The sequence below is a fragment of the Microbispora rosea genome (assembly GCF_900156315.1).
In the GTDB taxonomy this organism is placed as follows: domain Bacteria; phylum Actinomycetota; class Actinomycetes; order Streptosporangiales; family Streptosporangiaceae; genus Microbispora; species Microbispora rosea.
Genome location: NZ_FTNI01000028.1, coordinates 1 through 115,343, shown reverse-complemented (window position 1 = coordinate 115,343; position 115,343 = coordinate 1). Strand labels below are relative to the sequence as shown.

Below are 115,343 nucleotides of genomic sequence, written 5' to 3'. Positions count from 1 at the left end.
TACGCCCAGGATCTGGCACATTCGGCGCACGCCGAGATCGGCACGAGCCCGCCAGGGCCGGACGCATGGATTTACTTGCAGACATCGCCGCCATGGTGGCGTTCCTCTTCTCCGACGACGGCAGCTACTTCAACGGGCAGTCGCTGCTGGTGGACGGCGGCGCCAACTTCACCTGACGCTTGGCGCCGGAGGCTGACGTCGATCGTCTTAAGGGCTGCCGCCGGCAACGACGTACAAGGCGGGGCGGTGCCGGGCATGCGGAAGCCGCTGATGCGCCGGCGCACAGAGCCCGATCTGATGGTGCACTGCTACGGGGATCGACCGGCACGCTTCGGCACGCGCCGGCCGATGAGCGCTGTCACCTCCCGTGCCAGCGTCGGCTATCCGGCTTTCGGTAAGCCGTGCGAGTTGCTGAGAGCCGTTTTGCCGTCAGCAGGCGCGGCCGGTGCGAGCATCCCAGAGGCGGAAGCGAGCACCACGGCTGGGGGAAGAATGCTCCGGAAACTGATCGTGATATTGGGCGTGGCGGTGGCGGCATCACCAGCCGCCACGGCCATGGCCTGGGCGGGAGAGTCGCCGGCGGCTCCATCGGCACGGGCGGTCATCGCCGCTCCGCCCGGTAGTCAGGCGCGCGGTGCGTGCAGTCCCGGATCGCCGTGTGCGGCAGTCGACTGTGGTCCGGGCCGCGTCTGCGTGCCCTCTCCCAAGCAGTGCTTCACCACACCGTGCCCGCAGTACGACTGCGTGCTCGCGTCCTCGATTCCCGGCTCGAATCACCGGCCTTCCTCTCCTGGCCGGGGGCGGCCCCGTGATCCCGAGCAGCGACCGGCCTACCCACACCAGCGGCAAACGGCGGGCCGTTCGGAGAAGTCGCCTGCCGGCACTCCCGCTCACCCGGCGCGGAGCATCGGACTGGCGATCGACCTCCGGCCGTGAACCCGGCTCGTCGGGCGCCCTCTGCTACACACGTAGCCGGCGACCATGCGCCTGATGCGGGAATTCCGATGCCGGGGCCCTGAACAGCGATGCGGCGTCGATCGCCGCGGCGGCGGACACCTGAGCGAGGCTCTCGGACGGACCGCGGCGGGGCCACCGCCGCGGTCGCGCCGACGACGTCTCCGCCGGTCTCAGACCCAGAAGGTGTCGTGGTGGAGGTAGAAGTCCGCCTTCTCCTCTTCGCTCATGTCCGCGAGCGTGAGCAGGCCTTCGAAGTATCCCTCTCGCGGCGCGCCGGGCGCGAAGTGCAGCAGCATCGACGCCGGCTCTCCCGACTCGTTCCTGAACGCGTGCACGCCGCCCTCCGGGACGTGCACGAAGTCACCGGGGCCGGTGTCGATCCAGCGCCTTCCGTCGTAGATCCGCACCGTGCCGGTGAGGATGTAGAACGACTCGGAGATCGACCGGTGGAAGTGTGCGGCCGGGCCGCTGGGCTGTGGTCCCATGTCCCAGCGGTAGAGCCCGAACTGTCCATTGGTCGTCGCACCGGTCGCCAGGTAGTGGACCGTGGTCCCGCTCGGGTAGTCGAGCTCGGGCGTGGCGTCCGGGCGCCGGTATGACGCCGTCGGATCGCCCGCGTCACCGTGGTAGACCGGCGGTGGATACGTCAAGGGTCGTCCTCTCATCGGGTTCGCGCCGCTCGTCGTCGGCCGAGCCGTTCGGCCTATGGACGGCGACACGCGCTGCTGAAGGTCGATTGTCGGCGCTTGTGGTGCTGAACGCTTCGTACGCCTCCCGGTATCGCCCGTGGGCGCCGGGTGCGCACAGCGGCAGTCGCCGATCGAAGTCGACAGTACGCCGACGGCCTGCCGAGGTGTAGGCGATGCGTCCCACCGTCAGATCACGCGGCGGCGTCGCCGGTCTTCGCGTACGCCAGGGCGAGCGCGGTGCGGAGGGCGCCCGGAGGTCATGGGCGGTGACCGTGCGGCAGGCTCGCGTCCTCTGTGCTCTCCCGCAGGTCTTGTAGGGTCGCCGGGAAACTCGGGGGAGTCCTGAGCCTCCGCGACACGGCAGAGGTCGTCGCGCCGTTGATCGAGCACCTGGTCGAGCACTGCACGATGCCAGGACCGCGATGCCAGGACAGGGTGGAGCTCAGCGGTTGGCGAATACCGACAGGTCGGAGAGGGCGCCTTCCTCGCGGACGGAGTCGGCGTGGGGAGCGCTGTCGGCTCCGGACGCGTCTCCCCGGCCGCGGCCCGCGAGGCGGCACGCGAGGCAGTCGCCGTGGCCTGTCATCGGGTCCTTCGCCCGCCAGTCCCACTGCTCGGGGGGACGGGGGCCACTGGGCTTGCCCCAGCCCGCCAGGTGCAGGGCCCACGTGACCAGGCCGCCCAGGACGATGACGCCGATGCCCAGCCAGACGCCGAGGGACGAGGCGGCGCACATCGCCACGCCGATCGTCGCGCAGCCGCACAGCACGACGACGCAGCCGGTCCAGCCCGCGACCGTGTGCCCGAGATCCACGTCGTCGTGTATGCCGCTCATGATTCTCCTCGACGATGCGAGACAATTAGCTTAAGAACTAAACATCTTAGATTCTAAGGAGATTGTGGATGGACGGCAAGCCGCGCCCGGCGGCCACACCCGAGCAGGCTCTCGCCGGGATGGACCAGCTGATCGCACTCAGCCTGGTCGGGCAGCACGACATCGCCCAGCGGCTCGGACTGAACGTCACCGACCTCACCTGCCTGGGCTTCGTCCTGGCGGCGGGGGACGACCCGATCAGCGCGGGCACGCTCGCCGAGCAGGCCGGCCTGACCACGGGCGCGGTGACCGGTGTGCTGAACCGGTTGGAGAAGGCCGGGTACGCGCACCGGCAGCCGGACCCCGAGGACCGCCGCCGCGTACGCGTCCTCGCCGACCCGGCCGCGGTCGCGACCGCCGCGGCCGTCTACGAACCCTTCTACCGGCGGCTGAACGAGCTGTTCGCCGACTACACGCCCGCGGAGATCGCTGTGCTGTCCGACTGGTTCACCCGCGCGGGCGACCTGATGCGGAGCTACCTGGAGGAGATCCGGAGCGACCAGCTCGCCGCCATGCCTCGCGCCCGGCGCACGCGGAGCCGTTGAGGCCGTCGCGCCCTGCCGCCGTTACCCCTGCCCGCTGCTCACCCGACCCGGCCCCGCTGCTCACCCGACCCGGCCCCGCCGGGCGTCCCGCCCGGCCGGCCACTGTGCGTGGGCCGGGTCAGCGCTCGTCGACGACCCGGCCGTTCAGGGCGGTGGCGTCCTTGGTCAGGGCCATGGTCAGCGGCGCCTCCGGGAAGGTGGGCAGGGCGGCGAGCGCGGCGCCCATCTGCGCGCCGCTCTCCCAGTGCCAGGTGTCGGTGTAGGCGCCGTCTTCGAGCTGGACCAGCACGGTGCGGGTGAGGCCGGGGTGCCCCTCCCTGATGGTCGCGATCAGCGAGCTCCTGCGGGCCAGGAACTCCTCCAGGTCGGCCTCGGGGACGGAGTAGCGGTGCGAGCGGACGGCGGACATGTCGGTGTCTCCTTCTCTGCGTGGGGATCGGGGTGGGGGGCTTACCAGCTGCCGGCGATCTGCCGGACCGGGGCGTTCAGGCGGTTGAAGAGGTTGGTGACGGCGGTCATCAGCAGGATCGAGGCGAGCTGCTTCTCGTCGAAATGGTCGGCGGCGTTGTCCCAGACCTCGTCGGATACGGCGTCGGCGCGGTCGGCCAGCCGGGTCGAGGCCTCAGCCAGCTCCAGCGCGGCCCGCTCGGCGTCGGTGTAGTACGGGGTCTCGCGCCAGGCGCTGACCAGGCCGATCCGCTCGTCGCTCTCGCCGAGCTTGCGCAGGCTCTTCAGGCCGCTGTCGACGCAGGCGCTGCAGCCGTTGATCTGGCTGACCCGCAGGTGGACCAGCTCCAGGAGCTCCTGGGGGAGACCCTGCGACTGAGCGGCCTTCATCAGTTCCATGATCGGCTTCATCGCGGCGGGGATGATCGCGGCGGGGTTCTTCATCCGGGCTTCCATCGTGGGTCCTCCGTATCGGTTTCGGTGAGATCCGTCTCGGTTCGTGTGAGATCAGAGTGGCCGCCCGGATTGATACATTCGCTATGCGCGCACGATGTGATCGTGATGGGGGGACGATGCTGCGCTTCACCCTGCTCGGCCCCGTCCAGATGGTCGTCGACGGCGCGCCCCTGTCGGGCATCGCCCCACGTCATCGGGCTGTCCTTGCCTACCTTCTGCTCAACGCCGGCCGGGTGATCGGCATCGAGCGGCTGATCGACGCGATGTGGGGCTATGACCGGCCCGACACCGCCCGGTCGCAGATCCACGCCTCGATCACCACGATCCGCAAGGTCCTGCGCGGCGCGGGAGTCGTAGGGCTCCTGGAGACCCGTGCCGGCGGCTACGTCGCGCAGCCGGAGCCCGGACAGGTCGACGCGCAGGAGTTCACCGAGCTCGTGGCCGCGGGCGAGCTGCGCAAGGCGCTGGACCTGTGGAGCGGCGAGGCCTTGGAGGACGTGCACGCGCATTACGTCACCGGTGTCCGGGAGCTCTGGAACGACCGGCGGTTGTCAGCGTACGAGCGCCTGGTGGAGGGCGAGCTCGCCGCCGGGCGGCACGGCGATCTGCTCGACGAGCTCGCGACCCAGGTGGCCGCCAACCCGCTCCGCGAGAAGCTCAACGGCCATCTCGTCGTGGCCCTGCACCGGGCGGGGCGGCAGCCCGACGCCCTGGCCGCCGCGCGCGCCTACCGTACGGCTCTCGCGGACGACCAGGGCCTCGACCCCGGGCATGCCTTCACCGAACTGGAGCGCGCGGTCCTGGCGGACGATCCGGCCCTGAGGCTGGCCGTCCCGGCGCCGGTGGCTCCCCGGCCGCCGTCTCCCTCCACCTTCCTGCCTTACGACATTCCCGACTTCTCCGGACGGACCGCCGAACTGGAGCGGCTCGCGGACGAGCACCACAACGAACACGACGAGCCGGCGGTCGTCACGATCGACGGCATGGCCGGGATCGGCAAGACCGCTCTCGCCGTCCACGTGGCCCACCGGCTGGCCGCCCGTTATCCGGACGGCCGGCTCTTCATCGACCTGCAGGCCCACACCGTGGGCCGGGAGCCGATCGACGCCGCCGCAGCGCTGGAGACACTCCTCCGCCAGCTCGGGGTGCCCGCCGACCGCATCCCGGTCACCCCGGCCGAGCGGAGCGCCCTCTGGCGTGCCGAGCTGGCCGATCGCCGGGTGCTCGCCGTACTGGACAACGCTCTCGACGCCGAGCACGTGCGTCCCCTGCTGCCGGGACGCTCCGGCACCCTCGTCCTGATCACCAGCAGGCGGCGGCTCGTCGACCTGGACGGCGCCCAGGCGTTGTCGGTGGACGTGCTGGACGAGGCGGACGCCGCCGAGCTGTTCGAGCGGATCGTGGGCGTACGCGCGCACCGGGAGCCGGACGCCGTACGCGAGGTGCTGCGGCTGTGCGGGCACCTCCCGCTCGCCATCCGGATCTCCGCCGCCCGCCTGCTGCATCGCCCGCGCTGGACCGTGTCCTATCTGGCCGGGCGGCTGCGGGACCATCGCCGGCTCCTGGACGGGGTGTCGGCGGCCTTCGCCCTCTCCTACGAGCAGCTCCACGAGGACGAGCAGCGGATGTTCCGCCTGCTCGGGCTGGTGCCAGGGCGCGACATCGACGTCTGCGGCGCGGCCGCGCTGGCCGGGACCTCCGAGGACGAGGCCGAGGAGCTGCTCGAAGGCCTCCTCGACGCCCACATGCTCCTGCAGCTCGAACCGGGCCGCTACACCTTCCACGACCTGCTCCGCGAGCACGCCCGCTCGCTCGCCGAGGACGACGGCGCCGTCATGCGGCTGCTCACTTACTACCTGCACCGCTCCCGCGCGGCGATGGACCGGCTCTTCCCGTTCACGGTCGGCCAGCGTGAGGGCATCCCGCAGCCGGCCGCCCCGATCGCGCCCATCCGCGACGCCGCGGAGGCGATCGCCTGGCTCGACGCCGAGCGCTCCAACATCATCGCGACCGCAGTTCACGGACCTGAGATCTGCCTGGGCATGCTGGCCCTGGCGATGCGCCCCTACCTGGACCGGCACGCGCATCACGACGACGCGCTCACGCTGCACACCCTGGCGCTCCGGCGTAGCCGCGTGCTCGGCGATCCCGGGGTCCAGGCGCGAGCGCTCACCGACCTGGCGCGGACCTACTGGCGGCTCGGCGAGTACGAGCGGGCGGAGGAGCACGCCCACCAGGCCCTCGACGCGTGCGAGGAGGCCGGCGAACGGGCCCGGGCGCTGCTCACCCTGGGGAACGTGGCCCTGCGCCGCGGCCGGGACGAACACGCGGAGCGATACCTCAAGCAGGCGCTCGACCTCACCCGTCTTGGCGCCGACACCTGGGGCGAGGCCAACGTGCTCGGCATCCTCGCCCTTCTCCTCGACCGGGCCGGCCGCCCTGAGGAGGCCCGGCGCCATCTCGACCTGGCGCTGGCACTCCACCGCAAGGTGGGCGATCCGGCGGGAGAGGCGGCGATCCTCGACCACCTCGGCGTCGTCCTCCGGCGCCGGGGCGAGCTCGCCCAGGCGCGTATCCGCCACGCGCAGGCCGCGGCGGTCTACCGCACCCTCGGCAACACCGCCGACGAGGCGGCCGCGCTCAACGGGCTGGCCGAGGCGGCGGACGACCCGGCTCGGGCTGCCGAGGAGCACACGACCGCACTCGCGCTCGCCGACCTGGCGCGCAACCGGCCGGAGCAGGCGCGCGCCCACGACGGGCTGGCACGCGCCCACCTCGCGCTCGGGCACGCGGAACAGGCGGGTGAGCACGGGCGGCTGGCTCTCGGCCTCTACCGCGAGCTCGGTGTTCCGGATGCCGAGAAGGTCCGCAACCTCCTGGAGAGCACCGGAGAGTCCGCGAGGCAGGACCACCCTGCGCCCGTGGGGTCGTGACCGCTCCGGCGCAGGACGGCTCCGGCCGCCTCGGACCGGCTCCGGGCGAGACCGTCAGCCGCCGAGCACCGCGCTGAGAGCCGTCAGCGCCTCGGCTGCGTCGTCGCCGGTGGCGAGCAGCGTCACGGCCTGCCCACTCGTGGCGCCCAGGCCCATCAGCGACAGCACGCTGCGCACGTCGACCGAGCGGGAGCCGTACGAGAGGGTGACGGCCGAGGTGAAGGCGGCGGCGGTCTGGGCGAGCGCACTCGCGGGGCGGGCGTGCAGGTCCTCGGTCAGGACGATCATGCGCTCGCCGGTGTGGGCCTCGGAAACCGCCGGCGCAGAGGTCGCCGTCGGTTCCAGGGTCGCGGTCGGTTCCAGGGTCGCGGTCGGTTCCAGGGTCGCGGTCGGTTCAGGGGGCACTGTGGCAGGGGCCGCCGTGGGCGCAGAGGTTGCGGAGGTTGCGGTGGGCGCGGAGGTCGTCGTGGGCTCAGAGCTTGCGGACATGCCGCGCCTCCTCGGCCGCCGCCATCACACCGTCCAGCGACGCCCCGCCGCCCGCCGCGACGACCGCGGAGATGGCGCCCTCCACGAACGGCACGTCGGCGATCACGACATGGTCCGGGGACTGCAGCAGCCTGGCGGTGAGCACCGAGCTGCCGAGGTCGGGGATCAGCACGACGCCGTCCCCCCGGTCCACCTCCTCGATGGCGGCGGTCACCCGGTCGGGGCTCGTGCCGAGACCGCCGTCCTCGGTGCCTCCCGCCGCCGCGAGCGGCACGTGCGCCCCGCCGATCTGCCTGGCCAGCGCGGCCACTTCCGCGGCCAGGCCGCTGCTGTGTGAAATGAGTACGATGCCAACCATTCGTTATTCCTGAAGATCGTTCGGCATAATCGAAAAGTGATCCAGTCGGTGGAGCGCGCCGCGCTCATCCTGAAGGTCCTCGGGTCAGGCGCCCCCCGGCTCGGGGTCACCGAGATCGCCGAGCGGGTGGGCCTGGCCAAGCCGACCGTGCACGGACTGCTGCGCACGCTCGCCGCCTGCGAACTGGTCGTGCAGGACCCCGACACCGGCAAGTACGCGCTCGGGCCCGCCGTGCTGCAACTCGGCAACGCCTACCTGGAGGGGTCGGAGCTGCGGGCCAGGAGCCTGCTGTGGGCCGACTCCCTGGCCCAGCGCGTCAACGAGGCCGTGTGGGTCGGCACGCTGTCGGGGAACCGGGTGATCGTGCTCCACCACGTGTTCCGGCCCGACGACGTCGTGCAGATCCTGGAGGTGGGCGCGGCGATTCCGTGGCACGCCTGCGCGCTCGGCCACGCCATCGCCGCGCACGACCCGCGAGGGGACGAGCTGCTGTCGGACGACCTCGCCCCGCTGACCGGGCTCACCAGGACCGCCCGCGACGACCTGGAGCGGGCGCTCGCGGAGGTGCGCCGCCGGGGGTACGCGGTCGAGGACCAGGAGGCGGCGCTGGGAGACGCGGGCGTCGCCGCGCCCGTCTTCTCCCGGGACGGCTCGGTGGCCGGTGCCGTCGCCGTGGTCGGACCGGTCGAGCGGGTGCTGGACCCGGCGCGGCGAGAGGAGATCGCGCTGGCCGTGCGCGAGACCGCCCGGGCGGTCTCGCGCGACCTCGGCGCGCCCCGCTCCGCCGTGCCCGGCGGCTCGGCCGTCTGAGCAGACCTGGCTGCTTGAATCGGCCTGGTTCCTCGCGGCCCAGCCGCTTGAGCGGGCGCGGTTCCTCGCGGCCCGGCCGCGGCTCGCGGTCATCGGGAGGCGGCCGCCTTCAGCGCGCCGAACAGCAGAGCCGTCGAGGCGGCGCCGGGATCCTCGTGCCCGACGCTGCGCGGCCCCAGGTAGCTGGCCCGCCCCTTGCGCGCCTGCAACGGGACCGTCGCTCTGGCGCCCTGCTCGGCCGCGGCGGCCGCCGCCTCCAGCGCCTCCTCCGGCTTCAGCCCGTCCCGTACGGCCTGGGCCAGCGCCTCAGCGGCCGGGGCGAGGGCGTCGACCATGGTCTTGTCGCCCTCGGCCGCTGCGCCGAGACGCTGGACGCCGGCCAGGGCCGCGTTCAGGCCCGTGCTCAGCTCGGCCGGCGAGATCTCCGGGGCCTCGCCGAACGCCTTGCCCATCTCACGGAAGGCGGTGCCGTACAGGGGGCCCGAGGCGCCGCCGACCTTGCGGATGAGCGTGGAGCCGACGAGGACGAGGAGCGCGCCAGGGGTCTGCGGGGAGGCGCCGGCCAGCGCCTCCTGCGCGGCGGTGAACCCGCGGTCGAGGTTGGCGCCGTGGTCGGCGTCGCCGATCGCGGCGTCCAGTTGGGTGAGGTGGTCGCGCTGCGCCCGTACGGCGGTGGCGATCTCCTCGATCCAGGCGGCGAAGAACTGGGTGTTCACGAGGGGACTCCAGAGGTTCGGATGGCGGTCAGCGGCCCCAGCGCAGCGCGGGTGTCTCCACCGGCGCGTCCCAGAGCCGGGTGAGCTCGCCGGTCAGCGAGCACGTCGTCACCGAGAAGCCTTGCATGTCGAGGCTGGTCACGTAGTTGCCGACCAGGCTGCGCACCGCCGTCGCGCCCTTCTCCCGCAGGTACGCCTCCACCTCGGCGAAGACGATGTACAGCTCGATGAGCGGGGTCCCGCCCATGCCGTTGACCATGACGAGCGTCTCGCCGGACAGCGGCAGGTCGGCCTCGATCGCGTCCATCGCGGTACGGACGATCTCCCGGGCCTCGCGCATCGGGGCCCGGGTCCGGCCGGGCTCGCCGTGGATGCCGATGCCGAGCTCGATCTCCGTGTCGCTCAGCTCGAACGTGGGCTTGCCCGCGGCCGGGACCGTGCAGGGCGTAAGCGCCACCCCGAACGAGCGGCTGCGCTCGTTGACCTCCCGGGCGACCCGCGCCACCTCGGCCAGGTGCGCGCCGGTCTCGGCCAGCGCGCCGGCGATCTTCTCCACGAACAGCGTGGCCCCGGTGCCCCTGCGGCCCGCCGTGAACAGGGAGTCCTGCACCGCCACGTCGTCGTTGACGAGCACGGTCGCCACCTCGACGCCCTCGTCGCCGCTGAGCTCGGCGGCCATCTCGAAGTTCAGCACGTCGCCCGTGTAGTTCTTCACGATGTGCAGCACGCCCGCGCCGCCGTCCACGCCCTTGGTCGCCTCGATGAGCTGGTCGGGCACGGGGGAGGTGAAGACCTCGCCGGGACAGGCCGCGTCGAGCATGCCGTAGCCGACGAACCCGCCGTGCAGCGGCTCGTGACCGGAACCGCCGCCGGAGACCAGGCCGACCTTGCCCGGCCGGGGGGCGTCGGCGCGGAACACCACCTTGTTCTCGATGTCGACGCGGAGCGAGGGGTGTGCCGCGGCGATGCCGCGCAGCGCGTCGGTGACGACGGAATCGACACTGTTGATGAGCTTCTTCATGATGCGGTCCCTACTGCCGTGGTCGTGCTCTCCAGCTTCGTCCTTCCTCGCGAGGCCGCAAGCGCCGTGTAGGCGAGTGCCCCGATCAGTCCGCCCGCGAACTCCCCGATGAAGTAGGCCGGCAGCTGGTCCCAGCTCACCGCACCGCCCCAGGCCGCGTCCACGAGGAACGGGCCCGCGTAGCGGGCCGGGTTGATCGCGGCCCTGGTCACCGGGCCCACGATGACGATGATCGCGAAGACGATCGCGCCGATCGCCATCGGCGCCCATCCGGGCGCGGCTCGCCTGTCGAGCACGCCGAAGACGACGAAGACCAGGATGAACGTGCCGATCGCCTCGATCAGCGTGCCGCGGGCGAAGCCGACCTCGGCGGCGTACGCGGTCACGCCGCCTCCGGCGGCCCTGGCGGCGTCCGCGCCGAGCGTCGCGAAGATCGCGAGCGCGCCGGCGACCGCCCCGGCGACCTGCGCGGCGACGTAGCCCGGCACCTCACGCCAGGGGAAGCGCCCGGTCGCGGCGAGGGCGACCGTGACCGCGGGATTGATGTGGGCGCCGGAGATGTGTCCGATGGCGTACACCGTGCCCACGATGACCAGCATGAACGCGAAGCTGATCATGCCGAGCTGGGCCATGGAGAAGGGGGCGTGGGATTCGGCGGCGATGACCCCGGTCGCCGCGGCCGAGCCGGCGCCGACGTACACGAGGAAGGCGGTGCCGAGCAGTTCTGACAGGAGCTTCTGGAACGCGGAGGGGGGTGAGTCGTTCATGAGACCGTCCAGAGTGTGAACGTCGTTCGATAATGCCGAACGCGATTTCATAGAAGTTAAATCTGGAGGCCGTCCACGTCAAGGCCCGCCGCGAGAATGCGACTGCCTTCCAACAGGTGGCGGGAGGGCGGGAAGACGGTGGCCGGACGGACGGCCCGGGTGCGTGCCACCGGCCTACGTGTGAGGTGCGTCACTGCCGTTCATGGAAAGACGGGGTCCCTCGTCTTCAGTGCTGAGCGCGATTTCATCCGCGCAAGGAACGGAGACGACATGAGGATCTTCATCGCCGGGGCGTCCGGGGCGATCGGCGCCCGGCTCGTCACCCAGTTGGTGGCCCGGGGCCACCAGGTGGTCGGCACGACCCGCTCACAGGCCAAGACCGGGCCGCTGCGCGCGCTGGGCGCCGAACCGGTCGTCGTCGACGCGCTCGATCCGGACTCGGTGGCCGACGCGGTGGCCAAGGCCGCGCCCGAGGTGATCGTCCACCAGCTCACCGCGCTGAGCGGGCCGTCGGGCATGCGGCAGGTCAAGCGGATGGCGGCCGCCACCAACCGGCTGCGTACGGAGGGCACCGACCACCTGCTGGCGGCGGCGCGCGCGGTCGGCGTCGGCAGGTTCGTGGCGCAGGGCAACTCCTTGTGGATGGAACGCACCGGCGGACCGGTCGCCGACGAGACCGGCCGGATCGAGCCGAACCCGCCCGCCGACGCCGCGGCGGCGGTGGCCGCGCTGCGGCACGTGGAGGACGCCGTGACCGGCATCACCTGGGCCGACGGCATCGTGCTCCGCTACGGTTCCTTCTATGGCCCCGGGACCGGCCTCAGCGCCGCGCCGGACGCGGTCATGACCGAGCAGATCCGCAAGCGGAGGTTCCCCATCATTGGCAGCGGCGATGGCGTGTGGTCGCTGGTGCACATCGCCGACGCCGCGGCGGCCACCGCCGCGGCCGTCGAGGAGGGCGAGACCGGGATCTACCACGTCGCCGATGACGACCCGGCGCCGGTGCGCGTCTGGCTGCCCTACCTGGCCCGCACGCTCGGCGCCGAACCGCCGCGCCGCGTGCCGGCCTGGCTCGCCCGCCCGTTGGCCGGCGAGGGCGCGGTCGACATGATGACGCGGGCCCGCGGGATCTCATGTGAGAAGACCAAGCGCGAACTGGGGTGGACGCCGCAGCACCCGAGCTGGCGCACCGGGTTCGTCCACGGACTGAGCTGACTCGGCATGTCCACCTCGGATCTGTACGGCGAGCTGCGGCCGCGCGCCTTCGCCATCGCCTACCAGATGCTCGGCAGCGTCGGCGAGGCCGAAGACGTGGTGCAAGAGGCGTTCCTGCGGCTGCACCAGACCCAGCGTGGAGGCGAGACGATCGCCTCACCCCGGGCCTACATCGCCACCCTGGTCACTCGGCTGGCCATCGACCAGTTGCGCTCGGCACGCGTACGGCGGGAGCGATACGTCGGCGAGTGGCTACCGGAGCCGCTCGCCACCGATCCCTCGCCGGGCGAGCACGCCGAGACCGCCGACTCGCTGTCGCTGGCCGTCCTGGTGCTGCTGGAAAGCCTGACTCCACAGCAGCGGGCCGCGTTCCTGCTACGCGAGGTGTTCGACTATCCGTACACGGAGGTCGCCGAGATCGTCGGCACCGACGTGGACAGCACGCGGCACCTGGTCGCCCGCGCCCGCAGACACCTCCAGCAGCGCCGCCCGCGCTACCACGCCTCTCGGCAGCAGCGCCAACAGCTCGCTCGGCGCTTCTTCGCCGCCGTGGAACACGGCGACCTGAGCGCGCTGGAAGAGCTGCTGGCGCAGGATGTGGCGATGCACGGCGACGGCGGCGGCAAGGTGCCGGCGCTGGGGCGGCCGGTCAACGGACGCCGGCGCGTGGCGCGCGTCCTGGCGGCGATGGCGCCCCTGCTGGCCCGTGCCGGCGGCGTGCGCTTCCACCTCACGCAGGTCAACGGCCAGCCGGGGGCCCTGGTCTTCGACGCCCGCGACCTACTGGTCGGGGTGATGGGACTGGACATCGCCGACGACCGGATCCAGACCATCCACTCCATCGTCAACCCCGACAAGCTCCAGCACTTCGACCGGGTCGGCGACCTCGGCGCCCTGGTACGCCCGGACCACGAGGGAACCGGCAAGGGCTGAACCGCGCTCGGCGGCCTCCACTCCATCCGTGCCCCTGGGCGCGTCCCACGGCGTCCGTACGCCTGATCATGATTGGACGACTCGATGAACCTCGCACTGTGGCTCGTTGCCGGACTGCTGGCCGTGATAGCCCTGACCGGCGGTGCCATCAAGGCATTCGTGCCGAAGGAGAAGCTTGCCGCGACTCCAGGTGGAGCATGGACGCGAAGCGTCAGCGCCGGCGGAGTCAAGACCCTCGGCGTCCTCGAGATCCTCGCCGCAGCCGGCTTCACACTGCCCGCCGCGGCCGGCATCGCACCGGACCTGGTGCCGGTGACCGCCCTCTGCTGGATCGCGCTGATGGCCGGAGCGATGATCACTCACGGCCGTCGCCGCGAATTCCGGTTCGCGGCGCTGAACCTGGCCTACCTCGCGCTTGCCCTCTTCGTCGCCTGGGGCCGCTTCGGTCCCGGCGCATTCACCGGCTGACCGGCCACTCCCACGACGGTGCCGGGGCCAGGCCGGCGGACTTGGCCTGACCCCTCAGCGCAACGCAGCCGAACTGCCGCCCCTGCGATCTGGGTGCCCCTGCGATCCGGGGGCGCGGGCTCCGCGCCGGCCTCCGCTCCCGCTGCCGGGCCGAGGTCGCGCCACCGTCGCCGGAAAACCGTTTGAGCCTGCCTTCCACGCTCCCGTAGGGTGCCTGCGGCCCCGTCGCAGCGAGGACAGAGGACATAAGCGCGTGACCCCGCCTGCTCTTCAGACCTGACACCTTCTTCCGCTCACCTTCAAGCCGACCGTTCCGTCGGCTCTGCCGGGCTGCCCGTGCGCGCCCGGTCATGCAGCGTTTGAGGCCGCGCGCAATCGGCCTCGTGTCAGGTCTAGAGAGATCATGTCTTCACAACCTCATACCGTGCTGCCCTGGGTCGTCCGCCGGACCGGGCTGCCTCTGCTGTCGTTGCGGTGCGTGGACTGCCGGTCGGAGTCCGCCACCACCGGCGAGGGCAGGTTCCGCGTCAACGCCAACGGCAAACTGCTGGACGTGTGGCTGCTGGTCCGCTGCGTGTCCTGCGGCCGTACGAGCAAGCTCGGCGTGCACGAGCGAGCGCCGGTCAGCTCGTTCGATCTGGCCGAGCTCGACGGCTACCACGCCAACGATCCGGAGCTGGTGGCGTCCACGCTGCTGGATCCGCTGTTCGCCCGGCGCAACCGCTTCGCTCTCGACTGGAACGGGGCCTGGCGGCTGGACGCCCCGTCGGCACGGCTCGACGATGCGTGGCCCGTCCGGGTGGAGGTCGTCTTCGACGATCCGGTGCCGGTGCGCCCGGAGCGGCTCATCGCGCACGGGCTCGGCCTCAGCAGGAACGAGGTGCTGCGCCGGATCAAGTGCGACATACCGCTGCGCCGTCCGACGAGCGCCGGGTTCACCTTCACCGTGCTGGCGGGGGACTAGCGGCCTGTAGCCGCGGCGCGTGATCCCCTCACGCGTCCGTGCGTCACGCCTCGGCCAGGGGCGGCTCCGGAGGCCCGGAGCCGCCCCTGGCCACCCCGGAGCCGCCGCTCCGGGGTGGCCGGGATGCGCGCCGCGTCTGGCGTCGCCCGCATGATTTGGACGATCATCGTCGCGTACGGTTCACCCGCGTCTGATATGGCGTTCCGGTGGGCCGGTGTAGGAGTATCGCAGGGGCCTGAATCAAGGGAGGCGTTGATGTCGGTGTTGCGGGATCTGGTGGACGGCATCCGGAGCGGGGGGATCGAGGTGCTCGACCTCACCGCGCCGCTGAGCGACAAGACGCCGATCCTGTTGCTGCCCGAGCCGTTCGGGCAGACGGTGCCGTTCTCGATGCAGGAGATCAGCCGGTACGACGACCGGGGCCCGGCCTGGTACTGGAACAACTTCACCACGGGCGAGCACACCGGCACGCACTTCGACGCGCCGGTCCACTGGGTCACCGGGCGCGATGGCGAGGACGTGTCGCAGGTGGCTCCCGCCAAGCTGATCGCCCCCGCCGTGGTGCTCGACTTCAGCGCGCAGTCCGCCGCCGACCCCGACTTCCTGCTGGAGGTCGACCACGTCAAGGCGTGGGAGGCCGAGCACGGGCCGCTGCCCGACGGCGGCTGGCTGCTCTACCGCACTGGGTGGGACGCCCGCGCCCACGACCAGGCAGAGTTCCTGAACGCGGACGAGACGGGGCCGCACACGCCGGGCATGTCGATCGCCTGCGCCCGCTACCTCGCGGAGGAGACGACGATCGCGGGCATCGGCGTGGAGACCGTCGGCACCGACGCGGGCGCGGCCCACTCCTTCGACCCCGCCTTCCCGTGCCACTCCTTCCTGCTCGGCGCGGGGAAGTACGGGCTGACCCAGCTGCGCAACCTGGACCGGCTGCCGCCCACCGGCGCGGTGGTGGTCGCGGGCCCGCTGCCGATCGTCGGCGGCTCGGGCAGCCCGGTCCGCGTTCTCGCGCTGGTGGAGCGGTGAACGTCGCGGAGGCCGTCGGCGCGGCCCTCGCCGCCCTCGGCGTACGGGCGGCCTTCGGCGTCGTCGGCAGTGGCAACTTCCACGTCACCAACGCCCTCGTCGAGCACGGCGTGCGCTACGTCGCGGCGCGGCACGAGGGCGGGGCCGCCACGATGGCCGACGCCTACGCCCGGATGAGCGGCACGGTCGCCGTGCTCACCGTCCACCAGGGGCCGGGCCTGACCAACGCGCTGACCGGCGTCACCGAGGCGGCCAAGAGCCGCACCCCGCTGCTCGTGCTCGCCCCGGAGGTGACCTCGCCCACCTCCAACTTCCGGATCGACCAGACCGCGCTCGCCGAGGCCGTGGGCGCGCACTGCGCCAGGGTCGGCTCGGCCGCCACGGTCGTGGACGACACCGTGATGGCCTTCCTCGCCGCCCTGCTCGGACGCCGGACGGTGGTGCTCAACCTGCCTCTCGACGTGCAGGCCGAGACGCTGCCCGACGAGGCCGCCGACGCCGTACGCGAACTGCTGGCCGGCCGGGGCGGCGCGCACCGCGACGTGGCGAGCCGCGTGCCTGCGGCGTGGGGGCTGACGTTCCCCGTCGAGGCCGGGGACGACGAGGAGTCGCGGGGCATTCCCGCCGAGCCGTCCGACGAGCTGACGCGGTTCGCGCGGATGCTCGCGGAGGCCGAGCGGCCGGTCTTCGTGGCCGGCCGGGGAGCCCGCGGCGCGCGGCGGGAGCTGGAGGCGCTCGGCGAGCGGGTGGGGGCGCTGTTCGCGACCTCCGCGGTCGCCAAGGGCCAGTTCCACGGCAGCCCGTGGGACCTCGACGTGAGCGGCGGTTTCGCCACCCCGCTCGCGGCCGAGCTGATCCGCGGCGCCGACCTCGTCGTCGGCTGGGGCTGCTCGTTCACCATGTGGACCACCCGGCACGGCGCGCTGATCGGGCCGGAGACCAGGGTCGTCCAGGTGGACCTCGACTCCGACGCGCTCGGCGTGCACCGCGATATCGACCTCGGCGTGGTCGGCGACGTACGCGAGACCGCGCGGGCGGTCGCCGCTCTGCTCGGCGAAGGCGAGCCTGGGGCGGAGGGCGAGACGGGGACGCGCGGCTACCGCGCTCCGGAGATCGCCGAGCGCATCGCCCGCGAGGGGCGCTGGCGCGACGTGCCGTACGAGAACCTGAGCGCCGGAGGGCGCATCGACCCCCGCACGCTGACGATCGGGCTCGACGACCTGCTCCCGCAGGAGCGGCTGGTGGCCGTCGACTCGGGGAACTTCATGGGATATCCGTCGATGTTCCTCACGGTCCCGGACGGCAGCGCGTTCTGCTTCACCCAGGCCTACCAGTCGATCGGGCTCGGCCTGGCGACCGCGATCGGCGCGGCCGTCGCGCGGCCCGACCGGCTCGCGGTCGCCGCCCTCGGGGACGGCGGGGCCCTGATGGGCGTCGCCGAACTGGAGACGGTCGTACGGCTCGGCCTGCCGATGGTGGTCGTGGTCTACGACGACGAGGGATACGGCGCGGAGGTCCACCATTTCGGCCCGCACGGGTTCCCGCTCGGCGCGGTCACCTTCCCGCCCGCCGACATCGCGGGGATCGCGCGGGGCTTCGGCTTCGAGGCCGTGACCGTGCGGCGGGAGGAGGACCTGTCGGGGGTCGCGGAGTGGCTGAAGGGGCCGCGCGACAGACCCCTGCTCGTCCACGCGAAGGTCACCGCCGACCGCCCGTCGTGGTGGCTGGAGGAGGCCTTCCGCGGCCACTGACCGGGTGGGCACGAGGCCGGAGTGGCCACTGACCGGGTGGGTACGGGGCCGGAGCTGCCGCCGGCCGGGCGCAGGGGACGGGAGCGGCGCCGCCAAGAAGAGGACTTTCGACCCGTAAAAGCTACTGACGCGTAGGTTACGGTTCAGGCATGGCTGAGATCGTGTACCCGCCGGTCCTGTGGACCGCGCTGACCGCCTTCAAACTGCTCGACCTGAGGTTCCGCCTGGAGGGCACGGAGCGGATACCCCGCAGCGGTGGCGCGGTCCTGGTGAGCAACCACGTCAGCTACCTCGACTTCGTCTTCGCCGGCTTCGCCGCCCACCCGGCCGGGCGGCTGGTCCGGTTCATGGCGAAGAAGGAGGTCTTCGACCACCCGGTGTCGGGCCCGCTGATGCGCGGCATGCACCACATCCCGGTGGACCGGTCGGCCGGAGCGGGCGCCTACGACGCCGCCGTACGGGCGCTCAAGGACGGTGAGATCATCGGCAACTTCGCCGAGGCGACGATCAGCAGGTCGTTCACGATCAAGGAGATCAAGAGCGGCCCGATCCGGATGGCGGCCGAGGCCGGGGTGCCTGTGATCCCGGTCGCCCTGTGGGGCGGTCAGCGGCTGTGGACCAAGGGCCGGCCCCGCAAGCTGCTGCAGCGCCACGTCCCGATCACGATCCTGGTCGGCGAACCGATGCCTCCCGGTCCGGGCGACGATCTCGCCGCGCTCACCGGGGAACTGCGGCGGCGGATGGCGGACCTGCTCGACGAGGCCCAGCGGACCTACCCCGACCAGCGGCGGGGCGTGTGGTGGCAGCCGGCTCACCTCGGCGGCACGGCGCCCACTCCGGAGGAGGCCGCCGCGCTCGACGCCGCCGCCCGGCCCCGCCGCGCGTAGGGGTCCGGAGGTCTGTCCGGTTCCGCAACACGGCCGTTACGCCGGAGGGTTGACCGGCGGTCAAGGGGCGGGGATAACTGAGCCGTAGCCGAGCCCGGGGGACTCGCAACCCGTACCTTGGAGCCGTGGATGAGCATCGTGCCCCCGCCCCCGCTGGTCGGACGCGCCACTGAGCTGCGGACTCTCATCGACGCGGTGACCCGCCCCCCGGCGGTCGTGCTGGTGGAGGGCGAGGCGGGCATCGGCAAGACCCGGCTCGTCCGCGCCGCGCTCGACCGCCTGCCGTCGGGCGACCGGGCCGTCCTCCTCGGCTACTGCCACCAGATCCGCGAGCCCTTCCCGTACGGGCCGGTCTTCGAGGCGCTGCGGGACATCAGGGGACGGCTCCCGGCGGCGCACCGGCTCAACCCGGTCACCGGCGCGCTCCGCGACCACCTCCCCGAACTGGCCGGCGCGCTGCCGCCGTCGCCGCAGCCCCTGGACGACCCGCGGGCCGAACGCCACCGGGTGTTCCGCGCGATACGCGCCCTGCTGGCGGCCGTCGGACCGGCCGTACTCGTCGTCGAGGACCTGCACTGGGCCGACGACGGCACGCTCGACCTGCTGCGCTTCCTGGCCGGGCAGCCGCCGCAGGGGCTGGCGGTGGTCGCGACGTGCCGCAGGGACGGCGTCGCCGGCCCGCCGCTCGGCCGGGCCTACCGGCACCAGCCGGACACGGCCAGCGTGGTCGTACGGCTGACGCCGCTGGACGCGTCCGGCGTGGCCAGCCTGGCCGGTGCCCTGCTGGAGCGGTCCGACCTGTCACCCGGGTTCGTCATTCGGCTGCACGAGCGCACGGCGGGCATCCCGTTCGTGGTGGAGGAGCTGGTCCGATCCCTGCCCGCCGCGCTGCCCGGCGCGGACGACCCGGACGCGCTCGACCGTGCCGTCGACCGTGCCGGCGTCCCCCTGCTGCTGCGTGAGGCGATGGCCGAGCGGATGGCCGGTCTGTCTCCGGCGGCGGCCGGAGCGGTCCGGGCGGCGGCGGTGCTGCGGCTCCCCGCGGGTGAGCAGCTGATCACCGCGGTCGGCGGGGACCCGGCCGCGCAAATCAAGGCCGGGCGGGGCCCCGCAGGACCGGACCCCAACGGATCGGGCTCCGCCGGACTGGCCGAGGCGCTGCGCGCCGGGGTCCTGCACGAGCACCCCGGCGGCCGGTACGGCTTCCGCCACGCGCTGGCCCAGCAGGCCGTCTACGACGCCATCCCCGGCCCGGAACGCCGATCCGCGCACGTCCGGGCGATGGCCGCGCTCGCCGCGACGGACGCGCCGCCGCTGGTGCAGCTGGCCTTCCACGCCCGGCAGGCCGGGGACACCGACGCCTGGGTGCGCCACGGGACCGCCGCCGCCCAGCAGGCCGCCGCGCTGGGCGACACCGCCCTGGCCGTCGAGGTGGTCGAGGGCATGCTCGACGACCCCGACCTGCCGGTGCGCGACCGGGGGCCGCTGGTGCTGATGCTGAGCCGCTTCGCGGCGACGGGCCTGTCGCACCAGCGCGTGGTGCGGCTGCTGCGCCAGGTGCTGCGGGGCGACTTCCTGTCCCGGGACGTGCGCGGCGAGGTGCGGCTCAACCTCGGTGTGGTCCTGTCCAACCAGGCGGGCGACGCCGCCGCGGGGCGGCCGGAGATCATGGCCGCCCTCGCCGAGCTGACCGACCGGCCGACGCTCGCCGCCCGCGGCTGGGCCAGCATGGCGATGCCCGAATGGGGCGCCGAGTCGCTGGCGGAGCACGCGGAGTGGATGGCCCGCGCCGAGGCGCTCGTCGCGACCGCCGACAACCCGGAGCTGTCGGCCGCGGTCCTGGCCAACCGGGCCTCGTTCGAGATGACGACCGGCTCTCCCGGCGCGTTCGACGTCGCCGCCCGGCTTCCGGCCGGCGACCCGCGTACGGGCGTCCGGCGGGAGGTCGCCCGGGCCTACTGCAACCTGCACGACTCGGCGACGACCGTGGGCCTCTACGCGGCGGCCGAGCGTTTCGCCCGGGAGGGGCGGCGGCTCGCCGTGGAGACCGGCGCGCAGTATCCCGCCTTTCTCCTCGACGCCTCCGCGATCCGCAGGGAGTGGCTCACCGGACGATGGGACGGGCTCCGCGACCGGGCGGCGTCCCTGGGGGAGTCGGCCACGGAGACGCCGCTGGTCGCGGTGGACCTGTGGCTGGTGTTCGGGCTGCTCGCCCTGGCGACGGGCGAATGGGAGGAGGCGGTCAGGCAGTTCCACCGCGCGGGGCTGGACGCGCCGGAGGCCCGCAACGTCCCGGTAGTGACGGCCGCCGCCGGGGGGCTGGTCGATCTGCACCTCGCCCGGGGGGCGACGGACGAGGCGGCCGCGGAGGCCGAGGCGGCGGTCGCGCGGCTGCGCCGCAAGGGCGTGTGGGTGTGGGGCGCGAGCCTCGTCCCGCCGGCCGTCGCCGCGTTCGCCCGGGCCGGGCGCCTGGAGACGGCGGCGGAGCTGGTGGACGAGTACGCCGCCGGGATCGCCGGCCGGGTGGCGCCCGCCGCGCACGCCGCACTCGACGCCGCCCGTGGCGCGCTCGCCGCCGCACAGCCGCGGCACGCCGAGGCCGCCGCCTTCTTCGCCCGGGCCCGCGAGGCGTACGCCGCCCTGCCCCAGCCGTACGCGGCGGCGCGGGCGGCGGAAGGAGAGGCGAGGTCCCGGCTCGCGCTCGGGGACGGCGCCGCGGCGGCGGGCTTCCAGGAGGCCGCGGAGTCGTACGGCCGGCTCGGGGCCACCCACGACGCCGCGCGGTGCAGGCGGGTGCTGCGCGACATCGGAGTGGACGTCCCGCTCCCGCGGGGCGGGCGGCGGGGCGCCGGGGCGCTCTCGCAGCGGGAGCGGGAGGTGGCCCGGCTCGTCGCGCTCGGCCGGACCAACCGCGAGATCGCCGACGTGCTCTTCCTGTCCACGCGAACCGTCGAGACCCACGTCGCGACCGTGCTGCGCAAGCTCGGCGTGAGGTCGCGGACCCAGATCGCGCCGCCCGCCTGACCGGCCCAGGAGGCGGAAACCCCCGGGACCGTGCGATCCCGGGGGCTGCGCCGCCGTCACTCAGAGCGTGATGCTCCAGGAGTCGAGGTAGCCGGTGTCGTAGGTGTACTGGTCGCGGACCTCAAGGGTCCAGGTGCCCGCCGCCGTCTGGGTGACCGGGACGGAGTAGGTCCTGGTGCCGAAGGAGGTGCAGCTGGAGCCGCCGCTGGACTTGACCGTGTACCAGGTGCCGTTCGGGCCCTGGAGCCTGATCCGCAGGTCCTCGGCGCAGGTGTGCGAGATCGTGATGCTCAGCTGCACCGGGGAGGCCGCCGTTCCCGTGGCGGTCGAGGTGATCGGGCTGGTGATCGTGGTCAGGTCGTTGATCGTGTAGTTGGTGCCGTTGGTGAACGTGCGCCCGCCGGAGCCGCCCGACACCGTCAGCGTGTAGGAGGCGGTGTGGGTGCCGGACGAGCCGCTGCCGGTGACGGTGACCGTGTACGTCCCGGAGGGGGTGGACGCGCCGGTGGCGATCGTCAGCGTGGAGGAGCCGCCCGAGGTCACCGACGACGGGCTGAAGCTCGCGGTGGCGCCCGAGGGAAGCCCGGAGGCGCTCAGGCTCACCGTCTGCGCGCTACCCGAGGTGGTCGACGTCGCGACCGTGGCGGTGGCCGACTGGCCCGGCGTCACCGTACCGGAAGTGGGGCTGAGCGACAGCGAGAAGTCGCTGCCCGACGAGCTGCAGCTCGCCTCACCCGACTGCGCCGGCACGCCGACCGCGTTCCAGGCCGCCTTGGTGGCCGCGCACTCGGCGCTGCTCGCGCCGTACAGCTCGACCGCGGCCGCCAGCGACGCGGTCCTGACGTTGACGTACTTCCAGGTCGAGGTCTTGCGCTGCAGCGCGCCCAGGTAGATCTTGCCCGCCTTCTGGATGCCGACGCCGCTCACGGACGAGGGGCCGCCCGAGCAGATCGGGCTGCTCGGCTTGCCGCCGCCAGGGGACGAGCCCTCGGCGAGGAGGTAGAACCAGTGGTTGAGCGGGCCGGCCGCGGAGTGGACCTCCGTGCGCGGGATCGAGGAGGAATAGCAGTTGGGGTCGCCGACGAGGGACGGGTTGTACATGTAGCGGATCGGCCCGTCGCCGACGAGGTTGACCTCCTCGCCCACCTGGTAGTCCGGCGGGTCGTTCGGGTTGTTGGCGTACGCCTCGGTGAGCGAGCCGAAGATGTCGCCGGTGGCCTCGTTCAGGCCGCCGTTCTCGTTGCCCGAGCCCGCGCCTCCGGGGGTCGTCTGGAAGACGGCGTGGCCGAACTCGTGCGCCACGACGTCGATCGGCGTGGCCTGCCGGGCGTTGTCCTGCGAGTGGCCGAAGTTGGTGTAGCTGCCGTTCCAGTACGCGTTGACGTCGTTCAGGCCCACACGGGCGGGGAAGCCGCCGCCGCTGCCGTTGATGCCGTTGCGGCCGAGCCAGTCGCGCAGCATGTCCCACTCGCGCTGCACGCCGTAGAGCGCGTCCACGCAGGCGGTCTCCAGGTTGGTCCCGCCGCCGTTGCCCCAGGAGTCGTCGGCGCCGGTGTAGGCGGAGCCGTTCTGCCCGCCGCACCTGAGGCCGCTGCGCGTGGAGTCGGTCATCGAGTAGGAGCTGCCGGAGCCGCTCGTGTTGATGGTGACCGTGCCGTAGTAGTAGCCGTTGCCGGTGCCCGCCTTCACCTGGTCGTAGGAGTCGGCGATCTCCCCGGTGGCCGCGTCCACGAACACGTGCTGGATGCTCGGCTTGCCCTCCGCGATGCCGGAGACCAGGGCCTCCCAGGCCAGGCGCGGCTTGGTCCCCCAGGCGAGGACCACCAGGCGCGGGGCCGCGGTGTCGTCGACGCGGGACAGCACGGTCTTCGCCGTCTCGGTGGCGGTCTCGGCGCTGACCGCCGGCGAGGTCGGCACGCTCAGGGGGAGCGCGCCGGAGGCCGCCTCGGTGTCGCGCACCCGCCCGCCCGCGTCGGTGACCACGACCGCGTCGCCGCCCACGATGGGCAGGCCCTTGTACGCGCGCTCGTAGGTGACGTAGTACATGCCGCCGCCCGGCGTGACGGCGGTGCGCCGGTAGGTCTCGTTGGGGGACACGCGCAGGTCGTCCAGGCCGCTGGCGACGGCCTGGTCGGCGGCGGCCGCGGCCCGCTGCGCCGGGTCGTCGGCGAGGGACCTGATCGCGCTCTCGCTGCCGGGCGGGGGCTTGGCGGCGGCGACGGTGGCGGGGGCCACCACACCGGTCACGGCCAGCGCGGCGGCCGCCGCGAGCAGTGCTGTGCGCCTCATGGGCGTCTTCCTTTCTCTGCCTCCCACGGGGCGTCCGCCTTGTGGGCGGGCGCCGGCGGCCACGCCTCCGGGAGTCGAGCCCGGGCGGCGGACACAGTGGGATTCGGGGGGTGATGAGAGAAATGGATGGTGCTTTCCGCTGTGGCGGGCACGAGCGGAGACGTCTCTCCCATGGCGGAGACGGCTGGGAGAAAAAGGGGAGTTCTACGTCACGGGACTCCTCGTTTCGCCGACCCGGCCGGGAAAACCGGCCCGTGCGCGACGTTAGAACCCCGGTCCGGACGCGAACATCCGTATCGATATCCGTACATCTACGGAAAAGCGACGGCCTTTGTGCGTAGGGCGTAAGAAAACGGCCGTTACATGGGGGAGGACCGACGAGACGAAGAGGCGGGGGCAGGGCCTGGATAGTAGATCTCAGTAAAGGGACCCGCAGACCCCCTGTCCGGAACCTGACGAAGGCCGTCGCATCCTTCGCCTCTGAGTACGGGGAAACCATCGCAAAGCTGGCGGCCTCCGGCATGTCACGTGCCGAGGTCATCGCGCGCTTCCAGCTGATCCTGCCCGAGGTGGACATCACGGTCGTCGGCAAGGGCATTCGCGCCACCGATGCCGTCTTCGACCACTGGCACGCGCGGAACGCCGCGCTCTTCTCGGACAGGGTCACCGAGGCCGCGGTCTGGTACCTGCTGGGACGCAGCCTTGATCTGGCAGGCGACCCCAAGACCGCGCTGACGACAGACGAATTGGGGGAGGCGTTGGAGGTTTCCGCAGTACTCGAGGAACAGGGCATGGCCCGCCCGAAGATCGCCTCGGTGCTGCGCCTTGTCGCGACCGCACGTGCCTACTGCCGGGACACCCCCGACGCGACGATCACCAGGAAGTGCTACGACCAGTTACGTCTTCAGGTCCTCGGTGAGTGGGGCCTGCCCATGGGCGGCAGAACCATTGCCTGGCCTCCGACAGGCCTCACGGTCCTGAAACGGCTCGGCGACGGATACTGGGCGGACGCGTTGCAGGCCATCGGTCTCCATCCGGCCTTTGCGCCACCCCGCCGGCCAAGGCGCCGGCCGTCGTCGCGAACTTCGTGCGCTCCTGCGCACAGGAGTTCGAGGCTCGCCGGCGGACTGGCTACGCGCGGCGATAGCCACCGACGCCGATGCGGTCAGACGCGTTTTGGAACAGGAGTCTCTGTCCAGAAGGCAGCGCCTTGCACTGCAGGCGGGGTCGTCACCGGCGGAGGTCCTGACGGGCACGTACATCGACAAACTGGGAGCCGGGGACCCGCGCCGGACTGACGGCTGGCTCCGTCCGGACGCCCAAGCAGAGCTCGATGCCGTTCCTGACGAGGTAGCCCTTCGGTACAAGGTCCTCAGAGAGGCTCGCAACTACTTCACTCACACATCGGATGAGTCCCGGCAGCGCCTCCACGCAGCGATAGACACCCTCGCGGCCGTGGACCCGAGGTTCAGGATGAACCAGGCGATCACTACCAAGACTCTGCCTGATTGGCTGAGGGCCAAGGATCTTCAGCGACTGCGCCTGCTGTGCGCTTCGGTTCAGGAGCTCTGGCGGGCCATGGTCGTCGGCGAGACACTCCTGGACGTCCCATGATGGGCGGGACCGAGACGATTTCCGTCGTCGCGGGCCGTTCCTGATCCCGCGTCGTCAGCGGTGCCGGCGGTCCACGCCACGCCTCAGGCCGGGTCACTGCGCGCTACGGCACGGAGAAGCCTAGGTTCGAGGCCATGGAAAGGATGACCGAGGCGGAGTGGCGCGAGTTCGCGATGAGCGGCACCAGGACCGGAAAACTCGCCGTCACCAGGGCGGACGGGCGGCCTCACGTGACGCCGATCTGGTTCGCCCTCGACGGGGACGACGTGGTGTTCACCACCCACGAGCGCGGAGTGAAGGCCAAGGCGCTGCGCCGCGATCCCCGGGCGACCCTGTGCGTCGACGACCAGGCCCCGCCGTACTCGTACGTGATGATCGAGGGGGAGACGACCCTGTCGGACGACCTCGCCGAGGTGCGCCACTGGGCGACGGTGCTCGGCGGCCGTTACATGGGGGAGGAACGGGCGGAGGAGTACGGCCGGCGCAACGGCGTGCCGGGGGAGTTCCTCGTGCGGCTGCGCGTCGGCGAGGTCGTCGCGTTCAAGGACGTCGCCGGCTGAGGACGCCGCTCGGCGTGCGAGACCGCCGCCGGGGTCCATGCGCACCCGCGCCCGTCGCGACGGCGACGACTGGACCCTGCGTCAGGCCCTCAGTGGCCTTCTTGCGCGCCCCGGTCCGCCTCCTTCCTGCGCGCGCGTGAGGCGCGCAGGTTCGTGATGTTGCCGCAGACGCGCACGTTGTGCCAGGTCGCGCTGCCGTTGCGGGAGGCGTCGTAGAAGGCCACGCGGCACCGGGGCTCACGGCACAGCTTGACGCGTGACCAGCGGCCGTCGTGCTGGGCCAGAAGGATCTCCGACCAGACCGCCGACGCCAGCCAGTTCGCACCCGTGCCGGCCGGGATCATGGCCACGCGGCCCCGCTCGTCGGAGACGAGGTTCGTCTGTGCGCGCGGCAGTACGGCGCCGGTGGCGCGGAACGGGTCGGCGGACCGCCGGCCGGGCGGGATCGCGAGCATCTCCCGCACCACGGTCCGCAGTTCGCGCAGCGCGTCCAGGTCCGCGGCGGACAGGGACACCTCCGGCGGTTCCAGCCCGTGGACCTTCGCCCAATGGCCGGCGACCACCTGCAGCCAGTGCCGGGCGACATCGAGGCCGGCCAGCAGATCCGCACCGTGACCGGGGAGGCCGTGGGTGTTGACCAGCTCCTGCACGATCGCCAGCCCGTCCGGGGCGGTGCGGGTCCGGTATCTCTCCGTCGCCATCCATGACATAGGCAAAGCTTACTTGACTACTGTCACCGGCGTGAGCATGCTGACAGAAGCTAAATGCTCTATGCCTCAGTCATCTCCTGGCTGAGCGTCGCCGAACCGATTCCTGAAGGACACGCCCCATGGCACGCCTGGACTACTCCGTGTATGTCGCACCCTCGAAGTTCGTGGTCTCCGACGACCTGCCCCCCGGTGAGGCACGGCGGATGTGGTCGCCGACCGCGTCGACCCTCATCCACGGCGCGAACGACGCGGTCCTGGTGGACCCGCTCATGACCATTGACGAGTCGCGTGCCCTGGCCGACTGGGTGGTGGCAACCGGCAAGAACGTGACCACCGTCTTCGTCACGCACGCGCACGGCGACCACTTCTTCGGCGCCGCCGCGATACTCGAGCGCTTCCCGGACGCCGCGCTCGTCGCCACGCCGGTCGTGGCGGCACAGATGGGCGCCCAATGGGGGCCGCGCTGGCTCGACGGATTCTGGGCCCCGCGCTTCCCCGGTCAGATCGCGGATCGGCACGTGGCCGCGCGACCGCTGACCGGCGACGGCCTCATCGAGCTGGAAGGAGAGCGGCTTCGCGCGATCGAGCTGGGGCACACCGACACCGACGGCACCAGCGCACTGCACGTCCCGTCCATCGGGCTGGTCGTGGCGGGCGACGCCGTGTACGGCGACGTCCATCTCTACATGGCAGAGTCGAAGGGCGGCGGCCATCGGCGGTGGCTCGACGCCCTGGACACCATCGAGAGCCTCCGGCCCAGCGCCGTCGTCTCCGGCCACAAGCGCGACGGCGATCCCGACAGCCCCGACGACATCGCCAGGACCCGCCGGTACATCGAGGACTTCACGGCCGCGGTGGAGAAGACCGGCAGCCACGCCGACCTGTACGAGGCTGTCGTCGCCCTCTACCCGAACCGGCTCAACCGCGGGGTCCTGTGGAACTCCGCGAAAGCCGTCACCTCCTGAGCGGCCTCCCCACCGCGGCATCGTGGGCAGGAAGGGACGCGCCTATTCGTCGTTCCCGGACGTGCCGCCCTTGCCGGGTTCGGCCATGCGGCGGTGCATGGCGGCCTTGGCCGTGTCCGGGGTGACCCGGCCGGCCACGCCCTGGACCTTGTTCACGAAGGAACCGGCGACGACCTTGTCATCGCCCTTCATCAGCGCGTCGAAGCCCTGCCGGGCGACCTCGGCCGGGTCGTCCTTCTTGCCCGAGCCCACGCGCGTGTCCTCCATGCCGGCCCGCTCGAAGAACTCGGTGTCCGTCGGGCCCGGCAGGAGCGAGGTGACGGTGACGCCGGAGTCCTTCAGCTCGCTCCGCAGAGCCTCGGCGAACGAGTGGAGGAACGCCTTGCTCGCGGCGTACACGGCCTCGAACGGCCCGGGCGTGAGCGCGGCGACCGACGACGTGAAAAGGATCTTCCCCTTGCCGCGGGCGGTCATGGCGGCGACGGCGCGCTTCGCCAGGTGCACCGAGGACGTGACGTTGAGCTCGATGAGCGTGAGCTCGGCCTCCAGCGAGGTCTCGCGGGCGAAGGCGCCGCCGGCGCCGACGCCCGCGTTGACCGCCACGGCGTCGAGGGGCCGCCCGGCAGCGACGGTCGCGGTCCACAGCCGCTCGACCTCGTCGTAGCGGGTGAGGTCGGCGCGCACCGGCATGACCTGGCCGCCGTACTCCTTCAGCGACTCGGCGGCGGTGCCGAGCTCCGCGTCCTCCGCCGTGACCACCACGTCGAAGCCGTGCTGGGCGAACTGCCTGGCGAGCTCGTACCCGATGCCGCTGGAGGCGCCGGTCACGAGGGCCAGCGGCCGTTCCGTCGTCGTCATCTCTCCTCCTTCTCGTCGTGTCGTCCGTCCGCCCCGCGCATGGCGCGCACCGCGAGCGCCAGCGTCGCGCCGTACACCACATGCGCCGCGGCCATGACGACCGGGCGTCCGCGTGCGGGGTCGCGCGAGGCGGGCGGCAGGATGTTCAGTGCGGGCACCCAGCCCTCGTAGGCGCCGAGCCAGATCAGCAGGGCGTAGCCCACACCGAGGGGAACGCCGCTCCCGCGCCCGCGGGTGAGCAGCGCGAACGCCGCGCCGCTGGTGGCGCCGAATCCGAGGTGCGCGGCGGCGCCGAGGACGCGTTCGCCGGGCTTGGGCCGTTGCCGGTGGCCAGGCAGGGCCGCCCTCACGATGTGCTTGGGCGGCTGGCCCGGCATCAGGCCGCTTTTCTGCCCGGCGAGCATCACCGCGCTCATCGCGAGGGTGGACAGCGCTCCGGCGGTCGCGCCGCGTACGAGTTGCCGGATCAAGGATCCTCCTCCAGGAGCTTCTACAGACGCCGGGACAGCTTCCCGGCGAGTCCCGCGGGGTCGGCGACCGTCACGGTCAGGCCGGGGTGGCGCAGCAGCCCGAGCGGCTCGCCGCCCCGGATCGGCTCGTGGAACCGCACGCACAGCCCTTTGCGGGCGTTGGTGGCGAACGTCAGGCCGCGGTCGGCGAGCGACACGTGGACCCCGATCACCCGCCACGGCGAGTAGGGGCCGGTCGTCTCCACGCCGCAGACGTTGGCCAGCGGGGTCTCGATCACCCAGGGTCCGAAGCGGACCCGCAGCGTGCCGGGGCCGGCCAGGACCCCGGCGGTGTCCGGGCGGATGCCCAGGACGGACAGCAGGGGGGCGAACCGGGAGTCGAAGTCGAACGCGAAGCGTTCCGGCGTGGCCGCCGTGGTGTCGTCGGTCATCGCTACCCCTTCCGGCGCCTCGGTCGTGGACGGGTCCGGCCGGCGGGCCTCGGGGCGCAGGTCCCGCGCCCCGCTCCCGGCCGCGGCGGCTCCGGCTCCGGCGAGTCCCGCCGGGACGAAGCACGCAAGTGCCGCCATACCCCCTCGGTCCAGATCAAACAGGGCCCGCGAAGCCCCGGCCGGGGGGGAAGGGCCGGGGCTCCGGCGACCGCCTGCCGTTCGGCGACGGACGAATGTCAGTCCGTGCTGATCGCGTCGACGAGGTCGCCCACGGGACGGTCGGGCAGGGCGCGGGCCACGTCGGCCAGCGCGACGATGCCCACCAGCTCGTGGCCGTCGACGACGGGCAGGCGGCGGACCTTGTGCGTGGCCATCGTGCTCAGGATCTCGGCCGCGTCGTCGTCGGCGCCGATCGTGACGGCCTCGCCTTGGGCGAGCTCGCCGGCCTGGCACGACCTGGGGTCCTTGCCCTGGGCCAGCACCTTCACGACGATGTCGCGGTCGGTCAGCACGCCCTTGAGCCGGTCGTCGGTGCCGCAGATCGGCAGCGAGCCCACGCCGAGGCGCGCCATCTTCTGCAATCCGGAGCGGCCCGAGCTGGGGACCGAGCTGACCAACAGCTTCTGCCGCACCGACCCGGACATCGCCAAGCGGTTCGCGACGGTGACGTTCATGTCGGACAACCGGGCCGACCTGTCGCGGGTGCCGGCTCGCTGCCTGATCCTGCAGTGCTCCGATGACGTGATCGCCCCGGTCGAGGTCGGCACGTTTGTGCACAAGAACATGCCCGGCAGCGAACTTGTGCTGATGCGGGCGACCGGGCACTGCCCCAACCTGAGCGCGCCCGAGGAGACCATCTCCGCGATCAAGGCGTTCCTGTAGGTGGACGGAGTCGAGGACGACTTCGAGGAGCTCTACGAACACGCGCCCTGCGGATACCTGTCCACGCTGCCCGACGGGACGATCGTCCGGGTCAACGGCACGCTGCTGGAGCTCACCGGGTACGGCCCCGGTGAGCTGACCGGCGGCATGCGGATCCAGAACCTGCTGGCCGTCGGCGACCGCATCTTCTACGAGACCCACTTCGCCCCGCTGCTCGCGATGCAGTCGGTCGTCGCGAGATCGCGGTCGACGTGCGCCGCGCCGACGGCACGGGGCTTCCGGTGCTGCTCAACGCCGTGATGCGGGACGACACGGGCGTCATCCGCTTCTGCCTGTTCGCCGCGACGGACCGGCGGGAGTACGAGCGTGAGCTGCTGCGCGCCCGCCAGCGCGCCGAACGGTCGGAGGCGGAGGCGCGCGAGCTGGTCCGCACCCTGCAGCGCAGCTTCATCCCCCCGGCCCTGCCCGACATCCCGGGGCTTCAGGTCGCCGGGGCGTTCCGGCCCGCCGGGCGCGGCGACGTGGTGGGCGGCGACTTCTACGACATGTACGAGACCGCCGGCGGCTGGGCGCTCGCCCTCGGCGACGTGTGCGGCAAGGGCGTGGAGGCCGCCGTCGTCACCAGCCTGGCCCGCTACACGCTGCGGGCCGCGCCGATCCGGGAGCCCAGCCCTTCGGCGGTGCTGTCCGCGCTCAACCGGACCCTGCTGCGTGAGCGGGCGGGCCGGTTCGTGACGGCCGTGTACGGCCGGCTCGTGCCCGCCGGCGAGCACTTCAGGCTCACCGTCTCCCTGGCCGGTCACCCGCACCCGCTGCGGGCCGGCGGGGACACGGTCGGCGAGATCGGGCGTCCGGGCAACGTCCTCGGCCTGCTGCCCAGGGTCAGGCTGACCGACGTCGACGTCGACCTCGCCCCCGGCGACGCGGTCCTCTTCTACACCGACGGCGTCGTCGAGGCGCGCAGGGGCGAGGAACTGTACGGCGAGGATCGGCTGCGGCTCCTGCTCGGCGCCTCCCGTGCCATGGGGGCGGCAGGGATCGCCGAGGCGGTCGTGAACGAGGCCGTCGCCTTCCAGCCCGGGCTGCCCCGCGACGACATCGCCGTCGTCGTGCTCAAGATCCCCGCCGGCCGCGCCACGATAGAGGGATGACGACATCGGTGACACGGGTGCGGGACGCGCGGGCCGCGGCGGCCCGATGGGTCGCCCGCGAGGCCGCCTCCGCCGCGAACTTCGCCGGGGCGTTCCTGACCGGCTCGGCGGCCTGGGCGGATCCCGGGGCGGTGCTGCCGCCCACGTCGGACGTCGACGTGGCGGTCGTGGTCACCGACCCCGTGGCCCCGCCCAAGCTCGGCAAGATCCCCTGGGAGGGCGTGCTCGTCGAGGTCACGTACGTGTCCTGGGACGTGCTCGCCTCGCCGCGCGACGTGCTGGCCTCCTGTCACCTGGCCGGCGCCTTCCGCACCGACACCGTGATCTCCGACCCCACCGGGCGGCTGGCCAGGCTCCAGGCCGCCGTCGCGGCGGGCTTCGCCGAACGGCGCTGGGTCCGCCTGCGGTGCGAGGACGCCGAACGCCGCATCACCGGCGGGCTCGCGGCGCTCGACTCCCGCGCGCCGTTCCACGACCAGGTCACCGCCTGGCTGTTCCCAGCCGGCATCACGACCCACGTGCTCCTCACAGCGGGGCTGCGCAACCCCACCGTACGACTGCGCTACCCGGCCGTCCGCGAGCTCCTGCGGGCGTACGACCGGATGGACGTCTACGAGGAGCTGCTCGGCCTGCTCGGCTGCGCGCAGCTGACCCGTGAGCGGGTCACCGCTCACCTCGCCGCGATGACGAGGGCCTTCGACGCGGCGGCGGCCGCGGCACGCACGCCGTTCCCCTTCTCCGCCGACGTCGCGGAGGCGGCCCGGCCGGTGGCGGTGGACGGCAGCGCCGACCTCGTCGCGCGGGGACTGCACCGCGAGGCCGTCTTCTGGATCGCCGCGACGTACGCCCGCTGCCTGAAGATCCTCGCCGCGGACGCGCCGGGGGAGACGGGACACCTGGCCGGGTTCGCGGACCTGGCGGCCGACCTGGGCGCCGGGTCGCCGGACGTCCTGCGGCGCAGGGCGCGCGAGGTGACCGCGTACCTGCCCCGCCTGCGCGCGGTCGCCGAGGAGATCATCGCCGCGAACCCCGGGATCCGGGACGGGTCAGCTCCCGGCCGGTGACGGGCTCGGCGAGACGGGCGGCGAGGAGCCGGGTGAAAGGGCAGGCGACGGGCTGGGCGAGACGGCCGGCGACGGGCTCGGCGACGTGCCCGGCCAGGGAGAGTAGGTGCTCCGCCACGTTCCGGGCGGCAGGATCGGCACGTCGACCCTGGCCGTCCCCGCGTTCTGGAACCGGAACGTCACGGGGATCGTGCCACCGCTGCCCAGCGGGCGGGTGAGGCCGGCGAGCAGCACCTGGGGAAGGGCCGTCCCGCCGACATACCTCCCGCCGGGGATCTCCAGGCCGCCGGCGGGCAGCCGGGCCTCCCGGAACAGGCCCCCGGTGTCCACCGACAGCAGGCGGTCGGCGGCGCCGCTCTCGTTGAGCAGCATCATGTACATCGGCATGTCCGTTCCCGGCGCGGCGGGCTGCTGCGAGCCGATGATGAAGGCGTTGCGGAGCAGCAGGCCGGGCAGGTTCACGTTCGCCCCCTCGTTCTGGGGCATCGTCTGGGTGTAGTAGTCCTGCTTGATGTCGCCGCAGGCGGCGGTGACGGCCGCGGCCGCGACGCATAGAGCCGCCAGTATCGCGCGCATGTCGACCTCGGCTCGCTCGGAGGCGTCTTTCGGATGCGGTACCCCCTTTGCCCGTCGTCTATCGCCGGTGAATTATGCGAGGCTCCAATCCCCGAGCGAGTGGAGGAAACGGCATGCGGTTGATCCCCCCGGAGAAGGACCCCGAGAAGGCCCCGGATGAGGCGGGGTTCGCGCCGGACCTGCCCCACCGGCTGGACGCCCTCGTACGGCGGGGCGGGGCCCCGGCCCTGCACGGCGTCGTGGTGGCCCGGCACGGCAGCGTCGTCCTCGAGTGGTACGGCGGCGGCGAGGACCACGTGCTGAACACGCCGCTCGGCCACGTGGACTTCGGGCCGGACACGCTGCATGACGTGCGCTCGGTCACCAAGAGCCTGGTGGCGCTGCTGTACGGCATGGCGCTGGAGTCCGGCCTGGTGCCGGACCCCGGCGAGCCGCTCCTGTCGGCCTTTCCCGAGTACGCCGATCTGGCGGCCGATCCCCGCCGGGCCGGGCTGACGGTCGGGCACGCGCTGACGATGACGATGGGCCTGGAGTGGGACGAGAGCGCGCCCTACACCAGCCCGGCGAACAGCGAGATCGCCATGGACCTGGCGCCGGACCGCTGCCGCTACGTGCTGGAGCGCCCGTTCGTGGAGGAGCCGGGCGAGCGGTGGCGCTACAGCGGCGGCGCCGCGGCCCTCGTCGGCGCGATCGTGGAGAAGGGCACGGGCCTGCGCCTTCAGGAGTTCGCCCGCACCGCGCTGTTCGAGCCGCTCGGCGTCGGGGCCTTCGAGTGGTCGGCGGGCTCGGACGGCAGGGCCCTGGCCGCCTCGGGCCTGCGCCTGACGCCGCGCGGCCTCGCCCGGATCGGGCAGGCCGTGCTCGGCCGGGAGGTCGCCCCCGGCTGGATCGAGGAGATGTTGCGCCCCCGGGTGCCCGCCTGGGAGGGCGTCTCCTATGGCTACCTGTGGTACGCCGGCCCGGGGGCGCGGGCGACGGCGATCGGCAACGGCGGCCAGCGGCTGTTCCTGCTGCCCGATCTCGACCTCGTGGTGGCCGTCACCGCCGGCGACTACAACGGACCCGGGCAGGACGCCGCGCCGGCGGCGGTGCTGGAGAATGTGGTCCTGCCCGCGATCACACGAGGAGACGCCAGATGATTTTCATCACCGCGAAGTTCCGGGTGCTGCCGCAGCACGCCGACCGGTGGCCGGAGATCACCCGCGAGTTCACCGAGGCGACGCGCGCCGAGCCGGGCTGCCTGTGGTTCGACTGGTCGCGCAGCCTCGACGACCCGGCCGAGTACGTCCTGGTCGAGGCGTTCCGCGACGACGAGGCCGGAGCGGCGCACGTCGGGTCGGAGCACTTCCAGACGGCCCGGCGGACGCTGCCGCCTCACCTCGCCGAGACCCCGAGGATCGTGAACGTCACGGTCCCGCAGGACGACTGGTCCCTCCTCGGCGAGATGGCCGTCCCCACCGAGGACTGAAACGCGGGGAAGCATCCTTTCCCACGACGGTGCTCGTCCTCGACGCTCAGCCGTTCACGCTGCTCGGCGAGGACGACCCACGTGTCGCGGCGCGGATCGCGATCCGTCAGTAGCCGAGGTCGCCGAGCTCGGGCTGCTGCCAGCCGCCCTGCGGAACGTCGCCCTTGTACGGCCCGCTCACGACCGGGGGCACGAAGGTCTCCTTGATCGTGCGGGCGTTGACCCAGCGGATCAGGTTGAAGATCGAGCCGGCCTTGTCGTTGGTGCCCGAGGCGCGGGCCCCGCCGAACGGCTGCTGCCCGACGACCGCGCCGGTCGGCTTGTCGTTGACGTAGAAGTTGCCCGCCGCGAAGCGCAGCCGCTCGGTGGCGTCGTCGATCGCGTACCGGTCCTGCGCGATGATCGACCCGGTCAGCGCGTACGGCGAGACGCTCTCCATCTGGTCCAGCACGGTGTCGTACGCGGCGTCGTCGTAGACGTGGACGGCGAGGATCGGGCCGAAGTACTCCTTCACGAAGACCTCGTCGGCGGGGTCGGCGCACTCCAGCACGGTCGGCCGCACGAAGTAGCCGGTCGAGTCGTCGTAGGAGCCGGTGAGCACCTCGATCGAGTCCGCCGAACGCGCCCGGTCGATCGCCTCCCTGTGCTTGGCGAAGGCCCGCGCGTCGATCACCGCGCCCATGAACGTGGACAGGTCGCCCGACACGTCGCCCACGGTGAGCGACTCGGCCGCCGAGACGAAGTCGTCGCGCATCCGGGTCCACAGCGAGCGCGGCACGTACGCCCGGGAGGCCGCCGAGCACTTCTGGCCCTGGTATTCGAACGCGCCCCGCAGCAGCGCGGTCGACAGCATCCCGGCCTCGGCGGACGGGTGGGCCAGGATGAAGTCCTTGCCGCCGGTCTCGCCGACGAGCCGCGGGTAGCCCCGGTAGCCCGCGATGTTCTCCCCGACGGCGCGCCACAGGTGCTGGAACGTGGCCGTCGAGCCGGTGAAGTGGATCCCGGCCAGCTCGGGGTGCGGCAGCGCCACCTCGGAGACGGCGCCGCCGTTGCCGGTGACCATGTTGATCACGCCGGGCGGCAGCCCGGCCGCCTCCAGCAGCCGCATGGTGAAGTGCGCCGAGAACTGCTGCGTCGGCGACGGCTTCCACACCACGACGTTGCCCATCAGCGCCGCCGCCGCCGGCAGGTTGGCCGCGATGGAGGTGAAGTTGAACGGCGTGATCGCCAGGACGAAGCCCTCCAGCGGGCGGAACTCCATGCGGTTCCACACGCCCGGCGACGACTGCGGCTGCTCGGCGAGGAGCCGCCGGGCGTAGGCGACGTTGAACCGGAAGAAGTCGATCAGCTCGCACGCGGCGTCGATCTCGGCCTGCTGCGCCGACTTCGACTGGCCGAGGATGGTGGCCGCGTTGAGCGTGGCCCGCCACGGGCCGCTGAGCAGTTCGGCGGCCCTGAGGAACACGGCGGCGCGCTCCTCGAACGGCAGGGCCCGCCAGCGCGGCGCGGCCTCCAGCGCCGCGTCGACCGCCGCCCGCACGTCGGCGGAGGTGGCGTCGGCCGTACGGCCGAGCACGGCGGCGTGGTTGTGCGGCTGCACGACGTCGATCGGCGCGCCGCCGCCCATGCGCCGCTCGCCGCCGATCGTCATCGTCAGGTCGAGGGACGTCCCGGACAGCTCCTTGATCCGGGTCTCCAGGACCGCGCGCTCGGCGCTGCCCGGTCCGTACGCGTGCACCGGCTCGTTCGCCGGCACCGGGACGTCGGTGATCGCATCCATCATTTACCCCTCAGAGCGCGAAGGAAGAAGGCGACGTTGGCCGGGCGCTCGGCGAGGCGGCGCATGAAGTAGCCGTACCAGTCGTCGCCGTAGGGGACGTAGACCCGCACCCGGGACCCGGCCGCGGCCAGCGCCGCCTGCCTGTCGGCCCGGATGCCGTAGAGCATCTGGAACTCGTAGTCGCCGGTGCCGCGCCCGGCGCTCACCGCGAGCGACTCGGCGATCGCGATCAGCCGGTCGTCGTGCGTGGCGACCATGGGATAGCCCGTGCCCGACATGAGCTCCCGCAGGCACCGCACGTACGCGCGGTCGACCTCGGCCTTGCTCTGCCAGGCCACCGAGGCGGGCTCGGCGTAGGCGCCCTTGACCAGCCGCACCCGCGACCCCGCGAGGTCGCGGCAGTCGGCCTCGCTGCGGAACAGGTAGGCCTGGATCGCCACGCCCGTCTCCGGGAAGTCCTCCCGCAGCGCGCGCAGCACGCCGAGGGTCGCGTCGACGGTGGTGTGGTCCTCCATGTCCAGGGTGACGGTGGAGCCGCACTCCCGCGCCGCCGCGCAGATCTGCCGCGCGTTCTCCAGGGCCATGCCCGGGTCGAGGGCCTGGCCGACGGCCGACAGCTTGACCGACACCTCGGCCCGGTCGCCGAGGCCGAGCGGCCGCAGCTCCTCGAGCAGCGAGACGTACGCCTTGGCGGCGGCGACGGCGGTGCCGGGGTCCCGGACCTCCTCGCCCAGATGGTCGATGGTGACGGACAGCCCCGAGCCGGTCAGGCGGCGCGTCGCGGCGACGACGTCCGTGGTGGACTCTCCGGCCACGAAGCGGTCGACGACCTTGCGCGTGAGCGGGAGCCCCGACACGGCCCGGCGGGCGAGCGGGCTGCGTGAGCCCGCGAGAAGCAGGGAACCGAGCATGGCCTCAGGCTAAATCCGCACGTCACAGAAGTTCCACGGACATCCGCCACAGCATTTTTCGACAAATGTACAAGAATGTCAGCATGCAAGACATCGTCGATGAGATCTCCCGGCTGCTCGACGCCTCCGTGACGCTGGAGGACCGCTCGTTCAACCTGCTGGCGTACGGCGCGCAGAGCGGGGACATCGACCGCGTGCGGCAGGAGTCGATCCTGCGCAGGCACGCGTCCGACGAGGTGCGGGCCCACTTCGAGGCGTACGGCATCGCGACCGCGACGGGCCCGGTGCGGATCCCCGGGCTGCCCGGCCTGCTCGGCCGCGTGTGCGTGCCGCTGCGGCACGACGGGGTGACCTACGGCTACCTGTGGGCGCTCGAATCCGGGGCGCTCACCGACGAGCGGCTGGCCGCCGTCGCGCCGCTGGTCGGCCGGGCGGCCGCGCTGCTGGCCACGCAGGCCCGCGGCCGGCACGCCCCGCTGCGCCAGTTCTTCTCGGCCGACCCCGCGGTCCGCGCCACCGTCCGGGTGGATGTCGAGGGACCGGTGGCGGCGGTGGCCGTGCGGACGCCCGCGGTGGTCTCCGGGCCACCGCGCACGCTGCCGCGCGGCGTGCTGGCCGACCCGGACGTGACCGACACGGCCGTGGACGCGCCGCTGCTCGCGGTGCTGGCGCCGGCCGCGCAGGCCGCGCACGTCGCGCGCCTCCTGCACAACCTGTACGGCCTGGCCGCCGGGGTCGGGGGCCCGCGCGACGACCCGGGGGAGGCGTGGCAGAGCTGGCGGGAGGCGCTGCCGGCGCTGCGGGTGGCCGAGCACGTCGGGCGGCATGCCCCGGTGGCCGACTGGAGCACGCTCGGCGTCTACCGGCTGCTGGCCCGGCTGTCCCCGCGCGAGCTGGCCGACCTCGCCGCGGAGTCGGCCGCCCTCACGCCCGGGATCTCGGCGAGCGTGGAGACCTACCTCGACCACGCCGGGCAGGTCCAGGAGGCGGCGGCGGTGCTGGGCGTGCACCGGCAGACGCTGTACTACCGGCTGGGCAAGGCCGGGCGCCTCACGGGGCTCGACCTCGCCGACGGGGAGGACCGCCTGCTGCTCCACCTGTCGCTGAAGGCGGCGGCCCTGCTCCCCACCCACTCGTGACGGGCTACCCGATCCGGGTCATGTTCGACTCGTAGCCCCCGCCGCCCGGGTAGTTCCAGCGTCCGGTCATGGCGTCGCCGTCGGCGGTGAAGGTGCCCCGGAAGTACGCCGGAGACCCCTTCTCACCGAACCAGATGGTCAGCGTGTCGCCGTCGAGTTCGTAAACGTAGTCGAGGGTGTCGCCCCCGCTGCCGTAGTAGCGCGACTTGATGTCCTCACTCGGCTTGTCGGCCCCGTAGGACCTCTCACGGCCGATGACCTCGATGCCGGTGATCGGCTGGCCGTCCTGCTCCATTCGGATGTCCTGGATGAGGAAGAATCCCCCCTCCATCCAGCGGTAGGTGACCGTGCCCTCCGCGCCGCCGGTCACGCGCCATGAGCCGACCAGCCGGTCCAGCGCTCTGACCTGCTCGTCCGGCTGCGTCGTCTCGATGATGTCCGGCATGGTGTTCCCCTTCTCCGCCAGTGGCGTTCTGCGATAGCGCTCGTACGACGGCGCGGGCCGGGAAAGGGAATCGGCCCGTGCGGCCATCTCGCATCACGATCCGGTAACGGCCCGTCCGGGGATGGCGGGGTCGACCGAGAGCGGCAGGCCGAACAGGGGCAGCAGCTCGGGGCCGAAAGTGGTGATCTCCGTGATGAGGCCGTCCTCGGCGCACAACACGTCGATGTTGACCGCGGTGTAGGAGGTCTCGCCGGGCCGCCGCACGTAGTTCGCCACCGCGGGCTGCCGGTTCACCGCGAGCGGGACGCAGTGCCACTCGCCCCAGCGCTCCTCGCCCTCCAGGACCGGACGCCACATGTCGAGCACGGCCGCCCGCCCGTCGTACACCAGGGCGGCGGGCGGCATGGCCTGCAGGACGTCCTCGCGCAGCAGCGCCGCCAGCGCCGTCAGGTCGGCGTTTCTGGAGGCGGTGACGTAGCGCTCCAGCAGGTCGAGCTCGTCGCGGCTGGGCCGGGTGGCCGCGGCCCAGTCCGCCCGCCGCCAGATCAAGCAGGTCGTCCGGATAGGGCTGGAGCCAGGGGACGTCGGCCGACGCCGGACGCCCCGGGCCCTCCGATACGTCCGCCGCCACCACCTCGCGGGCGCGGGCCGGGCCGGACAGAGCGTCCAGGCAGGCGTTCGTGGCGATCCGGTACAGCCACGCCCGGAACGTCGAGCGTCCCTCGAAGCTGTCCCGTGCCCGCCAGGCCCGCAGCAGCGTCTCCTGCACCAGGTCCTCGGCGTCGGTGAACGACCCGAGCATCCGGTAGCAGTGCACCCGCAGCTCGTGCCGGTGACGGGCGGCGAGCGCGCCGAACCCGGCCTCGTCGCCCGCCCGGACCGCCTCCGCCGCGGGTTCGGCGCTGGAATCCGCCGCGGAGTCCGCCGTTGGATCGACTGGGGGTTCCCCTGCCGTGCCGTGCCGTTCGCTCACACCCGCCCCGCGTCTCCATCACGCATCCGAGATCATCCGGGAAGGCTACCGCTGCGGAGCCCGGTAGATCCGCACCGAGTCGACGTACACCGTGCCGCCGGAGGCGTCGTTGCGCAGCACCAGGCCCAGCGGGGACCGGGGGACGTACGGGCCGGTGTAGTTCCACACCTGCCTGCCGTCCAGCCAGAAGGTCACCCGGCCGGGCAGCCAGTCGACGGCGACCGTGTGCCACTGGGTGAGGTCGGCTCCCAACTCGGCCCTGGCCAGTTCCCGGCCCTGCCGGACGGAGAGCTCCGCGCGCCCGCCCGCGATCCCCGCCACGCCGATCGCCGCGTCCTCGGTTTCCGCGCCGCCCGTCTTCGCGCCGCTGGTCTCCGCGCCGCCGGTCTCCGCGAACCGCGTGGATGCCGGGATGCCGTCCTGCGGGCCGGCGTATTCCGAGCCGTCGCGCCACGAGTCGCCGTACCGCGGTTGGCCGTACCGGGAGTCGCCGTACTGCGGTTCGCCGTACTCCGAGTCGTCGTACTGGGAGTCGTCGTAAAGCGAGCCGTCGTAAGGGGATTGGCCGTGCCGTGATTGGCCGCGCCGTGATTGGTCGTATCGGGAGCCGCCGCGGCGCGAGCCGCCGTACTGGGCGGCGTCCGACCGGGGAGACTGAAGCAGCGCGACGGGAAGGGCGCCCCCCTCGGCCCGCAAACGGACCTCCCAGCGGCCGTACCGCTGGAGCGACGTGCCGGACAGGTCCATGCCGCCGCCGCCCGCGGTGAGGCGCAGCGTCTGCCCGCCGAAGTCCTCGGTCAGGGCCGGCTCGCCCCAGCCGGCCGCGGAGGCGCCGGACGTGCGGGGCGCCGGCGTGCGGGAGGGCGTATTCGCGGGCGTACTCGGCGACGCATTCGGGGACGTGTTCGGGGGCGGGGAGGACTGCCGTGCGGCCCCGGTCGCGCCCGCGGGGGTCGCAGTGGCGGGCGAGCGCTCCGCCCGGGGCACGTCCTCCGGTTCGATGGCGTTCACCACGACCGGCCGGTCCGCGGTGCGCGCGGGCTGTGCGAGCTGCATCGGCGGCTCGGTCCCGGTTCCCGTCGCGGGCGCGGGTGTCGCCCGCGGGCCGGGCGAAAGGCCGGGAGACGGGAGGGGGGACAGGCTGGGGGAGGGACGCGGCGACGGGGCCGCGGGGAGGTCGCCGATCTTCTCCGCGATCGTGGTGTCGCCGGTCGTGCCCGCGACCTTCTCGCCATTCCGGTCCTCGCCGGCGGGTGCGGCGGCCGCGGTTGCGGTCCGCGTCGCGCTCAGTCCCGCCGCGTTCGCGTTGCCCGGCCGCGCGCCGGACGAACCGGGGGAGGACGCCGATCCCTGTGCGGTGGACTCGCCTCCGGCGTTGAACACCTTCGCGGAGTCCCCGCTCGAACAGGCCGTGGCGGCGGCGATGAGCATCGCCGCCGCCACCGCTAAACCAGGCCCATGAGATGACATGAGCCGAGTTAATCACATCATTTCACTCGGATAACGGCCTAAATCCGGTAATATCTCTTGCCTTTTACGCGCACGTCTTCTCGTAAACGCGGAGCAGTTCCATGCTGATTCGCTCGACCGAATAGCGGGAACGGGCGCGGTCGGCGGCCGCGTAGCCGATGGCCGTGCGCAGCGTGGCGTCGCCGAGCAGGCGGCGGATCCGGTGGGCGATCTCCAGCGGGCGGTCGGGCCGGGTCAGGAATCCGGTCACGCCGTCCACCACCGAGTCGAGGTGCGCCCCGGTGGCCGAGGCGATGACCGGGATGCCGCAGGCCATGGCCTCCAGCGCGGCCGTGCCCGTGGGGACGGTCGGCGGCAGCGACAGCACCAGGTCGGCGCTGCGCATGAGCTTGGGCATCGCGGTGTGCGGGACCATGCCGAGCATCTCCACGCGGTCCGCCACGCCGTGCTCTCCGGCGAGGGCGCGCAGCCGCTCGACGCTCTGGTCGTCGCCGCCGGCGATCACGAGCTCGGCCTCCGGTACGGCCCGCAGGGCGTGCACGGCCCAGTCGGCGCCCACGTGCCCCACGTGGAGGAGGCGAGGCCGCTCGCCCCTCGGGAAGGCGGGGCCCTGGCGGCGGAAGCGCTCGATGTCCACGCCGTGCGGGACCACCGAGATGTTGCGGCGCGGCACGCCCATCCGGATCAGCTCGGACTCCTCGTCGGCGCAGGCGGCGATCACCGCCCTGGCCCGGCGGCCGATCGCGCACTCCAGCCGCCGCACCGGCGCGGCGCTCCGGGTGTCGTCGTAGTGACTGTGGAAGGTCTGGGTGACCGGCACGCCCAGGCCCTCGGACCCGGCGATGGCGGCCAGGCCGCTGGACCACGAGTAGGCGTGGATGATGTCCGGGCGGTGCTCCCGCCACCTGCGCCGCAGGCCGTCGCTGAAGTCCGAGATGTAGGGGAGAAGGTCGCTTTCCGACAGCTCCACGTCGGGTCCGGCGGGCACGTGCTCGACGCCGTCCCCCTTGACCATCGAGCGGGTGTAGACGGTGACGCGGTGGCCCCGCCCCAGCTCACGGGCGATAGCGGGAGTGTCGGGAGTCAGTTCGTGCGCGGTGACGATCGCGATATCCATGGCACACCTCGAGACATGAAGGCGTCTGAAAGGGTGTGCCTGCGTCCTAGGCACGATCGATGTAGATGATGTTTACCTTACTCTGATTCGCGCTAAACGCCTAATCGGGAAAAATCACGCGCACTCCCGCAATCGCGACGTGGCCGTCCGTGCCCTGACACGGCGGCCGCCCTCTCCTGCCGTATGCGCAGGTGGCCGCGGACCTGACGGGGCGGCCACAGGCCGCGCCGGGGCCGCGTCGCATCCACCCCGGTCCGCCGCCTCGGCGTGGCGCGGGCACATCCCGTCAGCGGGATCGGCGCAGCGTGAGGACGGTGATCTCGTCGACCGCGTGGCTGCCGCAGAAGGCCCGGTGGTCCTCCTCGATAGCCTTGACGACCGCGCCCGGAGGCTGCCCGGCGCAGCGGGCGAGAGCCTCGGTGAGCCGCTGCTCGCCGTAGTTGTCCCCGGCGGGGCTCTGCGAGCCCACCAGGCCGTCGCTGTAGAGGACGAGCGTCTCCCCGGCCGACAGCGTGAGCTCCTCCGTCGCGGGGACCGAGCCCTCCTCGAAGCCCAGCGGGACGCCGCCGCCCTCGGAGAACCGGACGCCGCCGCCCGGCTGGATCAGCGCCGCCGGATGGTGCCCCGCCGAGGCGAGCCGCACCTTGCGGCCCCGTACGAAGCCCGCGGCGGCCATCACGAACAGGCCCGTGTTCTGTGCGACGAGGGCGTCGCTGACCTTGCGCAGGGCCTGCCCCGGGTCGTCCTCCCACACGCTCAGCACGCGCAGGCCGTTGCGGACCATGGCGGTGACGGCGGCCGCCTCCTCGCCGCGTCCGGCCGCGCTGCCGATCACGAAGCCCCATCCGTTCTTGACGGGGAACACGTCGTAGAACTCGCCGCCGATGGCGCGCATGCCGGAGCCGGGGTGGTAGGCGGCGGCGATCTCGAAGCCGGGGATCTCGGGGAGCGTCCGGGGGAGCACACCGGTCTGCAGGGTGTCGGCGGCCTGGGCCCGGCGCTGGAACCCCTGCTGGGCCCGCATCGCCAATCCGATGTGCAGGCCGATCTCCTCCATCAGGCCCAGGTCGGCCAGGCCGAACGGCGGGCGGTCGCGCAGCCGCACCAGCGTGAGCACGCCCCGCGCCTCGCCGTCGGCGCGGATCGGCACGCTGAGCAGCGAGCCCGCGCGCATCGACTGGAGCACGTCGCCGCCGAGCAGCGAGTCGTCGGTCAGCATCTCGTGGACGACGCCGCTCTGCGTCGTCATCACCTGCTCCACGACGGGCGCGAGCGCCGGCGGGGCCTCCTCGACCGCCCGCTGCAGCCGCCCGACCGGCTGGTCGCTCGGGCCGATGACGACCGACCGGACCAGGCCGTCGCCCCTGGCGACGTCCGCGATCACCCAGTCGGCCGTCTCCGCGGCCAGCAGGCGGGCCGCCCGCAGCAGGGCGACGGGCTCGCGCAGGCTCTCCTCGTCGAGCAGCAGCCCGGTCAGCCGCGACAGCAGCTCGTGCCGCCTCGCCGCCGCCAGGACCGCCGCGTCGTCGGGCACGGCCCCCTGTACGGCCGGCTCGGGCAGCTGGACCTCGGTGGGCAGCACGACCCCCGCGATCATCTCCTGCGGCTCGCCCGGCATGCGCAGGCGGCTCAGCACCAGCCGTACGGTGTGGGCGCGGCCCTGGTGGGCCAGCCTGGTCTGGAACGAGGCGCTGTCGTCGCCGCGGAGGATGGCGGCGAAGCGCTGCCGGAACGCCGCGCGGGCGGCCACGTCGACGAGCAGGGGGAAGGCGCGGCCGATGAGGTAGCCGGCGGGGCTGCCGAGCAGACGCGTGGTCTCGTTGTTGATACGGCGCACCGTGCCGCCCGTGTCCATGATGACCACGGGGATCGGCAGCGCGCGGAACACCTGGCGCAGCAGCTTCTGCTCGCGCTGGCTGCCGCCGTCCCTGCGCCTGCGGCTGCGCGCCAGCTCGCTCAGGGACTTGCGGACCAGTTCCTCTGCGGCGTCCAGCTCCCGTAGCATCGCACCCGGATCGGGATCTTCCCGTAGGGTGGCGATGCGGTCGGCGAGCCCGCTCAACGCGCGCTCGAGCTCGGCGGTGTCGGGCAAGCTGCCCCCCTCTCTCGACGTAGACGCTACGCCAAACCCCGGGTCTAATCGATCCAGCCTGGATTAACCCGAAAACTATGGGAATGGTCTTTCTACCATGGAGACGACATCCATTCTCGCGCGTGACCTCGCGGCGCTGGGCCGTGTGACCGAGGGCACGTCGGCCGAGAGCGTTCTGCGCGGCATCACCGAGGCGGTCGCCCGTGGCGTCCCCGGCTGCGCCGGCGGAACGGCCGAGTTGTGGATGGAGGAGCGGGTGCTGCTCGCCGCCTCCCACAGCGAGCTCACCGTGCTCATCGACCGCGAACGCGACCTGCGCGAGGGCCCGTCGAGGGAGGCGCTGTCCACCGGCCGCCCGATGGCGATCCCCGACGTCATGCGCGAGTCCCGCTGGTCCCGCTACGCCGCCACCGCCGTACGGCACGGGGTGCGCTCGGTCCTCGTCGTGCCGATCGCGGTGGAAGGCGCCGTCGTGATCATCGGCCTGTACGGCGTGCGCCCCGGCGTGTTCAGCTCCGGGGGCCCTCTCATGGCCCTGCTGCGCGAGCAGATCACCGTGGCGCTGGCCAACATCTGGGAGTTCGACGACGTCCTGACCGGCGCGGCGCAGATGCAGGAGGCCCTGGCGGGCCGGTCGGTGATCGACCAGGCCAAGGGCATCATCATGTCGAAGAGCGGCTGCTCGGCCGAGGAGGCGTTCGAGGAGCTCAGGCGGGTGTCGCAGCACCACCAGGTGAAGGTGGCCGACCTGGCCAAGCTCCTGGTGACCGAGCACCAGCAGAAGCACGGGGGAGCCGCCCCGGCCTGAGCGGGGCCGTACGCCGCGGGTGGCGGCAGCGGGGATGCGGCGACCGGCGACCGGCGGCGGGCTCAGGCGGCGAACGCGGCCAGGGCCTCGTCGAGGGTGTCGAACAGGGGCAGTCGCTCCGACAGGCCGGTGACCCACATCACCTTGGAGTTCGGGTATTGCACGGAGATCAGTGCGAATTTGCCGCCGGCCGTGGTCGAGCGCTGCCAGTGGTGCACGATCAGGCCCAGCGCCCGGGAGTCCATGAAGGTCACGCCGCCCAGGTCGAGGACCATGCCGGGGCCGTGGTCGTCGGCCGCGGCGTCCAGGTAGTCCGAGAACTGCTCACGAGTCGTGGCGTCGAGGACGCCGTTCACATGGATCACCACGATGTCCCCTGCCATGCTGGACGTCAGGGACAGCAGCCCGTTGTTAGACACCTCGCGCCTCCTCTGCGGCAACATTACTGGTGCCGAAGGGGTGGTGATACTCCTGATTTTGCGGCAATATACTGAAGCAGAGGTCCAGCAGAGGGCCTCGTCTCGATACTGTAGCGAGGCGTGCCTTCTGCGTGGTCATCCCAGCGCGTAGGCGCCCTCGCGAGAAAATACGAGGGGACTGCGCAGATGGCTGCCGAGGTCCGTGTAGAGACCGCCAGCAATCCGACCGCCGAAGAGCTCCTGGCCGAGCTGGCCGAGGACGGACAGTCCGAGGAGCGGCGGGAACGCCTCCGTGAGAAGATCGTAGAAATGCACCGCCCGATGGCGAGGGACATCGCCCGGCGGTACCTCAACCGTGGCGAGCCGATGGAGGACCTCCTGCAGGCCGCGTACGTCGGCCTCATGAAGGCCATCAACGGCTTCGACCCCACCCTGGGCCACAGCTTCCGCGGGTACGCCATGGTCACCATGACGGGCGAGGTCAAGCGGCACTTCCGCGACCGCACCTGGGCCGTCCGGGTGCCCCGCCTCTACCAGGAGCGCCGGGCCGAGCTCAACCGGCACGTCGCCGACATGACGCAGGAGCTGGGCCGGTTCCCCACCGTCGCGGAGCTCGCCAAGAAGATGGGGCTGTCCGAGGAGGACATGCTCCTCACCATGGACGCCTCCGCGGCGTACAGCACGCTCTCCCTCGACGCGCCGATCGGCGCCGACGACGACGCCGCCGCGCTCGGCGACGTGATCCCCGAAGAGGACGACGCGCTCGACACCCTGGTGGACACCGAGGCGCTGAAGCCTCTCATCGACCTTCTCCCCGAGCGGGAGAAGAACATCCTCCTGCTGCGCTTCTACGGCAACATGACGCAGGCCGAGATCGCGGCGGAGTTCGGCATATCGCAGATGCATGTCTCACGGATCCTCCGCAAGACCCTCGACCAGCTCCGGGCGGAGCTCGTCGCGGGATGAGAGGATGCGGCGATGCCCGGGACACCGTCTGTGCCAAGGCGGTGTCCCGGGGTATCTTCGTCCTGCCCATAGCCCATAGATCCTGAGACGGCGAGATTCCGGCGGGAGGCGTGTACCGGGTGAAAGATGACGGCGTTCCCGCGCACGTCACCAGAGCGGCAAGGGAGCGTGCCTTCTCCTTAGCCGATCTGCCCGATCTGCGGGAGTTCGCCGCCGCCGAGGCGCAGCGTCGCGGCATGAGGGAGGGCGCGATCGGCGACTTCCTCGTCGCGCTCAACGAGGTCGCCACCAACGCGGTCACCCACGGGTCGACCAAGGCACGGCTGGGCATCTGGCGCGATGGGGCGGCCCTGGTGGTCGCCGTGCACGACGACGGCAGGCAATGGCGTCTCGAGGGCGAGCCGGGCCACGACCCACCTCCGGAGAACGCGACCAGCGGCATGGGGCTGTGGGTCACGCGCATGCTGAGCAACGACCTCCACGTCACCACCGGTCCCGCAGGGACCACGGTGACGATGCGTTTCCTCCTGGACTAGGGGTAGGGGACAGCCATGGCTGTCCCACGGATTCTGATCGTCGGCGGCGGATACGTCGGCATGTACACAGCACTCCGCCTGCAGCGCAGGCTCCGCCGCGGCGAGGCGCTCGTGACCGTCGCGGACCTCGATTCCTACATGACCTACCAGCCCTTCCTCCCGGAGGCGGCCGCGGGCAACATCGAGGCGCGGCACGTCGTCGTCCCGCTCAGGCGGGTGCTGAACAGATGCCAGATCCTCAGCGGCAGGATCACCCAGGTGCGGCTCGGCGACCGCAAGGCGGAGTTCACCCCGCACGAGGGGCCCGACCTCACCATCGACTACGACTACCTCGTCGTGGCGCCGGGCTCGATCTCAAGGCTTCTGCCGGTGCCCGGCCTGGCCGAGCACGGCATCGGCTTCAAGACCATCGAAGAGGCCATCGCCCTGCGCAACCACGTGCTCGGCCGCCTCGACATCGCCGCGTCCACGCCGGACCGGGAGGTCCGCCGCAGGGCCCTCACCTTCGTCTTCGTCGGCGGCGGCTACGCCGGCGTGGAGGCCCTGGCCGAGCTGGAGGACATGGCGGCGGGCGCGCTCAAGTACTTCGCCGGGCTGCGTCGTGAGGACATGCGCTGGATCCTGGTCGAGGCCACCGACCGCATCCTGCCCGAGGTGGGCCCCGACATGGGCAAATGGACGGCCCTCCAGCTGCGCGAGCGGGGCATCGAGGTCCGCATGGGCACGCGGCTGAAGTCCGCGGAGGACGGCCGCGTCGTGCTGAGCGACGGCGAGGAGTTCGGCGCCGACACCCTCGTCTGGACGGCGGGCGTCAAGCCCAACCCGCTGGTCGGCGCGGGTGACCTGCCCCTGGACAAGAAGGGCAGGATCAGGGTCGACCCCTGCCTGCGCGTGCACGGCACCGACTTCGCCTTCGCCGCGGGCGACTCCGCGGCCGTCCCCGACCTGACCCGGCCGGGGGAGTTCTGCCCGCCCAACGCCCAGCACGCCGTACGGCAGGCCAAGACGCTGGCCGACAACCTGCTGGGGGTACTGCGGGGGGAGGCCCAGCGGCCCTACCGGCACAAGTACGCGGGGTCGGTGGCGAGCCTGGGACTCTACAAGGGAGTCGCGCAGATCTACGGCCGGAAGCTTCGCGGCTTCCCCGCCTGGTTGATGCACCGCACCTATCACCTGACGCGGATGCCGACCTTCAACAAGAAGACCCGGATCCTCATGGACTGGACGCTCGGGCTGTTCTTCCCCCGGGAGATCGTCTCGCTGGGGGCCATCGAGGAGCCGCGCAAGGAGTTCACGCTGTCCGCCCGCTCGTGAGCGCCGCGGCACCCGTCACCTCCCGCCTTCAGCGCCGGAGCGCCCCGGAGGCGGCCGAGGCGGCCGCCTCCGGGGTCTCCGCACCGCCCGGCCGGGCCGTGAGACCGGTGGCCGGGCGGCGATGGGGAGCAGGCGCGCCGGCGCCGGTCACCCCACTTCGGCGGCGGATGCGTCGTCGCCGGTCAGGGCGCCGGCGAACTGCGAGGAATAGAGCCGGTGGTAGGCGCCCCGGGCGGCGAGCAGCTCGTCGTGGGTGCCGTGCTCGACGATGCTCCCGGCCTCCATCACCAGGATGAGGTCGGCGTCGCGGATGGTCGACAGCCGGTGGGCGATGACGAAGCTGGTCCTGTCGCTGCGCAGCGCGGCCATCGCGTGCTGCACCAACACCTCGGTGCGGGTGTCGACCGAGCTGGTCGCCTCGTCCAGGATGAGCAGGGACGGGTTGGCGAGGAACGCGCGGGCGATGGTCAGCAGCTGCTTCTCTCCGGCGCTGATGTTGCCGCCCTCCTCGTCGATCACGGTGTCGTACCCGTCGGGGAGGGTGCGGACGAACCGGTCCACGTACGTCGCCCGGGCCGCCGCCTGGACCTCCTCGTCGGTGGCCCGGGGGTTGCCGTAGGCGATGTTGTCGCGGATCGTCCCGCCGAACAGCCAGGTGTCCTGGAGCACCATGCCGATCTGGGCACGCAGGTCCTCGCGGCGCATCGCCGTGATGTCGACGCCGTCGAGGGTGATGCGGCCCGCGTCCAGCTCGTAGAAGCGCATGATCAGGTTGACCAGCGTGGTCTTCCCCGCGCCGGTCGGGCCGACGATCGCGATCGTGTGCCCGGGCTCGGCCACCAGCGACAGGTCCTCGATGAGGGGCTGCTCGGGGTCGTAGCTGAAGGACACGTGCTCGAACTCGACGCGCCCCCGCCGGGTCTCGGGCAGCACCGGGTCGGCCGGGTCGGGCTCCTGCTCCTCGGCGTCCAGCAGCTCGAAGACCCGCTCGGCGGAGGCCACCCCCGACTGCAGCAGGTTGGCCATCGAGGCCACCTGGGTCAGCGGCTGGGTGAACTGCCGGGAGTACTGGATGAACGCCTGGACGTCGCCCAGGCTCATCGACCCGCCTGCCACCCGTACCGCGCCGACGACCGCGATGGCGACGTAGTTGAGGTTCCCGATGAACATCATCGTCGGCATGATGATCCCGGAGATGAACTGGGCGCCGAAGCTCGCCTTGTACAGGGCCTCGTTCCGCTCCCGGAACACCTGCTCGACCTCCGGGCCCCGCCCGAAGACCTTCACCAGCTCGTGACCGGTGAACGCCTCCTCGATGTGGGCGTTCAGCGTGCCCGTGTGCGCCCACTGGGCGACGAACTGCTTCTGCGAGCGCTTGGCGATCTGCCCTGTGACGATCATCGTGACCGGGATCGTCACCAGTGCGATCGCCGCGAGCAGCGGCGAGATCACGAACATCATGACCAGCACGCCGACCACGGTGAGCAGCGAGCTCAGCAGCTGGCTCAGCGTCTGCTGCAGGGTCTGGGACACGTTGTCGATGTCGTTGGTGACCCGGCTGAGCAGCTCGCCGCGCGGCTGGCCGTCGAAGAACTTCAGCGGGAGCCGGTGCAGTTTGTCCTCGACGTCGGCCCTGAGGCGGAACACCGTGCGCTGTGTCACGTCGTTGAGCAGCCGGCCCTGCAGCCACATGAACAGCGACGCCGCGACGTACAGCGCCAGCACCCAGGCCAGGACCGTGCCCAGCGCGCCGATATCGATGCCGCGACCGGGGACGACGTCCATCCCCGCGAGCATGTCCGCGAAGTCGCCGTGACCCGAGGCGCGCAGGCCCTGCACGGCCTGCTCCTTGGTCGTTCCCGCGGGCAGCCGTCCGCCGATCACACCGCTGAAGATCACATCGGTCGCCCGACCGAGCAGCTTCGGCCCGATGACGGAGAACACCACGCTGATCACGGCGAGGCCGATCACGGCCAGGATCTTCGGCCGTTCCGGGCTCAACCGGCGCAGCAGCCGCCGTACGGAGGGGCCGAAGTTCATCGACTTCTCCGCCGGCATCTGGCCGCGGCCGAAGGGCCCGAAACCGCCGCCTCCGGCGGGCCGCGCCGGTGCCATGGGCCGTGCCGGTGCCGTGGGCCGGTCGCTCATACCGCACTCCCCGCGGTCAGTTGGGACTCGACGATCTCGACGTACGTCGGGCAGGTATCGAGCAGTTGGTCATGGGTGCCGATGCCGACGACGACGCCGTCGTCCAGGACGACGATCTGGTCGGCGTCGGCGATGGTGGAGACCCGCTGGGCGACGATCATCACGGCGGCGTCGGCCGTGTACGGGCGCAGCGCCGCGCGCAGCCTGGCGTCGGTGGTCAGGTCGAGCGCCGAGAACGAGTCGTCGAACAGGTAGATCTCGGGTTTGGCGACGAGCGCGCGGGCGATGGACAGGCGCTGGCGCTGCCCGCCGGACACGTTCGTGCCGCCCTGGGAGATCGGGGCCTGCAGGCCCTCGGGCATCGCCTCGACGAAGTCGCGGGCCTGGGCGATCTCCAGCGCCTCCCACAGCTCCTCGTCGGTGGCGTCCGGGTTGCCGTACCGCAGGTTGCTCGCGACGGTGCCGGTGAACAGGTACGGCTTCTGCGGCACCAGGCCGATGCGCGTCCAGAGCATCTGGGGATCGAGCTCGCGTACGTCGGCGCCGTCGATCAGCACGGCGCCGGACGTCGCGTCGAACAGGCGGGGCACCAGCGAGACCAGCGTCGTCTTCCCCGACCCGGTGCTCCCGATGACGGCGGTGGTCTGTCCCGCGGCCACGCGGAAGGAGATGCCGGTTAACACGGGCGCCTCCGCGCCCGGATAGCGGAACTCGACGTCACGCAGCTCCAGCTCGCCCCGGCGGTCCACCTGGCGTACGGGATCGTCGGACGGGCGCACCGACGACTCGGTGTCCAGCACCTCCGAGATGCGCTCCGCGCAGACCGCGGCACGCGGGATCATGATCGAGATGAAGGTCGCCATCATCATCGACATGAGGATCTGCATCAGGTACATGAGGAACGCGGTGAGGGCTCCCACCTGCATCTCGCCGCTGTCCACCCGGGCGGCGCCGAACCACAGCACGGCGACGCTGGAGGCGTTGAGGATCAGCATCACGGTGGGGAAGATGAGCGCGGTCAGCCGCCCGACGCGCAGCGCCGTGTCGGTCAGCTCGTCGTTCGCCTTCGCGAACCGGCGGGTCTCCTCACGCTCCCGGACGAACGCCCGCACCACGCGGATGCCGGAAAGCTGCTCCCGGAGCACCTGGTTCACCACGTCGATGCGGGTCTGCATGGCGCGGAACTGCGGGACCATGCGGAAGACGATCAGCCCGATCGAGACCAGCAGCACCGGGACGCAGACCAGCATGAGCCACGACAGCCCGACGTCCTGGCGCAGGGCCATGATGATGCCGCCGACGCCCATGATGGGAGCGGCGACCAGCATCGTGCAGGTCATCACCACGAGCATCTGGATCTGCTGCACGTCGTTGGTGTTGCGGGTGATCAGCGACGGAGCCCCGAACTCGGAGACCTCCCGCTGGGAGAAGCCGGTCACGCGGTGGAAGACCGCCGACCGGACATCCCGGCCGAACCCCGCCGCGACCCGGGCACCGTAATAGACCGCCGCGATCGAGCAGGCGATCTGCACGAGGGACACGGTCAGCATCCAGCCGCCGGTGGTCAGGATGTAGCCGGTGTCGCCCGTGGCCACCCCCTGGTCGATGATGTCGGCGTTCAGGCTCGGCAGGTACAGGGAGGCGATGGTGCCGACGAGCTGGAACAGCACCACCGCCGCGAGCGCGGGGGAGTAGGGCCGCAGGTACGTGCGGAGCAGGCGGCTCAGCACGGCCGTGATCCAGGGAGGTGTCGCGGGGAGGGGAAAATCATGCCGAACACGCTATATGAGCAGCTAGCTCACTCACGCGGGAATTTCGGCAGGAGCGAACAGGGACGGCGTTCGCCGATCTCGACGGGAACGAGGACGCCCAAGGGCCGTCAGGCGGGGGCGGGAGCGCGGCCGGAGACGCGATCGGGGGTGGGGGTGAGCCCGGGGGCATCGCCGGGGGTGAGGCCGCGGGCATCGTCGGGGGTATCGCCGGGAGTGAGCGCGAGGGTGAGGTCGGCCAGGGCGACGACGCCGATCGGGCGGCCGTCCACGACCACCGGGAGCTGACGCACGTCCTTCTCACGCATCAGCCGCGCCGCCTCGGCGACGTCGTGGTCAGGGCCGACGGTCACCACGTCGCAGGTGCACAGCGTCGCCAGGGGAGTGGTGGCGAGGTCCCTGCCCTCCGCGACCGCGCGTACGACGATGTCCCGGTCGGTCACCAGCCCGCGCAGCCGGCCGTCACCGACGACCAGCACGTCGCCGATCCCGCGGTCGCGCATCAGCTTGGCGGCCTTGACCACCGTGGCCTCCTCCGGCAGCGTGACCGGATCGCGTGTCATGACCTCTTCCACGGTGTGGGGCATCGCGGTCTCCTGAGGGGGCCGGTGGGGCGTAGTTCTCATGGTTATACGGCTCTGCGGTCTCGCGGAAGGAGTGCTCCCGCGAGACCGCTTCGGGTTCTGGCCGGCCGGGAATGACGTTGTGGTCGCGGGCGTCAGCGACGGACGCGTCCGCCGCGCCAGCCGCCGCGCCAGGAGTTCACCCCGGCGGTGCCGACGCCGGCCTGGTGCAGGGACAGCAGGCACAGGCCGAGGGCGAGCAGCGCGGTCAGGCCGATGCCGATGCTCGCGTTGAGTAGGTCGAGGAGGAAGGCGATCCCGAAGACGACCGCCGCGGCGATGGCGAGCATTGTTACCTCACTTCCGGTTCAGGTGGGCAAGTAACGCGTGGTACTCGTGCAGGGCCAGGCGCAGCGCCTCGGTGTCGCCCTGCTCGTTTTCCTTCCACTGGTCGAGCAGCGCCTGACGGCGGCTGGTGAGGGCCGACAGGGCCTCCTCCACCAGTGCGTCCGCCTGCTCGACCGACTGACGGGGATCGTCGACGAAGCCCGTCTTGATCTCGCGCCACCGGCTGTCGAACGCCTCGTCCAGGACGGACGCCGTGCCGGAGGCGGTGGTGGTGGCGGGGTAGGCCACCGGGCCGTCGACGGTGTCGCCGGTAGCCGCGCCTGTGACCGTGCCGGTGGTGGTGCCTTTGACGGCGTCGCCGGAGACCTCGGTGTCCCCGGAGGTCGCGGTGTCCCCGGCGCTCGCACCGTCCCGCCCGTAGCCGGCGCCGTCCGCCTCGGGGCCGCGATCCGCGTCGTCGTCGTAGGCGCCGTACGCGCCGGTCGCGGCGTCGCCGGATCGCTCGGCCGAAGTGAGGGAGTCGGTGTGGTCGTCCGTGCGGCCACCGGCGACGAGGCGGTCGCTTTCCGCCGTGTGCCTGCCGCCGGTCTGGGGCGACGTGAGGACGTCGTCGCCCGCCTCGCCGTACGGCTGGCGGAATCGGTTGCCGTCGCCGTCCGCGTCGGCGGTTCCGTCCGTTACCGCGTCGTCGCCGGTCTCCCGGGTCGTGCCGTCGGTGTACGCGTCGCTGGGGGAGTAGACCGGGCCAGGACCCTCGTGCTCGTCCCGCGCGGTGTCCGTGACGGCCCTCTCTCTGCGCGCCTCCTCTTCGAGGGGTTCGGGGGTCTCGGGAGTCGGCCGCTCGGCGATGTCGTCCCGCTGCCTGTTCGTCCGAATGCTCATCGCTCCGCCTTCCGTACGTCCGCGTGGTGGTCGTTCATCGAGGCGCCCTCGTAGCCGCCGGTGGCGTACGCGGCGCCGTCGGCGTGGTCGTTCAGAGGAACGTCGGCGCCGTCGCCGAGCAGCTCCTGGAACAGCGCGCGGTAGTGGACCATCGCCTGGCGGAGCTCCTCGGTGGTGGCTTCCTGCCGGGCGGCGCGGCTGCTGATGTCGTGGGCGTTGCGGTAGTGGTCGAGCGTGGCGGCGTGGGCCACCGACAGGTCGCTCAGACGCTGCTCGAACTCGTCCGTGGGATAGCCGCGCTCGGCCATCACCGCGGTGACCAGCGCGTCCGCCTCGGTCACGGCGAAGCCGGGAGCGTCCACGAAGCGCTCCTGCACCTCGGTCCACTTCCTCGCGTACTGTTCCCGGGTCTGCGGGTCGAGCGGGCGGATGTCCAGCTTGGCGTGGCGCTCCTCGCGGGCGAGCAGTTCCTGCTCCGCCTCTTTACGGCTGTCGCTGTCCCGCACCGCCCGTTCGTACTCGGGCCCGAAACGGTCCTGCAGGTGGCGCCGGCGGTTGCGTGCCGACACAAGGTAGCCGACTGCCAGGATCACCAGCACGGCGACGATCACGACGGCCACCCATGCTACGGCGGTCATTTCTGCCTCCAGGGGTGAGTGCGTTGTTCATCCGCACTGCCCGGGAATGCGGCCTTCACGCCTTGCGTAATCGCGGATTCTGGGGGTAAAGGGCCGTTGACCAGCAGAGGAGGTAGCCATGGGCTTCGGGGCCAGTCTCGCCTTCATCGCGGTCGGCGCGGTTCTCGCGTTCGCCGTCAAATGGGACGTTCCTGGAATCGACCTTCAAATGATCGGCTGGATTCTCATGGCCGTGGGGGTCGTCGGCATGGTGCTGACCGGCCGCTACACCCGCCGTCCACGGACCGAGGAGACGGTGGAGACCATCGAGCCGGACACGATGTACACCGTGGACCCGGCGGCCGAGCCGCACGTACACGTCCAGGAGACCGAGTCGCGCACCGCCGTCCACCCGGGCGAGCGCCGCGTGCACGTACGCGAGGAGACCACGCCCCTGCCGCGCGACGGTGTATGAGCCGTACGGTCAGGGAGTGGTGCCCGCCGCGTCCGTGGCTTCGCGGGCCTCGGCGAGGACCCGGGCGACGTGCGAGTCGTCCCCGGCGGGCACCTCGTGGAAGCCGCGCTCCGGGTCGTAGGCGATGTCGAGCCCGTTGTCGACCAGCCGGTTGGCCCACCGAAGGGCGGTGTTGAGCCGGTCCTTGGGGATCCGGCGACCCTGGGCCGCGGCGGAGAGGTTCCGCAGATTGGTGGCGGGGCCGCTCTGGCTGTGCTCGCGCCGGAGCTTCCACGGCAGGGCACGGCTGTGGTCCGTCATCGGCTTGGACAAGCCGGCGGCCCGCTTCGCCTGTAGGACGCCCGACTCCGTCACACCGAAGTGCTCGGCGAGACGGGCGTTGGTCCACCCTTCGGCGGCCAGCCGGACGAGTTCTTCGTGGTCGATGCGCGCCTTCCTCCCCATGATCGCCAGCCTAGGCCCACCGGCGCGGTTCGTGTACGCACGAAGGCGGAAACTGCGCTAAGGTTTGGGTGTGCCCGGGGAGACCAGGGCAACGGGACGTAGCGCAGTTTGGCAGCGCACTTGACTGGGGGTCAAGGGGTCGTGGGTTCAAATCCCGCCGTCCCGACACTGTTCTAGCAGGTCGGAGCCGTGATCGCGAGAAGGTGATCACGGCTTTTCTGTTTCTCGTTGCTCGTTTGTTGCTCGGACGAGCCGTCAGTTGCCGACACCCCGCTGCCCGTCATTGCCGCAGGAGCCGCCGTCCGGAACGCCGAAGCGTTCGGCGATCTCGACCGGCATCCACTCGTCGGTGGCCAGATGCAACGGGATACGGCGCTCGTCCTGCTGGTAGGCATACCAATCCTCCTCGCCGAAGTCCTCCTCCAGGTCATCGGGGGCTGGGGCCGGAGGTTCGGCGAGCAGGTTGTCCTCCCACTCCTTCAGCACCATGAACAGGTGCCCGCCGTAGTAACTGTTGTCGACGGTTACGGTGGCGGACGGCCAGATGGTGAGAATTTCAGCTGCGGTACGGCGGGGTGCGCCAGTCAGTTCAGGCATGTGTTCGCGTTCTTGCTGTGGCTGTGTGGCGACGATCAGTGTTGAGCAGGGCCCGGATGCGTGCCGTCGTTTCGGGCTCTTCGCGGTACGCCTCGAGCAGGGCGTTGAGGAAGCGGAGTCCTTCTTCGCTACCCGGCTGGAAACCGATGTCGGGGGCGTCGAAGTCGTAGTCCCACTCCTCGTCGGAGCCATCGTCCTCGTCGCGGCTGGTCTTGGAAGAGTCGCCCTGAGTGCCGAAGAGTGAGTCGAGGATGCGGCGGCCGAACTCGAGCTGTCCCAGGTGCTCAGCGGCGAAGGCAGCCAGGTCGCCGCGGGCCACGGTCAGGGCCCGGTCCCACATTTCCTCCTTGAAGTCGCCCCAGGAGACGTTGAGACCGGGGCGGATCTCCCCGATGGTCTCGTGGCCGGACCCGCTGGAGTAGCCGCCGCCGTCGTAGTTGTAACCGATCGACAGGAAGGTGCGGGTCAGCACCGGGGTGGGGAAGCTGTCGGCACGCACCGGGGCGAGCGCCCATTCGCCGCCGGCTTCCGCGGCGAAGTGGAGGAGGCCGTTGACGCGCAGCCGGAGGGGCACAAGGTTGTCGAAGTAGCTGACAAGCTCTTCTTCCTCACCGTCGAAGAAGTCGAGATCGTCCTCGTACGCCAGGTGAATCATCTCGTCACGGTCGGGGGCGGTGCCGAGCCGCACGGCGTCGGCCAGCGCGTGGGGGGAGTCCGTGGTGATGTCCACCGCCGTGTGCGGGTTCAACGTGAGCAGGCCGGGTGCGGCCTCTAGGGCGAGGGTCAGTGGATTGTCATCCGGGCCGAGCCGGCCCAGGGAGGTGATGGTCTTCTCGCCGTCTTCCCCGATCCTGATCAGTTCCACGGTCTTGTTCCGGGTGCGCAGGCCGTACTCGCCGATGCCGGAGACATGGACGGTGAGGAATGACTGCAGCGGCAGAGCGGACACCTGCTGCTTCCCGCTTTCGCCGAACAGCGCCGCGCCCCGATACGTCGCGACGAGCTTCCACTCCTTACCCCACGACGCTTCCAGGACGTCCGGGGGCTCGGCGGGCAGCAGACGTGGCGCCGGGCCGCCGTAGGGCCGGCACACAAGCTCTCGCCGGCCGTCTTCTGTCCGGGCATAGAACGCGAGCTTGTAGCCATGCTTCAGGAGCAGGTCGTAGAACGCGGGCTCGTTGTAAGAGCTGCCCGAGGTCTTGAACGTGGTCAGCAGGAACTGTCGTGCGCGCCGGGTGTTGAGGGTCTGTACGGCGGGCCATGGGGTGACGCGGGGACGAGTGCGTGTCATTGCCGTCCTTGCGTGCAAGGGGATCCGGGGTGGTGAGGAGCGGCGGTGGGAGGTGCCGTCGTTGTACGGCTCCCGCCGGGCGATCACGTCGGCTTCGTCATCCCAGGGCCATCGTCTTCCTGGATGGTCCACTCGGGCTCGATGTCGAGGATGCTTGCGATGCGCTGGGCAGGTCGGTGGCGATGCCGTTCGTGGGCATGACGGTGTTCCTTCGGAGTGATGGACCCCGGTAGCGCCGAACCCCGGTGATCCGCCGTTCTCCACGCACCCCGCGTGGAGCAGGTCGTCACCCGGGGCACCCGCGGCGAGCGGGATGCCGTTCAGCGAGCCGGGGCTTGTCACTGGAACTCATGACCCACTTCGAAGGCTAGCCGTGAATTGGCGTGTTGGTCAATAGTGTTGTGTTTTGAGTACACATGAGCGTGATCAGATGCTCGATGGTAGGGGAGACCGCGCCTGATCGACCGTGCCTGCGGATGAAGACCGCCACGCGCTGTTGGGCGATCGGTTCAGGTCATCGTGAGATGTGTCGACTCCGAAAGCACCGCGGCCGCTGCGGGGAGATCTGCCAGACGAGTCGCGAGTGTCTCGACGGCGAGTTCGCGGGGGAGCAATGCGCTGAACTTGAGGCCGTTCAGCGCCCTGTCGTCGATATCGGGGTGGCTGAGCTCACCGGCGAGGTCCTGCCGCCACCCGGTGCCGGCCAGGTCGTTCCTCAGCCGGACGTGCAGGTCGTCCACGCGCTGGGTCGGATCGGCGAGCGGGCCCAGCGTGGCTTTGATCGTGGCATTGGCACGGAATCCGGCCCAGGTCCACCACCGCACGTCGCCGTCGTCCCGCACGATCACTGTGCCGCCGGGATGGACGAGATCGCGGCTGTCTTCCCGTATCCGCGTGAGTCCGCTCACCGCCCGCCGGGTGAGCATCACCGGAGGGTCGGCGCCCAGGACGACGTCCCGCATGGCTCGCGACAGGGCGAAGGACGCGCCGCCGGACATCGAGGTCGCCCAGCGTGCCTTGCCGCCGCCGCCTTCGACGGGCTGGACGAAGCACCGCCGCCGTTTCCAGTCGATCCAGTCCACGACCCAGGTCCGGCCGGCCAGCAGCAGGAGGCGCGGCCCCGAGACGGCGGAGGTCAGGAGACCGGGATCCGTCCGGCCGATCTCGGCGTTGCCGCGCAGGACGGTGAACTCCGGCGGGGCCGTGAACACCGCGGTGAGATCCATGAAGTTCCGGCGGCCGAAGCGCTGCTCTGCCTGAGGGCCGACGAGCAGAGCGCCGCCGTCTCGCTCGAGAAAGCCCTGGGCGATGAGATGGTCGAGCACCGGGCGCGCGTGCTGTTCCTGGAAAGGGCCGAGGCCGTGCCACCAGTCCGGCCACAGGGCGTCGCCTAGCCGGCCCTCCTGCAGGGTGAGTGCGAGGAGTTGCTGCGCGACGATGTGCCGAGGCGCGGGCGGCGGCTGCAGGGGCTCGACGTAACCCGTGCTCCACAGCAGCAGGAGTCCCGCTGAGGCGAGGAGATCCTCCGGGGTCAGCGCCAGGACGAGGCAGTTGCGCCTGACTCCCGAGCGCCTGCCCGTGCGTCCCAGGCGCTGGAGGAACGACGCGACCGACCACGGAGCGTTGATCTGGATGACCCGATCCAGGTCTCCGACGTCGATGCCCAGCTCCAGGGTGGAGGTCGAGACGATGACGCAGTCACGAGACTGTGCGAAGGCCTCTTCCGCGCGCCGGCGCTCCTCTGCCGAGAGGGAGGAATGGGAGAGGAACGTCGTGACGCCGTGGTCCCGCAGCAACTGACCGAGCTCTTCCACCATCCTGCGGGAGTCGCAGAAGACGAGCCGCTTCTCGCCCCGATGCAGTGCCGCGATGACGCGCGCGGCGTTGGCGACGGACCCGACGTGGTCGAGCTCCACATCGGCGGCTCCGGAATCCGCTCCGATCTCCGGGGCGATCACTCCCGCAGGTCGGCTCCCCGCGCCCGAGCCCTGGAGCCAGGAAAGCAGCTCGTCAGGATTGCCCACCGTCGCCGACAGGCCGATGCGCTGGAGTGGCCGTCCGGCCAGCCGGGTGAGGCGCTCCAGGACGGCGAGCAGGTGCCAGCCCCGATCGTCGCGGGCGAAGGCATGCACCTCGTCGACCACGATCGCCCGCAGATCCGCCAGCAGTCGGCGGTGGTCCACCCCGGTGCTGATGAGCATGGCCTCCAGGGATTCCGGGGTGGTCAGCAGGATGTCAGGCGGATCGCGCAGGATCGCCTGGCGGCGCGAGCCGGACACGTCCCCGTGCCAGAGCTCGACCCGCCTGCCGAGCCAGCCCGCGTACGCCTGCAGGCGCGGCGCCAGGTTGTTGAGCAGGGCCTTCATCGGGCAGACGTACAGCACCGACAGGCCGGTCCAGGTCTGTTCCTCCATCATGGACAGCAACGGGAACGTCGCCGCCTCGGTCTTGCCTCCGGCCGTCGGCGCGATCAACAGCGCGTCCTGCCCCTCGCCGATGGGGCCCAGCGCCTCCTGCTGCAGCGGCCGCAGCCGGGCCCAGCCGAGCGTGTTGGTGAGGTGGTACGCGATCGTCGGGTGCAGTGCGAGGGTCGGGGAGGTCACGGCAGGTCGAGCTCCACATCGTCCGCGGAGACCGCCGGGCGGCCGCGGCGGAACGCGTTCAGCTCGTCGTCGTTCAGCTCTCCCTCCGTGACCGTGACCTGCCGGTAGTCCCGCCGAGGGTCGAAATCCTCGTGGTCCGAGACCCGGTACAGCACGTCGGCGACGAGTTTGCGGAGGAAGATCCGGGGCGCCACGCCGGCTCCCAGGTGTCCGGCGACCGCGGTGGCCAGGTCCTTGACGTACGCGTCGTCGATAAGGTCTCTGATCCGCCGCTCGGCGGGATCTCCCTGGGCGTACAGGTCGCGTACGGCGCAGCCCAGCTCGACCAGCTTGTCCCGGTCGAAACCGGTGAGCCTGATCTGCACCGCGCGGGCGGTGTCGAAACGCGCGTCGGTTTTGAAGTCGGAGTGCAGCCGCTGGGCCAGGGCCGGGGACCGTTGCACTCCCTGCTGACCGTCGTAGAAGGCGGGAGTGCCGGTGATGACGAGATAGAGGCCGGGGAAGCGGCCCTTGTCGATCTCGTCGATCAGCTGCCGAAGCGTGTTGAGGCTCCGTTCGCGGTTGTCGCTGCGCATCCGCTGCAGGGTCTCGACCTCGTCGAGCACGACCAGCAGCCCCGGATAACCGCAGTCGCGCAGCACCACGAGCAGGCCCTGCAGGAAATGCAGGGCGGCGGTCGAGTCGACGTCCCCCTTGAGCCCGGCATAGCGGCGGATGCTCGACGCGACGTTCGGCTCACCGCCTACCCAGGCGAGCAGGCCGTCGGCAGTCGCGTGGTCACCCGACAGCCGGGCGCGGCGGTAGAAGCGGAGGGCGGTCGCGAACGCCGGTGCGTTCTTGGCGGTCTCGGCCAGCCGCGACTCGATGAGGTCCTCGACCGCCGTGCTCATCGCCCTGCGGTCGTCCTTCGCGACCCCGGCGTCGTCCTCCAGAGCGAGAAGCCACGTGTCGACGATGTCCCGCAACGCGCTCGGCGGCGAACTCGCGGTGCTCAACCCACCGATCAACGACCGGTAGACGGTCTCCAGCCGGTGCAGGGGCGTGGTGCGGTCCGAGATCTGGATCTCGCTGGTCGCCATCTTCTTCCGCTTGGCCCGTTCGGCCAGCCAGCGGGCGAAGAACGTCTTGCCCGAGCCGTACTCGCCGCGTACCGCTTTGAATCCCGCGCTTCCGGCAGTGACCGCCGTCAGATCGTCGTCGAGCGTCTTCTCGAACCGCTCCATGCCGACCGCGAACAGGTCCAGGCCGTTGCGCGGCACCGTCCCGCGGCCCAGGGCGTCGATGATCTGCCGCCGCCTTGCCCGGCTGACCTTCGCCGTCACGGCTCATCCTCCTCGAGGAACTGCTCTTCCAGTAGTCGCACGTTCAGCTCGACCGTACGGTCGCCGTCCTTGAGCGTGATCACATCGGTCTGTTCCACGTTGAGCAGGTTCTTCAGCGCCTGCATCAGCAAGACCGTCCTGTCCGCGGTGTCTTCGAGCAGCACCGCGATGTTCGCCACCGAGTCGCGTCCGGTGCCCGCGACGAGGTGGTCGATGAGACGGGCCACCTCGTCGTCATCGACGACGCCGCCCCGGGGAGCCAGCCTCCGCTGCTCGGCATACGTATCCGAGGCGACCACCCGCTGCCCCAGAGTCGGTACGGCCGGCGGTGCCGAAGGCCGGGACACTGGAGGCTGTGGCTTCGGCGGCTGTGGCTTCGGCGGCTGTGGCTTCGGCCGCGGTGCGAAGATGACGGGTTCCCGGCGAGCGGGCGGAGGCGGGGGCGGGGGGGACGGTGGCGCCGGGCGTGGCGCGAAGACGACGGGAGGCTTGGGAACGGAGACAGGAATCCGCGGCCGCTCGGGAGACGTTGAAGCCGGCGTCTGCGACAGGGACGGCCGCCTACCCGGCTCTGGTCTGCTGACAGGCACACCGACACGGCCCGAGCCCGGCACGTGCATCGGGGCGGCAGGCCCGGTGTGCACGGACCTCTGTGGCCGAGGAGGGCGGGTCACCGCGATGCGCTTGCGGCCGACGAGAGCCTGGACCCACTCGGCCGCGATCGGACGGGTGCCGCGCGGGCCCTGCGCGCGGGTGAAGAGCTCTCTGACCGCGGTCACGACATGGTCCGGCAGGCCGGGAAGCAGAGCCGGCTCGTCACCGGGCCGCACGGAGGCGGTCCGCGAGAGCACCCGCCCGATCAGCAGCGCGAGCTTGTACCGGTCGGTGTCCAGCTCCGGCCCGCTGGAGGGCTGGTGGGGATCATTCCAGTCCGGCGTGTGCGCCTGCCGTAGCACCGGTTCCGCTCCGTGCCGGCGCAGGCCGTCGCAGTCGAGCATGAAGACCTTGTACGGTCGGCCCGGGCGCCACAGGAGATTCCGGAAGGAAAGGTCCCCGACGATCCATCCATGAGTGTGCAGCAGGTCGATCAGCTTGGCGGCCAGCGTCGCGATCTCGAGGCGGCCGTCGATGTCGGGCTGGTGCAGGTCCTGCCACGCCCAGTTCGGTTCGTACAGCAGATACTGCAGCTCGACCAGCTTGGGCTTGCCGCCGATCGTGCCGTAGAAGTCCATGGGCACGTGCGGCATGAGGAAGCCGTTCACCTGGCCTCCGTGCACGACCCGCGCGACGGGCCAGGCGCAGTGGCCCAGCAGGGCGCGCACTTCCGCGTCGGTCTGGCGATGACCGAACTCGACGAGTTCCGCGAGAGCCGCGCCGTTCACCTGGCCGGCCTGCGGCATGTACTCCTTGTAGACGAGGTTCTCCGGTCCGAGCACACGGGTGACCACCCCTTGGCCGCCCTTGTCGAGGGGAGCGGACTCAAGGGGCAGCGTGGCACGGTGCCGGTCGAGCGGATGAGGCGTGAAGGCCATTTCAGACCCTCCAGATGCAAACGGCGGTCCGGTCGTCGTCGTGCGTCTTCGCCCGGAAGCTCATCTGCCAGAAGAACTCGGGCAGGGACGGCGGCCGGCTCCACCAGCTCGCCAACTGGGAGCTCACCTGCGGCCCCCGCATCGGCTTGGCCAGGCCGTCGGTGCACAGCAGCAGCATGTCGCCCGGATACAAGTCGGCATAGCCGACTTCTGCATGCTCGATGTCCTGAGGCAGCGCGTGGGTCGCCGAGGTCGAGACCCCCGTGTCGGCATCGTCCTCGCCGAAGCACGGTGTCCAGACGCCCCTGTGCAGGTGCCACGCCATGCAGTCGCCGACCCGGACCAGCACGGCGCGGTGCACGGACGCCTCGGGCATTTCCTGGACCCTGGCGGCGAGGAACGTCGTGGACAACTCTTCCGGCGGCATTCCGCGCTCGTCCGCCCGGTTGCGGATCTCGCCGGCGATGCCGTCGACGAAGTCCCGGGCATCCGTCACGTGGTCAGGGGCGATCGGCAGCGTGGAGAGATACGCCTGCGCGACCTCGCAGGCCGTGGCCGCTCCGACATGTGAGCCCTCCTTGCTGCCCAGGCCATCCGCCACGCAGGCCAGCAGCGTGCGGTCGCCGTCGTGCCAGAGCCCCATCGCGTCCTGACGTACGGTGCCGTAGTAGCGGTGCGCGTCCCCTCGAATCGATGCGGCACGCACCTCCAGCCCGGGCAGCGCTGCGCCGTCGATTTCGGTGTCCGGCCGTCGCACGGCCGGCAGCGGACCCGGCTGTGAGATCACCCGCGGCTCACGGCCGATGACGAGCGGCTGGGGAAACCCGTGCGCCGTCTCCGTCATCGAGGGCGCCTCGTGCTCCTGGACCTGTTCCATGTGGGGTTCCTCTTCCGGCTGCGGGTCGCGATCAGAGCGGGTCCGGGGCGAGGACCGTATAGCCCGGCACCTGGTCGGGGATGATGAGCTGGGCCGTGCCCGAGGGGTTGGAGGACGACGCGACGGCCGACTGGACGACGGAGTTGAGCAACTGCCGCGCGAACTCGCGAAGAGCCTGTGTCGGCGACATGTCGCCGTTGGCGATGAACGCCCGGAACGTGGCCACCTGCTGCAAAGTCGTCGGATCCACGTCGCCAAAGCCGAACGCCAGGATGGTCGGGTGAGCCCGGAAGTCGCGGCTGACCAGGTCCTTGTGCTCCCCGTGCCAGTCGTCCGTCGGGAGCCCGTCAGTAAGGAAGAACACCGTGGGCCGGTACGGCGCGTGCCCGGCCTGCTTCAGTCCCGCGATGTCCTGCTCGATCGTGCGCTTGAGCAGGGAGAACGCGGCGCCATAACTCGTCGTGCCGCGCGGGGACAGCTGCGGAATGGAGTGCACGTCGTTGAGGTCGGCCAGCGGGAGCAGCACCTCGGCGGTGCTGCTGAACCCGATGATGCCGAGCCTGGCCCGGTCCGCCACGACCGGGTTGCTGGCGATCTCCTGGTAGATCAGGGGAAGCTCCTGGTTGATGGCATCGAGGGGCGGTCCCTGCATGGAGTACGACTCGTCGCAGACCAGGTAGAAGGGGAGTACCTGTTCGCTCATCAGGTGGTCCTCAGCTCTCAGTGGTGGGGGAGCAGCCGCCGGAGACGAAGTAGATCTCCATGGAGATCGACCCGCTCGGGGCGGCGAGGTCATGGAAGTTGCGGGTGGCCGCGGTCTGGAAGATGTTGGGGAACGCCTTGCTCGCGGCCGCGTTGACTCGCGTAGCCAGATGGACGCCTTCCCCCGCGCCTCCGCTGGCGCCGAAGGTCAGCACCATGCCGGCGTGCCGTCCGGCCAGGCGTTTCCTGTGCTTGAGCAGCTCTCGCCTCACCGTGCCGAGCAGCTCGGTGTCCGAGGCGCCGGAATTCACCCGGAAGGAGATCTTGGTGGGCTTGGCGGCCACCCCGGCTGCGCGGGTGGCGCAGGGCGATGGGGACGGGCTCGGCGAGGGCGACGCGGTTCCCTTACCCGCGAGGGGCTTTGCCGGAATGGGTGGTGGCGCCTGCGCGCCCAGCATGATGATCGTGAGCCCCAGCAGGAGGTCGGCGAACAGCCAGCCTGCGAGGAGCAGCGACGGGGCCGAACTGCGACGACTGATCACGGGTGCCATCCCTCGGCCCGCTCGCCGCTGTTCTCTGCGATGCCCGGGGTGTCGCCCACGTCGAGGGGGGCCGGGTTATGTGGTTCATTCGTGGCTCGGGCCGGGACGGCTGCGGCGTCGGTGCTGGAGCGTTCCCCGGCACCGGCGGCAAGGCCCGAGGTGACGGCCGCGGCGGCCTGCCGTACTGCCTCGTCCAGCCGGGCGATGGCGGCCTGCAGCGCGGAGATCTCGGGGCCGGTGACCTCACGGACGGCGGCCGGAACCTCCTGGAGAGACCGAGCCAGGTCAGCGGGCAGCCGGTCCAGGGAGTCCCGCGTCTCCTCGAGCAGCCGTACGGTGCGACCGGCGGTGTCCGAGACCATCTCGATCCTCGCGGCATGCGCGCTCGCGGTCCCGGCCCAGTCGTCGAGCGCCTCCCTGATGTCGGCTCCAGCGCCGCCGAGCACGGCGGAGAGCGTGCCGCTGCCGCTGGTGAGGGCATGACTGATCCGGTCACCGCTCTCGGTGGCGGCGGTCTCCACCCGGCCCACGGCGGAACCGATACCGGCAGTCGCACTCACCAGCTCGCCGACCCGCGCGTCCAGGCTCGCCGCCGTGTCGCGCACGGCCTGTCCAGTCGAATCCGCCAGATCCCGCACCGCCAGCCCGGTCGAGCTCGCGAGGTTGCGGACGACTTCCCCCGTGGATGCAGTCATGTCGCGTACGGCCTGTCCGGTCAGGGTCGCCAGTTCGTCGAGCGACTTCCGCACTCCGGTCGTGGAGTCGAGAATCACCGTGCCGAGCCGGTCGCCGACGCGGTCCACCGCCACGTCCGTCTTCTCGCCGACGGAGTCGATGGCGTAGGCGGTGCGCTCGACCGACCGCAGCAGGGTCTCCGCGGCGGAGGAGACGGCGGCCATGTGCTTGTCGAGGCTCGCGATCGAGTCCCGCACCTCGGCGACGCCCGCCGTCAGCGCGTCCGTGGCCTGGCCGGTGGCCTCCAGCGCCTTCTCGAGTTCCTCCACGACCTGCGTGTGGACCTTGCTCACGGTCCTGCCGACCTTGTTCAACTCGCTCGCGCTCTTGGTCAGCTCGGCCTGGAACCGGGCCGGCGATGCCAGCTTCACCTGATTGAGGAGCAAGGTCGCTCTGGTGAGTGCGGACAGAAGGCGCGGTCGCAGCTCTTCTTCCTGCTCGCTCGCCCGCTCGTCTTCCCACCGGTGCATGTAGCGCTCGGCCAGAGTGACGACGATGAGGAAACCGATCGCGCTGAGGGTCATCACGGCTACGTTGTCGAACTTCCACAGGCCGGCCAGCTTGCCGTCGAAGCCCCGCTGCCACATCTCAAGAAAGGGACGGCGTGCGGCCTCGACCCCTCCGGACGCGAGAGCCTCACCGTAGGCCGTGGTCGCCTTCTTGAGGCCCACCCACGTGATCGTGATCGGGAGGAAGATCAGTACGGCCTGCATGTAGTAGATGAACTTGACGATCTTCTGCCAGGCCGGGGTGGACTGCACGATCACCTGGACGGTGTCCTCTGGTGGGAACGCGGCGAACAGGTCCACCTCGCACCACAGGTCGGCCTTACCGGGGTCGTCCAACGCGTCTGCCAGCTCTGTCAGCTGGTCCGCGCGGGAGGACAACGCGGGATGTCCCGCGAGCTCACGGAGTTCGGCGGCAAGCTCCTGGTCCGTCACGGAAGACCGACGTCCTCTCGTCAGATTTGGTTGAGCGTCAAAGGGGATTCCGGGTGGACCGGTCCAGACGCGAGAAATCGGCGTGATCTTCCCGATTCCGTGGTGCAAGTGTCAACTATTGGACGTGCAAATGGTTAGAAATGCCTACGTGATCAGTGAGGCGAGGGTGGATCCCGGCCCTCAGTTCCGGGTGAGCGTCCAGGCGCCGTCGGCGTGGACGGTGACGAGACGGGTGCCGACGGGCAGGAGGGCCTTGCCCCTGTACCTGCCGATCTCGTTGAAGAGCAGGTCGCTGTAGGAGCCGATGCGGGTGTGGGCGTGCACGATGAAGTTGGACTCGCCGTTGTACGCGCCACGGACGGTGTGCAGACCGCGGGTGGGGGAGAGCTTGAGGACTTGGTCGCCCGTGCCGCGGATCGTCGCCGAGCACCAGCAGCGTGCCTTGGACAGGGGCAGGAACGTCGCCGTCCAGAATCCGTCGGCCTTGATCTCCAGCCCGCTCGTGCCCCTGGTGCCGTAGTCGTTGTAGAGCACTGTCCCCGTGTAGGGCCCGATCTCGTTGACCAGGTACTCCCCGGCCCTTCCGCGCGGGTCGACCGTGTGGACGATGAAGTTGGACTCTCCGTCGTGGGTGAAGCGGATCAGGCCTGGCTTCTTCGTGGCGTGGATGCGGACGACGTCGTCACCCTCGCCCCGATAGGTCGTGTCGGCGTGGGCGGCGGCAGTCGTGGTGAGGGCGGCGGCGGTCAACGCCAGTACGGCGAGCATGCGGCGGAACACGGACGTTCTCCTCAGAGGGGGTAGCGGTCGGTCCAGTAACTGTGTGAGGTCGGTTCTGTCAGGAGGTCGTAGGTGATCTTCACGAGGGTCCGGCGGCCTTCCACCGTGTCGAGCCACTCGGGAGGCAGGAATCTGAATCCGTGCTGGGCGCCGAGGATGCTGCCGCAGATGGCGCCGGTGGAGTCGGAGTCGCCGGAGTGGTTGACCGCCAGGAGGAGGGCCGTTCTCGGGTCGGATTCGACCAGCGCGCAATAGACGGCGATCGCGAGAGCCTCCTCCGCGACCCATCCCGCCCCGAGCGATTCGACCGCTTCAGCCGTTGGTTCGGGCCCCGCGGCCAGGTGGACGGCGGCGCGCAGAGCGCTGACGGTCTCCTCGTGCGCGGGATAGCCGGTGAGGCGGTCGAGTGCCTGCCGTACGGCCTGCTCCAGGGACTCGCCGCGAACCAGGTCGTGGATGATCGCGGCGAAAGCGCCGGCGGACAGCGAGGCCGTGGGATGCCCGTGCGTGAGGTAGGAGCAGCGGGCCGCCGTCTCGAACGCGTCGAACACCGACAGTCCGAAAGGCGCGGAACGCATCACGGACCCGCAGTCTTTGGAGAGGGGGTTGATCTCACCGACGGCGCCGGGGGCGGGGACGTCCACGTGCCGCCCGCCGGCGTACAGCCCTGAACGGCAGGCCGTGCCCGGCGCCCGTTTCGCGTACAGCCAGCCCTCTTGTCTGAGCCACCCGTTGCGGATGCCGTCGTCCGCCGGCGGCGGCTCCGGGAACTGCTGGGTGTCGAGCCAGCGGAGATAGGCGTTCCGGACGGCTCCGACGGGGTCGATGTGATGAAGGCGTGCGCGGATCAGCCCTTCTGCCGTGAACAGGGTCATCTGCGTGTCGTCGGTGACCTCGGTCGAGACCATGTCGCGTAGTCCGTCCGGTCCGTGAGCGGCGCGGATCTGCGCCAGGGACATGAACTCAATGGGGTTGCCCAGCGCATCTCCGATGGCGCCGCCGAGCATGGAGCCCATGACGCTGGAGTAGTAGCCCATGCTCACCGGGCCAGGGAGACGGTCACACCATCGGAGAAGACCGAGTCGTGCAGCTCGACCGCCTTGAGCTTGATGTCTTTGGGCACGTCGAACAGCAGGATGCCGTTCACCGCGTTCCCGGGGTTGATGTTGTTGAGGAACGCGTTGGAGTCCTTGAGCCCGAGCACGGCGGCTCCGGAGTCGGCGTCGAACGTGCGGCCCTTGGCGTCGATGAGCTTCTGCGCCGAGTCGCTGAACATCTGCGCCTTGTCGCCGATGTTCTTCACGGTCAGGTGGATCAGGACGTACTGCCCCTGGGCCTTGGAGACGGTGAAGCTCTCACCGACCTGGGACAGTCCCTTCTCGACCTTGCTGACCTTGAACGCGAACTTGCCGTCCTTGACCACGTCTCCCAGAGCGGGGGCCTGAGGCTTCCTCGGCTTGCCGGTCTGGGTGGTGTGCTCGGGTGTCTCGGCCCGGCTCACCTGGGTGTCGTTCTGTCCGCCGCTCTTGAGGGCCGTTCCAAGGACGATCAGGCCCATGAGCACGGCGCCGCCGATCAGGAGCGCTTTCAGGCAGCCGCCACCCTTCTTCTGCACGACGACGGTCTGGGGGTAGGGCGGGTAGCCGTGCGGCGGCTGCTGGGGGTTTGAGTGCATGGAGAGGCCTTCTTCGTCGTTGCCGGCCGGGAGTCCGCGGCGGGGGTGTGAACGAGGACTGCCGCAAGTAAAGCATGTTGTGAACTAGGCACACAAGTTGATTCAACGTTGCGCGCGGAATGCTCCTGTGGCATGTTTCTTGCGGCGCATGAAGCGGTGAATCCGCTCGAACTGGTCGCGCCTTCTGACATCAGCACGGAGGGTGCGTGCAGCCGTTGTTGACGGGCGATCCCCACCGGATCGGCCCATACCTGGTGGTCGGCCGTCTCGGTGCGGGCGGCATGGGGGTTGTCTACGCGGCCGTGGACGGCTCCGGTCGGCGTGTCGCGGTCAAGCTCGTCCATGAGGCCCTGTCGGTCGACCTCGAGTTCCGGCGCCGCTTCAGCAGGGAGACCTCCGTACTCGCCGGAGTCGAGGGAGCCTGTCTCGCCCGTGTGCTCGACTCCGACCCCGGCACTGAGCGCCCGTGGCTGGCCACGGAGTTCATCCCCGGGCCCACGTTGGAACAGCACGTGCAGGCCGAGGGGCCGCTGACCGGCGACGCGCTGTACGGCCTTGCCGCCGGGGTGGCGGAGGCGCTCGTGGCCATGCACGCCGCCGGGGTCGTGCACCGCGATCTCAAGCCGCCGAATGTGATCCTCTCGCCGCGGGGTCCCCGGCTCATCGACTTCGGCATCGCCAAGGTCCTCGACTCCACCTCGATGACGCACACCGGCACGCTGATCGGCTCGCCCGGGTGGATCAGCCCCGAGGAGTACGGCGACGGGCATGCCGGCACGCCGGCCGACATCTACGGCTGGGGGCTGCTGGTGCTGTACGCGACCACGGGCGAGCCGCCGTACGGCACCGGCCGTCCCGAGGTGCTGGCCTACCGGGTGCGCGAGGAGACCCCCGACCTCCAGGTCGTGCCGGAGGACCTGCGTGACCTCGTGGGCCGGGCACTGGCCAAGGATCCCGCAGAGCGGCCCGCCGCGGCCGACGTCCTCGCGGCGGTGACGGAGATCTGGCAGGGCGAGGAGCCCGAGACGGGGCCGGGCGACGTCACCTCGTTCATCCAGCGGACCTGGGTGCTGCCGCCGCACGAGACGCCCGACTGGCCCGAGGTACGCGTCGCTCCCGCTTCGCCGACCAGGCTCCTGCAGTCGGATGAGTCGGTGACCGCTCCGGCGACGGTCGAGTCCGCTGCCGCGCCGGCCGGTCCTGCGCCTGTTTCCGGAGCCGACTCCGCACCGGTGACGGTCGCCGCCCGGCGATCCGGAGCGTCCTGGATCCACGCCTACGTGGCGACCGCGGCCGCGGTCACCCTGATCACTGTGACCGCCATCATCGCCACGTCCGCCTCGGAGCGCTCCATCCCCGTCGTCCCGCAGTCAGCGCCTGCTTCCCAGGTGCGGGTCCCCGCCACGCCGGTCCCCGTCACGTCGGCCACGGTCACCGCGACACTGACGGAGAGCCCGAAGAAGAGTAAGAAGCCGGAAGCGACGGGCAGGAGGGTGTCCTTCAAGGGCGTCTCGCTGACGCTCCCCGAGGGCTGGCGGATGACGACCGACGGCGACGATCGGGCCTGCGTGGAGTCTCCCCGGTCAGGGGGAGTGGACGGTCCCTGGGACTTCTTCTGCCGTCCCGATTCCATGGCCATCGCTCTCACGTCGACGAAGGACGGCTGGCCGGGCTTCGGCATCGAGGACTCCGAATTCGGCTTCATGTGGGGGGAGCACGTGCCCTGCCTGACGGGAGGGGGCGTGCTCCGCGATCCCTACGGATCGAACTCGGAGGACGAGGGAGAGGCGGGGCTGTACTACGGCATCGATCCCTATGCCTCACGGCTCGTCCACTCCGGGCTGGCGAAGATGCGTGACGGCAGGAAGGCGTACTACCGGGAGTGGCAGGTCGCCTGCGAGGTCAACCTCGTGTACACGATGATGATCTGGTATCTGCCGCAGTCGAAGGTGGCCTTCTACGTGCTGAGCGCCCATCCGGAGGACGAGAAGGGCTACCAGAAGATCATCGCTTCGGCGGACCTCAGGGGCTACAAGCATGCCGCTAAACTGTGAACGCCATACACGTAACTCTCGGCGAGGCTCGCGAGCCGGGAACGATGAGGAGGCCGATGATGGCGGGGGACGAGGCGACCGTCACCGCGGCCGATATCGCCAGAATGGTCGGCGTCGGCCGCGCGGCCGTGAGTAATTGGCGTAAGCGGTACGAGGACTTCCCGGCACCAGTCGGCGGCACTGCGACCAGCCCCACGTTCTCGCTCAAGGCCGTGGAGGAGTGGCTTCTCCACCAGGGCAAGGTCGAGGAGGTGCCGCTCAGGGAACGCGCCTGGCAGCAGATCAGGAACGCCGCCGACGACCTGCACCTGGGAGCGGTGGTCGCCGAGGCCACCGAGCTCCTGCTGGGCCAGGGGAAACGCCGTCTCGTCGCCGCTCCCGCCTGGCGGCTGCTGCAGGAGCTCGCCGAGGAGCAGGGAAGTGCCGAGGTGGCCCGGTTCCTTCTCGATCGCTACGCCGACGTCCACTCCCGCCGCCTGTTCGAGACGCCGCCGGAGATCGCGGAGTTCATGGCGAGGCTGGCCGGCCCGGACGTCCGATCCGTCCTCGACCCCGCATGCGGTCTCGGGACACTCCTCACCACGATCCGCCACCTGGACCACGCATACGGTCAGGAGGCGGACGACACCGTCGCACGTCTCGCCCGGACACGTCTGGCTCTGGCGCAGATCGAGGGATCGGTGGGGACCGGTGACTCCCTGCGCTGCGACTCCTGGCCCGATCTCACCGTCGATGCCGTGCTGTGCCACCCGCCGTTCAACGAGCGCAACTGGGGATACGACGACCTGGCCAGTGACCCCCGCTGGGCGTACGGGCTGCCGCCCAAGGCCGAATCAGAGCTCGCGTGGGTGCAACACGCCCTGGCACACCTGAAACCTGGCGGCATCGCCGTCTTGCTGATGCCCGCCGTGGCCGCCAACCGCCGGTCCGGCCGGCGGATCAGGAGCAATCTCCTCCGGCAGGGGACAGTGCAGGCGGTCATCGGCCTGCCGTCGAGGATGGGTGTGGGCACGGGCCTTCCCCTGCACCTGTGGGTCCTCCGCAGGCCGGCCGACGGCGACCCGGTGCCATCCCACGTTCTCATGGCCGAGGCCGAGCCGGAGACCTTCGACGAGATCGCAGACCGCTGGCAGGAGTTCCGTTCCGCCCCCGGGCAACGGACGGACCAAGCAGGGCCGGCGTGTGCCGTCCCCATCATCGAGTTGATGGACGAGAACGTCGACCTCACCCCCGGCCGGCACGTGAGTGTGGAAGACCAGGCGTCGGCACAGCAGTTCCCGGCGGTCCGCGAACAGCTGCTCCAACGCCTGGAGCGGTTGACCACGATGGTCCCCGAAGCCGTTCCCGCTCCGGCCAAGACGATGCCCTCGGTCGATCTCGCCGAGGTGGAGCGGGCCGGGGCGATCAAGGTGTTCAGCTCTGGACGTTTCGACATATCCGGATCGGGCGACCTCGTCATCACCGACCAGGACCTGTTCTCCGGAAGCACACCGCAGTCTCGCACCCAGCCGGACGACCGCGTCATCACAGAACCGGGTGATGTCGTCGTAGCCGCCAGAGCAGGCGAGTTCGCGGTGAGAGTCGTCACGGAGAAGGGGATCGTGCTCGGCCCGCGGCTGACCCTCCTACGGCCCGACCTACAACGGATCGACGCGTACTTCCTCGCGGGCTTCCTGAGGACGACCTCCACCGGGCCAGGCAGCGGCTCCCAATCGAGCATCAGCCGATTCGACCCGCGTCGGGTGCTGGTCCCGCGTATGCCCATCGAGGAGCAGCGGCGCTACGGCGAGGCCTTCCGGAAAGTCTTCGAGTTCGAAGACGAGCTCCGAAATCTCGACATCGCCGGCCGCGTCACCGCCGCCGCCATCGTCAAAGGTTTCGGCACAGGCGAGCTCAGCCCGCCGCCGGGATAGACCGAACTTCAGCTCTGACAGCGGTCATTCTCCGCTGCCCGAAGAACGGTAGCCGGTGTAGCTTTGCCCCCGAAGACGATCTCCGGGAGGGCGAGTGGCGGCGGGACGAAGGGTCATCGGCAACCGCTACGAGCTTGACGACCTACCTTTGGGCCCAGGCGGGATGGGTGAGGTCTACGCGGGATACGACCAGAAGCTGGACCGTAGAGTCGCTGTCAAACTCATCCGCTTCCCTCACAGCCGTCCGGACGAGAGTCTCGTGAAACGCTTCCTGCACGAGGCCCGAGTCATGGCCAGGCTCGAGCATCCCGGCACTCCGACCATCTACGATGTCGATGTCCTCGACGAATCGCAGGCGGAGCCCCGCCCTTTCATCGTGATGCAGTTCGTGGACGGGGTCACGATGGATGACGTCTTGAGCGAGCACCATCCTCTGCCCGTCAACTGGGTCGCGGCGATGGGCGCCCAGATCACCGCGGTGCTCTGCGCGGCCCACGAGCGAGGCATCCTCCACCGGGACCTCAAGCCGTCGAACCTCATGCTTACCCGCGAGAGCAGCGTGAAGGTGCTCGACTTCGGTCTCGCTATGTTCCACGATCCCGAAATGTCCAGGCTCACCCGGACCGGGACGATCCTCGGCACACCCGCCTACATGAGCCCTGAACAGGTCCGCGGCGCAACCGTCGGTCCGCAAAGCGATCTCTATGCGCTCGGCCTCGTCCTTCACGAGATGCTCACCGGACGGCGGCTCTATGACGGTCCCAGTGAATATCGGATCTTCGAGAGACAGGTGAACGAAACCGCTCCACCTGTCCGGGAACGTCGGTCCGACGTTCCTCCTGAACTGGACCGGCTGGTGCTGCAACTGCTGGAGAAGCGAGCGGAAGATCGGCCGGCGCAGGCCCTCACCGTCTACAGTCGGCTGCTCCCCTTCATGTCCGGCGTCAGATCGCTTCCCGGCACCGTAGATCGGGCATACGAGCCGGCTCGTATCTACACCCAGGTCGCGGCAAGCATCGACGGCCACGCCGGTGCTGCCCCCCATCAGGCGCCGCCGACAGCCGAACCTGCGGTACCAGAGACATCGCAGGCCCAGGGGATGGAAAACTTCAGCCGGTCAGACATCCAAGAAGCCCGTAGGGAAGCCGACTCCCTGGTACGAGAAGCACGGTACGGCCAAGCCTTCGAGGTGCTCGATGCCGTCGCGGCACCGGCGACGCAGGTGCTCGGCGTCGAGGATCCGGATGTGCTCAGTCTTCGCTTCGAGATGGCGAGGCTCCTCTTCGAGGGCGGGGACTATCGCCGAGCCGCTCCCGCCTTCGCCGAACTCCATGTCGACCTGACCCAGGTCTACGGTCCGGACGATGACCGCGTCTTCCACTGCCGGCAGCGAGAGGCGACGTGCCGTGCGCTGATGGGACAGACAGGCGAGGCACTGCGCCTGCTCCAGGCCCTGCTCACCGACGAACAGACGGCCTATGGTGCGGACGACTCGCGCCCGTTGGAACTGAGGCAGCAGATCGGGCTCATGCAACTCGGCGCGGGTGACACGGAGCGAGCACGAACGACGCTGGCTGGGCTGCTCGACGACCTAACTCGGCTCTACGGCCCGAACCATCCGATAGCCATAAAGGTGCGGGAAAGCCTGAGTCGCCTGGCGATATGAGGGCCAGTTGCAGTAGGGCCCCAAGCTCCACCGGCCATCGCATTCCTGTGAACGCAGTCCACAGATAGCTCTTGTGTTCCGGTCGTCTCCGAGGTAGATTTACTCGCGTTTGACCTTTCGTTCGAGTGGCCCACAAGGCTCCGCTTGAGCCATCGGCTGCGTTGTGGCTGCACCAACCCAAAGGGTTGGTGTCACATTTTGACATCCAGGGGCGTTTTGTCCGGATTCGTTCCTTAGCGTCACTAACTAAGCTATTGCGCAAAAGTGCGACACGATGTAGAAAATTTATCTTCTTACGATTTTCGTGGAAAGGCTGGCAATTTCGTGAAGTGTCGGCCGCGACCGTTGCCGGCGAGGGCAAAGTGACGGGCGTCAGGCTTGAGCAGCTGACTCCCGGCGCAGTGGTCAGCGGAGTGGTCCCTGGGGACGACGTGAGCGTCGTCGCCGTGAAGTGGTACGGGTCGAACGCGGTCAACCTGACCTACCGGATGAGCACCGGCCGGGTCGAAGACCAGCTCCTCTACCGCGACCACGAGTCGCGGCTGATGCTGCGCAAGGCATCAGCCGAATACGGGTTCGACGCCGACGGTGCGCTGTTCAAGCTCGCCGCCGAGGCGCTGCGGATCCGCATGGCCGCCAGGTTCGACCCGATGCTCGCCGTCACGACCAGCGACCTGGAGCCGCTGCCGCACCAGATCCAGGCGGTGTACGGCGAGCTGATCAACCGCACCCCGCTGCGCTTCGTGCTGGCGGACGACCCCGGTGCTGGCAAGACCATCATGGCCGGTCTGTACATGAAGGAGCTAATGCTCCGGGGTGACTTGGAACGATGCATGGTTGTCGCGCCGGGCGGGCTGGTCGAGCAGTGGCAAGAGGAACTGCAGGAGAAGTTCGGCCTCCGATTCGAGCTGCTCACCCGCCAGCTCGCCGAGGCGCAGCTCGACCAGAGCGTCTTCGAGCGCTACCCGCTGCTCATCGCCCGCATGGACCAGCTCTCCCGCAACGAGGAGCTGCAGGAGCAACTTAAGCAGAGCGACTGGGATCTCGTCGTGGTCGACGAGGCCCACCGGATGTCGGCCCACTACTTCGGCGACGAGCTGAAGAAGACCAGGCGCTACCAGCTCGGCGAGCTGCTCGGCCGCCACGCGCGCCATCTGCTGCTGATGACCGCCACCCCGCACGCCGGCAACGAGGCCGACTTCCAGCTCTTCATGGGCCTGCTCGACTCCGACCGGTTCGAGGGCAAGTATCGCGAGGGCATCAGCTCGGCCGACACCAACGGCCTGATGCGCCGCATGGTCAAGGAGGACCTGCTCACCTTCGAGGGCAAGCCGCTCTTCCCCGAGCGCCGCGCCTACACTGTCCCGTACTTCCTGTCGCCCGCCGAGCGTGAGCTGTACGAGGTCGTCACTGAATACGTCCGTGAGCAGATGGGCAGGGCTCAGCAGCTCGCCGCGCAGGGTGAGGGCCGGCGCGGCAACACGGTCGGCTTCGCGCTCACCGTGCTGCAGCGCCGCCTCGCATCCAGCCCCGAGGCGATCCTCAAGTCGCTCGAACGACGCCACAAGCGCCTCCAGCAGCTCCGTCACGAGCTGGCCACCCAGGGCAGCCCGATGGAGGGGCAGCTCAAGGGGCGCCTGGCCGCCATGCTGGGCAAGGACGTCGGCGACCTCGACTCCGACCTCGACGACCTGCCGAGCGGCGAGCTGGAGCAGATCGAGGACGACGTCGTGGACGCGGCGACGACCGCCCAGACGATCGCCGAGCTCGACAAGGAGCTGGCCATCCTCGTCGACCTGGTCGAGGTGGCCCGCCGCGTGCGGAACTCCGGCACCGACCGCAAGTGGACCGAGCTGTCGGAGCTGCTGCAGAGCAACGCCCTGATCCGGGACGACGACGGCAGCCCACGCAAGCTGATCATCTTCACCGAACACAAAGACACGCTCGAATACCTCGTGGAGCGCATTCGCGGCCTGCTCGGCTGGGAGGAGGCCGTGGTCGCCATCCACGGCGGCGTCTCCCGCGACCAGCGTCGGCGCATCAAAGAGCTGTTCACCCAGGACAAGGACTGCCGTGTCCTCGTCGCCACCGATGCCGCGGGCGAAGGTCTCAACCTCCAGCGCGCCCACCTCATGGTCAACTACGACCTGCCGTGGAACCCGAACCGGATCGAGCAGCGCTTCGGCCGCATCCACCGCATCGGCCAGACCGAGGTCTGCCACCTGTGGAACCTCGTGGCCGAGGACACCCGCGAGGGCGCGGTCTTCCGCCGGCTGCTTGACAAGATCGACGAGCAGCGCCGCGCGTACAAGGGCAAGGTCTTCGACGTCCTCGGCGAGGCGTTCCAGGGCGAGCCGCTGCGCAAGCTGCTCATGGAGGCCATCCAGTACGGCGACCAGCCCGAGGTGCGCGACCGGCTCAACCAGGTCATCGACGCTTCGGTGGGGGAGGGCCTCGACAAGCTGATGGCCGAGCGGGCCCTGGAGCACCACAGGCTCGACGAGACCGACGTGGCCGAGTGGCGGCTGCGCATGGACGAGGCCCGCGCCCGGCGGCTGCAGCCGCACTACATCAAGGCGTTCTTCATCGCGGCGTTCACACTGCTCGGGGGGCGCATCAAGGAGCGTGAGTCAGGTCGGTACGAGATCACGCACGTGCCCGGTGACCTGGTCGAGCACGACCGGCAGATCCGGGTGGGCGTGCCGGTGCTGCGCCGCTACGAGCGGGTCACGTTCGACCGCGAACTGGTGCGGCCGGCGGGTATGCCCCGCGCCGACCTGCTCGCTCCCGGTCACCCGCTGCTCGACGCGGTCATCTCGTTGGTCATCGACCGGTACGGCACGCAGCTCAAGCAGGGCGCGGTGCTGGTCGACCGGCGGGACATTGCCGAGGAGCCGCACGTGCTGGTGGCGGTCTCCCAGGAGATCGCCGACGGGCACGACCAGGTCGTCAGCAAGCGGTTCGACTTCGTCGAGATCGGCAGGTTGTCCGCGCGTACGGCGGGCGCCGCACTGTACCTCGACTACGCGCCGGCCTTGGAGGCGGAGCGGCGGCTGGTCGCCGGAGTCCTCGCGGAGAGCTGGCTGGCGGGCGGCATAGAGGACCTCGCCATCGGCTGGGCGATCGAGAACGGTCTGGCGTCGTTCGTGGACGACCTGCGGGCACGCGTCTCCGCCGAGACCGAACGGACCCGACGGTTCGTCCGGCAGCGTCTGCTCCAGGAGATCAACTACTGGGACGCCCGGCACGCAGACCTGCTCGACGCCGAGCAGGTGGGCAAGACGTTGAAGATCCGCCCCGAGACCGCCTACCGGCGGGCCCGCGAACTGGAGTCACGGCTCAAGCGCCGGATGGACGACCTCAACCGGACGGAGCTGCTGCAGGTCAGGCCACCACGGGTGGCCGGGGGCGCGCTGGTCGTCCCGCAAGGCCTGCTCGACCGGTTGGGAGGCCTGCGCGAGGGCCCACCCGAGGCGTACGCGCGGGACACGGCCGAGACCGAGCGGCGGGCCGTCAATCGGGTGCTCGCGGAGGAGCGGAAGCTGGGCCGCATTCCCGAGGAAATGCCGCATAACAACCCCGGCTACGACGTCCGCTCGAAAACGGTCGACGGGCACTGGATTTTCATCGAAGTGAAAGGCCGTGTAAACGGTTCGAAGGACTTCCACGTCACACGTACGGAAGTCCTGACAGGTAAGAACTCCGGCCAGAACTTTCGGCTCGCACTGGTAAACGTGCATCCGGACGTACCTGAGCATGACGAAGTCCGGTATGTCGTGGACCCCTTCCGCGACATGGACTTTGGCGACTTCGCCGCCACCGACCTGCGTGGCGACTGGGACAAGGAATGGGCACGAGGAGGAGCACCGGTATGACCCCCGCAACCGGTTCTGGCGGCACCCCGAAGAAGAAGCTGATCGAGGTCGCGCTGCCGCTTGAGGCCATCAATGAGCAATCAGCCCGGGAGAAGTCGATCCGCCACGGTCACCCGTCCACCCTGCACCTGTGGTGGGCCCGCCGGCCGTTGGCCGCCTGCCGCGCCGTGCTTTTCGCTCAGCTCGTGGACGACCCGTCGTCGCGCCCGGACGAGTTCCCGACCGAGGAAGACCAAATCCTGGAGCGCAAGCGACTCTTCCACATCATCGAGCGGCTTGTCGACTGGGACAACATCAACGATAAGGCCCTCTACAGGGAGGCGTACGAGGAGATCCTCAAGTCCTGTGACGGCAACCCGCCGCCGATCCTCGACCCCTTTGCCGGCGGCGGTTCGATTCCACTGGAGGCCCAGCGCCTCGGGCTTGCGGCCCACGCTTCTGATCTGAACCCGGTCGCGGTCCTTATCAACAAGGCCCTCCTCGAGATTCCGCCGCAGTGGGCGGGGCAGCCTCCGGTCTTCCCTGGGTCTGCTGATTCTCGGATGGGTAATTGGCCTGGCGTGACTGGATTGGCCGAGGATGTTCGTTGTTACGGTCAGTGGATGCGCGATGAGGCCGAGAAACGTATCGGACATCTCTATCCCAAGGCTCGTCTAGAGGACGGCACTAAGGCCAGTGTTATCGCCTGGATCTGGGCACGCACCATCACGTGCCCCAACCCCGCTTGCGGCGGCACTATGCCATTGGCGCGATCATTTTGGCTCAGTAAGAAGAAGGGCAAGGAGCGCTACGTAGAACCGATCGTCGAAGACAGGCGCGTCCGCTTCGAGATTCGTGGTCCTAAAGGACAGCCAAGAGAAGGCAGCGTTGGTCGAACGGGTGCGGTCTGCGTGATCTGCGATACTCCGGTTCCGCTAACCTATATACGCGCGGAAGGTAAAGAAGGACGGATGGGCGCGCAACTCATGGCAATGGCAGCCGAAGGCCCTCGTACACGCTACTACCTTGCTCCAACTGAGGAACATGAGCTTGCTGCAAATATCTCCCGCCCAGATGATGCACCGGATGGAGAGCTTCCCGAGCAGGCCCTGGGTTTCCGCGTCCAGAGTTATGGGATGACTAGGTGGGCAGATCTCTTCACTAATCGTCAGCTCGTCGCGCTTTCTACTTTCAGTGATCTTGTCGCTAATGTAGCTGAGAAGGTGCTCGCAGACGCCGAGCTGGCTAAACAAAGGATAGACGCCACTGCATATGCGAATGCAGTTGTGATTTATCTGGGCTTCCTGTGTAGTGCGATTGCCGATGATATGTCTAGCTTGGTTTCTTGGAGATCCTCCCATGGAACCGGAGCGACGCGCTCAACTTTCGCTCGGCAAGCTCTTCCGATGGTGTGGGACTTCGCCGAAAGTTGCCCATTCGGGGGTGCTGCTGGCGACCTGAAATCCGCCGCTCAATCGCTGGCGAGAGCTATCGAGGTACTTCCGTCGGGAGGCCCTGGAGCTGAGGTGATGCAGTTCGATGCGGCATCTCGCGACTATTCGGGCGTACTTGTGTCAACCGATCCACCATATTACGACAATATCGGGTATGCGGATCTGTCGGATTTCTTCTATGTCTGGCTAAGGCGTTCTCTGGGTAAGATATTTCCCAATTTGCTTAGTACGCTGCTCACGCCTAAATTAAGTGAACTCGTAGCTGATCCGTTCCGTCATGGGGGCAAGGGTCAGGCGACTAAGTTCTTCGAGGATGGATTTCGGCAAGTCTTCGCTCTCATTCGGCGCGGGACGCCTCAGGATATCCCGATTACAGTGTTTTACGCGTTCAAACAGTCGGAGGCTGACGACGGCGGCGAGGCTTCAACTGGATGGGAGACGCTCCTCGAAGGAATGATCAAGAGCGGTTGGAGTATCACAGGGACCTGGCCTGTCCGTACTGAACGCGCAGGGCGCTCGAGAGGAATTGGCAGTAACGCCTTGGCATCCTCCGTCGTGCTGGCCTGTCGACCAAGGTCGGAGGATGCAGGGGTGATCGATCGACGAGGACTGATCAACGCGCTCAAGGCGGAATTGCCTGCCGCCCTTCATAGCCTTCAGCAGGGCGGCATCGCTCCAGTTGATCTGGCGCAGGCGGCGATTGGGCCGGGAATGGCGGTGTTCTCTCGCTATGGGCGGGTATCCGAGCCAGATGGCTCTCCGATGCGTGTACGAGAGGCACTGAAACTAATTAACCAGATTCTGGCGGAGGTGCTGTCGGAGCAGGAAGGGGACTTCGACTCCGATACCCGCTTCTGTATCAAGTGGTTTGAGGCCCATGGTTTCGACCAGGGAGAGTTTGGCGTCGCGACTGTGCTCGCTAGGGCCGTAGGCACTGCCGTCAATGGCCTGGAGAGGGCGGGCGTGCTGAAGGCTCGTGCCGGAATCGTGGAACTCTTTGGGCCGAAGGACTTGCCGGACGTATACGACCCGCTGGCGGACGATCGCATCCCGGTCTGGGAGGTCGTCATGCATCTCGCGAAGCGGCTGGATGAGCAGGGCATCGAGGCTGCCGGACAGTTGATGGCGGCCGCCAAAAGCCGGGTCGACCTCGATACCGCCAAGGAGCTGACCTACCTGCTTTTCTCCATCTGTGAGAAGCGGAACTGGGCCAAGACGGCGCTGTTGTTCAATGCACTGGGCTCTTCGTGGACGGAGATCGAGAGGGCGTCCCGTACAGCCCCACCGATGGCAAGTGCCCAGGGGATGTTCGACTTCAGCGAGGACGAGGACTGACGACGACATGGCACTGAGCAACAGGGACAGGATCGGCCGCGGGCTCGAACTGCTCGGGGCTGGGCTGGAGCCCTTCGTCGACATGATGATGAGCCTCGCCACCCCCGGGGCCATCGACTGGGTGAAGGTCCTGGAGACGAGAGACGCCAACAAGTACGGCACGCACAGGACCTACGACAAGTCCGACGTGCGCTTCCTGCTCCGCGTCATTGTGGAGGAGTGGCGGGTCTTCAAGGAGCGGCTGTCGCGGTTGGAGCAGAACTTCGCCGGCGAGCTGAAGGAAGTCGGCAATAAGTGGGCGCACACGCAGCCGCTCTCCGGTGACGACACTTATCGGGCGCTCGATACGATGGAGCGGCTGCTGACTGCCGTTGGCGCAATGGACCGGGCCGATGAGGTGCGCAAGCTGCGGCTTGATCATCAGCGCACCCTCTACGACACCGAGGCGCGCAAGATCGTCCGGTCCAATACGTCGATGCCCGTCATCGAGGCCAGCGGAGTGAGACCGTGGCGCGATGTCATCACTCCCCACGCCGATGTGCAGGCTGGCAAGCTCGAAGCCGCGGAGTTCGCGGCCGACCTGCACATGGTGTCGATCGGTGAGAGCACCAGCGAGGAGTATTCCGACCCCATCCAGTTCTTCCGCAGGACCTACCTGACGGAGGGACTCAAGGACCTGCTGCAGCGCGCAGTGGCCCGGGTCGGCAAGGACATGAACGCCACTCCGGTCTGGAACTTGCAGACGAACTTCGGCGGCGGCAAAACGCACTCGATGCTCGCCTTGTGGCACATCTTCTCCGGTACGCCGCTGCTGGAGTTCCCGCAGGAGGTCGTCGACCTGCTCTCCGGGGCAGACACCAGCGTGATCGGCACGAAGGTCAACCGCGCGGCACTCGTCGGGAACCACATCGACCCGGCCGCCGGCAAGGTCCACGAGGACGGCATCCACACGCACACGCTCTGGGGCGAGCTCGCCTGGCAGCTCGGAGGGCGGAAGGCGTACGAGATCGTCCGCGAGGCCGACGAAGCGCACACGAACCCCGGTGACGCGCTCCGGCAGCTCATCGCCGCCTACTCGCCGTGTCTTATCCTCATCGATGAGTGGGTGGCCTACGCGCGGCAGCTCTACGGGCGTGATGACCTGGCGGCGGGCACCTTCGACACCCAGTTCACGTTCGCGCAGACGATCACTGAGGCGGTCAAGGCGGTGCCCGGTGCCTTGCTCGTCGTCTCCATTCCGGCGTCCACGCCGGATGAGGAGGATGACGCGATCATGGGCAGCGCCCTGGAGGTCGGTGGCGTCAACGGTCGGGCAGCGCTGGACCGGCTGCAGTATGTGATCCGCCGAGTCGCCCACCAGTGGCAGCCGGCGCGGGCGCACGAGTCGTTCGAAATCGTCCGGCGGCGCCTGTTCGAGGAGCCCGACGCGAAGGCCAAGAGCGAGATCGCGGCCACCGCCAAGCAGTTCTGGAAGTTCTACAACGACCACAAGGGCGAGTTCCCCCGGGAGTGCTCGGAGACCTCGTACGAGAAGCGGATTGCTAACGCCTACCCGATTCACCCGGAACTGTTCGACCGGCTCTACGAGGACTGGTCGACGCTCGACCGGTTCCAGCGCACGCGTGGTGTGCTGCGGCTGATGAGCATGGTCATCCACAAGCTCTGGGTGGCTCAGGACGCCGGACCGCTGATCATGCCGGGCTCGATCCCGCTCGCCGACCCGGTGGTGACCAGCGAGCTGACGCAGTATCTCCAGGACAACTGGAAGGCCATCATCGACGTCGACATCGACGGCGACGAAGCCACGCCTGTCGAGATCGACAAGGAGCGGACCGTCTTTGGGAAGCGTGCCCTCACGCGACGGCTGGCCCGCACTATCTTCCTCGGTGCCGCGCCGACCCTGACGAAGCCGCACAAGGGCATCGAGCAGCAACGCATTTGGCTCGGCGTGGCCATCCCCGGCGACGTCGTCGGCAACTTCGGCTCCGCGCTGCACATGCTCACGGACCGGGCCACCTATATGTATGTGGACGGTGCCCGCTACTGGTACGACACCCAGGCGTCGGTCACCCGTACGGCCAAGGACTACGCCGAACGGCTGCACCAGGAAGACGTCTGGCTGGAGATCGTCCAGCGGCTTCGCAACAAGGAGCTGAAGGTGCGCGGCGACTTCGCCGCCGTACACGTGACCGACGACAGCCATGACTTGCCCGACACCGGGGACGCGCGCCTGGTCATCCTGCATCCGAAGGTCGTCCATGCCAAGGGGGACAACGGGTCCTCCGCGAGGGGGCTGGCACAGAAGATCCTCGACACGCGGGGCAGTTCCCAGCGGATAAACCGCAACATGCTCGTCTTCCTCGCCGCCGATGCCAAGCGCATGGAAGAACTGTCGGACGCAGTCCGGGAATACCTGGCGTGGGACGACATCTCTGGCCGTAAGGAGGAGTTGGACCTCACCGTCCAGTTGTCCAAACAGGTGGACACCCGGCTCGCCAACGCGAACCAGGCCGTCGACCTCCGGATCCGGGAGACGTACTACTGGGCCTTCGTACCCAACCAGCAGCCCGGTGGACCCATATCCTGGCAGATGGAGAAGGCCGACGGCGGTAAGGACCGGCTGGCGGAGCGGGTCAGCGCCAAGCTGGGTCCGCTGGACGCGATCCGGGTGATCCAGGCCGCGTCCCACATTCGGGAGCGCCTCGACGACGAGCTGGCGCGGGTTTGGGAGAAGGGGTACGTCTCGGTTGGGGAGCTGTGGGACTACTACTGCCGCTATCCGTACCTCCCCCGACTGCGCGACCGGAAGGTGCTGGACGACGGCGTCCTGGCCGGGCTCGACGAAATCGATTGGGAGCGCACCGGCTTCGCGCTGGCGACCGGCTTTGACGGCACGCGCTTCGAGGGGCTGGTCGTGCCTCCTGGAGGCCGTTTCGGGCAGATCACGGACAACACGCTGCTGGTTCGGCCTGACGTCGCACTCGCCCAGTGGGAGGCCGACGAGGCCGCTCGCAAGGGCGGCAACAATGGCGGCGGCACAGGTGGCGACAACGGCGGAGGCACCCCGGGCGGGGGCGGCACCGGCGGAGGCGGCACGGTTGTCGGCCCTGGTCCTGGCCCTGGTCCCGTAGACCCGAAGCCCGGTCCGAAGAACGTGCGGTTCTTTGGCGCGGCCAAGCTCGACCCGGAGTTTTACCAGAAGAGCTTCACCAAGCTGGCCCAGGAGGTCATCCAGCACCTTGCCTCCGCCGAAGGCGCCGAGCTGGAGATCAGCATCGAAATCAGCGCCCGCAAGCCCGAGGGCTTCCCCGAGGACAAGGTCCGCATCGTCAACGAGAACGCCCGCGTCCTCAAGTTCGACCAGGCCGGCTTCGAGGACCGCTGACACGCCGGAACGGGGCCGAACATCAGCCGGCCCCGTTCCTTTACCCGAGCTGGATGCATTTCCCTGACAGACCTTGGCGAGGATGGATGGCGCAAGACAACCGCCGGGTACAAACCGCCGTCCTGGGCAGCCCCGAATCTGATCACCCGCTCTCTCTGCCGATGGACCGGGGGGAGGCCCGGCGATATCTGGCGAAGTACGGAACACAACGTTTCTTCTGCGGTGAACTGCTGGGGGGATGCGGCTGGCGCCTGATGCCGAAGCTGTACGGCGACCGAATCTGTCACTTCGCTCATTACCCGGATATCCACGGGAATGCCCCTGTCTGTCAGCGTCGGCATCTAGGAGCGGACAGCGCCGATCATCTTTACATCCACCGTGGCCTTCGCGCTGGCCTGTACGCAGGCCCGAAGGATAAGCGGTTTCCGGGGCACATGGTGGACGGCCAGTGCACAGATCTCCTGGTACGGCGGAGCCAACCCAGAACGGCGGTCCAGGTGCAGTTCGCCAATCTCTCGTACCAGGAATGGGAACAGGAAGACGAAGATCTCCGCAGTCGCCTCGGCCACGTCGATTGGATGCTGGGGCCGAGGGCCACCAGGACTGCTCAGTACCTACTCGACCGTGACGGATACGCGCTACGTGTCCGTTGCGAGACGGTGGACGGCATGCGTGTCGTCAAAGTGGGCACCGAGACGGCTGACGGCGACATCGCCTGGTGCAGCCTTGACGAGTGCGAGATCAGCGAGCAGGGGCTTGTCACACCCCGATTGAAGAAGGCAAGCGGCACAGCCCTTCGCGCTACGACCGCTGCCGTGCGGACGCCGGGATTCCCCCTCGCAGTGGAGGGTGTCATTGTCCGCCCCCGGGAGGCGGCCGCCAAAGCAATCGGCGGTCCCGGGATGCCGGCGAATTGGTATGGCGTCTCTGCTGACGTCACGGTTGTCGGTCAGGCCGAGGTCGCCGCTCGTGTGATGATCCCGGATTCCGTGGAGTTGGTGGTGGGGGCACCGCACCGGCTCGTCGAACCTGCCACGGTCGACGCGAAGGTGGTGGAAGGAATGCCCCGGCCCGCATGGACAATTTTTGCCGCCGGTCTTGTCCAGGCCGGGCAACCCGAGCAGGCTCCGCCTACGAAGCAGCATGACGAGACCGCTGTCGCAGTGGGCCGGAAAAGCGCTGATGCGTCCGTGAAAACCACCATAGGCACGAAGACGGCCGACGGCGATGACATTTACCGCCACAAGCTGAACATCCTGATCGACGCTCTGCGTCAAGCCGCAAAGAACGACAAGCACCATCTCGTTCTCAGACTGCTTGAAGCCGACAAAGAGTTGCTGTCCACCGATGTCTATTTCTCTCCCAAGTTCAGACATGAGCGTGGCAGGATTGAAGAGTATCGACGCCGCGCAAGGGCATATACTGTCGACAACAGAAGCGTTCAAATGACTGTTCGTGATCGGGCCCTCCATCTCAACCTGGAGATCAAAAAAGCCAAGGATAACGGTAACGTCGCGGCAGTGCGTGGATACGTGACAGCTCTTGGCACGGTGCTATCATCGGCGCCCGGCAATCTCAATCTACGGTACCAATACGGCTTGCTCGATGAGCACGAAAAATGGCTGCGGCAGCACGCAACTGCGCTGCCAAAGAGCCGGGTAGGCGCCAGTCCGGAAAGTAAGCGCGATCGCAGCCGATTGCGCAGCCTTGTGGACCGGCTCCGTAACGCGCAGCAGGCTGGCAGAACTGACGGTGCCCAAGCGCTTTTCGATGAGGCGAAGCGACTTCTGGAACGGTTGCCTCCCGAGGAAAACCTGTCCTATGAGCGGGGGCGGCTCGACCAGAGCGCCCAGTGGCTGACGGCATCCCAGGCCGAGGAAAATCCGGCGGCAGCCGGCTCCTCCAAGCCAATCGCTCCCGCTGCCACCAGCGTTGTGCAGACCGCACAATCCGTTCCGCCACCACTGGAACGGGCCGCACGGCTCCTGGCTGATCGGATGCGGCCCGTCATGCTCGGTGTCGCGCGTGCTCAGACGACGATCGATTGGCCACAGTTGTCCAGGCACAGAGGGCACGCGATCCCTACCCCCTGGGAGGACCCAGATCTTTGGATCAGTGCGATCATCCAGCTTGATGAGCCGGCGGATCTGCTGAAGCCGATGCTCTCCGCACTGGTCACCATGCCGGACGGGCTGATGGACCCGCGGTTTCGTACGGTCATCGAAGCTCTTGGATTCCAAGCACCACAGACCGAACAAGCGCTGCACACGGTTTGGCAGCGCGAGGTGCAGCGGGCACACGCTTTCTACGCCACGGTGCCGCGTCCCATGCCTCCGCGTCTCGTCCCCCGAGCAGATCCCTCCCCTGAGCAGGCCTAATGAGCGTGAAGCCAGCAAGGAAAGTCAGCGCCACCGAACTGCTCGACATGCGCGAGCGTGCCTGGTCCAAGAAGCTGCGAGGTGTATCTCTCGTGGCCGAGATCGACGCCAAGGACGCGCACAGCAAGCAGGTGGCCTCGGTGCTCGGCAGGGCGTACCGGAAGTGGGTCGCCAGCGGACGGGAACCCAGGATGTTCTTCCGCCGCTGGCCGGCCTGCATTGCCGTCGCCGTCACGGGCATCGCTGCTCGTGATTATCGGCGTGGAGAACTCTGGTCTGCGCTCTGGGCCGCTATTGGATACCAGGGGGAGCAAGACGATCGGGCCATCTGGGGTCGGGGATTTGCAGCGGCACTGGACGCAATGGGCATGCCGACGTTCCAGGGCATGCCCATGCCCTATCTCGGCCCGATCCTGATGCATACAGGAATCCCGACCTACTGCCTGGATGACTACTTCCGGCTGCTCGGCCAGCGCATGTCCGTCGATAGAGGTTTGGACGCAGAATCGTTCCTTGCCTGGGCGACCGCCCCAGGCAGCGAGAACCGGTTACTGAATGTCGACGTGCCGGTCCGCAGGTTTCTGCAGCACGGCACTGAGTATGCGCTTGACTTTGTGGAGCGTTCCTTCGAGCTGTTGGACCGGCTGCGTGACCAGACCGCAGAACTGGACGGCGTCGGGCTTCCGCCGCGCGTGCTGGAACGTGCTCGGTATCTCGCATCAGAGGGCAGGCTCGATCTCACGACCTCTCGCTCGCCATCCACCGGCAGGACCAGGATAGAGCGGCCGCGCATCGCGCTCGACCCCTTCGGCGGTGGAATCGAGGTCGTCCTGCCGCCCGTCGGCGACACTCCGGACGGCACCGCGCGCTGGAACGTGACGGCCGACGGCGTGACGACCACGGTGCGGAGCCAGGCGATGTGGGTGGGCGTGGCGGAAGCCCCGTCGACCACGCACAGCCTGTTGCGGCCGGTCCGGACCGTGGTCGTAGCGATGGACGGCTGGCCCTACCAGACCGAGCTTCAAGTGGTGGACCCGGCCGCGCCCATGCTCGTCTTCGGCGAGGACGGCCGGCGGCTCCCGGCGACCGCTCCGCTGCCGCCCGACACGGTGTGGGTGGCGCACCCGGCGGATTACGAACTGCTCGCCGACGGACCACTGCAGGTGGTGATCGAGGGGCAGCTTCCGTTGGGCTGGGAGGGGTGGCGCCTGCGGAAGGTTTCGCTGAAGGGTGTCCGCTCGCTCGGTCTGGACAAGGCTCCGGCCGCCCGGCGTTCCGTCCGCGGACACACGCACGCACGGATATCGACGGGAGACCCGGTCGCCGGCGTCACGACGCCGTACGGCTCGCCGGTCTTCTCCCAGGTGCCCGAGATCTGGCTGCCCGGCAACATCGGCGCCGAAGCGACCTGGCACGTGGAAGTCCGGCGCAGCGGGACGGATATCGCGCTCGTCACCGAAAGCTACCGATGCAGCGAGCCGCTGACGGTCTCCGACCTTTGGGATTCGTTGCCCCGGCCATTGGTCGGAGCCTTCGACACCGTCGTGCGTGGTCCCCTGGGCCGCGGTGTCAACCGTTCTCTGTTCATCGCGGAGGGACTCTGCGCCGCCTTCACGCCGCGGGTTCGGCTGTTCGGTACCGCAGGACTGGCCGACGGCCGAGCGGAGCTGTCCGCCCCCGTCGGCGCTCGGGTCGAACCTCGGGTGACCAGGTTCTCCTCAGCGGAGCTGGCGAGCATCGTCGAGTACCGCACCGAGATCGAGTCCGAGCCCCTGGTCGTCACTCCGCCGCACGTCCAGGTGATGCATGACCGGCTGGGGGAGGCACCGGTGTGGCGGGCGGGTCCGCTGCGGATCCCGACGGACGCGTTCGCTGAGGAGCCGGGCACCCTGCTCGTCCGGATCCCGGGGGTCAAGCAGATGCCGCCACTCCAGGTCATGGCAGGCGGGCAGGTCGTGCAGGACGCTCCCGCGAGCGGGGGCGTCCAGGCCGGCACGGCGCGGTACGACATGGTCAAGATCAAGGGGACGGTCGAAGACAAGCAGCAGGCCGAACTCCTCGTCGAGGTGGACGGCAGGCTCGTCAGGGTCGCGAGCGTACGGCCTCGCCGGCTCGCCGCCGCGGCGAAGGTGGAGGGCGACCACATTCTGCTGCTGGAGTGCGTCCTCGTGGACGGGCTGACCGCCGCGGTGTACGCCACACATGCGCCGTGGCGCGAGCCCGTCATCGTCCCGGTCGAGGAGGGCGGCACGGTTCCGCTGCCCTGGGACCTGTGCTCCTGCGGGCCCCTGCTGGTGAGCCTTCAGGTCGACGACCCGTGGGTGCCCGTCGAATGGTCACGCTGGCCCGACGCCCATGTGGTCGCGTCGGCGGACGGGTTCCTCGTATCCGAGGACCCGGAGGAGGTGGCGCTGTCGCGCTACCTCGCGGGGGAGGGGGGCTTCCCGGACGACGTCAGAGACCTGAGCCGAATTTGGACGTTGGTCGATCTCGCCGACCGGCTGCGGGTCTCCTCGGAGGTGCGGCGGTTCGTCCAAGAGTGTTCCCGGCCGATCCTCCGGCGCCCCGCGGACGCTCTCACGGCCCTGGTGAAGCTCGGTCTCGAACCGGACAGGTCGCTGCACGCCTTGATCACCTCGGGACTCGCGGCGGTGGCCGTACCGCAGCTCGATCCGCCCGCGGTGGCGAAGATGTGGGCCACCACTCCAGCCGCAGCCGTGCTCGCCGGCGACCTGGGAGACGAGGACTGCTTGGCCACGGCCGAGCGGCAGTGCGGTGAAGTGCTGCTTGAGATCCGATCCACCGGAACGGACCCCTCGCCCCAGGCGGGGCGGTTCGGGCTCGAAGCCGATCGGCTGACCCACCTGGCACCCCAGGCGTTCGATGCCGTCCTGCGCGCCGCTCACATCGTGCCGAAGGCGCTGCTCGACGCCGACACCCGTGCCGCCGGTGCGCTCCAGCTCTTCAAGGCCCGGCACGAACCGGCGGCCAAGGAATCGAGCCACGTCGTCGCGCACGTCGTGAAGACTGCCGAGCGGCTGTTGGAGCGGCCGCAGCTGCTTCGGCAGGTCGTCCAGCGCAAACATCCCCAGGATCGGGGCGGCTGGTACAGCCTTCCGGCGGCGTCGGCGGCGTTCGCCCTCATCGCCCGGCTCGCGGCGAGGGGTGACGAGGCATGCCGCGCCGCGGAGCAGACGTTCCGCAACGATTGGGCTCACCTCGCGAGCGTGGCGCCGGACCTGGTGACAATCGATCTCGTGCTGGCCGAGCTGCTGGCCAGCACTGTGAAGACGGAGGCGCAGTGACCCACACGCTGGACGCGTTGTCCACCAGCGGACTCATCGTCGAGAGCTACCGCCGCTATCTGCGCTCCCTGCTTCCGGTGCGCGAGCCCCGAATCGCCGCCGCCCTGGCGGCCGAGATCACACGCAGCCCCATGCTGACGAAGGGCCCGCTGCTGGAGGCGACACCGCCGTACGCGACGGGGGCGACTCTCCGCGAGCTGATGACGGAGGGCGTCCTCGACCCTGCCTTCCAGGCGCTGGGCGGACGGGAACTGCCGTTGGACCGGCCTCTGTACCAGCACCAGGAGCAGGCACTGCGAAAGGCGACCAGCGGCAGGAACATCGTGGTCGCCACGGGCACCGGATCCGGTAAGACGGAAAGCTTCCTGCTACCGATCTTGAACTCCCTCATTGCCGAGCACGCGCGCGGACGGCTCGGCCCCGGCGTTCGGGCGCTGCTGCTCTACCCGATGAACGCCCTCGCCAACGACCAGCTCAAGCGTCTCAGGCAGCTCCTCAGGAACGTCCCGCAGATCACCTTCGGCCGCTACACCGGCGACACGCCGCCCAGCGCTCGTCAGGCGCAGGACACCTTTGAGGCGCTCAACCCGGACCAGCCGCGGTTGCCCAACGAGCTGCTGAGCCGTGACGAGATGCGGGCCACGCCGCCCCACATCCTTCTCACCAACTACGCGATGCTGGAGTATCTGCTGCTGCGGCCGGCGGACCTGGACCTGTTCGAGGGCCGCAGTTGGCGATTTATCGCTCTGGACGAGGCTCACGTCTACGACGGGGCGAAGGCAGCCGAGCTGGCCATGCTGCTGCGCCGGCTGCACGACCGGGTAGCGCCGGACCAGCCGCTGCAGTGCATCGCGACCAGTGCCACCGTCGGCGACGATCCCACCGCGGTGACCGACTTCGCCACCAAGCTCTTCGACGTGCCCTTCGAATGGGTGCCCAAAGACGCATCCCGTCAGGATCTCGTCGGAGCCAGCCGGGTGAAGCTTCCGGACCCGCCGTTCTGGGGGCCGCTGCCGGCAGAGCTGTACCGGCAGCTGGCGCAGGCGGACGACCCCGGCGCGGAAATCCTCGTGCTGGCCAAGGAACGCGGGTTCGTTGGCGACGACCCCGGTGACGTCCTCGCCCACGAGCAGAGCATGGCCGATATGCGCAAGCGCCTGGCCGCCGGACCCCAGACGTTCGGAGAGCTGGCGCGGCTGCTGTTCGATCCCGACGAGCAGCCGGAGGAGTCGCTGGGCGCGATGGTCGCCGTCGGTAGCCGGGTCCGCGACCTCACCGGCTCACCCGTGCTGTCGGCGCGGTATCACCTGTTCGCCCGGGCGACCGAGGGCGCCTTCACCTGCCTCACCGGCCGTGGCCCGCACGTGTCACTCGGCCGGCATGAGATCTGCGGCACCTGCCGCGGGGCGATGTTCGAGTTCGGCGCGTGCAAGAGATGCGGCGCCGTCCACCTGGTTGGCGCCGTACGGCACAGCGACGGCGGTTATGTCTTCGTCCCCAGGGTCAGGCAGGACGAGCAGCGTGTCTGGCTGCTCCTCGGGGACGCTCCCGTCATCGCCGATGAGGACGACGAAGACATCGAGGGGACCCGGGAGGTCAAGGGGGAACTCGCCTACCTCTGTTCGGGGTGCGGCGGTCTGCACTCCGGCGTTGGACTCGGTTGTCTGCGGGAAGGGTGCACGGAGACCACGCTCTGGCCGGTCCACCGGCTCAACATCCGGCAGGACTCGCCGGTCGGGTGCGGCGCCTGCGGCGCTCGGGGCGCCGGCATGGTCCGGCAGTTCGAGAGCGGCAACGATGCGGCGGTGTCCGTGCTCGCCACGGCTCTCTACCAGGCATTGCCGCCAGCGAATGAGGCCGCCGTCGCCGACCAGCCGGGGGAGGGCCGCAAGCTGCTGTCCTTCAGCGACAGCAGGCAGGCGGCGGCGTTCTTCGCCCCTTACTTGGAGTCGAGCTACGGCGGCATCCAGCACCGGCGCCTGATCCTCGAAGGTCTGCAGGCGGCCACTCGCGACGACGAGGCCGTCGCGGTCGCCGACCTCATGTTCCACGTGGCAAAGCGGGCCGACCGGGCCATGGTCTTCCCCCGGCGCATGACCCGTCAGCAGCGCGAACGCGAAGCGGCTCTGTGGATCATGCAGGAGCTCGTCGCCATGGACGACCGCCAGTCCCTGGAAGGGCTCGGTCTCATGCGGGTCGACCTGGACCGGGAGCGAAGGTGGTCCATTCCGCCGGGCCTGAAGGCCCTCGGACTCACTGAGCAGGAATGCTGGGCGCTGCTGTCGGAACTGGTACGAACCCTCCGCCAGTCGGGTGTGGTGAGCATGCCCGACGAGGTCGACCCCCGGGACGAGGCGTTCGCCCCGCGCATCGGGCCTATCTACGTGCGAGAGGAGGGGTCGGAGCCGGGCAGGAAGGTGCTGAGCTGGTTGCCGACCCGCGGGTCCAACCGCCGTCTGGATTACCTGCGGCGACTGCTTTCGGCGATTGCGGCGACGGACGACCCCTCGGACGTGCTCCGCGGGTGCTGGAAGGTGCTTGCCGGGCAGCGCGACGGCTGGCTGGTCAGCGAGACCGTGCGCGTGCTGGGGACGGTCCGGCAGTTGGACCACACGTGGCTCCGGTTCGCGCCCGTCAGGGACCATGTGTACCGGTGTGACCTGTGCCGCCGGATCGCGCCCGTCGCAATCCGTGGCGTGTGCCCGACGATGGCCTGCACCGGCACGCTGCACCCGTATGCGGTCCCCACACCCGAGCAGGACGACAACCACTACCGGTCCCTCTACCGGTCGATGACGCCGGTGCCGTTGGTGGCCCGCGAGCACACCGCGCAGTGGACCAGCCTTGAAGCGGCCGACATCCAGCAGAAGTTCCTACGGGGCGAGGTCAACATGCTCTCCTGCTCCACCACCTTTGAACTCGGCGTGGACGTCGGCGAACTGCAGTCGGTGGTGCTGCGCAACATGCCACCGACCACCGCGAACTACGTACAGCGTGCCGGCCGCGCGGGCCGCCGTACGGATTCGGCCGCACTCGTGGTTACCTACGCGCAGCGGCGTTCCCACGACCTGTCCCGGTTCCAGGACCCGATCAGCATGATCGCCGGGAAGGTGCGGGCGCCGTACGTGCCGTTGGGCAATGAGCGCATCGACAGGCGGCACGCGCACTCGATCGCCTTGTCCGCGTTCTTCCGTCATGCGCGTGAGACCGCGGGACAGACGTGGAGCAAGGCCGGGGACTTCTTCCTGCCTTATGGCGAAGGCGCGCCCGCCGCGAGAGTGCGGTCCTTCCTCACCCCGGTGCCGAGGGATGTGCTGGAGTCGCTGATGCGGGTCCTCCCGCGGGAGGTGCAACGTGAGATCGGCGTCAACAGCGGCGAATGGGTGGACGAGCTGACCCGGCTGCTGGACGAGGTCGGTCGCCAGCTCGCCCAGGACGTGGAGATTTTCGAGGAACGCCGCCGGAAGGCGTACGAGGCCCGCAAGGACCACCTGGTTAACCGGTTCTCGAAGACCATCAACACGCTGACGCAGCGGGACCTGCTCGGTTACCTGGCCAACCGGAACGTGCTGCCGAAGTACGGCTTCCCCGTCGACACGGTCGAGCTGCGCACGAGCTACTCGGGAGAGCCGGTCGGCACCAAGCTGGAGCTCACCCGAGACCTGTCGGCGGCCATCTACGAGTACGCCCCGCAGGCCGAGGTCGTTGCCGGTGGCCTCCTGTGGCGATCGGGCGGTGTGTACCGGCTGCCGGACCGTGAGCTCGTCAGCAAGTACTACGCGGTGTGCGAGCACTGCCAGCACTATCGGGAGGGGGACGAGGAGCTCGACAAGATCTGCCCGATGTGCTCGACCGTCTCACATGGAGTGGCCCGGCAGTACTACGTTCCCGAGTTCGGTTTCGTCGCCGAAGGGAAGCCCTCGAAGACCACCACGACACCGCCGAAGCGGACGTGGAACGGGGCCACTCACGTCCTCTCACTCGCCGCGAGCGAGGTGCAGGAGGTGACCTGGACGGCTGCGAATGGGGGAGTCGTCACCGGACGGGCCGGATCCCGGGGACAGCTCATCGCGATCTCTGAAGGACCCACGAGGGCCGGTTACCTGATCTGTGACTGGTGCGGTGCGGGTGTGCCCGTGGGGACGAAGATCGGTCCGTCCCACACCCACCTTCTTCGCGGCACCGACTGCAGCGGTTCGTTCCGTCCACGCGCCCTCGCTCATCCATACGAGACCGACCTGCTGGACCTGCATTTCGACCATTTGGCTATGCTGCCGTCCGCATCACCCGTGCACTGGCGCTCCGTGCTGTACGCGCTGCTCGAAGGCGCGGCCGAGTGCCTGGAGCTGTCCCGGGACGACATCGATGGCGCCCTCTTCGCTCGGCCCGGCCGACGAGTGGGCATCGTCATGTTCGACGCCGTGCCTGGAGGAGCGGGAAGCGTGCTGCGCATAGCCCACAGGCTGCAGGATGTCGCCGAGGCCGCTCTGCAGCGCGTGTCCAACTGCGACTGCGGCGAGGAGACGTCGTGCTACGGATGTCTGCGCAGCTTCCGGAATCAGAGGTTTCATGAGGAACTGAGCCGTGGAGCGGCGATGAAAGTCCTCCATCCCTTGCTCGCATGAGATCATCAATCTCGCCTTGTTCTGCTGAGTCCGTTTCGGCTCCGGCAAGCCATACCCCCCGTCACCATCCTCCTTGTGAATGGCCATGATGCAGAACCCCGACAATCGGCTGAACGCAGTAGTGAGAAGCTGGCGCGACTCACTGATCGATCTCAGCAGCAAGAACCGTCTGCTGAACTTCAAGCACACGCGGTCGGCCACCCTGGAGATCGCATCTCCCGATACGGCGTCGTTGCTCGGTGGTCTCACCAAGGGAATCTGGTTCGCTGACATCGAGGCGCTCGATGAGGTTGATGACCAGGACAGCCCCAGGGCGATAGCCGCAGCGCGTCCGGGGGAAATCTTCACCCAGAAAACCACACAGAAGTCGCTGGATGCTGCCCTTCTCAGGTTGTTCCGCGACTCAAACCGAGTCTTCTCCGATACGGGTCTTTGGGTACTCCAGCTGGGTGTCGGTTTCCTCGACTGGAGTGAGGACGGTGGCACGACCCTCTCTTCGGCTCCGCTTCTGCTGGTTCCCGTTGTACTTGAACGGAAAAATGACCGTTTCCGGTTGCTGGCAGCAGAGGGCGAGGAGGCCATTCCGAATCCTGCTCTTGCCGTGAAAGCAGAGCAGTTCGGCATCGAGTTGTCGTACGGCGAGCAGACAGAAAACCTACCCGCGACCCTGGCAGCCGTACAGCGCGCAGTCGCGGGAATGCGTTCCTGGAGCGTGAAGGAACGGGTCGTGCTCGCCATCTTCCAGTCGCACAAGGAGGCGATGTACCGCGACCTGCTGGACAACGAGCCTCAGATCATGGCCAACCCGCTCGTCCATGCCATCGGCCTGGGGCCGCAGGCGAGTCGTGACCTCTCGGACCTGGACTTCACTCCGGTCGGCCTCGACGAACTCGATCGGGTCCAGCCCCCTGAAGACATTCCGCTTGTGCTCGACGCTGACTCCTCACAGAGACAATGCCTGGCCGCTGCGCTGCAAGGGCGTTCGTTCGTCATGGACGGACCACCGGGGACGGGCAAGAGTCAGACCATTGCCAACATGATTGCCGCTCTGCTGCACATGGGCCGTACGGTTCTGTTCGTCAGTGAGAAGGCGGCCGCGCTGGACGTCGTCCGGAACCGACTCGAGCATGTGGGGTTGATGTCTTTCCTCATGCCGCTCCACTCTCACAACACGAGTCGCAAGCACGTCGCCCAAGAACTCGGCCGTGCGCTGACCGAACAGCCTCGTGCACGGGTGCCGGCACCAGCCCGGGACGAGGCGCGGGCTCTACGTCTGGAGCTCTCCGCATACGCGGAAGGCATGAACGAGGTCAGGCAACCGCTGGAGCGCTCTCTATTCCAGGTCATCGGCAGGCTGAGCGACCTCGACAACGTGATATCCCTGGCTCCTGGTCCCCGCTACAAGATCAAGGACATCACTGCCGCGCATCTTCGAGAGATCTTGAATGCCGCCGGCACCGTATCTCGTGCATGGCGGGTCGCATCCGAGCGGGAGTCCTTCCTCTGGTGGGGCCTGGACACGGCGGAGTCGCCGCGACCCTACCTTGATCGAGTGGCCGAAGAGACCGATCTACTTCAGCGCGCCATTAGGCGCCACGAAGACCTTGCGCTGCCACTGGGGCTCGACGATCTCAAGTCCGTCGAGAGGCTGACCGCACTGCTCGACCTCACGGCCTGCCGGCCGACCGTCCCCGCACGCTGGCTGAGCGAGGGCGACCTCACACCTCTCATCGACGAGCTGCGTAAATTCCAGGTACGAAGAGATCGATTGGTTTCAGCAGAGAGGGCGGCCGAGCATGAGATCGGTCCCTTATGGCATCGACTCTCGCCTTCTCTGGTGGCCGACATCCCAACCGAGGAATCGCAACTGCTCGCTCGCCGCGTGCGCGGTGTCGACGTTTCCGGGCTAACTGCGGAACAAGCGCAAACCGTAGCGCAGCGCTTCACCGAAACCGCGGCCATGCTGCGTCGACACCACACATCCCTCGCCGACATCGCCGCGCTATACGGTGTGCCCGCTCCGGACGGCGTAGATGAGGCAGCGAACCTGTGCGAGCTCGCCGCATTTTCTGCGGCGGACCCGAAGCCGCAGGCGGAGTGGCTGGACTCTCGATCACGCCACGCTGCTCGGAACGCGGCTCGCGAGCTGAAAACCGCGCTGAACGAACTGGACCAGGCCCGCGCCCGGGCGAGAGATCTCTTCAGTGAGAAGATCCTTTCCTCTCCGGACTTACTCGGTATCGCGCAGCGCTTCGCCGAGAATCACCATGGCCTATCCAAACTCTCAAGCGCATACCGGCGGGACAAGAAGCTGCTCCTCGCGCTGGCGGTCACCGACAAGTGGAATAAGACCATCGCCGAGCGTCTGCCCGAGGCGGTCGCGTGGCGGCAGAAGGACGAACGCTTTCAGGCCCTCGAACGACAGTACAGCGGCCACCTCGGAGCCTTCTGGGCGGGGGAGAAGACGAACTTCGACGACATCCAGAAGGCGCTGACCGCAGCAGAGCGGATCGACGCCTTGGCAGGGGACGTTCGGAACATCGATCTCCTGGCAGAGCAGGTCACTCGTGGCGGAACGCCGAACTCCAGGGCGTACGAAACCGCCATGACTATTCGGCAGGATCTCACGCAATGGCGGGCATCTCTTGTTCCAGCCCCTCATGTGGGTGGGCGCCCCGCGCTGGGGCAGGCTGCCTTGCATGAGGCGGCGGAATGGTACGAGGCCCACCTCCCTGTACTGCAGACCGCGATCGACCTGGTGCAAGCCGTGGACGCGGTCTCTCATCGCTCTCCGCTGACGCTGGGCCAAGCACGTCATGGGATCAGTTTGGTTCAGGAAGCTCGGCGGGAACGCGTGGCGTTTGAGACGTACCAGGATGCGGACCGGGCTCTTCTCGGGCCGCTCTACCAGGCGGAGAGCACCCTCCAGTCCGATATAGATGACGCGCTGCACTGGATCAGCAAGGTCAGAGAGATCGTCTCAACCGGCATGCCCGTTGAGACTGCAGAGCGCCTCATTGAATCGAGCCCGGACCCGGACCTTGCGGTACGCAGAGAAGTCCGAAGGGAGGCCGTCATGCGCCTGGCCGCTCTCTGGGACAAGGGGCGCCGAGAGGAGATCCGTTCGGGTCTCCATGCATCCTTCGCTGAGGCGCACGAGCTGATTTCGCGACTGAAGGCGGATGGCTCCGGCCCCGAAGAGTGGCGCGCTTACAAGCAAGCGCACGACGTGCTTGCAAAGCACCGTCTCGACGACCTTATTGACCGCGCTGTGTCTCAGGGCGTCCAGGGCGATCAGTTCGTCCAGTTGGTGGAGCGGTCGGTCCTGCAAGCGTGGGTCGAGCACCACCTCGCGAGTGATCCACGCTTGAGCACCAGCATCGCCACGCAACGGGACGCGCTCGTAGCGGAATTTCGCAGGGTGGACAAGCAGCTGATCGAAGGCGCTTATGCGCAGGTGATCGAAGCATGCAACGCACGCCGGCCGAGCACCACTCTTGGGCCCGCTGCAATAATTCGACGTGAGGCGGAGAAGAAGACTCGGCACATGCCTGTTCGGAAGCTACTTGCCGATGCTGCCGAGACCGTCCACCGAATCAAGCCGTGTTTCATGATGAGTCCGCTCACGGTGAGTCAGTTCCTACCGGCGGACTTCACGTTCGATGTGGTCATCTTCGATGAGGCGTCCCAAGTTCGCCCACATGACGCGATCAACTGCGTCTACAGAGGCCGCTCACTAATCGTCGCCGGCGATCAGAAGCAGATGCCGCCTACCAACTTTTTCGGCACTTCGGACGCCGAGGACGACGAGTACGACGAGGAGGTGCCGGACTCCTTCGAATCGCTGCTCGATCTATGTAAGGCCAGCGGCGTCATCCGCAGCCTGCCGCTGCGGTGGCACTATCGGAGTCGCCACGAAGCTCTGATCGCCTTCAGCAACCACGAGTTCTACGAGGGCGGCCTGGTCACCTTCCCAGGTGCATATGAGAGCGGACCGGATGTCGGCATCCGCTTCCACAAGGTCAACGGCGTCTACCGTCGCGGTTCAGGCCGTGACAACCCCATCGAGGCCGAGACCGTCGCCAAACTCGTCATCTCTCATTACAGCGCATACCCCAGTCGGAGCTTGGGCGTGGTCGCCATGTCGGGCCCCCAGGCACGTGCCATCGAGGAGGCGGTGGAGCGCGCCCGCGAATCACGCCCTGACTTGGACTCGTTCTTCAGCGAGGACCGGCTCGATGGCTTCTTCGTCAAGAATCTGGAGACTGTCCAGGGTGACGAGCGCGACGTCATCATCTTGTCCGTCGGTTATGGCCCCGATCAGCATGGCAAGCTCAACATGAACTTCGGGCCGCTCAACAGGACTGACGGGTGGCGACGACTGAATGTCGCGGTGACCCGCGCCCGATATCGAGTGGACGTCGTTGCTTCCTTCACCGCCGGAACTATCCCTGACAGCGATAATGTCAGCAGACAGCACTTCAAACGCTATTTGGAGTATGCCGAGCGGGGTCCTGCCGTTCTTGCTCGCCAGGTGGTTGTCGAGGAAGCCGGCTACGAGAGCGAGTTCGAAGAGTCGGTCGCGACCGTCCTACGTGACTGGGGCTACGACGTTGTCCCCCAGGTTGGCGTGGCGGGGTATCGCATCGATCTGGGGATCCGTCATCCCGACGAGCCCGGACGCTACGCCGTCGGCATCGAATGCGATGGTCCCATGTACCACTCTTCCCGGGTGGCTCGGGACCGGGACCGGCTAAGAGACCAGGTGCTCCAGGGGCTGGGCTGGGAACTGCACCGGATTTGGGGTGCTCACTGGTACCGGAACAGGCCGGAGTCGGAACAGAGGCTCCGTTCTGCCATAGAGGCGGCCGTGGAGAAGGGGCGAAATCTGATCGCCGCCCGCGATGCGGAGAGAACAGATGGGGTCACAGAGGAGACGCCGAAGCCGCTGGACGTGCCCAGGGTCGAGATGGAAGCTGTCGAAGAGATCGCGAAACGATCATGGTCGACACCTTACCGCAAGGCCCAGATCTGGCTGGTTCCGGACGCGCTTCCCGAAATGCACCTGCCTGAGGCTCGAACGCAGATTCGGCATGTGTTCCTGCAGATCTTAGATGTCGAATCGCCAATCCATCGCGATCAGCTCTTCCTCCGTACAAGGGACGCATGGGGGGTGGGACGACTCGGAGGGCGCATCCAGGCCAATCTGGAGTATGTGCTAAGCAAGATGGAAGGGCGGCGCGAGGTCGCCCTTGTCGAGGATTTCGTCTTCCGGTCGGGTTGCAAGGTTCTCGCCCGATCTCCGGGAGACGGTATCGAGCGGAAAGTCGGTCACATCGCTCCTGTAGAACGAGAGGCAGCTATTCTCGGAATCGTCAGCGAATCCCCTGGGATCAGGGAGGCGGAACTTCTGACAGAAGTGTCTCGCTTCTTCGGTTGGCGACGCAGTGGTAACGACATAAGCATGGTGCTGAGAGAGGACCTTGTGCGGCTGAGGGCGCAGGGACGTCTCTCTGGCCTCAACGGAATCGTCCTCACGGGCGAATTGTCGTCTTAGGTAACCGGTATCTGAGAGGAAAAGGATACCGGGTCCTAAAATCCCATCCGAGAGATGCTGGGAAATATTTCTTATATTCCGGAAGAATTTGGGAGATTTATTGTTTGAGACTTGGGCATCCGTCGCAGAACGCTACGGGAGCCGCTGGTGGCGGTTGGAGATCTTGATGACTATCTTCTAACCATCAGTCGGATGGGCGGGGCTGTGGCCCTTGAGGAGGGTCATGGTTGGTCTCGACGAGGGCCGAGCTCGCGTGCTGGAGTTTTGGCGGGCGTGCGAGCTGTTCACTCCTCATGAGATTCCCAAGCTGGACCCCGGGCACGCGAGGCAGCCGGTCTTTCCACTCGATGTCGGCCAAGCGCTGCCCTGGCAGAACGGCCACCCGCTACGGGGTCGCCGGGTCAATCCGAACCTGACCTGGCGGCACATCGTCTACGGTGGATTGTTCTCCTTGCAGAACGGCCGCGATCAGCTGAGGAAGGTGTTCGGCCCGGATCCGGACATTCCCGATCCGCCACCGCCGGGGACGGGGGCACTGTTCGCTCTCGCCGTCACGGACGAAGGCCGGCCGTTGCTCAATAGCCTTCAGATCTCGAGCAGTGCCTGGGCTCTGGGACGCACCGAAGACCTCGGCCCGGACAAGGATGACTGGCTTTTCGACTACGACGAGGACGATCGTGACATCCGCGAGCGACTGGAGGCGCTGATCGCGCCACGCGCGGACGACGAACGCGCAGTGGAACTCGCCCGGAAGGGGGTCCGGGTGGGCCGGGCGCTCCAAGGCGAGAACCTGGAGAACCTCGTCGCGCTCGCTACGAAGCTGCTGCGTGTCGGGGACATTTTGCACCCAGCGGGCATGCGGGTGCGCTGCGTCCAGATCGCGAGGAAGCGCGAGCATGCGGCAGGGGATGCGGCCGATCCGCTCGGGAGGTTCATCGTCGGTGACCTGGCTCGAGTCTCTCATGCGGTTCGTCACGGGTGGTACGGAAGCGCGCTGGGTGAGTACCTGTCGACGGACGCAATCGAGCGCATTGACGTGCGGCGCACCCCGCATGTGGTCGCTCGCCTCGTGGCACCCGACCGGATCCCTTACGGCCGCTGGCCGGCGGAACCGGATCGATCGCAAACGCTCAGCCAGCAGTTCGCGGTCGACGCCATCATGGACCAGCTCGCCGGCGTGGGCGGACTGTTCGCGGTCAACGGCCCGCCTGGCACTGGGAAGACCACGCTGCTCCGCGAGCTGATCGCGGCGAACGTGGTCGAGCGTGCCGTACGGCTGTCGCGTCTGCCCAAGACCTCGGCCGCTTTCACCCAGGAGTATCGCTGGAAGATCTGGTCGGCGGCAGAGGGCAGGGAGAACGTCCGGCGCGTCACCGGCTGGGCGGAGCAGCTGACCGGCTTCGAGATGGTCGTCGCTTCCGCCAACAACGGCGCCGTGGAAAACGTCACTCACGAGATCCCCGACCGCGGCGCCATCGGTGCGCCGTGGCGGCAGGAGGCGGACTACTTCGCCGACATCGCCACCGCCATGCTGGAGCGGCCCGCCTGGGGTTTGATCGCCGCACGCCTTGGCCGTCGCGACCACCGGACGGAATTCGTCCGCCGCGCCTGGTTCGGCATCGACGAAAAGCCTGGCTTACTGCAGCGATTACGCGACTGCGAGCACGAGGACGTCGACTGGCAGGCGGCCGTCGCCCGATTCAGCCGCTGTCACGAGCGAGTCCTCCGTCTTCAACAGGAACGATCCCTCGCCTACCGGGTGATAGAGCTCAAGTACGCGGTCGAAGAGTCGGACCGGCTGACCGACAAGGCACGGCGCGACCTGTCCCGGGCGAGGGAACTGGTCGAATCCGCAGCACGGGCGGTGGAGTCCTGCGAGGTTCGGCAGCGGGAACATCAGCGCCTTCGGCCCACCATGGAAGCAGGAGAGTGGCGGGCCACAGCCGACCGTCTGGCCGACGAGCTCAGCGAGGCCGCGAGGAGACTGCACAGGGCGCACCAGCAGGTGATCGCCGTGCAACGCCACCTGGCGGCGACATTCCGCGAGGATGTGGAGATTCGCCGCGAACTGGATATGGCGCGCAGCCGTCTCGGCCGGCGCCCTGACCTGCTCGCCCTCTACCAAGCCGCGCTCGACCAGGACGAGCTGACGGCACCGTGGACGGAGCGGGAGTGGAACGCCGCCCGTACCGAGCTGTTCTTCGAAGCCCTGCGCCTCCACCAGGCGTTTTTGAAGGCGGAATCGGCCCGCATCCGCGCCAGCCTGCACGGGGCGATAGACATCCTGCTCGGCGAGTCACTCGTCAATGCTTCGGAGGAGGCGATTCGGGCGGCCTGGCAGACCCTGTTCTTCGTGGTCCCCGTGGTCTCGACCACGTTCGCCTCGTTTGGAAGCATGTTCTCCCACCTCACCGAGGAGTCCCTGGGCTGGGTGATCCTTGACGAGGCGGGCCAGGCGGCGCCGCAGCAGGCGGCGGGCGCGATCTGGCGCGGCCGACGAGCGGTCGCGCTGGGCGATCCGTTCCAGCTTGAACCGGTGGTTCCGCTCTCCATCGCGGCGCAGCAGGCGCTGCGCCGTACCTTTGGCGTTGAGGAGGAGCGGTGGCTGCCCGGCAGAACCTCCGTTCAGCACCTCGCCGACCAACGGACTGCCTACGGCACCTATTTGCCCGACGAGGAAGCCCAGGTGTGGGTCGGCGCGCCCCTGCGCGTACATCGCCGCTGCGACGAGCCGATGTTCAGCATCTCCAACGCCATCGCCTACGGCGGGTTGATGGTGTACGGCAAGCCGCCCGCACCCGCGTACGGCATGCCGCCGAGCAAGTGGATTGACGTGCCGACGTTGACCTCGAAGGGCCACTGGGTACCCGAAGAAGGCGCCGCAGTTGAAAAGGTCCTTCGCTACTTGGTCGACCAGGGCGGTGTATCGGTCGATGACATTCTTGTCCTGACACCCTTTCGGGACGTCGTCCGCGAACTATGGCCGATCATGCGCCCTCTCCACGGGTTGCGCTACGGCACTGTGCACACGGCGCAGGGCAGGGAAGCTGATGTGGTCATCCTCGTCCTGGGCGGCGATCCGCGCCGACCCGGCGCCAAACACTGGGCCGCCAGCAGTCCCAACCTGCTCAACGTGGCAGTCAGCCGAGCCCGGCGACGTCTCTACGTCATAGGTGATCGAGCTGGGTGGTCTCAGCACCGCCACTTCAATACGCTTTCCCAGCACCTTGGTGGTCCACAACCCCCGCACGGGTAGGAGTGGCCCGCAGCGATGCTGCGGGACGCCGGGCCTTATCGGGATCGACATCAAGCGCACGTCCGTGCGAGGGCGATCAGGGCAGCGTTGTGGTTGTCCGTGTAAATCGCAGTACTTCCCCGATGGTGGAGGTATCGCCGTGATGACGACGCCGGGGAGCGCATTCTCGTCCGTCAAGGCTCCGCTGACACTGTCGATGAACACTGGCCTCGGACGATGCCACTCGTCGTGATCCATGCCTCAGCAGTCCTGGTGTAGGCGGGACGCTCAAGGGTTCGCCATCGCTCGCCGGAATGCTTCCGCGATCTCGTCAACATCGAACTCTTCCTCAGAATCGTTTCCGCCATGGCCTTCGCTCTTGTCGTAGTCGCGCCTATGGCGTCAGCCCCTGTTCCGGCGGCTGACTATGCGCCGGCTTAGCCCGTCGCCGCAACCCGGGTTCTCGCCCGCGTGTCACCGCGGCCGCGGTGGGCGAGTGACGGCGTTTCAAGATCTTTTGCTGCGCAAAACATCTTGAAACGCCGTCACCACCCGGGTTGCAGCTCCGGTCACGCCATCGCCCCGTCCGCTCCTCGCCGGAACGGGGACGCCGCCGAAGGGCGGCTCCCCCCGGCCGGCAGACACCAGGCCCCATCCGGGGCTTATCGATGAGGGGGAGGACCCGTGCTCGACATCCACATCAGCCTGACCGGCAGGATCGCCTACGACCCGCGCTTTTTCGCTTCCGATCACGAGGCGCCGGCCATGTGGTCGGCGGTGCTGGAGGTCAACGGGCCGCCCACCCCGCGCCGCAACGGCTCGACCTACGTGCCCACGCGCCAGGTGGAGGTGGTCGTCTACGGGGTCGCCGCGATCCGCGCCCATGAGTCCTACCGCAAGGGCCACCTGGTCATGGCCCGGGGCTGCGACCTGATGCCCCGCACCTACGAGACCAAGAACCGCGAGGGCAAGCCGACCGTCCGTGGGGTGATCAGGGTGATCGCCACCGATCTGGGGCTGGCCACCCGCTACAGCCCGGTGCGCGAGGAGGTTGCCGCCTGGCCAGTCGCCGCCGCGCCCCGCCGTCTGGCCCAGAGCGCCTCGGCCGTGAACGGGTCGGCCACCCCGCTCGCCGCCTGACCCGGCATGTTGCGGGCGGCCCCGCACCGGGTCGCCCGCACCCCCGTCACCAGCGCGGACGCCGTCACCCTGCGGTTGCCGAGACCGGCGCGCCATCGGCCTCCCCTCTTCGTTCCTGTCCCGCTACATCAAGAAGGAGCTAGTATGCCTGACACAGCCGACTGGGAGAACGGTCTGCGCGAGGCCGGCAATGTGCGCCTCGCCCGGATCCCCCTGCACCTGCTCGACCATCACCCTGGCAACGTCCGGGCCGACTACGCGCTGACCGACGCGTTCTGCAAGTCCCTGGCGGCCGAGCAGCAGGTCGCCGTGCACGTCGTTCCGATCCCCGACGACCACCCGCGGGGTGAGGGGGAGGAGGGCTACCGGTTCTGGGTGACCAAGGGCAACCGGCGCCTGGCCGCCGCCCGACGCGAGCAGTTGCCCGACCTGTTGTGCCTGATCGACCTTGTCAAGGCCGGCGACCGTGCCGGCCAGTTCATCGACATAGTGGTCGAGAACGACGACGAGTTCCGGCGCGGGCTGACCGCCTTTGAGCAGGCCCAGGCGCTGTTCGCGGCGCATGAGGCCGGGGCCAGCCGTACCCGCATCCGCAAGCTCACCGGCCGCACCCGCGAAGAGGTCGCGGGGGCCATCACCGCGGGACGGCTGTCGACGACGACCCGTCAGGCCGCCCAGCAGATGAACCACGACTGGACGCTGGAGGACCTGGCGCTGCTGGCCGAGTTCGACGGCGACGAAGACGCGCTTGCGGAGATCCAGCAGAGGGTCGGCTGGGGACACAAGGTCCGCTACGCGGTCGAGTATATACGCACCGAGCGGGCCGAGGCGGCCGAGCGCGCCCGGGTGCGTGCCGAGCTGGAGCAGGCCGGGATTCGCGTGACCGACGACATCCCGTTCGGGGCGCTCACCCTCACCCGCCTGGCCGATGTCGTCGAGGGCTTCGACCCCGACACGCACACCGAATGCGAGGGGCGCGGGGTGTTCCTGCGCAGCCGGGGCACGGCCACGCCGGTGGTCTACTGCACCAGCTCGGAACGGCACGGCTACGCGCCGCCGGAAACACCGGGGGCACCGGGCGCGCCCGTCGTCGGATCGGCCTCGCCGGTCAAGGCCAACGAGCTCGAGCGGAAGCTGGTCATCGAGGGCAACCGGGCGTGGAAGGCCAGCGCGGCCGTGCGGCAGGAGTGGGTGGCCGGCCTGCTGGCCCGCGCCAGTGCGCCCAAGCCGGTGCTGGCCTGGGTCGCCCGGCAGCTCATGGAGATGCCCACACCGTTGCGGGACAAGCTCACCGGCGCCCGGCACACCGCCCTGTGGGCGAAGCTGGTCGGGAACATCGATGCGGCGAGTACGGCCGCGGTCCGGCCGGGGCGGCTGCCGCTGCTGGCCCTGGCACCGATCGCCGTCGCGTATGAGCACCAGATGACCGTCCCGGACTCGGCTCGCTACATCTGGCGGCACGACCGGACCGGCGCGGTCAGCCGCGCCGACGCCCGCGCCTACCTGTCCCTGCTGGTCGAGCTCGGCTATCAGCCGACACCGATTGAGCAGGCGGTCATCGACGGGCTCCCGTACCGCGGTGACGCCCCCGTCGAGGAGCTCGAGCCTGAGCAGGCGCCCGATGCCGGCGAACCGCCGCATGAGCCCGGCGCGGAGGAGATGAGCACCGCCGTGCCGCAGGACGCCAAGGTCTGGGCAGACCCGCAGACCGATCCCGACGCCGGCGACGGCGCCCCGTACTCGGCGGCCGCCTGACCCCGCTCGCCCATTACATCGCCGCAACTGGACCCGACAGGCCCGGCCACCAGGCCGGGCCTTCATCTTTTGCATGGAAGGAACCGTTGATGAGTACCGTTGTCCCCGTTCCGCTGACCGCCCGCAACGCCGGCCTGGCCGAGCTGCACGCGCTGCTGCGCGACCAGCACGCCCGCAAGGTCGACGTCCCGGTCACCGCCGGGCAGATCCGTGCGGTCGGCACGCACCTGCAGCTGATCGACACCCCGCCGGTGCTGTCCGAGGCCGGGGTGACCGACAGCACGGGCCTCTATCTGCCGACTGAGATCTGCGACCAGGGCCTGGCCGACAAGCTCGGCATCCCCCTGCCCTACCTGCGGCGCCTGCGCACCCACCAGCCCGCCCTGTACGAGGCCAACGTCAACACCTGGCTGCAGGCCGACGACCGCCGCTTCCTGCTGCGCGGCCTGCGCGGCGCGGGCGATGCACCCGGGGTGGCGCGGGCGTTCCTGTCCGACCGGTACAAGATCATCGACAACCTGGACGTGCTCATGGCCGCCCTGGACGGCGTACGGCTGGCCGGGGTCGACATCGACATCGATGGGTGCGACCTGACCGAGCGCAGGATGTACGTGCGGGTGGTGTGCGAGCAGGTCGCCGCCCTGGCCCCCGAGCTGCTGAAGAACTACCGCAGCCCGTTCACCGGCGCCGCCGGCGCCGACAACCCGCTGGTGTTCGCCGGATTTGTGATCAGCAACAGCGAGACCGGCTGCGGCGCGTTCACCATCACCCCGCGCCTGCTGGTGCAGGTCTGCCGCAACGGCATGACCATCACCGCCGACGCCCACCGCCACGTCCACCTCGGCGGCCGCCTCGACGACGGCGGCAGCGCGGTCCGGTGGAGCAGCGACACCCAGGACAAGAACCTTCAGCTGATCACCGCCCAGACCCGCGACGCCATCACCACCTTCCTCGACACCGACTACCTCACCACCAAAATCCGCGAACTTACCGCCACAGCGGGTACTGAGATCGCCGACCCCGACAAGACCATCCAGGCGATCACCAGCAAGCTGCGCTTCACCGACGACCAGCAGCGCGAGATCCTGCGCCACTTCATCCGCGGCGGCGACCTCACCGCCGGCGGCGTGATGCACGCCGTCACCAGCGTCGCCCAGACCATCGACGACGCCGACACCGCCCACGAGATGGAGGCCCAGGCGCTGCGCGCCCTGCACCTGGCCGCCACAAGCGGCTGAGCATCCTGGCCTCCTCGGCAGCAAAGTGGTGTTCCGCTCCCGACGAACGAGTACGTTCTCGCATCTCCGGGACAGGGGCGGGGCCGAATCGACGAGGGCCGTCTGCGGCTGGTGAAGGTCGGCGACGGTCGCGTACCGAGGGTCATGTCCTGCCGTGCTCCCGGTCGCGCCGGGTCCGCCCGTGCCCAGTGTTCTGGTCGGTCAGTGTCGCAGGCGCGGTCGTCCACGCAACCGGGCTTTCGCTCCGCTCACCCCGCGCGTTCAAGATCTTTTGCTGTCGCAAAACATCTTGCAGGCGCGGGCCGCCCGGTTGCCCTCCCTCCCTTCCCGCCTGCGAGTCCTCCCTCACCAGAACACGGCACAGACCCCGGGCACGGGACCCCGGCGAAAAGGAGCAGGACATGACCCTCACCCTTGACACCCCCCTCGGCCTGACCGACCTGAGCACCTGCGGCCGCTGCGGCCAGACGACCCAGATCGAGCAGCTGTACCGCTGCACCGACCGCAGCTGGATCTGCCAGGACTGCATTAGCGAGGCCATCGAGGCCCAGCGCCTGGCAACCGTGACGGGCCGGAAGATGTAGCAGCCCGGCACCGGCGCGGGGGCACTCGCTCCCGCGCCCTTATGCATCCGACCCCCATCAATGGAGGAGACTCCATGGCCAACGAGACCACTATCACCATCGTCGGCAACCTCATCGACGACCCCGAATTCCGCTTCACCACGGGCGGCCACGCCGTCGTACGCTTCCGCGTCGCCTCCACACCCCGCTACCAGGACCGTCAGACGGGGGAGTGGAAGGACGGCACCAGCCTGTTCCTGACCTGCACAGCCTGGCGCGACCTCGGCGAGCACATCGCCGAATCCCTCCAGCGCGGCATGCGCGTCGTCGTCCAAGGCCGCCTGCGCCAGCGCACCTACGAGACCGAACCCGGCGACAAGCGCACCGTCTACGAACTCGAGGTCGACGAGGTCGGCCCCTCCCTCCGGTTCGCCACCGCAAAGGTGACAAAAATCAGGTCCGCGCAGGCTGCCGACGTACCACTGCACCAGCCCTGGCCGGCAGTCGCCGCCTGAGGTCTCCTCCAGGCGGTTGCACGAGACAAATCACCGCCGCCGGTTGCCCCGACCGGTCGGCGTCAACGTAAAGGGGCTGACGCCGTAGGCGGCGGTGATCTCCGGGGCCAGATTGAAGGCGGCCTGCCTCCAGGCCTTGAGCTGTTGATCGCCCGCGCTCCGCAGGTCTCCGTAGGCCGGCAGCCCCAGTTCCCGGCGCCGGGCCTGCTCCCGGGCGGCGGGCCGTCGAGGGTGAGCAGCTCGTCCTCGGGCTCGCCGGTCGCCGCATACCGACGGCTGACGCGATGGTTGGGCGCGGAGGGCATGCCGGGGAAGCAGGGCCGAAATCGGCGGCCGAGGGGTGGGGGAGTGGGCCGGGCCGTCAACGACCTACCATCCAGCCGTTCTCCCGGAGCACCGACAGGTGGAATGGGAGCGGTGACGCTTCGCACATGAAGTATCAGGTCGACTCCGAACCGTTTCACACCTCGCCGTGATTTTCTCGGTCGATCATCGTCTGAGCTTATGAACAGACGCGGCGGTCATACAGCGGCATGGGTCTGGGGGCGATATTCCTGACGGCGATGCTGTTCGCCGGCGTGCGGCTGCTCCCTGGCATCCCCGTGGGGGACGCCACCCGGTCGGAGCGGTCATCGGCTTGGATGTGGGTCTCCGTCGCTGTTTCTTGCCGCTCTCGCGCTGCGTCCGCCCACGCCCACCCTCGCCGAGGCGGCCGACCGGCTCGACAGCGCAGCCGAACGAGAGCGAGAGCAGCCCGCGGGCAACTACTCGGCGACCATGATCAGATCACCTACCTCGTCGTGGAACTGCGCCCGGCTCTCGCACATTCGGCCGCAGGCGCCCGGCGTTGCGCGCGCCTTGCTGAGGGAGCCGACTACTACCACCGCCTGTGCGGGCAAGGCCCGGACGTCCTCGACGAGGAGAGCGGCCGTCCCGCCCCAGCAGTAGGCACGCGCGGATGCCGTGTTCATGCCGGAGCTGGCCATGGAGACCACGCTGGCCGTCCTCGGCGACCCCGACGTCGCTGAACTGCGGCTCATCCGCACGTGAAGCACGTGCTGAGCCGCGCGCCCGCCCCTTCGCCCAGTGGGCCCGCCACAACGTCGAAGCCTTCCGGTTACAGCGACAAGGTCGCCTCTGGCCCTCGGGTCACGGGGCGGCCGGAGGCGCCGGAGCCAGTCATAACGTGACGGTTCGCCGCTCTGCTGAATGTGAACCATCGCGTAGCTGTAACCCTCTTCCAAATGAGAGCGATCGAACAGAGGACAGTTGCTGGAGGGATCACGTGCGCGTTGAAGACCTGTCCGAGGCCGAACGGCGAGTGTGGGAGGCGTTTCCTCTCGGGGAGGAAGTGGACTTCACGGTCGAGAAGCCGGATGAGGACAACCCCGCGGGCGGGGCGGGTTGGGGGCCAGAACGGACTATCCGTGCCCGGGTGATCGCCGCGCTGCTGATGAGGGATGAGACGCCTCAGTCGCATCGGGTTCCCGCCATTAGGATCAAAGGCGCGCGGATCACCGAGCGAGTGGAACTGGCCTACTCCACCGTCCGTCATTCCGCGCGGTTCTTGTCCTGCTACTTCGAACGTGATCCCAGCCTGTACTGGACGCGTTGCCCGCAGGTGAGTTTCAACGGGTCTCACCTGCCGGGGCTGTCGGCCTCCAATGCTCAGGTCGACGGCCATCTCCGGCTGGACCGCTGTTTCTTCACGGGGTTAGTGGAGCTGCGTGGGACGCAACTGGCAGGAGCTCTGACCCTGAGCAAGGCGACGACCTCCGTGACTGGTCTGGCCATCGACTGCGACAGGCTCCAGGCCGGCCGTGGCATCATGGCGGTCGGGCTCAACACCGTCGGCCAGGTACGGTTCTCCAACGTCAAGGTCAGCGGCACTGTGATCATGAATTATGCACGGCTGACCGCTGAAGGCAAGGCGTTGAACCTGGACGGGATGGTGGCCGACGGAGCCGTTCTTTGTAAGCGGATGATGATCGCCGGAATGATCAGCTCGCGCAACACGCATGTGACGGGGCCATACACCTTCAAGGGCACCACAATCGATCACCCCGGGAAGATGGCCTTCCATGGCTCCCGGATAACGGCCGAGGGCGGGCTCTACTTCGGCGGAGGCTTTAAAGCGGTTGGCACGATGCGCCTGTCCCATTCGCGTATCGACCGGGAACTCAACCTAGAGGGGGCCCGGCTGTCTTACCCGGGCGGTGACGCGCTGCAGGCGGAAGAACTGCAGGTCGAAGGCACCGTGTCCGCGCACGGCCTCACCGTGAAAGGAAGAGTGGAGCTTACTCAGGCGCGTATCGCCGGCTCTTTGAATCTGGACAGCGCCAAGCTCGACGCCACGAACACGTCCGGCGCTGGGGACACGCCCCCTACCGCATTGGACGGCGACGGAGTGAGCATCGGCGGCGGGTTGTCATGCACCGACGGCTTCCGAGCCGAAGGGGCTGTGCGTTTGGCAGACGCGCGAATCGGTACCTTCGCCGACTTCACCGGCGCGCGTCTGCGTAATCCGGATGGGCAGGCACTTGATGCGGCAGGGGCTAACATCGGCCGTGGCCTGCAGTGCGGCGGCTTCACCGCCGACGGGGAGCTCACGCTGATCGGCGCCAGCATCGGCCGGCATCTATACCTCAATGACGCAACGCTTCGCGCTCCCAGCGGCCGGGCGCTCGCGGCATGGCAACTCGAGGTACGCGAGCTGTACCTGCGTCCTCGACAGAAACCTGAAGGCATCATCGACCTTCGGCACGCTCGAATCGGCGTGCTTCGCGACGCCAAGGAGACATGGTCACCGCGCAGGCAGGACGGCCTTGCCTACGAGGCGCTGGATCCAACGCTGCCGGCCGCCGAGCGATTGGTTTGGCTGACCGACGACGGCGATGGATATGTGCCGCAACCGTATGAACAGCTCGCAGCGACCTACCGGCGGCTGGGGCAGGACGCGGACGCGCGGACGATCCTGCTCGCCAAGCAGCGGAAGCGCCGCGCGACGCTCCCCGTGTACGCACGGGCTTGGGGCCTGTTGCAGGACGTCACGGTCGGCTACGGCTACCGCCCGGCCCGGGCCGCACTCTGGCTCCTGACATTGCTCGTCGCTGGAGTGATCGTCTTCACCTTGAACGCTCCGCCCCGTGCCCAGCCCGGACAAGGGCCAGCGTTCAACGCTGTCATCTACTCCCTGGACCTGTTGTTCCCACTGATCGACTTCGGGCAGGAGAAGGCATTCCAGCCGGTCGCCGCAGGCCAGTGGGTCGCCTACGGCCTAGTCGTGGCGGGCTGGATCTTCGCTACCACCATAGCCACCGGCATCAGCAGAGCTCTTTCCCGCCAATGAACGAGTAGCAATTCACTAGTACAGCGATGCGCAGGTGTCGCAGCAGATCACCGTCCAGCGGCGGCCGACCCCGGGGGACGCCCTCGGCCACTCGTTATCGCCGAGATCGGGCGCGGGTCCGAGCGAGGGCGTCGAGGGCAGTGTCGTCGGCGTCGGGGAGGGTGTGGAGGTACTTCTCTGTGGTGGAGATGCTGCCGTGGCCCAGGCGCTCCTTCACCACCTGAAGGTCGGCGCCACCGGCCAGCAGCCAGGAGGCGTGGGCGTGGCGGAGGTCGTGCATCTTGACCTTGAACTCCAGGCCTGAGGCTGCCAGGGCCGGTCGCCAGATCTGGTCGCGGAACCAGCGACGGGGGATATGGCCGTCGGTGTCCCACCGGCGCGGCCGGCGCGGGTTGTCCTTGCCGGAGGACCGGCGCTCGGCGCGATAAACCGCATAGGCATTCTTGCAGTGCTGGCAACGACACTTGCCCGCCGAATAGGCGCTGAGCGTGCCGTGCCGATACCGTCGCCCGGCAGCGTTCGGCTCGGTCAGGCCCAGATGCTCTGCCAGCTCCGGCTTGGGCGGCGCCGCCGATTCCTCGGGCTGGTAGACAAACAGCAGGTCGTCGCGCTCGAGCTTGTTGTCCTCGATATAGGCCTTGAGCTTTGCGGCGATCTGGGCGCTGAGCTTGAAGCGGCGGTACTCCTTGTCCTTCGGGTACTCCTTGATCAGAAACCGCTTGCTCTCGGGATGATGCTTGGGATTGATCTCGACCACGGTGCGACTCACAGTGACGATCCGGCTTAGCACGTCGAGGTCCTTGACCCGGAGCTCGGTCAGCTCGCCCCAGCGCATGCCGCTCTCGATGGCACTCTCGGCCAGGAGCCGGGCCTCCTCGGTGGGCAGCGCGAAGTAGAGCTTGTCGAACTCCTCGGGGGACACGATCCGCAGGGGCTTCTTCGGCACTGTCGGGGTCTTCACCCCCTTACATGGATGGAGGGAGGTGACCTGGTCGTTCAGGGCCGTTGTGAAGATCCCGCTGAGGATGGACTTGTTGAGCCGGATGGTGGCGGGGGAGAGGCCTCGGTTCTGCTGATCCTTGACCCATGCGCGCACGTCACTGGGCAGAATCTCGATCATTCGCATCGCCCCGAACCAGTCCATGATGTGGGCGTAGATCGAGTAGGTGTACCCCTCGCGGGTCGTCGCCTCCATAACGTGATGGGGCAGCCACTCCACCTCGACGTACCGTTGAAAGGTCTGGCGACTCCGGGCGGTGGTTCCTACACGTCCCTCGGCGACCTTGGCCTCGGCCGCCTGCCACGCCTTATCGGCCGCCTTCTTGCTCGTGAACGTGCCGGCCGAGTGCCGGTTTCCTCGGATGTCGCGGTAGATCGCGGTGTACCTGGTCTTGCCGTCCGCTCCGACCCTCTTGTAGGAGTGGCCCACGCGTCCTCCCCTTGATCATCCGTTGCTCGTTTGTTGCTGTACTCTTCGTCAGAGATCGAGATCTGGCGACAGAGTTCGGCAGCCGATCAAGCCGTCCACCTGCAGTTTCTCGTATGCGGCTCGATTGCACAAGGTGACGAATGAACGGCGAAACGCGACTGGGGGTCAAGGGGTCGTGGGTTCAAATCCCGCCGTCCCGACGGTAAAAAGAAAGCCTGTTGGCCAGGTGTAAGCCCAGCTCAACAGGCTTTTTTGGTTGCTCGTTGTTCATGCCCTAGATCGCTAGACCACCTTCAGCCGGGGACCATCTGGGGACCGTCTGACCGCCAGATGCGCGCTCAGCGCCGCTCCGGCCTCCGAGATCGACCGCATGTCGGGGTGGAGATATCTCTGGGTCGTCGTCAGCGAGCCATGCCCGGCGATCTTCCGGAGGACGTGAACGGGCACGCCGGCATCGGCCATCCAGGTGAGCCCGGTGTGCCGTAGATCATGACGGCGAAGATGCTCATAACCGAGTCGTGTCACCACTTCATCCCAGTGCGTGGCGTCCCGGAGGACCGCGGTGGTGATGCGGCCTCCCCGAGGGCCGGTGAACAGGCGAGCGTCGGGGTTGTCGCCGACGATGTCCAGGCGTCGAGCGACGAGGTCGCGGACTTCCGGGATCAGCGGGACGACGCGAGCACGCTTCCCCTTCGTTCCCTTGTCCACGGTGCCGCCGGGGCTGGGGGTCGTCTGCCGGCGGACCGTCCAAGTCCAGGTGTCACGGTTGATATCACCGGCCCGCACGCCGGAGACCTCACCGATGCGGGCAGCCGTACAGGCCGCGAAGATGACGACTTCGCCCCAGCCCGCATACTTGTCGGCTGACCGCTCGACGAGTGCGGTGGCAAGCCGCGCCAAGGTCTCCCAGTCGGGCAAAGCCAGCGAGCGAGGATCGTCAAGCTCGTCTTCCGCCCGCTGATACTCCCGCTGCCAGCCGGTCACCCTGGCGGGGGGCCCTCCCCCCGAGGTGTGGACACCTTGAGTGCCAGATCATGGAGATCTGGAGACCGAGGAGTTCCTGGTGGTCATGAAGGTCTACCCGCCTGAGTTCAAAGCCGACGCGGTCGCGTTGTACCTGTCGGACCCGACCCGGACGATCACGTCGGTGGCCCGGGATCTGGGGATCAGCCGGGAAACGCTGCGGTTGTGGGTGCGCCAGGCCCAGGCGGGGGGCACCGCGCCGGCGAAGGCGAGGCCGGTGCCGAAGCGCTCGCAGGCCCCGCTACCGTCGGGCGACGTGGAAGAGGAGAACAAGCAGCTCAAGGCTCGGATCCGGGAACTGGAGCTGGAGCGTGACATCCTGCGCCGGGCGGCCAAGTATTTCGCCGGGGAGACCAACTGGTGAGGAGCCGTCAATTAACTACTGC

General features: G+C 69.3%; 89 protein-coding genes, 1 tRNA gene, 3 pseudogenes and 1 riboswitch (1 of these 94 running past the window's edge). Of the genes and pseudogenes, 46 read left to right on the top strand and 47 right to left on the bottom strand.

Annotated features, from left to right (window positions below):
* A protein-coding gene (locus tag BXA11_RS45490) for an SDR family oxidoreductase (protein ID WP_275409737.1) crosses the window boundary here: on the top strand, positions 1-176 show its 3' portion. 1 nt of this gene lie to the left of the window's left edge; the window shows 176 of its 177 coding nt (coding positions 2-177); only part of the start codon is in view: it crosses the left edge, with 2 bases visible at positions 1-2; the stop codon is at positions 174-176.
* Between the two features lie 951 nt (positions 177-1,127).
* On the opposite strand, the gene BXA11_RS31815 is transcribed toward BXA11_RS45490, so the two are convergent.
* Positions 1,128-1,607 (bottom strand): cupin domain-containing protein, encoded by a 480-nt coding sequence (locus BXA11_RS31815; protein ID WP_076440478.1) that lies wholly within the window; start codon positions 1,605-1,607, stop codon positions 1,128-1,130.
* A 481-nt stretch (positions 1,608-2,088) separates the two neighbouring features.
* A complete protein-coding gene (locus BXA11_RS31810; protein WP_076440476.1) occupies positions 2,089-2,481 on the bottom strand; it encodes an HGxxPAAW family protein in 393 nt (130 codons plus the stop codon).
* Between the two features lie 68 nt (positions 2,482-2,549).
* Between BXA11_RS31810 and BXA11_RS31805 the strand changes: the two genes are divergently transcribed.
* The gene (locus BXA11_RS31805; protein WP_076440474.1) at positions 2,550-3,065 is read left to right on the top strand and encodes a MarR family transcriptional regulator; all 516 of its coding nucleotides are present in this window, start codon (positions 2,550-2,552) and stop codon (positions 3,063-3,065) included.
* 118 nt (positions 3,066-3,183) lie between these two features.
* Here BXA11_RS31805 and BXA11_RS31800 read toward each other — a convergent pair whose 3' ends face one another.
* Both BXA11_RS31800 and BXA11_RS31795 read right to left on the bottom strand, forming a co-directional pair.
* On the bottom strand, positions 3,184-3,474 hold the full coding sequence (locus BXA11_RS31800; RefSeq protein WP_030509541.1) for a hypothetical protein: 291 nt from the start codon (positions 3,472-3,474) through the stop codon (positions 3,184-3,186).
* Between the two features lie 41 nt (positions 3,475-3,515).
* The gene (locus BXA11_RS31795) at positions 3,516-3,968 is read right to left on the bottom strand and encodes a carboxymuconolactone decarboxylase family protein (protein ID WP_076440472.1); all 453 of its coding nucleotides are present in this window, start codon (positions 3,966-3,968) and stop codon (positions 3,516-3,518) included.
* Between the two features lie 116 nt (positions 3,969-4,084).
* On the opposite strand from BXA11_RS31795, the gene BXA11_RS31790 reads away from it, so the two are divergent.
* A complete protein-coding gene (locus tag BXA11_RS31790) occupies positions 4,085-6,901 on the top strand; it encodes an AfsR/SARP family transcriptional regulator (protein ID WP_204053902.1) in 2,817 nt (938 codons plus the stop codon).
* A 54-nt stretch (positions 6,902-6,955) separates the two neighbouring features.
* Here BXA11_RS31790 and BXA11_RS41640 read toward each other — a convergent pair whose 3' ends face one another.
* Both BXA11_RS41640 and dhaM read right to left on the bottom strand, forming a co-directional pair.
* Positions 6,956-7,306, bottom strand: coding sequence for an HPr family phosphocarrier protein (locus tag BXA11_RS41640; RefSeq protein WP_143734625.1), 351 nt, complete (start codon positions 7,304-7,306; stop codon positions 6,956-6,958).
* Between the two features lie 67 nt (positions 7,307-7,373).
* Positions 7,374-7,748: a dihydroxyacetone kinase phosphoryl donor subunit DhaM gene (gene dhaM, locus BXA11_RS31780; RefSeq protein WP_076440470.1), complete on the bottom strand. Its 375-nt coding sequence runs from the start codon at positions 7,746-7,748 to the stop codon at positions 7,374-7,376.
* A 36-nt stretch (positions 7,749-7,784) separates the two neighbouring features.
* Here dhaM and BXA11_RS31775 point away from each other — a divergent pair, with 36 nt between their 5' ends.
* A complete protein-coding gene (locus BXA11_RS31775) occupies positions 7,785-8,558 on the top strand; it encodes an IclR family transcriptional regulator (RefSeq protein WP_030509536.1) in 774 nt (257 codons plus the stop codon).
* 89 nt (positions 8,559-8,647) lie between these two features.
* On the opposite strand, the gene dhaL is transcribed toward BXA11_RS31775, so the two are convergent.
* The 3 genes from dhaL to BXA11_RS31760 are packed head-to-tail and all read right to left on the bottom strand — an operon-like array spanning position 8,648 to position 11,062.
* A complete protein-coding gene (gene dhaL, locus BXA11_RS31770; protein ID WP_076440468.1) occupies positions 8,648-9,274 on the bottom strand; it encodes a dihydroxyacetone kinase subunit DhaL in 627 nt (208 codons plus the stop codon).
* A gap of 28 nt (positions 9,275-9,302) precedes the next feature.
* Positions 9,303-10,295 (bottom strand): dihydroxyacetone kinase subunit DhaK, encoded by a 993-nt coding sequence (gene dhaK / locus BXA11_RS31765; RefSeq protein ID WP_076440466.1) that lies wholly within the window; start codon positions 10,293-10,295, stop codon positions 9,303-9,305.
* The gene (locus BXA11_RS31760; protein WP_076440464.1) at positions 10,292-11,062 is read right to left on the bottom strand and encodes an MIP/aquaporin family protein; all 771 of its coding nucleotides are present in this window, start codon (positions 11,060-11,062) and stop codon (positions 10,292-10,294) included. The genes dhaK and BXA11_RS31760 overlap by 4 nt, the downstream gene beginning before the upstream one ends.
* A gap of 270 nt (positions 11,063-11,332) precedes the next feature.
* Here BXA11_RS31760 and BXA11_RS31755 point away from each other — a divergent pair, with 270 nt between their 5' ends.
* From BXA11_RS31755 to BXA11_RS31720, 8 genes are all read left to right on the top strand, one after another.
* A complete protein-coding gene (locus BXA11_RS31755) occupies positions 11,333-12,277 on the top strand; it encodes an NAD-dependent epimerase/dehydratase family protein (RefSeq protein ID WP_076440462.1) in 945 nt (314 codons plus the stop codon).
* Between the two features lie 6 nt (positions 12,278-12,283).
* A complete protein-coding gene (locus BXA11_RS31750) occupies positions 12,284-13,210 on the top strand; it encodes an RNA polymerase sigma-70 factor (protein WP_076440460.1) in 927 nt (308 codons plus the stop codon).
* A gap of 84 nt (positions 13,211-13,294) precedes the next feature.
* Entirely contained in the window at positions 13,295-13,678 is a 384-nt protein-coding gene (locus BXA11_RS31745; protein WP_030509530.1) for a DoxX family protein, read from the top strand.
* 424 nt (positions 13,679-14,102) lie between these two features.
* The gene (locus BXA11_RS31740; RefSeq protein ID WP_239105173.1) at positions 14,103-14,642 is read left to right on the top strand and encodes a DUF1062 domain-containing protein; all 540 of its coding nucleotides are present in this window, start codon (positions 14,103-14,105) and stop codon (positions 14,640-14,642) included.
* A 255-nt stretch (positions 14,643-14,897) separates the two neighbouring features.
* Entirely contained in the window at positions 14,898-15,671 is a 774-nt protein-coding gene (locus tag BXA11_RS31735) for a cyclase family protein (protein WP_076440456.1), read from the top strand.
* A complete protein-coding gene (locus BXA11_RS31730; RefSeq protein WP_076440454.1) occupies positions 15,668-17,422 on the top strand; it encodes a thiamine pyrophosphate-binding protein in 1,755 nt (584 codons plus the stop codon). Before BXA11_RS31735 ends, BXA11_RS31730 begins: the two co-directional genes overlap by 4 nt.
* A gap of 149 nt (positions 17,423-17,571) precedes the next feature.
* Positions 17,572-18,309, top strand: a complete 738-nt coding sequence (locus BXA11_RS31725; RefSeq protein ID WP_076440452.1) for a lysophospholipid acyltransferase family protein — start codon at positions 17,572-17,574, stop codon at positions 18,307-18,309.
* Positions 18,310-18,438: 129 nt separating this feature from the next.
* The gene (locus BXA11_RS31720) at positions 18,439-21,333 is read left to right on the top strand and encodes a helix-turn-helix transcriptional regulator (RefSeq protein ID WP_076440450.1); all 2,895 of its coding nucleotides are present in this window, start codon (positions 18,439-18,441) and stop codon (positions 21,331-21,333) included.
* A 60-nt stretch (positions 21,334-21,393) separates the two neighbouring features.
* Here the strand turns inward: BXA11_RS31720 and BXA11_RS31715 are convergent, their stop codons facing one another.
* Positions 21,394-23,622 carry a M4 family metallopeptidase gene (locus tag BXA11_RS31715; protein WP_083744718.1) on the bottom strand — a complete coding sequence of 743 codons (2,229 nt, stop codon included), beginning with the start codon at positions 23,620-23,622 and terminating at the stop codon, positions 21,394-21,396.
* Positions 23,623-24,143: 521 nt separating this feature from the next.
* Between BXA11_RS31715 and BXA11_RS42545 the strand changes: the two genes are divergently transcribed.
* Positions 24,144-24,920: a hypothetical protein gene (locus tag BXA11_RS42545; RefSeq protein WP_143734624.1), complete on the top strand. Its 777-nt coding sequence runs from the start codon at positions 24,144-24,146 to the stop codon at positions 24,918-24,920.
* A 450-nt stretch (positions 24,921-25,370) separates the two neighbouring features.
* Positions 25,371-25,796, top strand: coding sequence for a PPOX class F420-dependent oxidoreductase (locus BXA11_RS31705; protein WP_076440446.1), 426 nt, complete (start codon positions 25,371-25,373; stop codon positions 25,794-25,796).
* Positions 25,797-25,885: 89 nt separating this feature from the next.
* Here BXA11_RS31705 and BXA11_RS31700 read toward each other — a convergent pair whose 3' ends face one another.
* Positions 25,886-26,506, bottom strand: coding sequence for a CGNR zinc finger domain-containing protein (locus BXA11_RS31700; RefSeq protein WP_076440444.1), 621 nt, complete (start codon positions 26,504-26,506; stop codon positions 25,886-25,888).
* A 119-nt stretch (positions 26,507-26,625) separates the two neighbouring features.
* On the opposite strand from BXA11_RS31700, the gene BXA11_RS31695 reads away from it, so the two are divergent.
* Positions 26,626-27,471 carry an MBL fold metallo-hydrolase gene (locus BXA11_RS31695; RefSeq protein WP_076440442.1) on the top strand — a complete coding sequence of 282 codons (846 nt, stop codon included), beginning with the start codon at positions 26,626-26,628 and terminating at the stop codon, positions 27,469-27,471.
* Between the two features lie 42 nt (positions 27,472-27,513).
* Here the strand turns inward: BXA11_RS31695 and BXA11_RS31690 are convergent, their stop codons facing one another.
* From BXA11_RS31690 to BXA11_RS31675, 4 genes are all read right to left on the bottom strand, one after another.
* Entirely contained in the window at positions 27,514-28,329 is an 816-nt protein-coding gene (locus tag BXA11_RS31690; protein ID WP_076440440.1) for an SDR family NAD(P)-dependent oxidoreductase, read from the bottom strand.
* Positions 28,326-28,799 (bottom strand): DUF6789 family protein, encoded by a 474-nt coding sequence (locus BXA11_RS31685; protein ID WP_076440438.1) that lies wholly within the window; start codon positions 28,797-28,799, stop codon positions 28,326-28,328. Before BXA11_RS31685 ends, BXA11_RS31690 begins: the two co-directional genes overlap by 4 nt.
* Positions 28,800-28,819: 20 nt before the next feature.
* Entirely contained in the window at positions 28,820-29,368 is a 549-nt protein-coding gene (locus BXA11_RS31680; protein WP_143734623.1) for a hypothetical protein, read from the bottom strand.
* Between the two features lie 98 nt (positions 29,369-29,466).
* Positions 29,467-29,787: a CBS domain-containing protein gene (locus BXA11_RS31675; RefSeq protein ID WP_239105172.1), complete on the bottom strand. Its 321-nt coding sequence runs from the start codon at positions 29,785-29,787 to the stop codon at positions 29,467-29,469.
* On the opposite strand from BXA11_RS31675, the gene BXA11_RS31670 reads away from it, so the two are divergent.
* The 4 genes from BXA11_RS31670 to BXA11_RS31660 are packed head-to-tail and all read left to right on the top strand — an operon-like array spanning position 29,762 to position 32,327.
* Positions 29,762-30,112: an alpha/beta fold hydrolase gene (locus BXA11_RS31670; RefSeq protein WP_204053903.1), complete on the top strand. Its 351-nt coding sequence runs from the start codon at positions 29,762-29,764 to the stop codon at positions 30,110-30,112. The genes BXA11_RS31675 and BXA11_RS31670 overlap by 26 nt on opposite strands.
* Positions 30,113-30,412, top strand: coding sequence for a PAS domain-containing protein (locus BXA11_RS41635; RefSeq protein ID WP_083744716.1), 300 nt, complete (start codon positions 30,113-30,115; stop codon positions 30,410-30,412).
* Complete coding sequence (locus BXA11_RS31665; RefSeq protein WP_083744715.1) at positions 30,364-31,263, top strand: PP2C family protein-serine/threonine phosphatase; 900 nt, start codon at positions 30,364-30,366, stop codon at positions 31,261-31,263. The genes BXA11_RS41635 and BXA11_RS31665 overlap by 49 nt, the downstream gene beginning before the upstream one ends.
* A complete protein-coding gene (locus BXA11_RS31660) occupies positions 31,260-32,327 on the top strand; it encodes a hypothetical protein (protein WP_076440434.1) in 1,068 nt (355 codons plus the stop codon). The genes BXA11_RS31665 and BXA11_RS31660 overlap by 4 nt, the downstream gene beginning before the upstream one ends.
* Here BXA11_RS31660 and BXA11_RS31655 read toward each other — a convergent pair.
* Complete coding sequence (locus tag BXA11_RS31655) at positions 32,310-32,903, bottom strand: copper chaperone PCu(A)C domain-containing protein (protein WP_076440432.1); 594 nt, start codon at positions 32,901-32,903, stop codon at positions 32,310-32,312. The genes BXA11_RS31660 and BXA11_RS31655 overlap by 18 nt on opposite strands.
* 113 nt (positions 32,904-33,016) lie before the next feature.
* Here BXA11_RS31655 and BXA11_RS31650 point away from each other — a divergent pair, with 113 nt between their 5' ends.
* Together BXA11_RS31650 and BXA11_RS31645 are read left to right on the top strand one after the other, a co-directional pair.
* Positions 33,017-34,042 carry a serine hydrolase domain-containing protein gene (locus BXA11_RS31650; RefSeq protein ID WP_083744714.1) on the top strand — a complete coding sequence of 342 codons (1,026 nt, stop codon included), beginning with the start codon at positions 33,017-33,019 and terminating at the stop codon, positions 34,040-34,042.
* Entirely contained in the window at positions 34,039-34,371 is a 333-nt protein-coding gene (locus BXA11_RS31645; RefSeq protein WP_076440430.1) for a putative quinol monooxygenase, read from the top strand. Before BXA11_RS31650 ends, BXA11_RS31645 begins: the two co-directional genes overlap by 4 nt.
* A 106-nt stretch (positions 34,372-34,477) precedes the next feature.
* On the opposite strand, the gene pruA is transcribed toward BXA11_RS31645, so the two are convergent.
* Positions 34,478-36,151 (bottom strand): L-glutamate gamma-semialdehyde dehydrogenase, encoded by a 1,674-nt coding sequence (gene pruA / locus BXA11_RS31640; RefSeq protein WP_076440428.1) that lies wholly within the window; start codon positions 36,149-36,151, stop codon positions 34,478-34,480.
* Positions 36,151-37,062 (bottom strand): proline dehydrogenase family protein, encoded by a 912-nt coding sequence (locus tag BXA11_RS31635; protein ID WP_076440426.1) that lies wholly within the window; start codon positions 37,060-37,062, stop codon positions 36,151-36,153. The genes pruA and BXA11_RS31635 overlap by 1 nt, the downstream gene beginning before the upstream one ends.
* An 83-nt stretch (positions 37,063-37,145) precedes the next feature.
* Here BXA11_RS31635 and BXA11_RS31630 point away from each other — a divergent pair, with 83 nt between their 5' ends.
* Positions 37,146-38,201, top strand: a complete 1,056-nt coding sequence (locus tag BXA11_RS31630; protein ID WP_239105171.1) for a PucR family transcriptional regulator — start codon at positions 37,146-37,148, stop codon at positions 38,199-38,201.
* A 4-nt stretch (positions 38,202-38,205) separates the two neighbouring features.
* On the opposite strand, the gene BXA11_RS31625 is transcribed toward BXA11_RS31630, so the two are convergent.
* The 6 genes and pseudogenes from BXA11_RS31625 to BXA11_RS31605 all read right to left on the bottom strand — a co-directional run bounded on the left by BXA11_RS31625 (position 38,206) and on the right by BXA11_RS31605 (position 44,298).
* The gene (locus BXA11_RS31625) at positions 38,206-38,646 is read right to left on the bottom strand and encodes a hypothetical protein (RefSeq protein WP_030509508.1); all 441 of its coding nucleotides are present in this window, start codon (positions 38,644-38,646) and stop codon (positions 38,206-38,208) included.
* A gap of 93 nt (positions 38,647-38,739) precedes the next feature.
* A complete protein-coding gene (locus BXA11_RS44965) occupies positions 38,740-39,195 on the bottom strand; it encodes a nuclear transport factor 2 family protein (RefSeq protein WP_239105170.1) in 456 nt (151 codons plus the stop codon).
* Between the two features lie 163 nt (positions 39,196-39,358).
* Positions 39,359-39,448 (bottom strand): annotated as a pseudogene (locus BXA11_RS44960) (sigma factor); the annotation flags it as partial.
* Positions 39,449-39,664: 216 nt separating this feature from the next.
* Positions 39,665-41,089 (bottom strand): glycoside hydrolase family 16 protein, encoded by a 1,425-nt coding sequence (locus BXA11_RS31615; RefSeq protein WP_143734621.1) that lies wholly within the window; start codon positions 41,087-41,089, stop codon positions 39,665-39,667.
* Positions 41,090-41,153: 64 nt separating this feature from the next.
* Positions 41,154-42,206, bottom strand: a complete 1,053-nt coding sequence (locus BXA11_RS31610) for a glycosyltransferase (protein WP_076440420.1) — start codon at positions 42,204-42,206, stop codon at positions 41,154-41,156.
* Positions 42,207-42,492: 286 nt separating this feature from the next.
* Positions 42,493-44,298, bottom strand: a complete 1,806-nt coding sequence (locus BXA11_RS31605; RefSeq protein WP_076440418.1) for a SpoIIE family protein phosphatase — start codon at positions 44,296-44,298, stop codon at positions 42,493-42,495.
* 97 nt (positions 44,299-44,395) lie between these two features.
* Between BXA11_RS31605 and BXA11_RS31600 the strand changes: the two genes are divergently transcribed.
* The gene (locus tag BXA11_RS31600; protein WP_030509503.1) at positions 44,396-45,106 is read left to right on the top strand and encodes a GAF and ANTAR domain-containing protein; all 711 of its coding nucleotides are present in this window, start codon (positions 44,396-44,398) and stop codon (positions 45,104-45,106) included.
* Positions 45,107-45,168: 62 nt separating this feature from the next.
* Here the strand turns inward: BXA11_RS31600 and BXA11_RS31595 are convergent, their stop codons facing one another.
* On the bottom strand, positions 45,169-45,525 hold the full coding sequence (locus BXA11_RS31595) for an STAS domain-containing protein (protein WP_239105169.1): 357 nt from the start codon (positions 45,523-45,525) through the stop codon (positions 45,169-45,171).
* Between the two features lie 186 nt (positions 45,526-45,711).
* On the opposite strand from BXA11_RS31595, the gene BXA11_RS31590 reads away from it, so the two are divergent.
* From BXA11_RS31590 to BXA11_RS31580, 3 genes are all read left to right on the top strand, one after another.
* Positions 45,712-46,491, top strand: coding sequence for a SigB/SigF/SigG family RNA polymerase sigma factor (locus BXA11_RS31590; RefSeq protein ID WP_030509501.1), 780 nt, complete (start codon positions 45,712-45,714; stop codon positions 46,489-46,491).
* A 119-nt stretch (positions 46,492-46,610) separates the two neighbouring features.
* Positions 46,611-47,027 carry an ATP-binding protein gene (locus tag BXA11_RS31585; protein ID WP_159454863.1) on the top strand — a complete coding sequence of 139 codons (417 nt, stop codon included), beginning with the start codon at positions 46,611-46,613 and terminating at the stop codon, positions 47,025-47,027.
* 15 nt (positions 47,028-47,042) lie between these two features.
* Positions 47,043-48,341, top strand: a complete 1,299-nt coding sequence (locus BXA11_RS31580) for an NAD(P)/FAD-dependent oxidoreductase (RefSeq protein ID WP_076440412.1) — start codon at positions 47,043-47,045, stop codon at positions 48,339-48,341.
* Between the two features lie 147 nt (positions 48,342-48,488).
* Here BXA11_RS31580 and BXA11_RS31575 read toward each other — a convergent pair whose 3' ends face one another.
* The 6 genes from BXA11_RS31575 to BXA11_RS31550 form a co-directional block, all read right to left on the bottom strand.
* A complete protein-coding gene (locus tag BXA11_RS31575; RefSeq protein ID WP_076440410.1) occupies positions 48,489-50,489 on the bottom strand; it encodes an ABC transporter ATP-binding protein in 2,001 nt (666 codons plus the stop codon).
* Entirely contained in the window at positions 50,486-52,219 is a 1,734-nt protein-coding gene (locus BXA11_RS31570; RefSeq protein ID WP_076440408.1) for an ABC transporter ATP-binding protein, read from the bottom strand. Before BXA11_RS31570 ends, BXA11_RS31575 begins: the two co-directional genes overlap by 4 nt.
* A gap of 149 nt (positions 52,220-52,368) precedes the next feature.
* Positions 52,369-52,845 carry a CBS domain-containing protein gene (locus tag BXA11_RS31565; protein WP_076440406.1) on the bottom strand — a complete coding sequence of 159 codons (477 nt, stop codon included), beginning with the start codon at positions 52,843-52,845 and terminating at the stop codon, positions 52,369-52,371.
* Between the two features lie 131 nt (positions 52,846-52,976).
* Complete coding sequence (locus tag BXA11_RS31560; protein ID WP_030509495.1) at positions 52,977-53,171, bottom strand: hypothetical protein; 195 nt, start codon at positions 53,169-53,171, stop codon at positions 52,977-52,979.
* Positions 53,172-53,178: 7 nt separating this feature from the next.
* A complete protein-coding gene (locus tag BXA11_RS31555) occupies positions 53,179-54,051 on the bottom strand; it encodes a hypothetical protein (RefSeq protein WP_076440404.1) in 873 nt (290 codons plus the stop codon).
* Positions 54,048-54,689, bottom strand: a complete 642-nt coding sequence (locus tag BXA11_RS31550; RefSeq protein WP_239105168.1) for a hypothetical protein — start codon at positions 54,687-54,689, stop codon at positions 54,048-54,050. The genes BXA11_RS31555 and BXA11_RS31550 overlap by 4 nt, the downstream gene beginning before the upstream one ends.
* Positions 54,690-54,807: 118 nt before the next feature.
* Between BXA11_RS31550 and BXA11_RS44060 the strand changes: the two genes are divergently transcribed.
* A complete protein-coding gene (locus BXA11_RS44060; RefSeq protein WP_036407543.1) occupies positions 54,808-55,143 on the top strand; it encodes a DUF6458 family protein in 336 nt (111 codons plus the stop codon).
* A 9-nt stretch (positions 55,144-55,152) separates the two neighbouring features.
* On the opposite strand, the gene BXA11_RS31540 is transcribed toward BXA11_RS44060, so the two are convergent.
* Entirely contained in the window at positions 55,153-55,587 is a 435-nt protein-coding gene (locus BXA11_RS31540; protein ID WP_076440402.1) for a hypothetical protein, read from the bottom strand.
* A gap of 92 nt (positions 55,588-55,679) precedes the next feature.
* On the opposite strand from BXA11_RS31540, the gene BXA11_RS31535 reads away from it, so the two are divergent.
* Positions 55,680-55,753, top strand: a tRNA-Pro gene (locus BXA11_RS31535).
* An 89-nt stretch (positions 55,754-55,842) separates the two neighbouring features.
* On the opposite strand, the gene BXA11_RS31530 is transcribed toward BXA11_RS31535, so the two are convergent.
* The 12 genes from BXA11_RS31530 to BXA11_RS31475 form a co-directional block, all read right to left on the bottom strand.
* On the bottom strand, positions 55,843-56,184 hold the full coding sequence (locus BXA11_RS31530; protein ID WP_143734620.1) for a hypothetical protein: 342 nt from the start codon (positions 56,182-56,184) through the stop codon (positions 55,843-55,845).
* Positions 56,177-57,475 (bottom strand): hypothetical protein, encoded by a 1,299-nt coding sequence (locus BXA11_RS31525; protein WP_076440398.1) that lies wholly within the window; start codon positions 57,473-57,475, stop codon positions 56,177-56,179. The genes BXA11_RS31530 and BXA11_RS31525 overlap by 8 nt, the downstream gene beginning before the upstream one ends.
* A gap of 247 nt (positions 57,476-57,722) precedes the next feature.
* Positions 57,723-57,831, bottom strand: a riboswitch (SAM riboswitch).
* Positions 57,832-57,984: 153 nt separating this feature from the next.
* Positions 57,985-60,078, bottom strand: a complete 2,094-nt coding sequence (locus tag BXA11_RS31520; RefSeq protein ID WP_076440396.1) for a DEAD/DEAH box helicase — start codon at positions 60,076-60,078, stop codon at positions 57,985-57,987.
* Positions 60,075-61,400, bottom strand: a complete 1,326-nt coding sequence (brxD, locus tag BXA11_RS31515; protein WP_076440394.1) for a BREX system ATP-binding protein BrxD — start codon at positions 61,398-61,400, stop codon at positions 60,075-60,077. The genes BXA11_RS31520 and brxD overlap by 4 nt, the downstream gene beginning before the upstream one ends.
* Positions 61,397-62,932: an NADPH-dependent FMN reductase family protein gene (locus BXA11_RS31510; protein WP_076440392.1), complete on the bottom strand. Its 1,536-nt coding sequence runs from the start codon at positions 62,930-62,932 to the stop codon at positions 61,397-61,399. Before BXA11_RS31510 ends, brxD begins: the two co-directional genes overlap by 4 nt.
* 1 nt (position 62,933) lies before the next feature.
* Entirely contained in the window at positions 62,934-63,809 is an 876-nt protein-coding gene (locus tag BXA11_RS31505) for a PP2C family serine/threonine-protein phosphatase (RefSeq protein WP_076440390.1), read from the bottom strand.
* Positions 63,810-63,840: 31 nt separating this feature from the next.
* A complete protein-coding gene (locus BXA11_RS31500) occupies positions 63,841-64,512 on the bottom strand; it encodes a vWA domain-containing protein (protein WP_076440388.1) in 672 nt (223 codons plus the stop codon).
* 10 nt (positions 64,513-64,522) lie between these two features.
* Complete coding sequence (locus BXA11_RS31495) at positions 64,523-65,053, bottom strand: hypothetical protein (protein WP_204053901.1); 531 nt, start codon at positions 65,051-65,053, stop codon at positions 64,523-64,525.
* Complete coding sequence (locus BXA11_RS31490) at positions 65,050-66,729, bottom strand: hypothetical protein (RefSeq protein ID WP_076440384.1); 1,680 nt, start codon at positions 66,727-66,729, stop codon at positions 65,050-65,052. The genes BXA11_RS31495 and BXA11_RS31490 overlap by 4 nt, the downstream gene beginning before the upstream one ends.
* A 180-nt stretch (positions 66,730-66,909) precedes the next feature.
* Entirely contained in the window at positions 66,910-67,509 is a 600-nt protein-coding gene (locus tag BXA11_RS31485; protein ID WP_076440382.1) for a hypothetical protein, read from the bottom strand.
* An 11-nt stretch (positions 67,510-67,520) separates the two neighbouring features.
* The gene (locus BXA11_RS31480; RefSeq protein ID WP_076440380.1) at positions 67,521-68,546 is read right to left on the bottom strand and encodes an ADP-ribosylglycohydrolase family protein; all 1,026 of its coding nucleotides are present in this window, start codon (positions 68,544-68,546) and stop codon (positions 67,521-67,523) included.
* A gap of 2 nt (positions 68,547-68,548) precedes the next feature.
* Positions 68,549-69,184, bottom strand: coding sequence for a DUF4352 domain-containing protein (locus BXA11_RS31475; protein WP_076440378.1), 636 nt, complete (start codon positions 69,182-69,184; stop codon positions 68,549-68,551).
* Positions 69,185-69,390: 206 nt separating this feature from the next.
* Between BXA11_RS31475 and BXA11_RS31470 the strand changes: the two genes are divergently transcribed.
* The 16 genes and pseudogenes from BXA11_RS31470 to BXA11_RS31390 all read left to right on the top strand — a co-directional run.
* A complete protein-coding gene (locus BXA11_RS31470; RefSeq protein ID WP_076440376.1) occupies positions 69,391-71,238 on the top strand; it encodes a serine/threonine protein kinase in 1,848 nt (615 codons plus the stop codon).
* 59 nt (positions 71,239-71,297) lie between these two features.
* Positions 71,298-73,151, top strand: a complete 1,854-nt coding sequence (locus BXA11_RS31465; protein ID WP_143734619.1) for an N-6 DNA methylase — start codon at positions 71,298-71,300, stop codon at positions 73,149-73,151.
* Positions 73,152-73,245: 94 nt separating this feature from the next.
* A complete protein-coding gene (locus BXA11_RS31460) occupies positions 73,246-74,817 on the top strand; it encodes a serine/threonine-protein kinase (protein WP_076440372.1) in 1,572 nt (523 codons plus the stop codon).
* A gap of 362 nt (positions 74,818-75,179) precedes the next feature.
* Positions 75,180-78,692 carry a helicase-related protein gene (locus BXA11_RS31455; RefSeq protein ID WP_076440494.1) on the top strand — a complete coding sequence of 1,171 codons (3,513 nt, stop codon included), beginning with the start codon at positions 75,180-75,182 and terminating at the stop codon, positions 78,690-78,692.
* Positions 78,689-81,460 (top strand): DUF1156 domain-containing protein, encoded by a 2,772-nt coding sequence (locus tag BXA11_RS31450; RefSeq protein WP_076440370.1) that lies wholly within the window; start codon positions 78,689-78,691, stop codon positions 81,458-81,460. Before BXA11_RS31455 ends, BXA11_RS31450 begins: the two co-directional genes overlap by 4 nt.
* Entirely contained in the window at positions 81,357-84,845 is a 3,489-nt protein-coding gene (locus BXA11_RS31445) for a Swt1 family HEPN domain-containing protein (protein ID WP_308441081.1), read from the top strand. Before BXA11_RS31450 ends, BXA11_RS31445 begins: the two co-directional genes overlap by 104 nt.
* Before the next feature lie 86 nt (positions 84,846-84,931).
* Positions 84,932-87,223: a hypothetical protein gene (locus BXA11_RS42535; RefSeq protein WP_143734618.1), complete on the top strand. Its 2,292-nt coding sequence runs from the start codon at positions 84,932-84,934 to the stop codon at positions 87,221-87,223.
* A 614-nt stretch (positions 87,224-87,837) separates the two neighbouring features.
* Positions 87,838-90,528 (top strand): hypothetical protein, encoded by a 2,691-nt coding sequence (locus BXA11_RS44955; protein ID WP_167769289.1) that lies wholly within the window; start codon positions 87,838-87,840, stop codon positions 90,526-90,528.
* Positions 90,525-95,153, top strand: coding sequence for a DEAD/DEAH box helicase (locus tag BXA11_RS31425; RefSeq protein ID WP_076440360.1), 4,629 nt, complete (start codon positions 90,525-90,527; stop codon positions 95,151-95,153). The genes BXA11_RS44955 and BXA11_RS31425 overlap by 4 nt, the downstream gene beginning before the upstream one ends.
* 79 nt (positions 95,154-95,232) lie before the next feature.
* Positions 95,233-100,710, top strand: coding sequence for a DUF3320 domain-containing protein (locus BXA11_RS31420; protein WP_083744710.1), 5,478 nt, complete (start codon positions 95,233-95,235; stop codon positions 100,708-100,710).
* Positions 100,711-100,933: 223 nt separating this feature from the next.
* On the top strand, positions 100,934-103,966 hold the full coding sequence (locus BXA11_RS31415; RefSeq protein WP_076440356.1) for a DEAD/DEAH box helicase: 3,033 nt from the start codon (positions 100,934-100,936) through the stop codon (positions 103,964-103,966).
* Positions 103,967-104,629: 663 nt separating this feature from the next.
* On the top strand, positions 104,630-105,085 hold the full coding sequence (locus BXA11_RS31410) for a single-stranded DNA-binding protein (RefSeq protein WP_076440354.1): 456 nt from the start codon (positions 104,630-104,632) through the stop codon (positions 105,083-105,085).
* Between the two features lie 144 nt (positions 105,086-105,229).
* A complete protein-coding gene (locus BXA11_RS31405; RefSeq protein WP_076440353.1) occupies positions 105,230-106,840 on the top strand; it encodes a hypothetical protein in 1,611 nt (536 codons plus the stop codon).
* A gap of 89 nt (positions 106,841-106,929) precedes the next feature.
* On the top strand, positions 106,930-108,078 hold the full coding sequence (locus BXA11_RS31400) for a DUF932 domain-containing protein (protein WP_076440351.1): 1,149 nt from the start codon (positions 106,930-106,932) through the stop codon (positions 108,076-108,078).
* 401 nt (positions 108,079-108,479) lie between these two features.
* Positions 108,480-108,662: a hypothetical protein gene (locus BXA11_RS31395; protein WP_076440349.1), complete on the top strand. Its 183-nt coding sequence runs from the start codon at positions 108,480-108,482 to the stop codon at positions 108,660-108,662.
* 74 nt (positions 108,663-108,736) lie between these two features.
* Positions 108,737-109,093 (top strand): annotated as a pseudogene (locus BXA11_RS31390) (single-stranded DNA-binding protein); the annotation flags it as partial.
* An 827-nt stretch (positions 109,094-109,920) separates the two neighbouring features.
* On the opposite strand, the gene BXA11_RS31385 reads toward BXA11_RS31390, so the two are convergent.
* Positions 109,921-110,151, bottom strand: a complete 231-nt coding sequence (locus BXA11_RS31385) for a hypothetical protein (protein ID WP_143734616.1) — start codon at positions 110,149-110,151, stop codon at positions 109,921-109,923.
* Positions 110,152-110,441: 290 nt separating this feature from the next.
* Here BXA11_RS31385 and BXA11_RS31380 point away from each other — a divergent pair, with 290 nt between their 5' ends.
* Positions 110,442-112,505 (top strand): hypothetical protein, encoded by a 2,064-nt coding sequence (locus tag BXA11_RS31380; protein WP_076440345.1) that lies wholly within the window; start codon positions 110,442-110,444, stop codon positions 112,503-112,505.
* A gap of 94 nt (positions 112,506-112,599) precedes the next feature.
* Here the strand turns inward: BXA11_RS31380 and BXA11_RS31375 are convergent, their stop codons facing one another.
* Positions 112,600-113,934 (bottom strand): tyrosine-type recombinase/integrase, encoded by a 1,335-nt coding sequence (locus BXA11_RS31375; protein ID WP_076440343.1) that lies wholly within the window; start codon positions 113,932-113,934, stop codon positions 112,600-112,602.
* Positions 113,935-114,216: 282 nt separating this feature from the next.
* Positions 114,217-114,918 carry a tyrosine-type recombinase/integrase gene (locus BXA11_RS31370; RefSeq protein ID WP_204053899.1) on the bottom strand — a complete coding sequence of 234 codons (702 nt, stop codon included), beginning with the start codon at positions 114,916-114,918 and terminating at the stop codon, positions 114,217-114,219.
* A gap of 79 nt (positions 114,919-114,997) precedes the next feature.
* Between BXA11_RS31370 and BXA11_RS44950 the strand changes: the two are divergent.
* Positions 114,998-115,306, top strand: a pseudogene (locus BXA11_RS44950) (transposase); the annotation flags it as partial.
* Positions 115,307-115,343 lie beyond the last annotated feature (37 nt).

Bases quoted from the DNA above. Each gene is read 5' to 3' on its own strand.
- BXA11_RS31790 (WP_204053902.1), top strand. From the start codon at position 4,085: ATGCTGCGCTTCACCCTGCTCGGCCCCGTCCAGATGGTCGTCGACGGC.
- BXA11_RS31690 (WP_076440440.1), bottom strand. From the start codon at position 28,329: ATGACGACGACGGAACGGCCGCTGGCCCTCGTGACCGGCGCCTCCAGC.
- BXA11_RS31555 (WP_076440404.1), bottom strand. From the start codon at position 54,051: ATGAGCATTCGGACGAACAGGCAGCGGGACGACATCGCCGAGCGGCCG.
- BXA11_RS31625 (WP_030509508.1), bottom strand. From the start codon at position 38,646: ATGCCGGACATCATCGAGACGACGCAGCCGGACGAGCAGGTCAGAGCG.
- BXA11_RS31800 (WP_030509541.1), bottom strand. From the start codon at position 3,474: ATGTCCGCCGTCCGCTCGCACCGCTACTCCGTCCCCGAGGCCGACCTG.
- BXA11_RS31445 (WP_308441081.1), top strand. From the start codon at position 81,357: ATGCACTGGGCTCTTCGTGGACGGAGATCGAGAGGGCGTCCCGTACAG.
- BXA11_RS31600 (WP_030509503.1), top strand. From the start codon at position 44,396: ATGGAGACGACATCCATTCTCGCGCGTGACCTCGCGGCGCTGGGCCGT.
- BXA11_RS31805 (WP_076440474.1), top strand. From the start codon at position 2,550: ATGGACGGCAAGCCGCGCCCGGCGGCCACACCCGAGCAGGCTCTCGCC.
- dhaM (WP_076440470.1), bottom strand. From the start codon at position 7,748: ATGGTTGGCATCGTACTCATTTCACACAGCAGCGGCCTGGCCGCGGAA.
- BXA11_RS31650 (WP_083744714.1), top strand. From the start codon at position 33,017: ATGCGGTTGATCCCCCCGGAGAAGGACCCCGAGAAGGCCCCGGATGAG.
- BXA11_RS31630 (WP_239105171.1), top strand. From the start codon at position 37,146: ATGCAAGACATCGTCGATGAGATCTCCCGGCTGCTCGACGCCTCCGTG.
- BXA11_RS31680 (WP_143734623.1), bottom strand. From the start codon at position 29,368: ATGGCGGCACTTGCGTGCTTCGTCCCGGCGGGACTCGCCGGAGCCGGA.
- BXA11_RS31580 (WP_076440412.1), top strand. From the start codon at position 47,043: ATGGCTGTCCCACGGATTCTGATCGTCGGCGGCGGATACGTCGGCATG.
- BXA11_RS31540 (WP_076440402.1), bottom strand. From the start codon at position 55,587: ATGGGGAGGAAGGCGCGCATCGACCACGAAGAACTCGTCCGGCTGGCC.
- BXA11_RS31395 (WP_076440349.1), top strand. From the start codon at position 108,480: ATGACCCTCACCCTTGACACCCCCCTCGGCCTGACCGACCTGAGCACC.
- BXA11_RS31755 (WP_076440462.1), top strand. From the start codon at position 11,333: ATGAGGATCTTCATCGCCGGGGCGTCCGGGGCGATCGGCGCCCGGCTC.
- pruA (WP_076440428.1), bottom strand. From the start codon at position 36,151: ATGGATGCGATCACCGACGTCCCGGTGCCGGCGAACGAGCCGGTGCAC.
- BXA11_RS31705 (WP_076440446.1), top strand. From the start codon at position 25,371: ATGGAAAGGATGACCGAGGCGGAGTGGCGCGAGTTCGCGATGAGCGGC.
- BXA11_RS31810 (WP_076440476.1), bottom strand. From the start codon at position 2,481: ATGAGCGGCATACACGACGACGTGGATCTCGGGCACACGGTCGCGGGC.
- BXA11_RS31505 (WP_076440390.1), bottom strand. From the start codon at position 63,809: ATGGAACAGGTCCAGGAGCACGAGGCGCCCTCGATGACGGAGACGGCG.
- BXA11_RS31565 (WP_076440406.1), bottom strand. From the start codon at position 52,845: ATGCCCCACACCGTGGAAGAGGTCATGACACGCGATCCGGTCACGCTG.
- BXA11_RS31590 (WP_030509501.1), top strand. From the start codon at position 45,712: ATGGCTGCCGAGGTCCGTGTAGAGACCGCCAGCAATCCGACCGCCGAA.
- BXA11_RS31655 (WP_076440432.1), bottom strand. From the start codon at position 32,903: ATGCGCGCGATACTGGCGGCTCTATGCGTCGCGGCCGCGGCCGTCACC.
- BXA11_RS31480 (WP_076440380.1), bottom strand. From the start codon at position 68,546: ATGGGCTACTACTCCAGCGTCATGGGCTCCATGCTCGGCGGCGCCATC.
- BXA11_RS31500 (WP_076440388.1), bottom strand. From the start codon at position 64,512: ATGAGCGAACAGGTACTCCCCTTCTACCTGGTCTGCGACGAGTCGTAC.
- BXA11_RS31735 (WP_076440456.1), top strand. From the start codon at position 14,898: ATGTCGGTGTTGCGGGATCTGGTGGACGGCATCCGGAGCGGGGGGATC.
- BXA11_RS31610 (WP_076440420.1), bottom strand. From the start codon at position 42,206: ATGGATATCGCGATCGTCACCGCGCACGAACTGACTCCCGACACTCCC.
- BXA11_RS42535 (WP_143734618.1), top strand. From the start codon at position 84,932: ATGGCGCAAGACAACCGCCGGGTACAAACCGCCGTCCTGGGCAGCCCC.
- BXA11_RS31560 (WP_030509495.1), bottom strand. From the start codon at position 53,171: ATGCTCGCCATCGCCGCGGCGGTCGTCTTCGGGATCGCCTTCCTCCTC.
- BXA11_RS31525 (WP_076440398.1), bottom strand. From the start codon at position 57,475: ATGACACGCACTCGTCCCCGCGTCACCCCATGGCCCGCCGTACAGACC.
- BXA11_RS31405 (WP_076440353.1), top strand. From the start codon at position 105,230: ATGCCTGACACAGCCGACTGGGAGAACGGTCTGCGCGAGGCCGGCAAT.
- BXA11_RS31720 (WP_076440450.1), top strand. From the start codon at position 18,439: ATGAGCATCGTGCCCCCGCCCCCGCTGGTCGGACGCGCCACTGAGCTG.
- BXA11_RS42545 (WP_143734624.1), top strand. From the start codon at position 24,144: ATGTCACGTGCCGAGGTCATCGCGCGCTTCCAGCTGATCCTGCCCGAG.
- BXA11_RS31510 (WP_076440392.1), bottom strand. From the start codon at position 62,932: ATGGCCTTCACGCCTCATCCGCTCGACCGGCACCGTGCCACGCTGCCC.
- BXA11_RS31615 (WP_143734621.1), bottom strand. From the start codon at position 41,089: ATGTCATCTCATGGGCCTGGTTTAGCGGTGGCGGCGGCGATGCTCATC.
- BXA11_RS31475 (WP_076440378.1), bottom strand. From the start codon at position 69,184: ATGCACTCAAACCCCCAGCAGCCGCCGCACGGCTACCCGCCCTACCCC.
- BXA11_RS31715 (WP_083744718.1), bottom strand. From the start codon at position 23,622: ATGAGGCGCACAGCACTGCTCGCGGCGGCCGCCGCGCTGGCCGTGACC.
- BXA11_RS31750 (WP_076440460.1), top strand. From the start codon at position 12,284: ATGTCCACCTCGGATCTGTACGGCGAGCTGCGGCCGCGCGCCTTCGCC.
- BXA11_RS31575 (WP_076440410.1), bottom strand. From the start codon at position 50,489: ATGAGCGACCGGCCCACGGCACCGGCACGGCCCATGGCACCGGCGCGG.
- BXA11_RS31415 (WP_076440356.1), top strand. From the start codon at position 100,934: ATGGTTGGTCTCGACGAGGGCCGAGCTCGCGTGCTGGAGTTTTGGCGG.
- BXA11_RS31760 (WP_076440464.1), bottom strand. From the start codon at position 11,062: ATGAACGACTCACCCCCCTCCGCGTTCCAGAAGCTCCTGTCAGAACTG.
- BXA11_RS31400 (WP_076440351.1), top strand. From the start codon at position 106,930: ATGAGTACCGTTGTCCCCGTTCCGCTGACCGCCCGCAACGCCGGCCTG.
- BXA11_RS31695 (WP_076440442.1), top strand. From the start codon at position 26,626: ATGGCACGCCTGGACTACTCCGTGTATGTCGCACCCTCGAAGTTCGTG.
- BXA11_RS31645 (WP_076440430.1), top strand. From the start codon at position 34,039: ATGATTTTCATCACCGCGAAGTTCCGGGTGCTGCCGCAGCACGCCGAC.
- BXA11_RS31450 (WP_076440370.1), top strand. From the start codon at position 78,689: ATGACCCCCGCAACCGGTTCTGGCGGCACCCCGAAGAAGAAGCTGATC.
- BXA11_RS31795 (WP_076440472.1), bottom strand. From the start codon at position 3,968: ATGGAAGCCCGGATGAAGAACCCCGCCGCGATCATCCCCGCCGCGATG.
- BXA11_RS31725 (WP_076440452.1), top strand. From the start codon at position 17,572: ATGGCTGAGATCGTGTACCCGCCGGTCCTGTGGACCGCGCTGACCGCC.
- BXA11_RS31550 (WP_239105168.1), bottom strand. From the start codon at position 54,689: ATGACCGCCGTAGCATGGGTGGCCGTCGTGATCGTCGCCGTGCTGGTG.
- BXA11_RS31700 (WP_076440444.1), bottom strand. From the start codon at position 26,506: ATGTCATGGATGGCGACGGAGAGATACCGGACCCGCACCGCCCCGGAC.
- dhaK (WP_076440466.1), bottom strand. From the start codon at position 10,295: ATGAAGAAGCTCATCAACAGTGTCGATTCCGTCGTCACCGACGCGCTG.
- BXA11_RS31420 (WP_083744710.1), top strand. From the start codon at position 95,233: ATGGCCATGATGCAGAACCCCGACAATCGGCTGAACGCAGTAGTGAGA.
- BXA11_RS31465 (WP_143734619.1), top strand. From the start codon at position 71,298: ATGGCGGGGGACGAGGCGACCGTCACCGCGGCCGATATCGCCAGAATG.
- BXA11_RS31635 (WP_076440426.1), bottom strand. From the start codon at position 37,062: ATGCTCGGTTCCCTGCTTCTCGCGGGCTCACGCAGCCCGCTCGCCCGC.
- BXA11_RS31530 (WP_143734620.1), bottom strand. From the start codon at position 56,184: ATGCCTGAACTGACTGGCGCACCCCGCCGTACCGCAGCTGAAATTCTC.
- BXA11_RS31745 (WP_030509530.1), top strand. From the start codon at position 13,295: ATGAACCTCGCACTGTGGCTCGTTGCCGGACTGCTGGCCGTGATAGCC.
- BXA11_RS31660 (WP_076440434.1), top strand. From the start codon at position 31,260: ATGACGACATCGGTGACACGGGTGCGGGACGCGCGGGCCGCGGCGGCC.
- BXA11_RS44060 (WP_036407543.1), top strand. From the start codon at position 54,808: ATGGGCTTCGGGGCCAGTCTCGCCTTCATCGCGGTCGGCGCGGTTCTC.